The 115,343-nt window shown below is 58.6% G+C and carries 91 protein-coding genes (2 of these 91 only partly in view); 39 read left to right on the top strand and 52 right to left on the bottom strand.

Annotated elements, in window-relative coordinates; all coding sequences use genetic code 11:
• The 13 genes from AB1805_01785 to AB1805_01725 all read left to right on the top strand — a co-directional run.
• A protein-coding gene (locus tag AB1805_01785; protein MEW5744159.1) for a hypothetical protein crosses the window boundary here: on the top strand, positions 1–2,134 show its 3' portion. The gene continues 1,280 nt to the left of window position 1, outside the view; 2,134 of the gene's 3,414 nt are visible here — the last part of the coding sequence; the start codon falls outside the window, past its left edge; its stop codon occupies positions 2,132–2,134.
• Positions 2,135–2,147: 13 nt separating this feature from the next.
• Positions 2,148–2,870, top strand: a complete 723-nt coding sequence (locus AB1805_01780; GenBank protein MEW5744158.1) for a rhodanese-like domain-containing protein — start codon at positions 2,148–2,150, stop codon at positions 2,868–2,870.
• Positions 2,870–7,105 (top strand): IPT/TIG domain-containing protein, encoded by a 4,236-nt coding sequence (locus tag AB1805_01775; protein MEW5744157.1) that lies wholly within the window; start codon positions 2,870–2,872, stop codon positions 7,103–7,105. The genes AB1805_01780 and AB1805_01775 overlap by 1 nt, the downstream gene beginning before the upstream one ends.
• Positions 7,106–7,147: 42 nt before the next feature.
• Positions 7,148–8,626 carry a hypothetical protein gene (locus AB1805_01770; GenBank protein ID MEW5744156.1) on the top strand — a complete coding sequence of 493 codons (1,479 nt, stop codon included), beginning with the start codon at positions 7,148–7,150 and terminating at the stop codon, positions 8,624–8,626.
• Between the two features lie 258 nt (positions 8,627–8,884).
• Complete coding sequence (locus AB1805_01765) at positions 8,885–9,193, top strand: hypothetical protein (protein MEW5744155.1); 309 nt, start codon at positions 8,885–8,887, stop codon at positions 9,191–9,193.
• Positions 9,180–9,980 (top strand): TatD family hydrolase, encoded by an 801-nt coding sequence (locus AB1805_01760; protein ID MEW5744154.1) that lies wholly within the window; start codon positions 9,180–9,182, stop codon positions 9,978–9,980. Before AB1805_01765 ends, AB1805_01760 begins: the two co-directional genes overlap by 14 nt.
• The gene (eboE, locus tag AB1805_01755) at positions 9,977–11,083 is read left to right on the top strand and encodes a metabolite traffic protein EboE (GenBank protein ID MEW5744153.1); all 1,107 of its coding nucleotides are present in this window, start codon (positions 9,977–9,979) and stop codon (positions 11,081–11,083) included. The genes AB1805_01760 and eboE overlap by 4 nt, the downstream gene beginning before the upstream one ends.
• Positions 11,061–12,428, top strand: coding sequence for a nucleotide pyrophosphatase/phosphodiesterase family protein (locus AB1805_01750; GenBank protein ID MEW5744152.1), 1,368 nt, complete (start codon positions 11,061–11,063; stop codon positions 12,426–12,428). The genes eboE and AB1805_01750 overlap by 23 nt, the downstream gene beginning before the upstream one ends.
• A gap of 6 nt (positions 12,429–12,434) precedes the next feature.
• On the top strand, positions 12,435–13,148 hold the full coding sequence (locus tag AB1805_01745) for a UbiA family prenyltransferase (protein ID MEW5744151.1): 714 nt from the start codon (positions 12,435–12,437) through the stop codon (positions 13,146–13,148).
• 139 nt (positions 13,149–13,287) lie between these two features.
• The gene (gene miaB / locus AB1805_01740) at positions 13,288–14,604 is read left to right on the top strand and encodes a tRNA (N6-isopentenyl adenosine(37)-C2)-methylthiotransferase MiaB (GenBank protein ID MEW5744150.1); all 1,317 of its coding nucleotides are present in this window, start codon (positions 13,288–13,290) and stop codon (positions 14,602–14,604) included.
• Positions 14,601–15,875, top strand: a complete 1,275-nt coding sequence (gene mtaB / locus AB1805_01735; protein ID MEW5744149.1) for a tRNA (N(6)-L-threonylcarbamoyladenosine(37)-C(2))-methylthiotransferase MtaB — start codon at positions 14,601–14,603, stop codon at positions 15,873–15,875. Before miaB ends, mtaB begins: the two co-directional genes overlap by 4 nt.
• A 386-nt stretch (positions 15,876–16,261) precedes the next feature.
• On the top strand, positions 16,262–17,965 hold the full coding sequence (locus AB1805_01730) for a proline--tRNA ligase (GenBank protein ID MEW5744148.1): 1,704 nt from the start codon (positions 16,262–16,264) through the stop codon (positions 17,963–17,965).
• A complete protein-coding gene (locus AB1805_01725) occupies positions 17,949–18,911 on the top strand; it encodes a hypothetical protein (GenBank protein ID MEW5744147.1) in 963 nt (320 codons plus the stop codon). Before AB1805_01730 ends, AB1805_01725 begins: the two co-directional genes overlap by 17 nt.
• A gap of 195 nt (positions 18,912–19,106) precedes the next feature.
• Here AB1805_01725 and treZ read toward each other — a convergent pair whose 3' ends face one another.
• Positions 19,107–20,942, bottom strand: coding sequence for a malto-oligosyltrehalose trehalohydrolase (gene treZ / locus AB1805_01720; protein MEW5744146.1), 1,836 nt, complete (start codon positions 20,940–20,942; stop codon positions 19,107–19,109).
• Positions 20,943–21,109: 167 nt separating this feature from the next.
• Here treZ and AB1805_01715 point away from each other — a divergent pair, with 167 nt between their 5' ends.
• The 3 genes from AB1805_01715 to AB1805_01705 are packed head-to-tail and all read left to right on the top strand — an operon-like array spanning position 21,110 to position 22,879.
• A complete protein-coding gene (locus AB1805_01715; GenBank protein MEW5744145.1) occupies positions 21,110–21,895 on the top strand; it encodes a thiamine pyrophosphate-dependent enzyme in 786 nt (261 codons plus the stop codon).
• Between the two features lie 2 nt (positions 21,896–21,897).
• Positions 21,898–22,455 (top strand): 2-oxoacid:acceptor oxidoreductase family protein, encoded by a 558-nt coding sequence (locus tag AB1805_01710; protein ID MEW5744144.1) that lies wholly within the window; start codon positions 21,898–21,900, stop codon positions 22,453–22,455.
• Positions 22,427–22,879, top strand: a complete 453-nt coding sequence (locus AB1805_01705) for an N-acetyltransferase (GenBank protein MEW5744143.1) — start codon at positions 22,427–22,429, stop codon at positions 22,877–22,879. Before AB1805_01710 ends, AB1805_01705 begins: the two co-directional genes overlap by 29 nt.
• Here AB1805_01705 and AB1805_01700 read toward each other — a convergent pair.
• The 4 genes from AB1805_01700 to glnD all read right to left on the bottom strand — a co-directional run bounded on the left by AB1805_01700 (position 22,863) and on the right by glnD (position 32,785).
• Positions 22,863–23,270, bottom strand: coding sequence for a hypothetical protein (locus AB1805_01700; protein MEW5744142.1), 408 nt, complete (start codon positions 23,268–23,270; stop codon positions 22,863–22,865). The genes AB1805_01705 and AB1805_01700 overlap by 17 nt on opposite strands.
• A gap of 133 nt (positions 23,271–23,403) precedes the next feature.
• Positions 23,404–26,121, bottom strand: coding sequence for an outer membrane protein assembly factor BamA (bamA, locus tag AB1805_01695; protein ID MEW5744141.1), 2,718 nt, complete (start codon positions 26,119–26,121; stop codon positions 23,404–23,406).
• A 10-nt stretch (positions 26,122–26,131) separates the two neighbouring features.
• Positions 26,132–30,148 (bottom strand): translocation/assembly module TamB domain-containing protein, encoded by a 4,017-nt coding sequence (locus tag AB1805_01690; protein MEW5744140.1) that lies wholly within the window; start codon positions 30,146–30,148, stop codon positions 26,132–26,134.
• A gap of 18 nt (positions 30,149–30,166) precedes the next feature.
• A complete protein-coding gene (gene glnD, locus AB1805_01685; GenBank protein MEW5744139.1) occupies positions 30,167–32,785 on the bottom strand; it encodes a [protein-PII] uridylyltransferase in 2,619 nt (872 codons plus the stop codon).
• Positions 32,786–33,024: 239 nt separating this feature from the next.
• On the opposite strand from glnD, the gene AB1805_01680 reads away from it, so the two are divergent.
• The 5 genes from AB1805_01680 to AB1805_01660 are packed head-to-tail and all read left to right on the top strand — an operon-like array spanning position 33,025 to position 40,379.
• Positions 33,025–33,510: an NAD(P)H-dependent oxidoreductase subunit E gene (locus AB1805_01680; protein ID MEW5744138.1), complete on the top strand. Its 486-nt coding sequence runs from the start codon at positions 33,025–33,027 to the stop codon at positions 33,508–33,510.
• Positions 33,511–33,526: 16 nt separating this feature from the next.
• Entirely contained in the window at positions 33,527–35,290 is a 1,764-nt protein-coding gene (locus AB1805_01675; GenBank protein MEW5744137.1) for an NADH-ubiquinone oxidoreductase-F iron-sulfur binding region domain-containing protein, read from the top strand.
• Positions 35,260–38,100 (top strand): formate dehydrogenase subunit alpha, encoded by a 2,841-nt coding sequence (fdhF, locus tag AB1805_01670; GenBank protein MEW5744136.1) that lies wholly within the window; start codon positions 35,260–35,262, stop codon positions 38,098–38,100. Before AB1805_01675 ends, fdhF begins: the two co-directional genes overlap by 31 nt.
• Positions 38,100–38,558, top strand: coding sequence for a cyclic nucleotide-binding domain-containing protein (locus AB1805_01665; GenBank protein MEW5744135.1), 459 nt, complete (start codon positions 38,100–38,102; stop codon positions 38,556–38,558). Before fdhF ends, AB1805_01665 begins: the two co-directional genes overlap by 1 nt.
• Before the next feature lie 57 nt (positions 38,559–38,615).
• Positions 38,616–40,379 (top strand): formate--tetrahydrofolate ligase, encoded by a 1,764-nt coding sequence (locus AB1805_01660; protein MEW5744134.1) that lies wholly within the window; start codon positions 38,616–38,618, stop codon positions 40,377–40,379.
• A 64-nt stretch (positions 40,380–40,443) separates the two neighbouring features.
• Here the strand turns inward: AB1805_01660 and AB1805_01655 are convergent, their stop codons facing one another.
• Positions 40,444–42,924, bottom strand: a complete 2,481-nt coding sequence (locus AB1805_01655) for a methyl-accepting chemotaxis protein (protein MEW5744133.1) — start codon at positions 42,922–42,924, stop codon at positions 40,444–40,446.
• 65 nt (positions 42,925–42,989) lie between these two features.
• Positions 42,990–44,267, bottom strand: a complete 1,278-nt coding sequence (locus tag AB1805_01650; protein ID MEW5744132.1) for a substrate-binding protein — start codon at positions 44,265–44,267, stop codon at positions 42,990–42,992.
• Between the two features lie 492 nt (positions 44,268–44,759).
• On the opposite strand from AB1805_01650, the gene AB1805_01645 reads away from it, so the two are divergent.
• Together AB1805_01645 and uvrA are read left to right on the top strand one after the other, a co-directional pair.
• Entirely contained in the window at positions 44,760–45,659 is a 900-nt protein-coding gene (locus AB1805_01645; GenBank protein ID MEW5744131.1) for a DUF3108 domain-containing protein, read from the top strand.
• 283 nt (positions 45,660–45,942) lie between these two features.
• Positions 45,943–48,459, top strand: coding sequence for an excinuclease ABC subunit UvrA (gene uvrA / locus AB1805_01640; protein MEW5744130.1), 2,517 nt, complete (start codon positions 45,943–45,945; stop codon positions 48,457–48,459).
• A 48-nt stretch (positions 48,460–48,507) separates the two neighbouring features.
• On the opposite strand, the gene AB1805_01635 is transcribed toward uvrA, so the two are convergent.
• From AB1805_01635 to AB1805_01615, 5 genes are all read right to left on the bottom strand, one after another.
• Positions 48,508–48,876, bottom strand: a complete 369-nt coding sequence (locus AB1805_01635) for a DUF5615 family PIN-like protein (GenBank protein ID MEW5744129.1) — start codon at positions 48,874–48,876, stop codon at positions 48,508–48,510.
• Positions 48,877–48,889: 13 nt separating this feature from the next.
• Positions 48,890–49,120, bottom strand: coding sequence for a DUF433 domain-containing protein (locus AB1805_01630; GenBank protein ID MEW5744128.1), 231 nt, complete (start codon positions 49,118–49,120; stop codon positions 48,890–48,892).
• A 188-nt stretch (positions 49,121–49,308) separates the two neighbouring features.
• Complete coding sequence (gene nifS, locus AB1805_01625) at positions 49,309–50,469, bottom strand: cysteine desulfurase NifS (GenBank protein MEW5744127.1); 1,161 nt, start codon at positions 50,467–50,469, stop codon at positions 49,309–49,311.
• A 27-nt stretch (positions 50,470–50,496) separates the two neighbouring features.
• On the bottom strand, positions 50,497–51,423 hold the full coding sequence (gene cysK, locus AB1805_01620; GenBank protein ID MEW5744126.1) for a cysteine synthase A: 927 nt from the start codon (positions 51,421–51,423) through the stop codon (positions 50,497–50,499).
• Between the two features lie 61 nt (positions 51,424–51,484).
• A complete protein-coding gene (locus AB1805_01615; GenBank protein MEW5744125.1) occupies positions 51,485–51,859 on the bottom strand; it encodes a hypothetical protein in 375 nt (124 codons plus the stop codon).
• 257 nt (positions 51,860–52,116) lie between these two features.
• Between AB1805_01615 and AB1805_01610 the strand changes: the two genes are divergently transcribed.
• From AB1805_01610 to AB1805_01600, 3 genes are read left to right on the top strand one after another with little or no spacing between them, the layout of a single operon-like run.
• Positions 52,117–53,136 carry an FAD:protein FMN transferase gene (locus AB1805_01610; GenBank protein MEW5744124.1) on the top strand — a complete coding sequence of 340 codons (1,020 nt, stop codon included), beginning with the start codon at positions 52,117–52,119 and terminating at the stop codon, positions 53,134–53,136.
• Positions 53,111–53,497: a NusG domain II-containing protein gene (locus AB1805_01605; protein MEW5744123.1), complete on the top strand. Its 387-nt coding sequence runs from the start codon at positions 53,111–53,113 to the stop codon at positions 53,495–53,497. The genes AB1805_01610 and AB1805_01605 overlap by 26 nt, the downstream gene beginning before the upstream one ends.
• Positions 53,481–53,984, top strand: a complete 504-nt coding sequence (locus AB1805_01600) for a Gx transporter family protein (protein ID MEW5744122.1) — start codon at positions 53,481–53,483, stop codon at positions 53,982–53,984. The genes AB1805_01605 and AB1805_01600 overlap by 17 nt, the downstream gene beginning before the upstream one ends.
• Here the strand turns inward: AB1805_01600 and AB1805_01595 are convergent.
• The 13 genes from AB1805_01595 to pyrR form a co-directional block, all read right to left on the bottom strand.
• On the bottom strand, positions 53,981–54,259 hold the full coding sequence (locus AB1805_01595; protein ID MEW5744121.1) for a hypothetical protein: 279 nt from the start codon (positions 54,257–54,259) through the stop codon (positions 53,981–53,983). The two genes, AB1805_01600 and AB1805_01595, sit on opposite strands and share 4 nt — an antisense overlap.
• Positions 54,260–54,285: 26 nt before the next feature.
• Positions 54,286–55,107: a twin-arginine translocase subunit TatC gene (gene tatC / locus AB1805_01590; protein ID MEW5744120.1), complete on the bottom strand. Its 822-nt coding sequence runs from the start codon at positions 55,105–55,107 to the stop codon at positions 54,286–54,288.
• A 10-nt stretch (positions 55,108–55,117) separates the two neighbouring features.
• Positions 55,118–55,498, bottom strand: a complete 381-nt coding sequence (gene tatA / locus AB1805_01585) for a twin-arginine translocase TatA/TatE family subunit (GenBank protein MEW5744119.1) — start codon at positions 55,496–55,498, stop codon at positions 55,118–55,120.
• Positions 55,499–55,523: 25 nt separating this feature from the next.
• Positions 55,524–56,297, bottom strand: a complete 774-nt coding sequence (locus AB1805_01580) for a hypothetical protein (protein MEW5744118.1) — start codon at positions 56,295–56,297, stop codon at positions 55,524–55,526.
• Positions 56,298–56,343: 46 nt separating this feature from the next.
• Positions 56,344–57,471: a molybdopterin-binding protein gene (locus AB1805_01575; GenBank protein ID MEW5744117.1), complete on the bottom strand. Its 1,128-nt coding sequence runs from the start codon at positions 57,469–57,471 to the stop codon at positions 56,344–56,346.
• A 41-nt stretch (positions 57,472–57,512) separates the two neighbouring features.
• Entirely contained in the window at positions 57,513–57,851 is a 339-nt protein-coding gene (locus AB1805_01570) for a winged helix-turn-helix domain-containing protein (protein ID MEW5744116.1), read from the bottom strand.
• Between the two features lie 65 nt (positions 57,852–57,916).
• Positions 57,917–58,516, bottom strand: coding sequence for an FmdE family protein (locus tag AB1805_01565; protein MEW5744115.1), 600 nt, complete (start codon positions 58,514–58,516; stop codon positions 57,917–57,919).
• Between the two features lie 39 nt (positions 58,517–58,555).
• A complete protein-coding gene (carB, locus tag AB1805_01560) occupies positions 58,556–61,909 on the bottom strand; it encodes a carbamoyl-phosphate synthase large subunit (protein ID MEW5744114.1) in 3,354 nt (1,117 codons plus the stop codon).
• Positions 61,910–61,911: 2 nt separating this feature from the next.
• A complete protein-coding gene (locus AB1805_01555) occupies positions 61,912–62,517 on the bottom strand; it encodes a hypothetical protein (protein MEW5744113.1) in 606 nt (201 codons plus the stop codon).
• A gap of 6 nt (positions 62,518–62,523) precedes the next feature.
• The gene (gene carA / locus AB1805_01550; GenBank protein ID MEW5744112.1) at positions 62,524–63,633 is read right to left on the bottom strand and encodes a glutamine-hydrolyzing carbamoyl-phosphate synthase small subunit; all 1,110 of its coding nucleotides are present in this window, start codon (positions 63,631–63,633) and stop codon (positions 62,524–62,526) included.
• A gap of 237 nt (positions 63,634–63,870) precedes the next feature.
• On the bottom strand, positions 63,871–65,184 hold the full coding sequence (locus AB1805_01545; GenBank protein ID MEW5744111.1) for a dihydroorotase: 1,314 nt from the start codon (positions 65,182–65,184) through the stop codon (positions 63,871–63,873).
• On the bottom strand, positions 65,177–66,094 hold the full coding sequence (locus AB1805_01540; GenBank protein MEW5744110.1) for an aspartate carbamoyltransferase catalytic subunit: 918 nt from the start codon (positions 66,092–66,094) through the stop codon (positions 65,177–65,179). The genes AB1805_01545 and AB1805_01540 overlap by 8 nt, the downstream gene beginning before the upstream one ends.
• 3 nt (positions 66,095–66,097) lie before the next feature.
• Positions 66,098–66,628: a bifunctional pyr operon transcriptional regulator/uracil phosphoribosyltransferase PyrR gene (gene pyrR / locus AB1805_01535; GenBank protein MEW5744109.1), complete on the bottom strand. Its 531-nt coding sequence runs from the start codon at positions 66,626–66,628 to the stop codon at positions 66,098–66,100.
• 306 nt (positions 66,629–66,934) lie between these two features.
• On the opposite strand from pyrR, the gene ilvB reads away from it, so the two are divergent.
• From ilvB to AB1805_01520, 3 genes are read left to right on the top strand one after another with little or no spacing between them, the layout of a single operon-like run.
• Positions 66,935–68,668: a biosynthetic-type acetolactate synthase large subunit gene (gene ilvB / locus AB1805_01530; GenBank protein ID MEW5744108.1), complete on the top strand. Its 1,734-nt coding sequence runs from the start codon at positions 66,935–66,937 to the stop codon at positions 68,666–68,668.
• Positions 68,669–68,680: 12 nt separating this feature from the next.
• Positions 68,681–69,169, top strand: a complete 489-nt coding sequence (gene ilvN, locus AB1805_01525) for an acetolactate synthase small subunit (protein ID MEW5744107.1) — start codon at positions 68,681–68,683, stop codon at positions 69,167–69,169.
• Between the two features lie 31 nt (positions 69,170–69,200).
• On the top strand, positions 69,201–70,436 hold the full coding sequence (locus tag AB1805_01520) for a homocitrate synthase (GenBank protein MEW5744106.1): 1,236 nt from the start codon (positions 69,201–69,203) through the stop codon (positions 70,434–70,436).
• Positions 70,437–70,556: 120 nt separating this feature from the next.
• Here the strand turns inward: AB1805_01520 and AB1805_01515 are convergent, their stop codons facing one another.
• On the bottom strand, positions 70,557–70,730 hold the full coding sequence (locus AB1805_01515; GenBank protein ID MEW5744105.1) for a hypothetical protein: 174 nt from the start codon (positions 70,728–70,730) through the stop codon (positions 70,557–70,559).
• Between AB1805_01515 and AB1805_01510 the strand changes: the two genes are divergently transcribed.
• From AB1805_01510 to AB1805_01500, 3 genes are read left to right on the top strand one after another with little or no spacing between them, the layout of a single operon-like run.
• Complete coding sequence (locus AB1805_01510) at positions 70,720–71,967, top strand: hemolysin family protein (protein MEW5744104.1); 1,248 nt, start codon at positions 70,720–70,722, stop codon at positions 71,965–71,967. The two genes, AB1805_01515 and AB1805_01510, sit on opposite strands and share 11 nt — an antisense overlap.
• 54 nt (positions 71,968–72,021) lie before the next feature.
• The gene (gene rd / locus AB1805_01505) at positions 72,022–72,180 is read left to right on the top strand and encodes a rubredoxin (protein MEW5744103.1); all 159 of its coding nucleotides are present in this window, start codon (positions 72,022–72,024) and stop codon (positions 72,178–72,180) included.
• 16 nt (positions 72,181–72,196) lie between these two features.
• Positions 72,197–72,682 (top strand): ferritin family protein, encoded by a 486-nt coding sequence (locus tag AB1805_01500; protein ID MEW5744102.1) that lies wholly within the window; start codon positions 72,197–72,199, stop codon positions 72,680–72,682.
• Between the two features lie 58 nt (positions 72,683–72,740).
• Here AB1805_01500 and dapB read toward each other — a convergent pair whose 3' ends face one another.
• From dapB to AB1805_01485, 3 genes are all read right to left on the bottom strand, one after another.
• Positions 72,741–73,544: a 4-hydroxy-tetrahydrodipicolinate reductase gene (dapB, locus tag AB1805_01495; protein ID MEW5744101.1), complete on the bottom strand. Its 804-nt coding sequence runs from the start codon at positions 73,542–73,544 to the stop codon at positions 72,741–72,743.
• Between the two features lie 20 nt (positions 73,545–73,564).
• Positions 73,565–73,768, bottom strand: a complete 204-nt coding sequence (locus AB1805_01490; protein ID MEW5744100.1) for a DNA gyrase inhibitor YacG — start codon at positions 73,766–73,768, stop codon at positions 73,565–73,567.
• A gap of 75 nt (positions 73,769–73,843) precedes the next feature.
• Positions 73,844–74,803: a hypothetical protein gene (locus tag AB1805_01485; protein ID MEW5744099.1), complete on the bottom strand. Its 960-nt coding sequence runs from the start codon at positions 74,801–74,803 to the stop codon at positions 73,844–73,846.
• 303 nt (positions 74,804–75,106) lie between these two features.
• Here AB1805_01485 and AB1805_01480 point away from each other — a divergent pair, with 303 nt between their 5' ends.
• Both AB1805_01480 and glyS read left to right on the top strand, forming a co-directional pair.
• Complete coding sequence (locus tag AB1805_01480) at positions 75,107–75,976, top strand: glycine--tRNA ligase subunit alpha (GenBank protein ID MEW5744098.1); 870 nt, start codon at positions 75,107–75,109, stop codon at positions 75,974–75,976.
• Between the two features lie 14 nt (positions 75,977–75,990).
• Entirely contained in the window at positions 75,991–78,087 is a 2,097-nt protein-coding gene (gene glyS / locus AB1805_01475) for a glycine--tRNA ligase subunit beta (protein MEW5744097.1), read from the top strand.
• Between the two features lie 121 nt (positions 78,088–78,208).
• On the opposite strand, the gene AB1805_01470 is transcribed toward glyS, so the two are convergent.
• From AB1805_01470 to rplU, 5 genes are all read right to left on the bottom strand, one after another.
• Positions 78,209–79,138, bottom strand: coding sequence for a transposase (locus tag AB1805_01470; protein ID MEW5744096.1), 930 nt, complete (start codon positions 79,136–79,138; stop codon positions 78,209–78,211).
• Between the two features lie 383 nt (positions 79,139–79,521).
• Positions 79,522–80,622 (bottom strand): glutamate 5-kinase, encoded by a 1,101-nt coding sequence (gene proB / locus AB1805_01465; GenBank protein MEW5744095.1) that lies wholly within the window; start codon positions 80,620–80,622, stop codon positions 79,522–79,524.
• Between the two features lie 10 nt (positions 80,623–80,632).
• Positions 80,633–81,649: a GTPase ObgE gene (gene obgE / locus AB1805_01460; GenBank protein ID MEW5744094.1), complete on the bottom strand. Its 1,017-nt coding sequence runs from the start codon at positions 81,647–81,649 to the stop codon at positions 80,633–80,635.
• Between the two features lie 99 nt (positions 81,650–81,748).
• Positions 81,749–82,033 (bottom strand): 50S ribosomal protein L27, encoded by a 285-nt coding sequence (gene rpmA, locus AB1805_01455; GenBank protein ID MEW5744093.1) that lies wholly within the window; start codon positions 82,031–82,033, stop codon positions 81,749–81,751.
• Position 82,034: 1 nt separating this feature from the next.
• Positions 82,035–82,349: a 50S ribosomal protein L21 gene (gene rplU, locus AB1805_01450; GenBank protein MEW5744092.1), complete on the bottom strand. Its 315-nt coding sequence runs from the start codon at positions 82,347–82,349 to the stop codon at positions 82,035–82,037.
• A gap of 184 nt (positions 82,350–82,533) precedes the next feature.
• On the opposite strand from rplU, the gene AB1805_01445 reads away from it, so the two are divergent.
• Together AB1805_01445 and AB1805_01440 are read left to right on the top strand one after the other, a co-directional pair.
• The gene (locus AB1805_01445) at positions 82,534–82,854 is read left to right on the top strand and encodes an FmdB family zinc ribbon protein (protein ID MEW5744091.1); all 321 of its coding nucleotides are present in this window, start codon (positions 82,534–82,536) and stop codon (positions 82,852–82,854) included.
• Positions 82,851–83,627, top strand: a complete 777-nt coding sequence (locus tag AB1805_01440) for a sugar phosphate isomerase/epimerase family protein (GenBank protein MEW5744090.1) — start codon at positions 82,851–82,853, stop codon at positions 83,625–83,627. The genes AB1805_01445 and AB1805_01440 overlap by 4 nt, the downstream gene beginning before the upstream one ends.
• Here AB1805_01440 and AB1805_01435 read toward each other — a convergent pair.
• The 3 genes from AB1805_01435 to AB1805_01425 all read right to left on the bottom strand — a co-directional run bounded on the left by AB1805_01435 (position 83,624) and on the right by AB1805_01425 (position 86,681).
• On the bottom strand, positions 83,624–84,739 hold the full coding sequence (locus tag AB1805_01435; GenBank protein ID MEW5744089.1) for an SAM-dependent methyltransferase: 1,116 nt from the start codon (positions 84,737–84,739) through the stop codon (positions 83,624–83,626). The genes AB1805_01440 and AB1805_01435 overlap by 4 nt on opposite strands.
• Before the next feature lie 202 nt (positions 84,740–84,941).
• Positions 84,942–85,928, bottom strand: a complete 987-nt coding sequence (gene nadA, locus AB1805_01430) for a quinolinate synthase (protein ID MEW5744088.1) — start codon at positions 85,926–85,928, stop codon at positions 84,942–84,944.
• A 9-nt stretch (positions 85,929–85,937) separates the two neighbouring features.
• A complete protein-coding gene (locus AB1805_01425; GenBank protein MEW5744087.1) occupies positions 85,938–86,681 on the bottom strand; it encodes a transglycosylase SLT domain-containing protein in 744 nt (247 codons plus the stop codon).
• A 265-nt stretch (positions 86,682–86,946) separates the two neighbouring features.
• Between AB1805_01425 and AB1805_01420 the strand changes: the two genes are divergently transcribed.
• The 3 genes from AB1805_01420 to AB1805_01410 all read left to right on the top strand — a co-directional run bounded on the left by AB1805_01420 (position 86,947) and on the right by AB1805_01410 (position 88,302).
• Positions 86,947–87,258: a hypothetical protein gene (locus AB1805_01420; GenBank protein ID MEW5744086.1), complete on the top strand. Its 312-nt coding sequence runs from the start codon at positions 86,947–86,949 to the stop codon at positions 87,256–87,258.
• A gap of 492 nt (positions 87,259–87,750) precedes the next feature.
• On the top strand, positions 87,751–87,873 hold the full coding sequence (locus AB1805_01415; GenBank protein ID MEW5744085.1) for a hypothetical protein: 123 nt from the start codon (positions 87,751–87,753) through the stop codon (positions 87,871–87,873).
• A 138-nt stretch (positions 87,874–88,011) separates the two neighbouring features.
• Positions 88,012–88,302: a hypothetical protein gene (locus AB1805_01410; GenBank protein MEW5744084.1), complete on the top strand. Its 291-nt coding sequence runs from the start codon at positions 88,012–88,014 to the stop codon at positions 88,300–88,302.
• A gap of 148 nt (positions 88,303–88,450) precedes the next feature.
• Here AB1805_01410 and AB1805_01405 read toward each other — a convergent pair whose 3' ends face one another.
• The 15 genes from AB1805_01405 to AB1805_01335 all read right to left on the bottom strand — a co-directional run.
• A complete protein-coding gene (locus AB1805_01405; protein ID MEW5744083.1) occupies positions 88,451–88,834 on the bottom strand; it encodes a response regulator in 384 nt (127 codons plus the stop codon).
• A gap of 186 nt (positions 88,835–89,020) precedes the next feature.
• Positions 89,021–90,460 carry an NADH-quinone oxidoreductase subunit N gene (locus AB1805_01400; GenBank protein MEW5744082.1) on the bottom strand — a complete coding sequence of 480 codons (1,440 nt, stop codon included), beginning with the start codon at positions 90,458–90,460 and terminating at the stop codon, positions 89,021–89,023.
• Positions 90,447–91,994 (bottom strand): NADH-quinone oxidoreductase subunit M, encoded by a 1,548-nt coding sequence (nuoM, locus tag AB1805_01395; GenBank protein MEW5744081.1) that lies wholly within the window; start codon positions 91,992–91,994, stop codon positions 90,447–90,449. Before nuoM ends, AB1805_01400 begins: the two co-directional genes overlap by 14 nt.
• A complete protein-coding gene (nuoL, locus tag AB1805_01390) occupies positions 91,991–93,895 on the bottom strand; it encodes an NADH-quinone oxidoreductase subunit L (GenBank protein ID MEW5744080.1) in 1,905 nt (634 codons plus the stop codon). The genes nuoM and nuoL overlap by 4 nt, the downstream gene beginning before the upstream one ends.
• 2 nt (positions 93,896–93,897) lie before the next feature.
• A complete protein-coding gene (gene nuoK, locus AB1805_01385; GenBank protein ID MEW5744079.1) occupies positions 93,898–94,206 on the bottom strand; it encodes an NADH-quinone oxidoreductase subunit NuoK in 309 nt (102 codons plus the stop codon).
• Complete coding sequence (gene nuoJ / locus AB1805_01380; protein MEW5744078.1) at positions 94,203–94,733, bottom strand: NADH-quinone oxidoreductase subunit J; 531 nt, start codon at positions 94,731–94,733, stop codon at positions 94,203–94,205. Before nuoJ ends, nuoK begins: the two co-directional genes overlap by 4 nt.
• Entirely contained in the window at positions 94,730–95,215 is a 486-nt protein-coding gene (nuoI, locus tag AB1805_01375) for an NADH-quinone oxidoreductase subunit NuoI (protein MEW5744077.1), read from the bottom strand. The genes nuoJ and nuoI overlap by 4 nt, the downstream gene beginning before the upstream one ends.
• 39 nt (positions 95,216–95,254) lie before the next feature.
• The gene (gene nuoH, locus AB1805_01370) at positions 95,255–96,211 is read right to left on the bottom strand and encodes an NADH-quinone oxidoreductase subunit NuoH (protein MEW5744076.1); all 957 of its coding nucleotides are present in this window, start codon (positions 96,209–96,211) and stop codon (positions 95,255–95,257) included.
• Positions 96,208–98,634 (bottom strand): NADH-quinone oxidoreductase subunit NuoG, encoded by a 2,427-nt coding sequence (gene nuoG / locus AB1805_01365; GenBank protein ID MEW5744075.1) that lies wholly within the window; start codon positions 98,632–98,634, stop codon positions 96,208–96,210. Before nuoG ends, nuoH begins: the two co-directional genes overlap by 4 nt.
• Positions 98,635–98,664: 30 nt before the next feature.
• On the bottom strand, positions 98,665–99,939 hold the full coding sequence (gene nuoF, locus AB1805_01360; GenBank protein MEW5744074.1) for an NADH-quinone oxidoreductase subunit NuoF: 1,275 nt from the start codon (positions 99,937–99,939) through the stop codon (positions 98,665–98,667).
• Positions 99,936–100,412, bottom strand: a complete 477-nt coding sequence (gene nuoE, locus AB1805_01355; GenBank protein ID MEW5744073.1) for an NADH-quinone oxidoreductase subunit NuoE — start codon at positions 100,410–100,412, stop codon at positions 99,936–99,938. The genes nuoF and nuoE overlap by 4 nt, the downstream gene beginning before the upstream one ends.
• A gap of 123 nt (positions 100,413–100,535) precedes the next feature.
• A complete protein-coding gene (nuoC, locus tag AB1805_01350) occupies positions 100,536–102,308 on the bottom strand; it encodes an NADH-quinone oxidoreductase subunit C/D (GenBank protein ID MEW5744072.1) in 1,773 nt (590 codons plus the stop codon).
• Entirely contained in the window at positions 102,305–102,937 is a 633-nt protein-coding gene (locus tag AB1805_01345) for an NADH-quinone oxidoreductase subunit B family protein (GenBank protein MEW5744071.1), read from the bottom strand. Before AB1805_01345 ends, nuoC begins: the two co-directional genes overlap by 4 nt.
• Before the next feature lie 6 nt (positions 102,938–102,943).
• Positions 102,944–103,363, bottom strand: coding sequence for an NADH-quinone oxidoreductase subunit A (gene ndhC, locus AB1805_01340; GenBank protein MEW5744070.1), 420 nt, complete (start codon positions 103,361–103,363; stop codon positions 102,944–102,946).
• Positions 103,364–103,861: 498 nt separating this feature from the next.
• On the bottom strand, positions 103,862–115,343 hold the 3' portion of the coding sequence (locus AB1805_01335; protein ID MEW5744069.1) for a CARDB domain-containing protein. Its footprint extends 6,974 nt past the window's final position; only the last 11,482 of its 18,456 coding nucleotides appear in the window; its start codon lies off the right edge, out of view; it ends in the stop codon at positions 103,862–103,864.

Here is a 115,343-nt window from a genome sequence, read left to right as displayed (position 1 = left end):
GACCACAGGAAGCTATGCGCTGACCTACGAGACTCCTGCCGCTGATACGACGGCACCGGTTACGGCCCTTATTGTAGAGGAGCCGCGCTACGGCTCGGATCCCGTTTATATTACCTCGCTGACCAATTTCCTGTTTACCGCAACAGATGATATCAGCGGAGTGCTGTCGATGCTCTTTAAGCTGGACGGTGGTGCGTATGAGCCTGCGCTTCCCTTCAATTTAAAACGTCTCATTTTCCGCGATGAGGAGCGTCCCGGCCTCCATACCATAGAATACTATAGCGCTGACCGATCGGGAAATCAGGAATCGCCGCGGACAATGCATGTGTTTGTCGACGATGCGCCGCCCTCCATCGGTCAGCTTACCGCTGCGCCCGCGGTGATCATCCCTGCCGCACCAGCCAGTTCCGGCAAACCCAAAACGACCACGCTCTCTGCTTTGGCAACCGACGCGATAACTCCTATCGACATCATCTGCGAAATCGCCGCCGGTGTAGCGACGAATGATGCGACTTTCGCCTCATTGCCCGTTGTCGCTACTATCCCGGGCACACTCTCGAGCGGTATAAAGAGCACCATCACCTGGGACGGCAGGAACAGCAACGGCTTGCTTGTTTCAGCCGGAGTCTACACGGTGAGGCTGACCGCAGCCGACAAGCTCGGAGCGAAGGCCTCCGCATTCACTTCGGTAACGGTGAACGAGTTCCTGGCCACGGAAGTGCTGTCGCAAAGCGGCGCCGATCAGATCAATCCTGCCGTATCAGGATCACGGGTGGTCTGGCAGGATTACCGCAACGGCAAGTGGGATATATTCCTTTACGACCTTGACAGCCAGGCGGTCCAGAACCTCACTCAGGGAAAGCTTGCCGATCAGGTCCGGCCCTCTACCGATGGCGACTATGTGGTCTGGCAGGACAGATCGGCGGGGAATTGGGACATTGCGCTCTACAATCTGGTAAATGGAAGCGAGACGGTGATCGCGGCGAATCTGAACAATGATACCAACCCCGTCGTCAACGGCAACAGAGTTGCTTACCAGAGCGGACCCCAGGACAACCAGGACATTTATCTTTATGACATCACGACAGGGCTGACCACGAGGATCACCGATGCTGCAAGAGATCAGATCAATCCGTCGATTTCCGGTGACAGGCTGGTGTGGGAGGATTACCGCCACGGCCTCGGAGAAATCTACGGCTACGATCTGCCTATTGCTGCCGAGTTCAGGGTGACCGATAACATCGCGAATCAGACACACCCTGCATTGAACGGGGATCGCGTAGTCTGGGTCGACCAGCGGAACGGTAACAGGGACCTCTACGCATATACTTTCGCCAACGGCAAAGAGATAGGCCTGACTCATACGTCTTCCGACGAGGCCCAGCCCTTCATAAGCGGCAGCTACGGTGTCTATGTCGATTACGCCGCCGGACTCTCCAACCCCAATTTATCTCTGATGCATCTCGCGTCGCAGCGGACGATGCCGATGACCGCTGATCCCCATCTCCAGGAGCAGCCGCGGCTTTCGGGCAAACGCATGGTCTGGCAGGACAACCGCTCCGGCGTATGGCAGATATATGCTACTGAGGTCACGTTCCCTCTCGCCGCTCATATCGAACGGGGCTTTAATGTTGTAGCAATCACAAAGGACATGAAGCAGCAGTACGGGAATGCCTTCGGACTGCTCACTGCGTGGAAATCGCTCTCTGCCATTGATTCGGTCTATGCGTATGATGCCGACCTGGGCGAGATGAGAAAGGCGGCATATGATGCTTCCGGTGCGCCGACGGGCGTAAACTTTACACTCGGAGACAACATGGCACTCTATGTCGAAGCTTATGCCTCTGCGGATATCGATGCCGGTGAACTTACGGATTGCACGCCGCTTTCCCTTAAAAGCGGACTCAATCTTGCCGGTTTTGCCTGTGTTGCCGACGGGTATAGGGCATCCGATATGATCGCAGCCCTCGGTCTCGATGCCGTCTACAGCATTTCGAAGTTCGATAATCTCAGCGGCAGGTTCGTTACGACCGGCGTTCATGACGGAGCAGTGTCAGGAGAGGATTTCGTCATCCGGCCCGGAGAGGGTTACATCATTTATAGCAGCAAAGATATTACGAATTGGGTGCCTTAGGGAGACAAATAGAATGAAACAGGTCGGGTACTTCATTTTCAGTATACTGGTAACCTTTCTTTCGGTTACGGGCACTGCGGGGCTCGAAGCCGTTTACGCAGCCGAGACGCTGCCACCGGAAGATGTGCGTTCATGGCAGGAGTCCAATACCTCGTTTCTTCTGGTGGATGTGCGGGCCCGTCAGCTCTTTACGGTCAAACATATTGCGGGAGCGATAAACGTACCGTCCTTCGTGATCGCGAAAAAAGGGCTGCCGCGTGATGAGAAAATTGTGCTTTACGACAGCGGAATCGGATCGCTCGAGGCAAGGGATGCAGCACAAAAGCTTTCCGATGCAGGGTATCCATCGATCTATCTGCTCGACGGGGGACTGTCACGCTGGGAGGTGCTTGGATTTCCCCTTGTAATGCAGGTGGGCGTTGTTGACTCGCGACTCGTTCATTCGATATCGGCCGTAGAGCTTGCCCAGGCTATGAGGGAGGGTGCGGCTCCCCTGCTGATTGACCTTCGTACCAGGGAGCTGTTTGCTGCCGGAACGATTCCCGGAGCGATGAACGTCTCTCCTGAAAGGCTCGGCTCGGTGGTGCAGGGGATGGCAAAGGACTCACTCATTGTTTTCTTTGACGGAGGCAATGGCATCGCAGGCAGACAGGCGGAGATCATGCATAACGCGGGATTTAAAGTAGCTCGCTATCTATTCGGAGGATTTGCGGCGTGGCAGCGCATGAGCAAATAGTGAGACGAATCATACTTGTGCTCCTGCAGGTTCTGCTGCTCGGGACGCTTGCCGCGGCTCATGCGGCAACGCCGGTCGGCGGGATTATCGATACCGATACGGTGTGGACGGCGGCCGGGGGCCCTTATCTCGTGACCTCCGATATCGTTGTCGATAACAGCGCAACGCTCACGGTACAGGCAGGCGCGATCGTCCGATTCCAGCCCGGTGTCAGGCTCATTGTCCAGTTCGGCTCGCTGCGGACGCTCGGCACGAGCGCTTCCCCGGTCCTCTTCACCTCCTCGCAGGATGTCGAGGGCGGCAGTCCGGCCGCGGGCGGATGGGGCGGCATTCTTTTTCTTAACCACACCGCTGATGCTGCCACTATCCTCGATTACACGAACATCCGCTATGGGAGCACGACGACGCTGCAGTCCTCATCGCCGACATTCAATAACTGCGTTTTCGAGAACAACGCAGGATTTGCACTGGCCATAGATCTCTCCTCGTATCCTCATGGGACGGGGAACAGTGCCGCAGGCAACGGTACCGATGGCATTCGCGTCGCCTCCGGCGACATGATCACCTCGGGCGCGTGGGACTTAAAGGGTATTCCCTATTACCTGGAGGGAACGGTCTCCGTCGGTGTTTCACCATCGGTATCGGGCATCTCGCCGATGCATTTTGAGCAAGGCAGCACAACAAGTGCTGTCATTACGGGAACGCGGCTATCAGGGGCGGAAAGGGTCGCCTTTTCGAATCCGCATGTCACTGCCGCCATCCAGGCCGGAGGAACCGATACCTCTATCCCTGTTCAGATTACGGTGGGCAATGCAGTCCCGATGGGAAGCGCCGGTTTTGAAGTGCTGGTTGCAGCCGGCACGGCATCGCTCTCGCCGGGCATAACTGTTATCCAGCCGGTGCCCCGCATTACGGTCCTGACACCCGGAAGGATTCTCGTGGGCCAGCCCGATGTCACCGTGGAGGTCTCGGGATCGAACTTCACCTCCGCCTCGGTCGCGGTCTTTGATGGCGCGGCCCTCGCGACGACCTTCATCTCATCGTCAAAATTAAGCGTGGTCATCCCCAAACAGCCGCTATCGGGGAGCAAGGACCTGCTCGTAAGGAACCCCGACCTGGCGAATCCCGGGGGCTTCCTCTCGTCCAATACGATAACCGTTCCGATCGAGCTGCCGGTCTTTGCCTTCAGCCCCGATACCCTGACGCTCCGTCAGGGAGAATCGGGCACCGCATCGGTCACTATTTCTTACCCGGCGCCTCCGGGCGGACTCAGTGTGGCGCTTACGAGTACGAATCCCGCGATTCTCACCGTTTCCGCAACGGTTACGATTCCCGAGGGCGCGCTCTCGACGCCGGTTGCCATCACCGCAGTGAGCTCCGGAAGCACGAAGAACGAGATCGCCGAGATCCATGCCAACCAGCTGAACTGGATGGGAGGCAAGGTCACGGTAACCGCGCGGCCGCAGCCGACCGTCAATCTCGTTCCGACGTCGATAACAACGGGACAGAGCTTCACGATCTTCCTTACCCTCGCGCTGACCGATCCTGCTCCTGCCGGCGGGCTCCAGGTCACCCTTTCGGCCAGTACGGCAAATATCGTCACCTATCCCGCGGCGGTGAGCATCCCCGGAGGGGCGACACAGGCGCAGGTCACGGTTAATGCGATCAATGTCGGAAGCACAACGATAACGGCGTCAGGAGCAGGATTCATCTCGGGAGATACGAGTACCATTACCGTTCGCCCGATCCAGACCTACAATATCGGACCGATGGTGAGCGCCCCTGTGGGCGTTATGATCCCGACGCCGGCGCCGCCCCCGGCAACCAAGACCGTGGGGCCGCTGCAGAGTGCGCGTGTCGGCGTTGTCGTCGGTTCTGCCGTGACCGGCCTGACGCCCGACAGAGGTAGTATCGGAACGCAAAACCTCCTGGTCCGCGTTAACGGCGTGGGACTCGCGACGGCAACCGGAATCAGCTTCGCTCCGTCGACGGGAATAAGCGTCGTTGACGGCTCTTTCGCAAGGGCCGCAGACGGCAGCTTTGTCGAAGCGATTGTGAGTATCGCGGCTGATGCAGAAGTCGGCGACAGGGTTGTTGTGGTCGCTACACCGGCGGGGTCCGCGCGACCCGTCGCTTCAGGCGCGGACATCTTCAGGGTGACACGGACGCTGCCCGAGATATGGTCGCTCATCCCGAACTACGGGCTGCCGGGAACAACGATGGCCCTCCAGGTAAACGGCCGCAATCTCCAGGGTGCAACCGCGATATCCTTTCTCCCTGAAGAGGGAATTGAGGTTAGTAGTTCGCCGACAGTGAGCGCCGACGGCACGCTGGTCACACTAAGCATCTCTGTTGCGCCTGGTGCAGCGCCCGGAACGAGAACGGTGAGGATCACGACACCTGCCGGAACATCGGACGCAACGCTCACCTTCGGCAACAGCTTCGAGGTGAGAGCGCAGACCGGCGCTCCGTATGAATCTCTCGTATCTCAGCAGGTCGGCGTCATGGTGCCGCCGCCCGCGCCCCAGCCGGTCCAGCGCAGTTACGGGCCGTTCTCGTCAAAGCCGGTCGGTATTGCGGTGGGCTCGACGATAACAGCGATCTCGCCGGTGAGCGGAGCGATAAGCACGCAGGGTCTCCCGGTCAGGATCAGCGGCGCGGGCCTGTCCGCTGCCGATGCGATCTCCTTTGCGCCCGCAGCGGGCATCACGGTCAGGGCGGGGACGATCACGGCAGCGGCTGACGGCAGCTCGCTTGAATTCCTCATCGATATCGCAGCGGATGCGCCGCTCGGGATGCGGTCCGTCGTCGTCGGCGCTGCAAAGCCCGCATCTGCAGGAGCGAATATCTTCAGGGTGACACTGCCCCAGCCCGAGGTCGTGGGTATCGATCCCCTCCAGCGCGAGAAGGGGTCGTCATTTACCCTCACCATTCTCGGAAGGAATCTCGCTTCGGCTACACGTGTGAACTTCAGTCCCGCGGCGGGTATTACGGTCGCCAATCCGCCGACGGTCAATCCCGAGGGTACGGTCGCTACCGTCAATATAATTCTTGATGCCGCGGCGATACCCGGCGACCGCGTCGTCACCGTTACCACGCCCGCAGGGACGACATCGGATACGGCTTCAGTAACGAATACCTTTACCGTGACTGATCTGCCGGGCGTCACCTATTCGTCTCTCGTATCGTTGCCGGTCGGCGTAACAGTGGAGCAGCCCGCGCCTCCTTCCACAGTACAGGCGCAGTACGGTCCTTTCGTTTCACGGGAGGTCGTTGTTTTCGTCGCTCCGGCGCCGGTTCCGACCGCACCGGTACCGGTCACTCCGGTGACCTCGCGTGAGGTGGGCGTGACAGTCGGCGCTGCTGTTACAGGGATAAGTCCGAAGCATATCGAGCCCGGCACGACCGGGACTGTTACCTTATCCGGTGTCGGTTTTGATACGGTCAACGCCCTCCAGATTGCACCTGCCGACGGCATCATCATGGATTCGTGGAGCGCTGCTGCCGACGGAAGGAGCATAAGTATCACCCTTACTGTGCCGATGGGGACATCGAAGGGCCCGAGGACGATAACGCCGCTCACTCCTTCAGGGGCGATAAGGCCCTCGTCCTCCATGGCGAATATACTGATGGTAGGCCCGGCGCCGACGATCACCTCGATTGTGCCGATCGTCGAGGCGGTGGGCAACACCTTTACGCTTACGATCAACGGCAGAGACCTTGCCGAAGCGATGGAGGTGCGCTTTACGCCTTCCGACGGTATTCTGGTCAACAACCCGCCGGCGGTCAATGCAGCGGGGACGATTGCAACAGTCACGATCATCATCGACGGCGCTGCCCAGGGCGGCGAGCGGGTGGTGACGATTACGACGCCCTACGGCACCTCGAGCAGCGCCGCATCCGCGGCGAACACCTTTACCGTGTTCAGGCCCACAGTACGGCATATATCAGACGATGATGCAGGTTATCGTTTTGCGTCCGATGGCCCCTCCGGTACCATGCCGCTGAACAGCGACGGGCCGGGAGGGGACGAGCAGCAACAATTCCTGATGAGCGGCAGCGCTTCCATGAACGGAATCAAGAGGAGCGAGATGAGGCTCCTCCACGAACAGGAGCGTACCGCTTCATCCGAGGCGGCGTATAATGCTGTACATGATATTGGTATAAACGTGAATCAGAAGTATTATTCCTTTACCATAAAGTTCACCGGCTTCAGGGGACCGCCCGAGGCATGATGTTTCTGAAGCGGTGATGAATAACAAAAGGAGGATTTACCAATGTTTTTCCATAAAAGAAATAAATTCAAAGTGACTCTGGGCGTACTCCTCACGGTTGCTAGCATCATGGTTTCGACCAGCGCCTATGCCGTCTTCGACAGCGGCAGCTCGTGCAACAACGCATCCGATCCGGACTGCCTCGGGGCGTTGTCGCCGACGGTCAATACCGAGGTCCAGCTGCCCCCTGACGGCATTCTCGATTACACGACGGTCAGCATTCCCTCGGGGGTAACGGTCACGTTCAAGAGGAATGCGGCAAATACTCCTGTCATCATCAGAACAACGGGGAATGTGACCATAGCCGGGACGATTTCGGTAAGCGGCGCTGCTGCGAAACACTCGGGAACTGCCGGTGACAGCCTGCTCGGCGACGATGGACAGCCCGGGCTCGGCGGGCCCGGCGGCTTCGACGGAGGAATGGGAGGTTATTCTCCCCTTTTCGGCGGAGTCAAGCGGCAGCTTGGCGGCGGGGGGAAAGGCCCAGGCGGAGGACAACCCGGAGGCAGCGATCCAAACAACTGGTGGCCTAATAACGGTACCGGCGGTGGCGGCGGCGGGTATGCTGCTGCAGGCGCTGCAGGTTATTACGGAGGTGGAGGCGGAGGAACATATGGTCAGGCGACAATCCTTCCCCTCATCGGCGGATCTGGCGGTGCTGGCGGCGGGTCTGGTCTCAACTATAACGGCGGCGGCGGCGGTGGTGGCGGCGGCGCTATTCTGATAGCTTCTTCCAGCACAATAACCTTAAGCGGCAACATCTATGCCGACGGTGGCCCCGGCGGCGCAAGTCAGGGGGATGGATGCGGCGGCGGTGGCGGCGCGGGCAGCGGCGGCGCCGTGCGACTGGTCGCTGACACTATTGTACGCACGGCTGGAGCAGTCTATGCCAGGGGTTCAGGGGCCGGCAGCTCGTGCGTTAGCGGCGGCGGTAACGGCGGAGCAGGAAGAATCCGATTCGAATCAAATAATGGCGTTTCGTGTTCTGGATATACTGATCCCAATTGTTCTGTTGGTACGCCTGGCAAGGTTCTCGTTCCGAACAACCCGACGTTGAGAATTTCGAAGGTGAACAACATCTCCATTTCCGCTGATCCTACCGGCGTGGCGGATGTAACGCTCCCCGAGGGAACGGCAAGCGTACCGGTGGAGGTTGAAGCCACCAACATTCCCCGCGGAACGACGGTTACCATTTATGCCGTTCCTGCTTCGGGCAGTAGCAGGACATCGGTGCTTACGGGCGCCCTGAGCGGAGCTTCCGATGCGCTGACGACGGCGACATCAGTCTCCAATATATCTCTTGCCGGCGGCAACAATGTGCTCATGGCAGCCGCGACCTATACCGTGACCGAGATCATCGCCGCCAGCATGCCGACCTTCAACGGCGAGCGCGTGGCGCAGATACGCGTCGAAGCCGGGATGGACGGCAAATCCAGAATCGTCTATATTACGCCCTCGGGCAAGGAATACCCGCAGTCGTAACTCTTGACTGAACAGCAGGCGGACCTGTCTCCATTCAGACAGGTCCGCCTGCCATGTCCCGCTTTCGTTTCACCCTCTACCGCTCTCTTTCTCTCTCCTTATTGTCGCGAGATTAGTCAGCCATTGTGTCAGCCCCTGTCCGGGAACAGCGGGACCGAAACATTTGACTGAGAGGAAAGGTACATCTATTATTTTATATAGGCGCATTCGGCTGTAGCAGGCAGGGCTCATCCTGAAATAAAGAAAAGGAGCACTCTGATGACCGATACAAGCCCGAAACCGGCAAAGGATATCCTCGACCTCTACTTCATGGAGAACCGCGCGCGGATTCTTGATATCGCTTCGTTTCTCGACCGCATCGACCGGTACCGCGATCCTGAGGAGGCCCGAGCCGATTTCCGGTACAAGGCGCTGATGAGGGCGCTGCAGTTCCTTCGGGAATCGGAGTCGGAGAGAACGAAGGCTATCCAGCTCGTTTTCAGCGACACCTCGTCCGGGCCTGTCGAGAGCGCGGTGGGGTTGAAGGCCGTGGGCGCGTGGAACGGGGCATTCGATGGACGTGATTGATCCCCATATTCATATGGTGTCCAGGACGACTGATGACTATATGAAGCTCGCCCTGGGCGGCATCCATACGATTACCGAGCCGGCCTTCTGGGCGGGCTTTGACCGGCGCTCGGTCGAGAGTTTCCACGACTATTTCCACCAGCTCACCGTGGTCGAACCTGCCAGGGCCGCACGGTTCGGCGTACGGCACTACTGCTGGCTCGGCTTGAACTCCAAAGAGGCCGAGAATCTTTCCTTGGCGGAAAAGGTGATCGGTATCATCCCTGAATACCTCGACCGGCCGACGGTCCTCGGACTCGGCGAAATCGGGCTCAATAAGAACAGCAGAAATGAGATAAAAGTCCTTGAGCAGCAGATAGCACTGGCAGCCTCGAGAAATGAGCTGATACTTATTCATACGCCGCATCTCGAAGACAAGCTCAAGGGGACGCGGCTCATCCTCGATATGATCCTCAATGAGCCGCGGATCAGCCCGTCGCGCGTACTCATCGACCATGCGGAAGAGCACACGATCCCCGAGATCAAGTCAAAAGGTTTCTGGTACGGCCTCACTCTTTATCCGCACTCCAAGGGAAGTCCGGAACGAGCAGTTGATGCCGTCGAGATCTACGGTCCGGAAAACGTATGCATCAACTCTTCAGCAGACTGGAGCGTGAGCGACCCTCTGGCCACACTGAAGACCGCCAATGAAATGAGACGCCGCGGACACAGCGAAGAGCTGATTCAACGAGTTTTCTACGAGAACCCCAAGTTCTTCCTCAGCCAGTGTCCGAAGTTTAATAAATGATGATCACGTATTGCACTAACATTCATCCCGGTGAGCGCTGGGATGACGTGCGGGGCGCGCTCTTCAGACATCTCCCCGCGATAAAGAGCGCCGTCTCGCCGGATGAACCGTTTCCCATCGGCCTCCGGCTCTCGCATCGCGCAGCTCAGGAGATCAGTGAGGGGATGTCACGGGAATTGCTCGACTGGTGCGAGGAGCAGGGCTGTTTCATCCCCACCATCAACGGCTTCCCTTACGGCGACTTTCATGCAAAGGCGGTCAAGGAAAGGGTGTATCTGCCTGACTGGAGGTCGCCTGAACGGGTCTCGTATACAAAGCGGCTCGCCGATGTCTTGGACTTTTGGTTGCCCCCTGGCGTGACCGGGTCCATCTCGACGGTGCCGGTCGGGTTCAAGAGGTTTATCCAGGGGACGGATTATCCGGCAATTACCCGGAACCTCATCAGTGTGCTTGAGCACCTCAGTGGACTTAGTCAGAGGAGCGGTAAGCATATCATCCTTGCCCTGGAGGCTGAGCCCGGCTGCGTTCTGGAGACTACGGATGACATTGTCGATTTTTTCGATACGATTCCTGTTCCTCTTGGTCTGCGGGAGCATCTCGGCATCTGTTTTGACTGCTGCCATCAGGCGGTGCTGTTCGAGGATCCTGCTGCATCGCTCGCGTCACTTTCTGCGGCCGGCATAAGGATAGGCAAAGTCCAGGTATCGTCGGCTCTGCGGCTGACTGATTTCGATAGGGGGGGCAAGGGAATATTCCAAGAACCCGTCTATCTGCACCAGGTTGCGATCAGGCGGCATGGTGACATCATCCGCTATGATGACCTGCCCGAGGCCCTGGCAAATCACAGGAGCAGCCCAGGAGAAGAGTGGCGTGTCCATTTTCATATGCCGATATTCATGGAGGGGACATCATCGTATGGCACAACTCGCTCTTTTATCGAGGAGATGATTCCACTCCTCAGCGGAGATACGCTGCTGGAAGTCGAAACATATACGTGGAGCGTCCTGCCTCCCGATATGCGGTCGGGAAGCATTACCGAGTCAATATGCCGCGAGCTATTATGGTTGAGATCAAAGGTCGATGAAACGAACTGTAGTCCTTAATGTCGTCGGACTTACCTCCTCTCTCATCGGAGCGCACACGCCGCATCTGCGATCACTGATGCGGTGTTGCATCCCCATAAAGACTATTACGCCGGCGGTAACCTGCCCGGTTCAGTCGACCTATCTCACCGGGAAGCTGCCTGCGGATCACGGCATTGTCGGCAACGGCTGGTATTTCCGCGATCTGGCGGAGGTGATGTTCTGGCGGCAGTCCAACAGGCTCGTGCAGTCCGAGAAGGTCTGGCACAGGGCGAAAAGGCGCGATCCCTCTTTTACGTGCGCGAATAATTTCTGGTGGTACAACATGGCCACCGACGTCGACTGGGCGGTCACCCCCAGGCCCCTCTATTGCGCCGACGGCAGAAAGCTTCCCGATTGCTACAGTATCCCCCTCCACCTCAGGGATAGGTTCAATAAAGAGCTCGGTCAGTTCCCGCTCTTTCAATTCTGGGGCCCGGGAACTTCCCTCGCCTCGAGCGAGTGGATCGCAAAAGCAGCGATGGCAATAGAGGAAGAGTTCGAACCGACACTCAACCTCGTCTATCTCCCGCACCTCGACTACGTGCTTCAGCGGGTCGGTCCGCACGGAGACATCGCGAAGGATGTCTCTGAAATCGACGGGCTGTGCGGGAGACTGATCGATTTTTTCACGGAGCGCGGGTGCAGGGTTGTGGTGCTCTCCGAGTATGGAATAACCGCAGTCGACCGCCCGATACACCCGAACCGGCTCTTGAGAAAAGCGGGATATCTTACGGTAAAGGTCGACCTCGGCAGGGAGTACCTCGATCCCGGACCGTCGCGGGCCTTTGCCGTATCAGACCACCAAATAGCCCATGTGTATATTCGCAATCAATCCGATATTCCTGCGATAAAAGAACTTTTTGAACAAACTCCGGGAGTTGAGCGGGTCCTCGACCGTGAGGGCAAGGAGGAATACGGACTCAACCACGAGAGGGCAGGGGAGCTGGTGCTTATTGCTTCCCGTGAAAGCTGGTTCACGTACTACTTTTGGGATGATGATGCAAGGGCCCCGGATTACGCCCGGACCGTTAATATCCACGCAAAGCCCGGCTATGATCCCTGCGAGCTCTTCATCGATCCGGCCATCCGTCTTCCGAAGATAAAAGTAGCAGGCGAACTGGTTAAAAAGGCGCTCGGCTTCCGCATGCTCATGGACGTGATCCCTCTCGACGCATCGCTCGTGAAGGGGTCTCACGGAAGGGTGACCGACAGCGATGAGGAGGGACCGCTCTTTGCGACGACCGAGCCGAAACTGTTGAGAGGAGCGGGTATCGCAGCGACTGACGTAGCAGCGCTCATGCTCGATCATGTCTTTCTGGACTAGTCTGCGATGAGCGTTCGGGCAATAAAGCCTTTCCTCGAGCTCTGCAGAATCAGCAATCTCCCTACGGTCTGGACAAATGTCATCGCTGCCGTAGTCCTCTCTGTTCCGGAGGCCCGGTGGTCACTCATAGGTATCCTCGCGCTGTCCCTGTCTTCATTCTATATGGGAGGCATGTGCCTGAACGATATCTATGATCGGGAGGCAGACCGCACGGGAAAGCCCTTTCGCCCGCTTCCCTCCGGGAGAGTCCCGGTAAGGGCGGCCTTTTATCTCACCGCCATGCTCTTTGCTGCAGGGCTCCTGCTTCTTCTGGTTATCCCTTACCGGGAAGCGTTGTGGGCCGGGTTCGTTCTGTTCATCGTTATCGTCCTTTACGACAAGTTCCATAAGACTCACCCGGCCAGTATCATGCTCATGGCCATGAGCAGAGCGATGGTATTCGTCATAGCGGGGATAGCGGCGGCGGGGGCGGTGACGGTCACCGCAGCAATAGCGGGCGTGGTGCAGTTCTGCTATACCCTCCTGATCAGCACGATCGCACGGGTCGAAAATACAAGGAAAGAGCGTTTCCCGTTCCCTGTTATTCCTGCCATGATTGCATGCATCTCCCTTATCGATGGGGCGTTGATGGCCTCCTTTGCTTCCCCGTCATGGCTGTTGGCCGGTTTGGCAGGCGCACTGCTCACCCTAGCGGGACAGGCATATGTCCGGGGCGATTGATCGCTTATCGTTATGAGTCATGCCCTGCTGCCGAAGCGTTGGTTAGCTCGGCATCGATGAGGTATTTTATCGGGAATACGTGGTACTATAATTGTTATTGCATGCTTTCCCTGTTTGCACGGGGAAGAGGAGGAGCAGGATGCGGAAGTACTATCTGGTGACCTTCGGTTGCCAGATGAATGTCCATGATTCGGAGAAGATCGCCGGGCTCCTGGAGTCCGAAGCGTATACCGAGGCGGAAAGCCCGAGAGACGCGGACGTCATCGTCTTCAACACCTGCAGCATCAGGGAGAAGGCAGAGCAGAAGTTCTTCAGCAGCCTCGGAAGGCTAAGGACGTTGAAGATGAAAAAGCCGGGCGTGAAGATCGCCGTAGCCGGCTGTGTCGCCCAGCAGAAGGCGGACGAGATACGGGAGAGGGCGCCCTTCGTCGATTTCATAGTAGGACCGCAAAACATCCATGCCTTCAGGACGATCATCGCATCGCCATCAGCTCCTGCTTATAAGCATGATGATACCTATACGGGGGACAATCCCTCGATCACCGAGCTCGATCTGCCGGCGTCGCGCACCGATACGGTCCGGGCGTGGGTAAACATCATGTACGGCTGCGACAACTTTTGCAGCTACTGCATCGTCCCCTATACCAGGGGCAGGGAGAAGAGCAGGCCGAGCGGGAGCATTATCAGCGAGATCCGGGCGCTTTCCGAGAAAGGGTATAAGGAGGTGACGCTCCTCGGGCAGAATGTGAACTCTTACCGGAGCGATACGGACTTCCCGGGCCTCCTCGGGAGAATCGACAGTATCCCGGGTATCGAACGGATCCGCTTCGTCACGTCCCATCCGAAAGACCTTTCGGATGACCTGGTCTATGCGATCAGGGACTTCGAAAAGGTCTGCGAGCATATACACCTGCCCCTTCAATCGGGCTCGACGAAGATCCTCGGGCTCATGAACCGGAACTATACCTATGACGACTACCTGAGGAGGGTCGGTTTCCTCAAGAAGGAGATACCCGGGATCGCCATAACCACGGATATCATAGCGGGGTTTCCCCAAGAGAAGGATGAGGACCATCGTGCCACGCTGAGGGCGCTCGGGGAGATCGAATTCGACGGCCTCTTTGCCTTCAACTATTCTCCGAGGCCGGGGACGACGGCTGCGACGATGGAAGGGCATATAGACGATGCCCTCAAGTCGCAGCGGCTCTACGAGATCCTCGAGCTCCAGAACGGGGTCACCGACCGAAAAAACAAGACCTTGGAAGGAACCCTGCAAGAGATACTTGTAGAAGGATCGGACGAAAAAGAGAGAGGGCTGCTCACCGGCAGAACGCGGGCGAACAAGATCGTTACGCTCCCTTCCTCTCCCGCAATCGAGCGGGGTGACCGCGTTCTCGTCAAGATCGTCAGGGCACACAGGCATTCACTCGAGGGAGCAGCGGTCGAGAGGTCATGAAAGTAGCCATTCTCACGCTCGGGTGCAAGACCAACCAGGCCGAGAGCTTTCATTGGGAAGCTTTCCTCGGCAGGGAAGGGCACCGGATAGTCGAGCTTGAAGAGCGGCCCGATATCTGCATCATCAATACCTGCACTGTCACTGCCAAGGCCGATTACCAGTCGAGGCAGCTTATCCAGAGGGCCTTGAGGAATAAGGCCAGAGTCATAGTGACCGGCTGCTACGCAGAGCTCCGCGGGGACGAGATACGGAAGCTCGATGATACGATCCGGGTAGTCAAAAACAGCGATAAACAGAACATCGGCGCTCTTATCTCAAGCGGCACATTAACGCGGACGCTCGCACTGCCTGTTTATCCGCGGCAGCGCCCTATCGTCAAGGTCCAGGACGGGTGCGATTTTTCGTGCTCCTATTGTGCGATCACCATGGCGCGGGGGAGATCGAGGAGCGTTCTTCCTGAAGAGGTCATCAGTGAGGTCCGGTCGTATGAGGCTGCCGGATACGGGGAGATCGTACTGACCGGGATACACCTCGGCCTCTATGGCCTGGACCTCGTTCCGCGGCTCTCTCTTTCCGGCCTGTTGAAGAAGCTCTTGCATGCCACCCATAAGGTCCGCTTCAGGCTCAGCTCTCTCGAAATTAAAGAGGTGAATGAGGAAATCCTCGATCTCCTGAGTGACAGACGACTATGCAGGCATCTGCACCTCTCGATCCAGAGCGGCGACGACACCGTACTCTCTTTGATGAGGAGGAGGTATCGAAGAGAGGATCTCATTGCAGGGCTGGGGTCCCTGGTGAAAAGGCAGCCTGACTGCGGGCTCGGGGCAGACATCATCGCCGGATTCCCGGGAGAGGGCGAAGAGGAGTTCAGGAACACCAGGGAGCTTCTGGAAGCGTTTCCCTTTTCCTATATCCACGCATTCCCGTACTCGCGCCGTCCCGGCACCGAGGCCTCATCGTACCCGGGCCAGGTCTCTGACGAGGTCAAAAAACGTCGTGCAGAGGTATTGAGGGCGATCGGCGAGACGAAGCGGACCGGCTTCATTCAGAGGCAGAGCAGCTCCGGAAAGACCCTCGAGGTCATTGTCGAACAGAAAGAGCGTAATGGTTTTACAGCTACCTCCGATAATTATATAAAGGTGTTCCTCGATACGTCGGCATACGACGGACCGCTGCGCGAGGGAATGCTTATATTTGCGCGGCTTACGGGCCATCACAACGGGAGAGCCCTGGGAATGCCCATAAACTCCGGGGAACTCCTTAACAAATAAAAAAATTTAATATGCCTACAAGTTGTACATCTCCGCTGAAACCCAGCATTTCCGCTCTGAGATAACAGATACTAACTCCCTTGATAACAACTTCCTGACAATCGCTGTTTGTCCAGAATGTCTGATAAGATATATTATGTAAAGTTATTAAAATATGTATTCCTGTGAAATCAGCCGGTTCGACCCTCAACTCTCCCCGCAGCCGCGGGATTCCGGTAAAACGTCACTGAAACGCCACGATCTGTTAACAATTCTCGCAAGCGCGTCATGCTCTATCCGGCCCGATCCGGGTGCCCCTTTTTGAGATACCCTCTCTTTACTGTTTGTCATTTGAGAAAAAATAATGATATATTCAATATCACTTCAGTAAGGGAGGCTGACACTGCATGAGATTTTCGAGGATGTTCATTCCCACCATGAGAGAAGTTCCTGCCGATGCAGAGGCAGTGAGCCATAAGCTCATGCTGCGCGCCGGCTACGTCCGTCAGCTCGCCGCCGGACTTTATATACTCCTCCCCCTCGGATTGCGCGTTATGCACAGGATCAACGCGATCATGCGGGAGGAGATGAACGCTATCGGCGGACAGGAGATCTCGATGCCGATCCTCCACCCTGCCGAGATATGGCAGAAGACCGGCCGCTGGTACGATATCAAAGAGGAGATGTTCCGCCTCAAGGACAGGACCGACCGCGACATGTGTCTCGGTATGACCCACGAAGAGATCATGACCTGGCTCGCGGCACGCGAAATCCGCTCCTATAGAGACCTTCCCCAGGTATGGTACCAGATACAGACGAAGCTCCGGGACGAGGCGCGCCCCAAGAGCGGTATCCTGCGGACGAGAGAGTTCGTCATGAAGGACAGCTACAGCTTCGATACGGATGAGGAAGGTCTCGACCGCAATTACCGGCTCCATGCCGATGCCTATCATCGCATTTTCGGCAGGTGCGGCCTCACCTTCTACCAGGCAGAGTCGGATACGGGGATGATGGGCGGCGCTGCTGCCCATGAGTTCATGGCGCCGAGCCCTGCGGGAGAGGATGATATCGTCCTTTGCGATCAATGCGGTTATACGGCCAATGTTGAAGTGGCGCGCTCGGTCTCGCGGCCGGTCGAAGACAAGCAGTGGCCGTACGAGGAGGTCCATACTCCGCAAAAAAGAACGGTCAAGGAGGTCTCCTCCTTTCTCTCTGCCGAGCCCGCCTGCTTCATAAAAAGTCTCCTGATGATGGCGTCGGCTGGGCCGGTTCTGGTTTTACTGCGCGGTGATCAGGAGTTGCACGAAAAGAAGCTCACGAAGCTCATCGGCCCCTTCAGGCAGGCGACCAGAGATGAAGTGGTCGCCATTCTGGGGGTCGAGGCAGGGTTTATCGGCCCGATGGGGCATGAGAATGTACGTATCATCGCAGACCCCGCGTTGCAGCAGGGGACGTATATCTCGGGCGCCAACAAGGGCGATTATCATGCCAAGGGAATAAGGCCGGGAGTCCACTTCAATGCCGAATGGCACGATCTCCACGTGGCGAAGGAAGGAGATTTCTGTCCCCGGTGTCCTGAAAAAAAGGCGCCGCTCCGCCTCGAAAGGGTGATCGAGATCGGGAATATCTTCAAGCTGGGAACGAAGTATTCCGTGCCGCTCGAGGCCTTCTTCCTGGACAAGGACGGGCAGAAGAAGCCCATAATCATGGGGAGTTACGGCATAGGACCTGCCAGGATCGCTGCTGCTGCCCTTGAGCAGAACCATGACAAGGACGGCATCGTCTGGCCCCGGTCGATAGCGCCTTTCGATATTGAGCTCATTCCCCTCGGCGTAACCGATGCGCGGACTGTTGAAGTCGCCGAGATATTGTATAACGAGTTGAAAGCCGAGGGCCTCGCAGTGCTTGTCGATGACAGGGATGAGCGTCCCGGCGTAAAATTCAAGGATGCCGACCTTATCGGCATCCCCTTCCACGTGGTCATCGGCGAAAAGGGCTTGAAAGAAAACAGCGTGGAGATCAAGATCCGGCGTACGAGAGAGACGAGAAAGGTCCCGGTGTCATCTCTGAAACAGGAAGTTCTCACCCTGCTCAATGCATCGGGGATCTGACAGCTGTTCCGCACCGCTTGCTGTCATCGATGTGGGGACCAATACGCTGCGGCTCCTCATAGGCTGTTTCAGCAGGGGAAGACTCCAAAGAATCGCTGCTGAAAGAGCGGTGACCCGCCTCGGCAGACAGCTCATGGCAACAGGGCTTCTCGACAGAGAGGGCGCTTTACATTCAATAGCAACCCTCCTTGAATTTAAAGCTATCTGTAAAAAGAAGGGCGTGCGTCGCATCTCGGCGCTCGGAACAAGCGCACTGAGAGAGGCCCGCGACAGCGGTGCTTTCGTGAACGAGGTGCGCGAACGCACCGGCATCTCGATCGAGATTATCAGCGGCGAACGGGAAGCCGAGCTGACCCTGAAAGGGATTGTGAATGACTATGCATCTACAGCCGGCCCTGCCGTCGTCCTGGATATCGGCGGCGGCAGCACCGAATGGATTCTCTACGGCGAGGGCTCTGCAAGGGAGAGTATACCGATAGGGGCATTAAAGCTCCACGAGCAGTTCATCACGAGCGATCCCCCTATCGCTGAGGATGTCGAAAGGCTCAAAAACTATATAGATAAGTTCGTTATCGATTCCTTTTTAAAGTACTCTCGGCAGAAGAAGTCACCGCTCGATCCTGCGGCAAAGCGCCTCATCGCCACGGGAGGGACGGCGACGACAGTCGCTGCTATCGATATGGCGCTCGGGGTGTACGACGGCGAGAGGGTCCATCTGCATACCCTTTTCCGTCCTTCGGTCGAAGCCATACTCCGAAGACTCGTCCTGCTCCCTGCTAAGGAAAGGGCCGGCACTCCCGGGCTCGAGCCCGAACGCGCCGAGATCATCATTCCCGGGCTCCTTATCCTGCTCGCCTTTATGGATGCGCTCAGGATAGACTCCCTCGTTGTCAGCGACCACGGCCTCCTCGAGGGAGCGCTCATGGAACTGGTCGAGAATTCCTAGTGGTGAGCGGACGGGGGCTATGCGGTTTTGAGGGGAATTCCTGGCTCTGGTGCAGCCCATAAAGGCGAAGCCTTTGGGGCGAACCACCGTTGCGGGTGCATCTGCGCAGATCGAGTACAACACCGCTTGCAGTGGGACCAACGAAGAATAATTCCGCTCAAAACCGCATAGCCCCCGTCCGCTCCTCAATCAGGATTAATCCTTAGTATACAGTGCCATTGCATGCTCTTTTACAAGGAGTGCTTCAGCAGCATTGATCTCGTCGGGGAGCCTGGTTCCGGGACCGTTCCACTGTGATTCGGCTGAGTCGATGAGCTTTTTCCACCGTCCCTCCGGCAGGAAATCGCCTGTATAGAAACGAGTATCGACAGTATTGTAGTTGAAGATGCAGAACGCATGGCTCCGTTCTTTATCGTGCCATCGGCGCATCAAGAGAATACACTTGTCGTCTAACACCCTGGTCACCAGCCGATCCTTGTCGCAGTTCGACAATGCCGGGATGGTCTTTCTGAGATGGATGAGCGCCTTGTAGAAAGCGAGCATCTCGCGGTGTTGTGGCAGCTCTCTCCGCTCCCACTTCAACTTGGAGCGGAGAAAGGTCTCTTCACTCTCGGGGTCCGGCGGCTCGCCCTCCCATAAGAAGGAGGTGAACTCCGACTTTCTCCCCGCTCTCACCGCTTCTATCAGCGCAGGATCGGAATGATTGACAAAGTACCGGAAGGGACTCTCCTCGGCGTACTCCTGTCCCATGAAAAGGAGCGGAATGAAGGGTGACAGGAGCACTGTCGCCGCAGCGATCTTGAGAGCTTCGAAATGGATGAGCTCCTCCAGGCGTTCTCCTGCCTGCCGGTTGCCGATCTGGTCATGATTCTGCGAGAAGGCCACAAAACGGAAGGCCGGGATATCCGTTGATGGACGGCCCCGCCGGCACTTCCGGTATTTGGAGTATTCGCCGGTGTAGACAAACCCCTCCTGCAGCGACTTGGCGAGCTGCTCCACGCTGCCGTAGTCGGCATAGTACCCTTCCCGCTCACCGGTAAGCAGGGTATGGATGCAGTGATGGAAGTCGTCGAGCCACTGGCCGTCGAGGCCGAACCCGCCCTGCTCTTTCGGCCTCGTCAGCTTCGGGTCGTTCTGGTCCGCCTCGGCGATGAGAAAGCACTCCCTGCCGTTCCGCCTCGAGCAGTTCTTAACGGTATCAGCAAGTTCCTGGAGAAAAGGGTAAGCGTTGATATCAAAAATGCGGTCCGCGGCATCGAGGCGGAGGATATCGATATGAAAATTATTGTACCAATGGAGGGCGTTCTCTATGAAGAAATTGCGGACGCCGTCGCTGTAGGGGCCGTCCACATTGATCGCCTCGCCCCACGGGCTCTTGTAGTTATCGGTAAGATAAGGGCCGAAATCGCGGAGATACGCTCCTTCAGGCCCGAAGTGGTTGTAGACGACATCGAGCTTTACCGCCATTCCTCTTTTATGGCACTCGTTGACCAGCCTCTTGAGCCCATCCGGCCCGCCATACGTGTTCTGGACGGCAAAGGGATAGGCCCCGTCGTATCCCCAGTTGCGCGCCCCGGGGCACTGGGCTACCGGCATGATGAGCAGCGCCGTGGCCCCCAGGTCCTTTATCTCATCGAGCCGGGCGACCGCCGCGTCGAAGGTGCCTTCGGGCGTAAAAGTCCCGACATGGATTTCGTAAACGATCATCCGGCAGAGGTCCGGCATTTTCCAGTCGCTGTCTTCCCATTGAAATGATCGATGATCGACTACCTGCGAGGGACCGTGCACGCCCATGGGCTGGAAAGAGGAGACGGGATCGGGCCGCTCCAGCTCTCTATCGATGCGATAGAGATACCGCGCTCCGGGATACACCTCTTCTGCCGATACCCGCCAGTACCCGTCTCCATTATTCGTCATGGGGATGAGACGCTCTTCCGGAGCGAGGAGCTTCACTTCGACCTTCTTCAGGAGAGGCGCCCAGACGATGAAGTCGCAACGGCCGTCTCCCCGGTAGTGTGCGCCAAGCTCCATGCGGTATCCTCCTCGACGATGCAGAGCGGTTATTGCTGCGGTTCGCGGTGCGGACAAGATATGAGGGTATGCAGGACTTACTTTCATTATAGAATAGAATGTACGTCATGGCAACGAGCGCTCCGAAGCACCCTGAAGTGCCGGTATGATATGGTATAATCAGTCCCATGAGAAAAGTATTCGAGCGCCCGAAGAGCCTTACTGCCGCTCCTTTCCGGTATTGCCCCGGGTGCGGCCACAGCATCATACACCGCTTGATCGCCGAGGTCATCGACGATCTCGGCATCCGCGAGCGGACGATCGGCATCGCACCGGTGGGGTGCGCGGTGTTTGCCAACGAGTATTTCAATTTCGATATGCTCGAAGTCGCCCACGGCAGGCCTCCGGCTGCTGCTACGGGGATGAAGCGCGTCGCGCCGGACCGGGTGATCTTTTCTTACCAGGGAGACGGCGACCTCGCGGCTATCGGCACTGCGGAGATCGTCCATGCGGCGAACAGGGGCGAGCATATCTCGGTATTCTTTGTGAACAACGCGACCTACGGCATGACCGGCGGGCAGATGGCCCCGACCACTCTTGCCGGCCAGAAGACGACCACGACCCCTAAAGGGAGAGATCCGAAGACCATGGGGCATCCGCTGCAGGTCTCCGAGCTGCTGGCGACCATCGACGGCGCGTCGTTCATCGCCAGGAGCTCTGTCGACAGCTCCGCGAATATCCTGACGACGAGGAGGATGATCGAGCGGTCGTTCAGATGCCAAATGGAGGGCAGGGGATTCAGCATGGTCGAGATATTGTCGCCCTGCCCCACCGACTGGGGGATGTCGCCGCAGCAGTCCCTCGTCTGGCTCAGGGAAAATATGATGACCGCCTTTCGAACGGGGATAATCAAGGACACCTGCGGCGTTTGCTCCCCGCCATCCGTCCTGGCCTCCGCCCGGGACTCCGAATAAGCATGGAGCGGAGGGTCATCATAGCCGGATCAGGGGGGCAGGGCATTCTCTTTCTCGGACGCCTCATGGCGCACGCAGCCCTGCTGGACGGCAGAGAGGTCACCTGGTTCCCGTCATACGGGGCCGAGATGAGAGGCGGCACCGCAAATTGCACGGTCGTTATCTCCGACGCCATGATCGGCTCGCCGGTAGTGAGGAACCCCGATATCCTCATCGCGATGAACCAGGCATCCTTTCACCGCTTTTCCTCCAGGATACTCCCCGGCGGGATCGTGCTGTATGACCTCTCCCTGGTTGCAGCGGAGCCTCCCCGCGGCGATATCGAGATGGTGCCGGTGCCGGCCAGCGAGCTGGCGGCGTCACTGAACAGTACAAAATCGGCCAATATGGTGATGATGGGCGCGTTCAGCGCGGCAACGGGAGCGGCGCCTCTCGCCGCTATCTGCGCCGCTCTCGAGGAGACGACACCCCGTGCGAAGAGGGAGTCGCTCCCGCTCAACAAGGAACTCATAACGAAAGGATACCGGATCGTTGAACATAAGAAAGGCGCATGTAACTGATATAAAGCTTATCCATAAGATGGTCAACGAGTTCGCGCGAAAGGAAGAGATGCTTCCCCGGGCGCTGAACGAGCTCTACGAAGGGATACGGGATTTCGTCCTCTGCGAGGATGAGGGAGAGATACGGGGCGTATGCGCTCTCCGCATCGTATGGGAAGATCTCGCCGAGATACGATCACTGGCGGTGCAGGACAGGTATCAGCGGCGGGGCATCGGCACGAAGCTTCTGAAGCACTGCCTGAAAGAGGCGAAAGGGCTCGGCATACAGAGGGTCTTCGCCCTCACCTACCAGCCGGAATTCTTCACGAAGGCGGGCTTCAGGGAGATCGAGAAGGCGAAGCTTCCGCAAAAGATATGGGGAGACTGCATGAAATGCCCGAAGTTCCCCGAATGCAACGAGCACGCGGTTATTCTCGACCTGTAAGCTGCACGGCGATATCGGCATGCTTCCGCAGCTCTTCGAGGTGCTGTTTCAGCTGCCGGTTCGTCTCGAGCTCGAAGAGATACCGCTCGATATCGTCCCGCACCGTTATATACTCCTTCCCGCTGAATTCCGCCCTGTGCTCCCGGTAGAACGCCTCGATCTCCTCCTCCCTGATAATGATGGGCGCCTTGATCTTGATATCGATATACTCCCGAATCTGCTCGTCCTTCGAAGGGGCTTCGAGCCGCATCTTCTTCGCCTCCTTGAGGAGCAGGAGGCTGTTGATCATCCCGTTCAGCACCTCCTCTTCCGATACGGCCCGGCCCACAGCCGCGCTCATCGCAGTATACTGCTCCCGGAGCTCTGAATAGGTGATCGCCGTATCGTCCACTGAAGCGGCGACCCGGTCGATTACTTCAGCAAAACACGTAACGCGTAACGCGTGATGCGTAATGAGAAAAGCACAGCAGAAAAACAGAAGCGCCTTTAACCCGTAACGCATCACGGATAACGCGTTACGCGTTTTAAAACGCATGGCCGAGGCTGAAATGTATTTCACCATCGCTCTCTCCCGTCTCCTTATTGAGTTTGAATCCGTAGTCGATCCTGAAGGGGCCGACCGGCGTGTTGTACCGCAGCCCCAGGCCGGTGGTGTACTTCAGCGTGGTCAGATCGAACTCCTCGGTCTTGGTCCATACATTCCCGCCGTCGAGGAAGGTGACGATACCGATGCCCCTGCCCACGTCGGTCCTCACCTCGATGCTCCCCATGGCAAAGGCGTTGCCGCCCGTGGGGTTGTTGTCGGCTCCCTTGGGGCCGAGGAGGTCCTGTTCGTAGCCCCTCACCGTCGTCCTCCCGCCGAGAAAGAAGCGCTCGACGAGCGGCAGCTCCCTTGTATCGCCGAAGCCCTTTGCTACGCCGCCGCGCAGCGATGCCGCCAGCACCACTCGCCTGCTCAGCCCCTTGTAGGTGCTGGCATAGGCCTGTACTTTAAGGAAATCCGTTTCAGAGAGAAGGAGGCCGGTGGCAAATTTGGCCGAAAGGCCGGCGAGGACGCCCCTCCGCGGTTCAAAGGGATTGTCCCGCGTATCGTAGATCAGCCCGGGGCGCAGGCCGCTGATGGTGAGGGTGCCGGTATCCTCCCTGCTCAGGATGATGCCCGGCTGGACGTCGCTCGTCTCGACCACCGAGTAGTCATAGAACAGCTCGGCCTTGAGGGTCCTGCTCAACTTCTTTTCGAGCCCCGCCGCCGCCGTGTTCCTGACGAGCCGGAAGCGCGTTTCACCGGTATCGATGTTCTTTTCCTCGCGCCGTTCGTGCAGGAGGAGCGAACGGAACGCAACGTCCCTGTCGAAAAACCACGGCTCGTAGTACGAAAGGAGATACCGCTGCTCGAGGGTGCTCAGCTCGGTTCTGAATGACACCTGCCGGTTCGTTCCGAACAGGTTCCGGTAGCTGATATCGAGAAAGGCGCGATATTTTTCGTACTCGCCGTAGCCGACGCCGAACTCGACCGCACCGGCATTCGCCTCCCTGACGCGGTAGATGATATCGCGCGCCCCGTCGTCTTTATCGGCGGGGGATATCTCGACATCGGAGAAGAGACCGATGCGGTACAGCTCCTGCCGCTCTTTCATCAGCACCGAGTAGTCGAAGAGCTCGCCCTCCTTGTGGAGCAGCTCCCGCTGCAGCACATGGGGCTTCGTACGCTCGTTGCCGATAATGACGGTCTTGCCGAACCGCGTTGCCTCTCCCTCGTCGATGACGAACGTGACAGAGGCGGCGGTAGCCGATATCTCCCGCTCGATCACGACCTGCGTATCGAGGAACCCTTTCCTGTTGTAGAGGTCGAGGATTTTGCGCCGGGCCTCGGCAAGGTCGACCTCGTTGTAGGGCGCCCCGACTTTGACCGCCACCTCGCCGAGAACCGCCTCGTTCGAGAGGACGCGGTTGTTCCTGACCGCGAGCTCGGCAACGGTCACCTGAGGCCCCTCGTCAACCGTAAACGTGAGCGAGACCGTAGTGTCGGGTATGCGGAGCTCGGGCTCGGCTATCGTCACATAAAGATACCCGAGGGCGTGATAGAAGTCTTCGAGCAGCTCGATATCAGATTCGAGGAGCTCGGGATTGTAGTAATCGCCCTCCTTGAGCGCCATCGCTGCGCGCAGCCGTTCCGGGGAAATGCTGACCCCGCTGAACTGTATCGCTGCCACCCGGAACCGTTCTCCCTCGAAGATATAAAAGGTGTACTGAACGGTATCGCCGCCGGAGAGCGACTTTACCGGGGTGATCTGGGCAAAAGGGTATCCCTGCTGGTGGTAGAGCGCTACAATGCGTGCCGCCGTCTCCTCAACGAGGTCCTCGCTGACCTCGTTGAGCTCGAAGAAGGGGACCGCTTTCGCAAGCGTCTTGGCGGAGAGGGCGGCATTGCCCTCGAACGATACCGTGATCCTCTCCCCCTTCTGCAGCCTGAGCATGAGGATTCCCTGCTCGTACGCCGAGGAGAGCACGGTGCCTACGTATCCCTGCTTTCTATAGGAGCTCGTAATCTTCTGTGCGGCCCTGTCCATCTTTGTCCTGTCGAAGACATCACCCTCCGAAAAGGGCAGGAAGGAGCGCACCGTATCGGCGGGGCCGTCGATGACGATCTTCTCGATGCGTTCGGGACGGCCCTCTTCGATATCGATCACCACGGCAACCCGATTCCTCCTTTCCGGTACCGTCGTGAGGCGTGCCGATGCTGCAGGAAATCCCCGCTGGCGCATCTCGTGGATGAGCTGTTCGAGCCCGCGGTCCGCTTTGAGGCGCGCCAGCCGTTCCCCCTTCTTCAGGTCCAGGTACCGCCTGACGAACCGCTTCGAAAAATGGCCGTTGCCTCTCACCGTTATCGCGCCGATCACCTTTCTTTCACGGACCGTCACGGTGATCTTCGAGGGAGCGGCAGGGGATCCCTCGACAACGATATCCTCAAAGAGCCCTTTCAGGAATGCGCGCTTGATGCCTGCCTGCAACCGCTTCCGGTCGAGCGGCCTCCCGGCGCCGATATCGAGGAGATCGAGCAGCTCGCCTTCCGGAATAGCGGTGAGCCCTTTGACTGCTATCGTATCGATGGTCGCAGCCGCACCGGGAGCGGCCTGACCGGGGACCGGGGGCAGCGCCAGGAGAACGGATACCAGAAGAGAGAGGGCCCAGAGCGAATACCGGCGCAGGGGCGAAGAGGGCATATCCCCTCGTTCCTGCATGGCGCGCCGTCTACTTGAACTCGAACCTGAACTTGACATCACCGCCGAGACTCCCTCTCTCATCTCTCACGCCGAGAAGCGACGTGTTCTTTCCCAGCAGGTACTCGAGCTTCCATACCTGCTCCTCTCCCGTGCTCACCGAAGTGCTGTAGGTGACATAGAGCCGGTCTCCGAGGAGCCTCTTCGCTATGGTCACCCGCGGCGAGACCGTTCCGGTGGTCTTCGATATCGAAGGGTCTATCTGTACCCGGTCAAACCCGGTCACCGTCTTCAGCCGCTCTTCGATCACGTCCTGTATCTTGCCGGTGAGGAACGACGTCGCTTCACTCGCGCCTATGCCGCCTTCGAGCCCTTTCAGGTTCTTCCCGATCTGTCCGACGGTGAGAAGGCTGAAGATATCGGTCTCGTCGAGCGGCGGGTCCGATGCGAGCGAGAGGTTGAACTGCTCTATATAGCCGTCGAGGCTCAGGCGGATATTATACCCCTTGGTGTTGGTTTCGGATACGATATCGAAATAGGGATGCACCTGGTTGGGATTCGAGAAATCGATAGAGGCCTTGAGGATCTTGAACTCGTTGTTTCTGAAAAAGACGATTCCCTCCCGCGCCTCTATTTTTCCCAGGAGGACCGGCTGTCCTATGGTCCCCCGTACCAGCAGGTCGGCTTTCATGGAGGCACGTGAAACATTGTTATCGATGCTGATAGCAGAGCCGGATATCCTGAGGTTCAGGTTGGTCGCGTCGAGCCTGGTCGCCTCGGTCTTCGTCCTCTCCTTCTGGCGGACCCGCAGGAGCCAGCTCTTCCATTCGACCCGCTCGGAGTACTTCGCCCTCTTTATGGCGATATCGCCGAGAATGGTTTGGGACGAGAGGTCGCCGCGATAATGCAGGGCGCCATCGAGGTTGACCCAGAAGTCTTTCGAGGGAGCGGCGGTGATCCCCTTGAGACGGGATTCGAGGAAGAACCTCTTGAGCGCAAACCGCTGGAGGTACGCGGTGCCGAAAAACGAGACCTCACCGCCCGCGAGCTTCCCGGATGCCCTTTCGAGAACGATCCTGTCCTCATCGACATAGGCGTAGGCATTGAGCGAGGACAACCGATAGCTGATGTTTTTGAGACCGAGCGTTCCATTGGTGATATCGAGAGCGCCGTTGACCTTCGGCCTGTTCCAGTCGCCCGAAAGGGAGAGGACGAACGAGGCGTTGCCGCGCAGCGTATCGATCGACTTCGAGAGCGCCTTCAGCGGCGCGAGTGAGGAGGATCCCTCGATGAGCAGATCGTAGCTCTTGCCGAAGGTCATGGTACCGCCCGCCTTGAACTCGCTCACCTCGCTCCTCATCGAGAAGGTCGTGATCGTGAGGAGCTTGTTCTGCATCGTTGCCGAAATCGGGCGGCTGTTGGTAAAGCCGGTCCCGTAGGCATAGAGATGCGCCTTGGCGATCTCGATAGCGGCGTCCGCACGGCGCCGGTCGCCCCGGGCCTCGACAGTACCTTTGAGGGTGAGCAGAAGGTCCTCGGGCACGTCCTTCAGGAAATTGGCGATAATGAAATCATAGCGGGCGGGCTGGAGGTCGAGACGGGCACTCCAGGGCATCTCCCCGGCAAGGGTCACTGCCCCCGAGATATTCAGCTTCCGGTCGAGCAGCTGCGCCGCAGCCGTGACTCTCTTTCCTTCAAGGCGAGCCTTGAGCTCCCCGCTGCCGAGGAGATGCCCCCGGTACATGCCGCCATGGATATCGGCGGAGAGCTCGAGCTGCGGATGGGCAAAGGCGCCCTCGCCCTTTCCTTTTATCCTGGTGAGCGTGAGGGCGTTGAAAAAATCCTCCTCAGGGAGTCTCTTGTAGCCCGACTCGATCGTCTTTCTTACCGGGAGCGGCAGGGCATCGACCAGGGCGACCCGCTCGCCGCGGGCGGTAAAGGAGAAATGGTTGTCCGTCGATACCCTGCCCGTTACGGTCAACGAAGAGTCGCCTTTCTTAAGCCGCACCTCGTCAAAGAGGAACTCCTTGGCCCTGTAGGCGATGCCGCCCGCAGCGCTCTCGAGGGAATAGTCGCCGCCGAAGGAGGCGTTCCGTGCAGTGAACCCGCCCGAGAAACGCAGATCGTCCGGACTCCCCTGCAGCGACCCCTCGAGGTCGACCGTGCCGCCGAGCGGCGGAGCCCCCTGGAACGCCCTCCGGTATTCCGAGAGCGGCGCATCCTTGGCCTTGAGGGTGAGATCATAGACCGGTCTCTTCAGGTCGAAGAGCTCCTGCGCATGGGGGAAGGCCACCCGTCCCGACGCCGAGAGCGACCCTCTCGCTGAGCGGACCTGCACCTGCTTCAGGGTCAGGAGGTTTTTACGGTACGTTGCCGCCCCCTCGACCGCCTCGAAGGGAAACGAGAGGGTATGCAAGAGCTCCGGCAGGCCGAGTCTCCCGGTCGCCAGGGTGAGGTTCCGGCCCGAGAACTGGAGGTCGAGTACGGGATCGGCAGAAGGCCCCGAAAGGGATGCGGTAAAGGTCGCCGGACCCGAGAGGGCCGTGAAGTACGGGGCGGAGAGGTCGCTCACCTCCCCGGTCGTCCCGCTTCCCCTGAACTGAAGCGTGCCTGCCTTCAGATCGACGCTGCCCGTTGCTGCCACCGACGAGGACGCCGTGGCGACCGTCAGGGTATCGAACCGGACACTGTCATTGCTCATGGCGTAAACGCCCCTGATCTCCCTGACACGGTCGAGGACATCTCCTCCCTTCGATGCGCTGCTGTACACGAAGTGGCCCCGGGGGCTGAAGGTGTCGCCGGCGGTGTACATCTCGCCGCTCACCCTGCCCTCGGGTATAGGGGGGGTCCAGCCGATCAGGGTGAAGAGCCCTCTGCTGCTCACCTCGCGCACCGAGACCTGCACGCGATACTCGGTGACAACAGGGAGGCGGATCATCGCTTCGGCTGCGGCGCTCCCGCCGTAGAGCCGGGCCTTGCCGTCCGTAAAATGCATTTCACCGTTCTCGTACGTTATAGAACAAGTCAGCGCGTCGACCGGGACAGTGAAGAGGTTTCCCTTCACGAGCTCTGCATGTCCTTTTCCCTTGAGGTCGCCGAGCGGGCCCTTCACCTCGCCGTCCAGGCGCACAGAGCCCCTGAGCGGTTCCGTTACCTTGAGGAGCTCCATAAGGGTCTCGAGATAGAATTCGCCCTTGATTTTCAGATCGACGGCGACCGCATTGATATCCTGCTTCCGTCCGTCCAAGGTGACCCTGCCCTTTGCCGAAAGGTCCCCTGCGCCGCTGCTCTTCAGCCCGAACAGCTTCTTGACCGAATCGACGACAAGGTCTATTTCGGCCTGGAAGGCGCCGCTTGTTTTCCCGGTATCCAGGACGCCCGATGTCGTAATCCCGGACCGATCCACGGCGAGCTTCAGGCTCGTGAGCTCGAGCGCCGTGCCGTTCACCGTCAGGTGCGCCTCGAGCGCTCCCGCCACTTCGGGGATCCCCTCTTTTCTGAACACCAGTTCACGGGACGAGATCCTGCAGCGGGGCGCCTCTGCGGCGATGACCAGGGCATCGAGCGCGCCGAGCGTGAGGAGCGCATCGCGGTCCCGGAGGGCCACGACGCTTCTGCTGATCTCGACAGACTTGATGACCACCTTGACTGCGGGTGTGCGTTCCTCTTCGAGGTAGGTCTTCACATGGTCGATGATCTCTTCCAGCTGAGCCCTTTCCGCGTGCACTGCGGCGGTTTTGAAGACGAGACGTTTGACGGTCAGCTCCTTCTTGAGCAGTCCCGAGAGGCCGATATAGCCCTTGACGCGCTCAACCTCGAGGATTCTCTCGCCCTCGTCGTCGAAGAGCTTGACCCCTTTCATCTCGATGAACAGCGGCAGGATATTGATATAGATCTTCTGCGCGATGACCTTCTTGCCGGTCACCAGCTCGAGCTCGGGAAGGATGATCTTCTTCAGCGCGTTCGATACGTTAGGCCCCCGCAATACATAGAGGAGCGCCCCGAAACAGAGCACGAACACTGCTATGGAAATGACCTTTCTCCGCATAGTCCTCTCTTCTCCCCCTCAGCGGGCCGCCGGCAGATTCAGCTCGCGCCTCCCGCCCCCTGCCGGAAGCTGCAGCGCCGGCAAGAGGTCGAGGATTTTTTCCGCCGGGAGCTTGCCGCCCCTGTGCTGGAGGTAAAAGACATCCTGGGCGATACCCTCTTCGGTATTGATGACCGCAGCGATGATATCGATCCGGTGCTCGCAGAGACGCAGCGCGATGTCCCGCAGCAGGCCGAACCGGTCGGGGAGAAAGAGCTCGAGGATAGTGTGATCGGCAGACGCCTCATTGTCGATCTCTATGAACGTTTCGAATCTGAAGAAGCCCTCTCCCGGCGCATTGCTCGAAAAAAGGCCTGCCGTCCTTTCCTGCGGCGCTGTTGCACAGGCGGTGACAGCCGCCCCTTTCGCCACAGGGAGTATCGCTGCCCGAAGGTCGTTCCTGATCTGCTCTTCCATGCCTGTCCACCACACCTCGCTCCAGTTAGAGACGGTGATCTTGTCGATCACGAGCCCGGTCGCCCCGGTATAGAGCCGTGCGCTTCTTATGTTGAGTCCTTTCGAGCTCAGGACTCCGGCGATATTCGCAAAGAGTCCGGGCATGTCGCGGGTCGCCAGGGCGACCTCCGCAGTGCCGTCCTCCCGTTCCGTTATGGTCGCAGCGATCCCCTCTCCCCGGGCCCTTTCCGAAAGCGCGTAATCGGCGTTTATTATATCATTTGTATTGGCAATCAGGTACCTGCCCGGCATGGTGGCGGCGAACTCCTTCAGTCTGCCTTCGGCTACGGTCAACTGCCCCTTCGCTCCCTTCAGGTGCTCTTTGGTCCTCGTATAGAGCGCGTGGAGAAGATAGGCCTTCCATTCTGTCCAGAAGCGGGGATTCACCGCGGACATATCCGCATAGGTCATGAGGTAAAGAGCGTCGAGGTTTTCTTCGTACTCAACGACTTCAGCCAGCTGTGCGATGGTCTCGGGCGCATCGATATCGCGCGTCAGGGCGAGCTTCGAGAGGACGATGTGGTTCTTTACGAGAAAGGAGATGATCTTCCGGTCGACGCGGTCTATAGCGAACCGCTCCATAACCCCTTTCAGCATGCTGTAGCCCGCCTCTTCGTGCTGCTTGGATATCCCCTTCCCTATATCATGGAGGAGCACGGCGAGGAAGAGGACCTCCTGTTTCACCTTTTTGAGGATATCGCCGAGGTAGAAGAATCTCGCCTGCCGGCCCTCCCTGATCGCTTCGATGTTCTTCAGCGCTATAAGGGAGTGTTCGTCGACGGTATACCGGTGATACGGCTCGGATATGACGAGATGCCGCAGCGCGCCGAATTCGGGGATGAACCGGTCGAGCACCCCGGTCTCGTGCATCTCCCGTATCGTCTGGTAGACCCTGCCTCCCCGCAGGATGCCCATGAAGTGCTCTGCAGCGGTCCTGGAGGCCCTCGTTCTTTTATTGATGAAGAGCGACCTGCTCCTGATGCTCTCTTTCAGGTGAGCGCTCAATCGTTTTCCGGTCGATGAGGCGAGGGCAAAGGCTTCGAATATCTTATCCGTATTTTTAAGGAGCGCTCTGTCCTTGACAATGATCTCGTCTTTCGAGAGAGAGAAGTCATCGGTAAGCCTCTTCACGCTGAAGCTCATCGGAACGTTCACGTAGCGGCGGCCGCAGAGGCCCATGATCCCGGAAAGGACATCGGTTACGGTCCGGGCCTTTTTGTAATAAAGCCGCATCAGGATTTCCTCTGCGGTGAAGCGTTTGGTATCCTTGAACCCGAGCAGTGATGCGGCGCCCTCCTGGAGCTCGAAGGAGAGGACGTCGTTCTTCCGCCGCGAGAGCGCATGGAGCCCTGCCCGCGTCTTCAGCAGGAAGTCATAGGCGCGGAGCAGCTGGCGGCAGTCGTGAGCGGACATGAGCGACTCGAGCGCCCGGAGATCGGCGAGATGCAGCTCGACCCTGGCGAGCCACGCCAGTGAGTGGAGGTCCCGCAGCCCCCCCTGGCCCTCTTTGAGGTTCGGCTCGAGGAGGTATATCGACTCGGCATAGGTCTTATGCCGGGTAGCGATATCCCTCAGGAGCCCGCTGACGAACTCCTTCTTCTTTTTGAAGAGGATCTTCTGGTAGCTGTCTTTCCTGAAGTCGTCGAAGAGATCCCGGCTTCCGGCGAGGAATCTCGACTCGATCAGCGTTGTCCGCGTGGCAATGTCCGCCATCGAATCCTCGACGCATTCATCCAGCGTCCTGAAGCAGTGGCTTATGTTCAGCCCTTCATCCCAGAGGCGATACAGTACTGCCTGGGCGGTCCCGGCGGTACGGGCGTCCCTCGACCTGCCGAGCAGCATGAGATCGATATCCGAATAGGGAGCCATCTCCCTCCGGCCATACCCTCCCACTGCTACGAGGGCGAGACCGCAGGGCAGCGCCTCTGCCGGAAATCGCCGGCGCACCGCAGCTCTTCTGTCCGGAGGCGATGCCGGTGGAGGCGGGGTGGTGACCTCCCCCGTGGTGACCTCATTGAAGAGGGCGATGAGGAGGGTATCCACAATTCCGGTCAGTGAGTGGCAGAGTGCTGCACCGTCTTGTCCGGAGCGCAGGAGTACCACGGTCTCTTCACATAACCTCTCGCTGAACGTCTGCTTCATCGCTCTGAAATCATACCCTTCCGGCGTCGGGACGCTTTAAGAGTTTACCATATTTCAAGCCATCAGCTTTCAGCCATCAGCAGTCAGTCATCAGCCTTGCTATTCTCAGCTTTGTCCTCGAGTCTTATTGCTGATAGCTGATTGCCGAGAGCTGATGGCTGATGGCGATTGATTAATAATTTTAATAGAATTATATAGTTTATAGGATAATTTCGACGTTATTGGTACAATACTCTCTCATGGACGATAAACTGCTCAATAAGATCCTGAACGATTTCTCCGCTGCCAACGGGAACCTTATTACGCTCCTGCAGAGAATTCAGGATGCCTTCGGTTATGTGCCGGAGCATGCCGTCGCCTGGTTTTCCCGCAAGCTCGATATACCCGAGAGCAGTTTTTTCGGGGTGATCACCTTCTATCCCAAGTTCCGGCTCAAGCCGGTCGGCAAGAATACCGTCACCGTCTGCTGCGGTGCCGCGTGCCATATCAAGGGAGGCGACAAGATTCTCAAGAAGGTCAGGGAGACCCTCTCTCTGCCTGAAGGCGAAGATACGACCGCGAATCTCTCCTTCACCGTAGAAAAGGCGACCTGCATCGGCGCCTGCAGCATCGCTCCGGTCGTTATCCTCAACAATGAGGTCTACGGCACTACCGACCCCGAGGGCGTCGCCAAGCTCCTCAAGGGATACGAGAAGGAGGACGAGTTCCTCGGCTATCTCTTGTAAGCCTCCTGGACGGGCAATGGAAGATACGTCAATCGAAATAAAAGTCTGCCTCGGCACGTCGGGGAGGGCGTCGGGCGGGTCCGATGTGATCAGGTCCTTCAAGCGCCTCATCCAGGAGAGCGGCATCGAGGCGCGCATAGGGAAGCGGTGCGGCTACAAAGAAGTCGGATGCAGGGGCTTCTGCTCAAAAGACGTGCTCGTCGACGTCATCATAAACGGCAGTAAGCGCACCTACCAGTCGGTAAAGCCTATTATGGTCGAGCGCATCGTGAAAGAGCACATTCTCGACGGAACGCCTGTCGCCGAGTGGCTCGTCAATGACGATTACGAATCGTTCCACAGCAAGCAGCACAAGATCGTGCTCGGCCCCTGCGGCGAGATAAGCCCCGAGAGCATTGACGAGTATCTCGGCATGAACGGTTACAAATCCGCGCGCCGGGCCATCACCTCCATGACGCCGGATGAGGTGATCAAGAAGGTCTATCTCTCCGGGCTGCGGGGGCGGGGCGGAAGCGGATTCCTTACCGGAAGAAAATGGAAGATATGCCGGAACCAGCCGGATGCGCCCAAGTATATCATCTGCAACATCGGCGAGGTGAACAGGGCGCTCGCCGAGGGGAATCCCCACGCGATCATCGAGGGCCTGCTGATCGGCGGGTACGCGATCGGTACGGACAAAGGGTATCTCTATATCCGCGAGCGGTACCACCTCTCGGTCGAGCGGCTGCGCACCGCGATTGCGCAGGCCCGGGAGAAGGGCTTCCTGGGAAAGGGCCTCTTCGGCACCGGGTTCGATTTCGATATAGAGTTCAGCTTCGGCACCGAGGCCTTCATCTGCGGCGAGGAGACGGCGCTGATGGAGTCGATCGAGGGCAAGCGGGCGATGCCGCGGCCGCGGCCCCCCTTCCCTGCCCAGCGGGGGCTATGGGGAAAGCCGACGGTCATCAATAATGCCGAAACGCTCTCCAATATACCCATCATTATCGGCAAAGGGCCTGCATGGTTCTCCTCGATCGGAACGGAAGAGAGCAAGGGCACGAAGGTGTTCACCCTCTCCGGCAAGGTGAAGAACAACGGTCTCGTCGAAATCCCGATGGGCATGTCGCTGAGAGATATCGTGTACGGTATCGGCGGCGGCATCGACGGCGGGAGGGCGCTCAAGGCGGTCCAGGTCGGCGGCCCCTCGGGCGGCCTCATCCCGGTCTCGATGATCGATATGGGGCTCGACTACGAAAACCTTTCGAAGGTGGGCAGCATCGTCGGGTCAGGAGGCATGGTGGTCTTCGATGAGGAGGACTGCATCGTCTCGGTCACCCGGTTCCTGCTCGAATTCCTCCAGCGGGAGTCCTGCGGCAAATGCACGCCCTGCAGGGTCGGAACCAAACGCATGTTCGAGCTGCTGACTAAAATAACCGACGGCAACGGCGAAGAGGCCGACCTCTTCACCCTGGAACGGCTCAGCGCGATCATGTCCGCCTCGTCGCTCTGCGGTCTCGGCAGGACCGCTGCCAATCCTTTCATCACGAGCCTCTCCCACTTCAAAGGCGAGTACCTCGCCCACATCCGCGATAAGAAATGCCCCGCCGGCGTCTGCACGGCGCTGATCACCTTCGTGGTAGCGGACGACCTGTGCAAGGGGTGCGGGCTCTGCAGGAAGAAGTGCCCTGCGAACGCCATAACCGGCGAGGTGAAGAAGCCGCACCGGATCGACAGCGGCCTCTGCGTGAAGTGCGGGGCCTGTTACAAGGCATGCAAATTCAAGGCGATAAAGAAAGTATAGCCATGGAGAACAAGAGAACGGTTCGCTTCAGGATCAACGGCATCGAGGGTGAAGCCCCGGAGGGGACGACGGTGCTCGCAGCTGCGCGCCGGATGGGAATCGATATCCCCGCGCTCTGCCACCATCCCCGGATATCCTCTTCGGGCGCCTGCAGGATATGTCTCGTCGAAATAAAGGGACAGCCGGTGACCTCCTGCACCACCGAGGTGGAAGAGGGCATGGAGATCATCACCAACTCGCCGTATATCGAGGACCTCCGCAGGGATATCATCGACCTGATGCTCAGCGATCACCCCTACGACTGCATGGTCTGCCAGAAGACGGGCGAATGCGAGCTGCAGGAGCTCGCCTACAAGTACGGGATACGGAACCCGATCTTCAGCGGCGAACGGAGAGTCTATCCCCGAAAAGACGGCAATCCCTTTATCGACCGGGATATGGAGAAATGCATACTCTGCGGCCGCTGCGTCAAGATCTGCCACGAGGTGCAGGGAGCAGGCGCCATCGATTTCGCTTACAAGGGATTCTCGACCAAGATATGCCCGCCCTTCGAGCGGGACCTCGATTGCGAGTTCTGCGGCCAGTGCGTCATGGTCTGCCCTACCGGCGCGCTCGTGGCAAAGGACTGGATCGGGAAGGGACGGTACTGGAAGATACGGGAGGTGGATACGACCTGTCCCTATTGCGGCACCGGCTGCACCATCACCCTGCATGTAAAAGACAACGCCATCGTGCGCGTGACGGCGAAGGAGGAGAAGGGCGTCAATAAAGGGCTTCTCTGTGTCAAAGGCCGCTTCGGCCACGAGTTCGTCGCGAGCCCCGACCGCCTTACGAAACCGCTTATAAGAATAAAGGACCGTTCAAACCGCTCAAACCGTTCAAGCCGTTCAAACGGTTTAAACGACTTGAACGGCTTAAACGGTTTGAACCAGGCTTTTAGAAACGGTTTGAACGGTCTTTTCAGAGAGGTTTCGTGGGACGAGGCGCTCGATTATGCTGCCCGGCGGTTGCGGGAGATACGGGATGCCCACGGGCCTGACGCCATCGCCGGGCTCTCCTCTGCCCGCTGCACGACCGAAGAGAACTTCCTCTTCCAGAAGTTCATGCGCGCGGCGGTGGGCACGAACAACGTCGACCACTGCGCCCGGCTTTGACACGCGCCCACGGTGGCCAGTCTGGCCACGATCTTCGGCTCGGGAGCGATGACCAATTCGATTCGCGAAGTCGAAGGAAACGAGGTCATCTTCATCATCGGCTCCAATACGAAGGAGTCCCACCCGGTCATCGCCAACCAGATGATCACGGCCTGCCGGAAGGGAGCGCGCATCATCGTCGCCGACCCGCGCAAGATCGCCATGACGAGGTTTGCCGCCCTCTGGATGCGGCAGCGGCCCGGGACCGATGTGGCGCTCCTCAACACCATGGCCCATGTCATCCTCAATGAGGGGCTTCATAACCGATCGTTCATCGATGACCATACAGCGGGATTCGACGAGTGGAAGCGGTCGCTCGACGAGTTCACGCCCGAGGCAGGCGAGCGGCTCACCGGCGTCCCGAAAGAGACGATCATCAAGGCAGCGGTCATGTACGGAAGCTCCCGCAAGGCGGCTATCTACTATACGATGGGCATTACCCAGCATGCCCACGGGACCGCCAATGTGAACGCAATCGCGAACCTGGCGCTCCTGACCGGCAATATCGGCAGGGAGAACACCGGTATAAATCCGCTGCGGGGACAGAACAATGTCCAGGGCGCCTGTGATGCCGGCTGCCTGCCGAATGTCCTGCCCGGGTACCAGCGGGTCGCCCTTCCCGAGGTCCGGAAGAAGTTCGAGCATGCGTGGGCGGTCTCACTCCCCTCGAAGCCGGGCCTGACAGCGCCCGAGATCACGGAGAAGGCGGCGGAGGGAGCGATCAAGGCGATCTACGTGATGGGAGAGGACCCGGTTCTGGGCGAGCCCAACAAGCAGCATACGGTAAAAGGGCTCGAGCGGCTCGAGTTCCTCCTGGTCCAGGATATCTTCCTCACCGAGACGGCCATGCGCGCCGATGTCGTGCTGCCGGCGGTCTGCTTCGCCGAAAAGGAAGGCACCTTCACCAACACCGAGCGCAGGGTGCAGCGCGTGCGCAGGGCCGTGCTCCCGCCCGGCGAGGCGAAGGCCGACTCCTGGATCATCGCCGAGCTCTCGAAGCGCATGGGCTGCGAGATGAACTACGCCTCGCCGGAAGAGGTTTTCGAGGAGCTCGGCAGCCTCTGGCCGGCCCTCGAAGGAATAACCTACACCAGGATAGAGGAGAAAGGAATCCAGTGGCCCTCTCCCACCCGGAGCCATCCCGGAACGCCCTTCCTCTATAAAGGAGGATTTCCTCGCGGAAGAGTCTCCTTTACCCCTGTCCCCTTCGCCCCGCCGAGGGAGGAACGGAGCGGAGACTTCCCCTTTGTCCTGACGACGGGAAGGAACCTTTTCCAGTACCATTTCGGTTCCATGACGCGCCGGGTGTCCGCTATCGAGAAGCACGCCGGAAAGCCCTATCTCGAGGTCAATCCCGACGACGCCCGCTCGCTCGGTATCGAGGATGGAGCTCCCGTCACCGTGACCTCTCGGCACGGGAGCGTTTCGCTGGGGGTGCGCATCACCGAACGCGTCGCCCGTGGGGAGGTCTTCCTGCCGCTCCACTATGCCGAAGCAGCCGCAAATCTGCTCACCAGCGAAAAGGCGCTCGACTATGCGAAAACGCCCTCTTATAAATACACCCCGGTGCGCATTGAGCCGCTGCCGGCGTTAAATTCCGACGAGGAGGAACAGTGATGGCCGACATACGCGTCGAATTGCAGGTCCAGACCCTCTTGAGGGGGCTCGACGAGAATGAGATCGGGAAGATCATTCCGCTGCTGACGACTCTCAACGCCCAGAAGGACACCTCTGTCTTCAGGGAGGGCGAACCCTCACGGGGGATTTATATGATCACCAGGGGCCGCGTAGAGATCTCGAAGACCACTCCTGACGGCTGGCGGCAGCCGCTGGTCATCCTGAGCAGGGGCAACTTCATGGGCGAAATCGCGGTCCTCGAAAAGACCCACCACTGCAGCGACGCAAAAGCCTTTGATGCGGCGGAGCTATTGCTGTTTCCCACGGCAGCCTTCGAGGAGATGGAAAAAAAAGAGCCGTTTATTATGTTGAAGATCATAAAGAATATTGCTATAATTTCGGGAATGAACGTTCGCCGCATGAATGACAAGTTCATCAAAGCGCTCGTGAATTACTAAGCCTCACCTCCGCCTTGTCTCAAAAATAAAATATAAACAGAACGCAAGGAGGTCAGTATGCCGCTGGATCCAACGAAGCACGCCGATTGGGAAATCGCCGAAGCAGCAGAAAAGAACATGAAGACCGTCTACGAGCTGGCCGAGCAGCTCGGACTCGAGAAGCAGGAGCTCCTCCCCCACGGCCACTACGTCGCAAAGGTCGATTTCAAGAGCGTCCTGGAGCGTCTCAAGAACAGGCCTGACGGCAAATACGTAGACGTCACCGCGATCACCCCGACCCCGCTGGGAGAGGGAAAATCGACCACCACCATGGGTCTCACCCAGGGCATGGGGAAACGCGGCAAGAATGTCGTCGCCGCGATCCGCCAGCCTTCCGGCGGCCCGACCATGAACATCAAGGGCTCGGCAGCGGGCGGCGGTCTTTCGCAATGCATTCCCCTCACCCCGTTCTCGCTCGGTCTCACCGGCGACATCAATGCGATCATGAACTCCCACAACCTCGCCATGGTCGCCCTTACCTCCCGGATGCAGCATGAGGCGAACTATACCGACGAGCAGCTCGCAAAGCGGAAACTGAAGAGGCTCAACATCGATCCCCGCAATGTAGAAATGAAGTGGATCATCGATTTCTGCGCCCAGGCCCTCAGAAACATAGTCATTGGCCTCGGCGGCAAGACCGACGGTTTCATGATGCAGTCCGGTTTCGCGATCGCGGTCTCTTCCGAAGTCATGGCTATCCTGGCCGTCGCAAAAGACCTCAAGGACATGAGAGAAAGAATGGGCAAAATCGTCGTTGCTTACAGCAAGACCGGCGAGCCCGTCACTACCGAAGACCTCGGCGTTGCCGGCGCCATGACCGCCTGGATGGTCGAGGCGCTGAACCCGAACCTCATGCAGACCATCGAGGGCCAGCCGGTGTTCGTCCACGCTGGTCCGTTCGCCAATATCGCCATCGGTCAGTCGTCGATCATCGCCGACAGAGTCGCTCTCAAGCTCGGCGATTACAATATTACCGAGTCGGGCTTTGCCGCCGACATCGGCTTCGAGAAGTTCTGGAACCTCAAGTGCCGCTACTCAGATCTCAAGCCGAATGCGGCCGTTCTCGTCGCTACTATCAGGGCATTGAAGTGCCACGGCGGCGCTCCGATCCCGGTCCCCGGCAAGCCGATTCCTGAGGAGTACAAGGGCGAGAACGTGGGCTGGGTCGAGAAGGGCTGTGACAACCTGATCCACCTGGTAAATGTTATCAAGAAAGCTGGCATCAACCCGGTTGTCTGCGTTAACGCCTTCTACACCGATACCGAGAACGAGATCAAGGCTGTCCGGAGGATTGCAGAGGCTGCCGGCGCCCGTGTTGCTGTCTCCAAACACTGGCAGTACGGCGGTGAGGGCGCACTCGAGCTCGCCGACGCAGTCATCGACGCTTGCAACGAGCCGAACGACTTCAAGTTCCTCTACGAGCTCGACACCCCGCTCCGCAAGCGCATCGAGCTGATCGCCACCGAGGTTTATGGCGCAGACGGTGTTGATTATTCTGCCGAAGCTGCTGCAAAGGCGAAGCGGCTCGAGGCTGATCCCGAGATTGCGAAGCTCGGCACCTGTATGGTCAAGACCCATCTCAGCCTTTCGGACAACCCGAACCTGAAGGGTGTCCCCAAGGGCTGGAGGCTCTCTATCCGCGACATCCTCACCTACAAGGGAGCTGGCTTCGTCGTTCCTGTCGCAGGGTCCATAACCCTGATGCCGGGGACCGCTTCAGACCCCGCCTACCGCAGGGTCGATGTCGATGTCGAGACCGGCAAGGTAAAGGGCGTGTTCTAATATCTCACTTCATCATGAAAGCCCTCCGGCACTACACCGGAGGGCTTTTTACTACCGGCTCTCTCTATAATCTGAACTGTTTGACGACTCCCTGGAGCTCTCCGGCAACCTTGTCCAGGTCTTCAGCGGTCCTTGCTATCTGTGCAGTTCCTGAAGCGAACTCCTTTGACGCGTCGGCCACACCATTGATATTGGTGACCATCGAATCAACGGTTACCGACTGCTGGTTCGATGCAGTCGCCATGTGGCGGATAAGCCCTGTCTGCTCCTCTATCTTCCGGACGATTTCTTTAAGGGATTCTTCAGCCCTGTTGGCCCTTGCCACAACGTTGCTCACATCCTCCAATCCCTGGCGCATGTGCGTCGAGGAGCGGTGCGCTCCGCCCTGAATGGACTTGATCATCCCGGCTATCTCGGTCGTTGCTGCAGCGGTACGTTCAGCGAGCTGCCGCACCGAATCGGCGACCACCGCGAATCCCCGTCCCTGTTCACCGGCGCGCGCCGCTTCAATGGCTGCATTCAGGGCGAGCAGGTTGGTCTGATCCGCGATATCCTTGATCACCGACGATATCTCGCCGATCTTTTCGGAATCACGGGAAAGCTCGTCGATCGACGAGGATATGGTATCGATAGAGGCCGCCACCGCCTTTATCCCCTCGATCGCGTCCCTCACCACCTCTTCTCCGGATTGCGCCATCTTTCTCGTTTCCTCCGCTGCTTCCGAGGTGGACTGCGCGTTCCGCGCGACGTCGAGTATGGCGTGCGACATCTCGTCGGCCGATGATGAGAGAGAGGTCGTCTGCTCGGCCTGCGACTGCGAGCCCCGCGACAGTTGCTCGGCGGTTGCCGACAGCTCGCTTGCAGAGGTCACTACGATATCGACCTTTTCAGAAACATGGGAGATGCTCGTGTGGAGCTTTTCAACGAGGTCGTTGAATCCTTTGCACACCGCCCCTATCTCATCGTTGCTCTTTACGCTGAGCCGCCTCGTCAGGTCGCCGCTGCCTTTGCTGATGTCGATGACCATATCCGCCGTCTCCCTCAACGGGTTCGAAATGGAAGCGCTTATCCACCCCCCCATGATCAGGGCAATGATCACCGCCGATACGCCGACCAGACCCACCATGACGATAGTGGAATTGGCAACCTTATTCACCGATAGTACTGCGGCCTCCTGGTTCGATCCGGCGACCGACACCTCCTTGTTGCTCTCTTCGAGCTGCTTTGCAACGATGTCTTTCATCCGTGCGTTGAGCTTTTCGAGCTCCTCCAGGTGTGCCAGAGATGCCCTGAGCCGTTCGACAACACCCCCTTGCTTTGAAAACTCGCTTTTCATTGCAGCGAGCGCTCCCAGTGAAGCGGAGAGCATTTTCATTTCATTCTGATAGTTGCCCTTGCTCAAAAGAGCTCTCAACTTCTGGCCTGTTGCATCCGCCTGGGCAATGAGGCTGTTTATCAGGACCACCGCACTCTCGAAACCCTGGCGGTTCCGTTCGTTTATACAGTGGTTGATGTGCGATTCGATCGAAGCGTTCAAAAGTGAAAGCGATGACGACAGGGTAAGGACATTGTTGGTATCGGAGAATGCATTGACCTGCTTCGACATCCCCCCGGTAGTTGCCTTCAATGCCGAGCTCGCGTTTTCCATCTCGCGTTCCACCGTGGGCATCATGTAGGTGATTTCATAGCTGCCCTCTTTTGCCAGCGTCTCGATCCTCTCTTTCAGGCTGTCGTCCTCATCATTGATCTGCTTGAGCTTCAATGCCGCCAGACCTTTTGCCGCCGTGACCTTCTCGTTGAGTACATTGAGCCTCTGGAGCATATCGCCCGCTGCTTTCTCCATTCCCTTCGTATTCTTCAGCGCCTGTATGACATTTTTGATCGTTGCGCCGATATTCTCCCGCAGCTGTGCAACCGACCGTTTGTCATTCGTCGAGGGGATGCGGGAGATGTAGAGGTTCAAGTCTTTAAAGCCGTCTCGCACGATGGAAAGATTGGTCACCTGCTGGTTTGCCGCGATGAGGCCGTCGACGCCGGTGATCATGGTACCTGCCGTGCCCTGCTGGAGCCGTCGTATCGAGGTGTCCAGCTCCTTCATCTTTCTTGACGCCTCCGCCACTCTGGCTTTGATTGCATTGACTGCAGCAGCCGCTGTATCGTGGGCAACGAGCTTTTTTTCAACAGTGTTGAGGATCGAACCGGTCAGGTCCGAAATCGCCCGGTCTTCCGAGGAAGCGCCTGCCCTGAGCTTTGCGATGTCTTCACCTGCCTTCTTAACCTGGGAGAGCGTTGAAGAAACGCCTTCCGCCGACTGCTTGTACTCGCCGAGCGACGCCGCTGTCGACATGGTGAGGAGGCTTGCTGCATGGGCCTGAAGCGCCCGCTGCTGATTCAATGCCTTCAACTGGTAGGGGGTGGTTTTTTGGGTCAGTTCATTGATATTGCCGCGTATGGACCTGATGCCGATAACGGCTGCTCCGACGACGAACGTCATCGCCACGAGCACCACCACGGCATTGAGCCTCAGTTTTACCTTGATTGTCACGAAAGCGCTCCTTATGTTGCCGTATCATCACATCCCCCCTCCCCTGCCGCCTCTCTCGGGTTCCCCTACTCCTCGAGAGACGCCGGAGCGCCCACCTTTGCCCTCACTGCCGACCAGTCGGCAAACGTTATCGCAGCCTTCTCACGGTCCATTTTATTGATGATCTCAAAGTAATCGAGCTGATATTTGTCTTTCTTCACTTCAGCCGCTTTCTTTCCCCGCACCGCATACACGGTCTGTACCGACTGGTGGTCCCAATCCCTCCAGTACTGCTCGTCCTTGAGGCCGGTATACTTATGTCCCTCCAACGCCTTTATTACCGCCGCGGTATCGAACGTTTTGGCGCGCTCCACCGCCTCCTTGTACTGGTAGAGAATGACATACGCCGAAGCCCCTGATGTCGTCGGATAGCGTTTGTACTTTCCCTCGAATTTTTTGACAAAGTCGACGCCCTTCGGATAGTTCTCATCAAAAGGTATTCTCCAGGTCCAGGGCAGCGCGCCTATCACCCCTTCCATTGCTTCGGGGCCTGCGCCTTCGGCCATATCCTCGGTGAGATTGGGAACCACTATCTGCATCGTATCTTTCAATCCCATCTCATACGCCTGTTTGACCGATATTTCCATGTCACGACCGAACTGCACCAGGACGAGCACCTCTGCGTTCACCTCTTTTGCTATGCCCAGCACATTCTTGAAATCAGTGGTGCCGAGCTTGGTGAGTATTCCTTTATGGGCATCCTTATCGGTAGTGCCGGTCTGTTTCCTGAATTCATCCTCGGTAGTCCAGCCCCAGGTATAATCCGCCGTTATATAAAAGAATTTTTTCCCCGAAAAGTTCTTTTTCAGATAGTCCGACAGCGCCCGCGCCGCCATACCGGAGTCGTAGCACTCCCTGAAGAGGTATTTATGCCCTTCCTCGCCGGTCGTCTCGGTGGAATAGGTCAGGGTGCCGAAAAAGAGTTTTTTCTTCTGCTTTGCAACCTTTCCCGTTGCGATTGCTACGGCGCTCGATGACCCCCCGAAGACCATCTCCACCCCCTCTTTCTCGAAGAGCTCGAGGGCGTTCTCTTTTGCCTGTTTCGCGTTACTTTTAGTGTCACGGTAGACGAGCTGCACCTTTTTTCCCATGATGCCGCCGCCTGCATTGATCTCCTCTACCGCCATATCAGCGGCACGGCGCTGGTCCAGTCCCTGTTTCGAATAAGGACCTGTTTCAGGATAGTTGAGCCCGATCTTTACCGCATCGCTTGCCGAAGCATGAAAAACACCGCCGAAAACCATGCAAAACGCGATAAGTGAAACAAGAAGAATATACGCCCGAGCATTGCCTTCCCCTGTCATTCCATCCTCCCTGTTGTGTGACGTGCGTTGCCGTGCACGTAGTTTTCTCCCCCGCGTCTCTGAGCTCAAGGAGCTCTTGCGTTACGATAAGTAGCATCAGTATAATGCAAGCATACTAGTGCTTTTATCGGTGCTTGCAGGTGAATCTTTACTTGGTGTTACCTTTAACGCTCTCCATGAAGACAGGGGCATGAGGAATAAAAAGGGAGGCGTTTTATCAGGAATGGAGTTAAAATAAGTAAAAATGCGCCGGATATGGTTTTCTCTATGAGAGTGTCCCAAAAAATCGTTATTCCCCTTCTCGTTCCTCTTGTCCTCTCCGTGGCACTGCATCTCTTCGTTATCGCAGGCGTCACGTCGCGCGGGGGATTCATGCTTCCTGCCCCCCTTTCTACAACACTACTCTTAGCGCGATTGGTAGCAGAAGACCGGCCCGTTACCGATAAAGGTGGCAAGGAACCCTCTTTATCAGCTCCGGTACCCATGCCCCTGATGAGCACATCCGGTGAATCATCCTCAGAGGAAAAGAATGCCGGCCCTCCTGTTAAGAAGGAAGAAACACGCCTTAGCGGAGAAGAGAGCAGCGTTGGTGACCAGCCTCCCGGAGAGCACATAAGCCGCACGGAGCCGAAGGATGCCGAAGCTCTTCCACAAAGCGCCGGGAATACCGCTGAACCGGCTGCTGCAGAGCAGCAGAAAGTCGAAGCGCTTGCTCCTCTTTTAAAAACAGCATTCCAGGAGCGACTCGCCTTCGATATCTACTGGGCAGGGATCTACGTGGGCAGCGCTGTTCTCGATGCGGTCAGCAGCGAGGACGAGGTCACCATCACCTCGAGGGTGCGCTCCGCTCCCGTCATCTCGGCGTTCTACAAGGTGGAGGATTTTTCGGAGAGCAGGATCGTCGGGGGCGTTCCGGCGCATTTCAAGATAAAACAGCGCGAAGGCAAGTACCGCAGCGACAAAGAGACGCTCTTCGATTTCGCGTCGAAGAAGATCACCTTCCTCAACCATCTCAAGGGGACCAGAGACGAGCACACGGTTGCGGAGCCGCCGATATGGGATGTCATTTCCGGCTTCTACTACCTGAGGACACAGACCCTCGAGATCGGCAAGCCGGTCTATATCGATGTCTTCGACAGCAACAAGTTCATCAAGGTCGAGGTGAAGGTCCTCGCCAAAGAGCAGGCGGAGCTGCCGGGAGGCGGCGATGTGGAGACCATCAAGGTGCAGCCGGTCCTCACGACCGATGGGCTCTTCAAGAAGAGCGGGGATATCTTCATCTGGCTCACCAATGATGAACGGAAGATCCCGGTGAGGGTCGAGACCAAAGTTCCCATCGGCACCGTCACCGCAAAGCTCAAGTCCCTGGATGCAGGGCATGCTAATGAATAGGGAGGGGGAGCGAGGCGAGGCATTTGCGCTCATTCTCGACGGGCATCCGGCCCGTCTCCGAGGCGGGGCAGCTCGGAATCGAGTCGTACCGACCCGCTTCACCATCCCTGGATTTCGCCAGGGCTGCCCATGCCGCTCCAAATGCCTCGCCTCGCTCCCCCTCCCTATTCATCCTCACGTAATTGCCCTATCCCTGACTAGAGATGGATGAAAGAATAGCTCCGTTTAGGTTATAGTAAAAAGTTATTGTATCACTTGAGAGGAGTTTTCAGAGAGCGTTCTCATGCAAGAGTTTATCGTCATCAAGGGTGCGCGGGAGCACAACCTCAAGAATATCGACATCTCCATTCCGCGGGACAGGATAACGGTGATCACCGGCCCCTCGGGGTCGGGCAAGTCGTCCCTCGCCATGGATACCATCTATGCCGAGGGACAGCGGCGCTATGTCGAGAGCCTCTCCGCCTATGCGCGGCAGTTCCTCGAACAGATGCAGAAGCCGGACCTCGATTCCATCGACGGGCTCTCTCCTGCCATAGCCATCGACCAGAAGACGGTGACCAGGAGCCCCCGCTCCACCGTGGGGACCATCACCGAGGTCTACGACTACATGAGGGTCTTCTACACGAGGATCGGCATCCCTTACTGCTACCACTGCGGCTCCATCATCTCGACCCAGGATATCACGAACATCATCACTGCCGTCTCATCGCTTCCCGAAGGCACGAGGATACAGGTGCTCGCCCCGATTGTGCGGGGGAGGAAGGGAGAGTACAAGAAAGAGCTCCAGAAGATGAGGATGGACGGCTTCGTCAGGGCCCGCATCGACGGGACCATGGTGGAGCTCACCCACGACATTTCGCTCAAGAAGCAGCAGATGCATACCATAGAGATCGTCATCGACCGCTTCATTATCAAGCACAGCGTCGAGCGCCAGATAAAGCAGGCGATAGAGACCTCGCTGAAATACGCGGATACGGTCATCATCAACCTGGTCGATGAGCAGCGGGACATCCCCTTCAGCAAGACGCTCGCCTGCCCCCAGTGCGGGATCAGCTATCCCGAGATTGAGCCGCGGCTCTTCTCCTTCAACAGCCGCTACGGCGCCTGCCCGCGCTGCAACGGCATGGGATTCGAAGGTCTGGGCGACGAGGAGCAGGGTGACGACATGTACAACCACGAGCTGACCCACCTCACGCCCTGCAAGCTCTGCAGCGGCATGCGCCTGCGCAAGGAAGCGCTCCATGTGAAGGTGGGGACGACGAACATCGGGCAGTTCTCGCGGATGTCGGTCGTCGAGGCGCAGCAGTTCATCGCCGGCCTCGCCCTCTCCGAGCGCGAGCTGGCGATCTCGAAGAGAGTGATAAAGGAAGTAGCGGACCGCCTGTCGTTTCTCGATAAGGTGGGGCTCGGCTACCTGACCCTCGATCGGCCGTCGCTGACGCTCTCCGGGGGAGAGGCGCAGAGGATCAGGCTCGCGACGCAGCTCGGCTCATCGCTCACCGGCGTCCTCTACATCCTCGACGAGCCGAGCATAGGGCTCCACCCCAGGGACTGCTCCAAGCTGCTCCGGAGCCTCGACGCCATCCGGGATGCCGGCAATACCGTGGTCATCGTCGAGCACGATGAGGAGACGATCAGGAGAGCGGATTATATCATCGATATGGGTCCCGGCGCAGGCAAGAACGGCGGATGGGTGATCGCCGCCGGTTCGCCCGGAGAGATACAGGGGAGCGAATCCTCCGTCACCGGCCGCTACCTGAGCGGCAGGGCGACCATCCCGGTTCCCGAGAAGAGGAGGAAGCCGAAGGACTTTCTCATCATCAGCAATGCAGCGGAGTTCAACCTGAAGAATATCAATGTCACGCTCCCGCTCGGGACCTTCGTCTGCGTCACCGGGGTCTCGGGCTCGGGCAAGAGCACGCTCATCTTCGAGATCCTCTACAAGACGCTCGCGAAGCACCTCTACGCAAGCAATGTCATCCCCGGCAAGCACGACGCCATCGAGGGGCTCGAAAAGGTCGATAAGGTCATCTGCGTCGACCAGTCCCCCCTCGGAAGGACCCCGCGCTCCAACCCGGCGACCTATACCGGCATATTCACCTTCATCCGCGACCTCTTTACCCAGCTTCCCGTGGCCCGCGCCCGGGGATACAAGGCGTCCCGTTTCAGCTTCAACCTGCCCGGCGGCCGGTGCGAGGCATGCCAGGGCGACGGCCTGAAGAAGATCGAGATGCATTTCCTGCCCGACGTGTACGTCACCTGCGACGTCTGCAAGGGCAAGCGCTACAATAAGGAGACGCTCGACATCTACTACAAGGGCAAGAATATCTCCGATATTCTCGAGATGACCATCTCGGAGGCCCAGGAGTTCTTCAGCGCCATTCCCCCGCTCAGGCAGCGCCTCGCCGTTCTCGAGGACGTGGGCATGGGCTACCTGAAGCTCGGCCAGCCCGCCACCACCCTCTCGGGAGGCGAGTCGCAGCGCCTGCGTCTCGCGAAAGAGCTCGGCAAAAAGGCGACGGGGAATACGCTCTATATCCTCGATGAGCCGACGACCGGGCTCCACTTCGTCGATATCCAGCGCCTGCTCAACGTGATCAACCAACTCGTCGATATGGGCAACAGTGTGGTCGTCATCGAGCATGATATCGACATCATAAAATCAGCCGACTATATCATCGATCTCGGGCCTGAAGGCGGCAACGACGGAGGGAAGATCATCGCCACGGGCACTCCTGAAGAGGTGGCGAAGAACAAGAAGTCCCACACCGGCAAATTCCTCGCCCAACGCATGGTCTAGCGGCTGTATGCTCCCTCAGACCGGCAGAGGGCCTCTTCCCGGCGGGATTCATCGCTCTAACGGCAATATCCTTATGCGAGCCTTGTCCTCGTCTATACTGACAAGAGCGCCTTCCTCGAGCTCGCGCCGGAAATCATGCAATACTTTGATGATATGCTTTTTCGCGCTCTCCGGCGCCAGATCCTGGAAGCGCAACTGAATAACACTGGGGGCATCGGCTCCCGTTGCCGCAAGGATAGTCCCGAAGTCGAGATCATGGGTTATTACGATATACCCGCTCCCTTTGGCCCATGCCATAAGCTCTTTATCCATCGCAGCAGCAGATCCGACAGTTGACCAGTGAATCGCTTCTATCCCCTCACCTGCAAGCACTTCGCCCCATAGGGGAGAGAGATTCATATCGATCAGGAGTCTCATCTTGGCAAGAGTCTCATACCGGCTGAAAGGGAAGATCGACCTCTTCCGATCTCCAAGCGGCGTATGAAAGCGCCTCATCGATATCCGGAGCCTCCAAATAGGGATAGAGTTCTAAGATCTCCTCTCTGGAATGGCCGGCAGCGATCATCCCGACGATCATACCGACTGTAACACGCATTCCCCTGATGCATGGTTTGCCGCCCATTATCTCGGGGTTAAACGTTATCCTCGTCAGCCTCTTCATTGTGCTCACCTCGCCTTACTGTTACTTTATTCTCTTTTGCGGTAAAGTGACACCCTTCGAGCAGCTACCTGAGCGATCGTCGGGTGCCCGTATCAAAAACCGATTAATGATAATATGCTACACCGATTAAAGACAAGAACTATCGTCCAGGCCGACCAACAGACAAGCAGGCTTTCTGAATGTCCGTATCAGCACTCCCGGAACGGCGAGAGCGAGCGGACTTCTCTCACGACCTCGGGGAGTACCGCGAGCAGATGATCGATATCCTCTTCGGTCGTATACTTGCATAAGGAGAACCTCAGGGAGCCGGTCACCAGGTGGTGCGGCAGTCCGAGGGAGAGGAGGACATGGGAAGGCCCCGTGCTCTCTGCACTGCAGGCCGACCCTGTCGAGCAGGCGATGCCCCGCTTGTCGAGGGCATGGAGCAGCAGCTCGCCTTCGGCATTGGTGAAGGAGAAGTGCGCGTTGCCCGGAAGTCTCAGCCGGGCATGACCGTTGAGCCGGGCGTGGCGGATATTTTCGATGACGCCGTTGATCAGCCGGTCTCGCAGCCGGGTCAGCCGCTGCTGTTCTTCCCCGACCCCTCCCGAGGCGATCTCTACCGCCTTTCCGAAACCGACGATACCCGGCACGTTGTGGGTGGAGGCCCGCCTCCCCTTCTCCTGGTTGCCGCCGTGCATGAAGGGGCCGATCCTCGTTCCCTCTCTGATAAAGAGCGCTCCCACCCCTTTCGGCCCGTAGAGCTTATGGGCAGAGACGCTCAGGAGGTCCGCCTGGAGGTCGCTTGCCGTAAAGGGCAGATGCCCGAAGGTCTGCACCGCATCGGTATGGAAATAAATACCCGCCTCCCGTGCGATGGCCCCGATCTCTCCGACGGGCTGCATCGTGCCGATCTCGTTGTTCGCGTGCATGACGGAGATGAGGACCGTCCTGCTCGTGATCGCCTTCCTGACATCGTCCGGCGCGACGAGCCCCTCGCCGTCGACAGGGAGATAGGTGACCGAGAAGCCGTTCTTTTCGAGAAAGGCGCAGGACTCGAGAACAGCGTGGTGCTCGACAGCGGAGGCGATGAGGTGGTTGCCGCGGCTGCGGTTGGCGAAAGCGACGCCTTTGATCGCTGCGTTATCGCTCTCGGTCCCCCCGCTCGTAAAGACGATCTCGTACGGCCGGGCTCCCAGAGCTCCCGCGACGACCGCTCTCGCGTCCTCGACCGCGGCCCGAGCCTCGTATCCGAGGGAGTGCATGCTCGAGGGATTGCCGTAGACTCCACTGAAATACGGCGACATCGACCGGACGACCTCGGGATCGGCCGGCGTGGTGGCGGCGCAATCGAGATAGATCCTCTTCATCCGCCCTCGCCCCTCTCCTGGTAAGCGCTACTCTTTAAAGAGCCATGTCGAGAGGTACCGCTCTCCGGTATCGGGGAGCACGACCACGATGAGCTTGCCCCTGTTCTCTTCCCTGCGCGCTGTTTCGAGGGCGGCCCAGGCAGCGGCGCCGCTCGAGATGCCGACGAGGATACCTTCCTCCCGTGCGAGCCTCCTCGCCGTTTCACCCGCCGCCTCCTCCGTGACCTTGATCACCTCATCGATGATCCCCTTGTTGAGCACATCGGGGACGAACCCCGCTCCGATGCCCTGGATCTTGTGCGGCCCGGGGCTGCCGCCGGAGAGCACCGGGGAGCCGGCCGGCTCCACCGCGATCGCCTTGAACCCGCTCTTTCTCTTCTTGATGACTTCAGAAACGCCGGTAATCGTCCCCCCGGTGCCGACGCCGGCAACGAGGATATCGACCGCTCCGTCGGTATCGTTCCAGATCTCCTCTGCAGTCGTCTTCCTGTGTATCTCGGGGTTCGCCGGGTTCTTGAACTGCTGCGGCATATAGGAGCCCGGCGTTGCAGCGCATAACTCCTCCGCCTTCCGTATAGCGCCTTTCATGCCTTCCGCTCCGGGGGTCAGCACGAGTTCCGCCCCGAATATCTGGAGGATATGCCGCCGCTCCACGCTCATGGTTTCCGGCATGACCAGTATCAGCCGGTAGCCCTTTGCCGCTGCAGCGAAGGCGAGCGCAATGCCGGTATTGCCGCTCGTCGGCTCTATGATGACCGAGCCGGCTTTCAGTATCCCCTGCTGTTCGGCGGCCTCTATCATGGCCACCCCGATCCGGTCCTTTACGCTCGAAAGCGGGTTGAACGACTCGAGCTTGGCAGCCACGGTCGCAACAGCTCCCCGCGTCACCCGGTTCAGCCTCACCAGCGGCGTCCCGCCGATGGTCTTCGTAATATCGTCGAATATTCTCATCATTCTGCTCCTTGGCCACTCCTTGGCTATTCCTTTATCCCTGATGTCATTGCGTGTCCTCCTGCTACGCTGCAACCGCTGCCGAAGCGGCAACGTTCGCCTGCTCCGGCAGCGGGGCATCGCTCTTCCGCAGGGTGACATAAATCCCCCATACCCCCTCTGCATCCGGAGCGAAGTGGACCGCCTCGCGGGTCAGCACCGAGACCGTGTAGGCGAGCTCATCGAGCTTCTCGCGGACCTGGTCGACAGACCCTTCCCCCACGTCATAGAGCTCGAGAATATCGATGAGCTCTCCATAATCATCCGTACAGTACGATTCCAGGATAAATCGTGAAGCGTGCGGGACCAGGGACGGCGACGCTGCCCTCTCCTTCGCCCTCCCTATCTGGTGCTTCAGCCGCTCCAGGCACAACCCGTATATTTTGACTCCCTCGTTCATAAAGACCCTCCTCTGGCCCTGATAGTGGAGGCCGGCCGTGCCGGCGTCCCCGATGCCCTGTAAAAGCAAGCGCCGTGCCACGACTGTTTCAGGGGGAAACTCCTTCCGCCCGCCCCCGGAGAGGGGTCTTTTTGTATATTATTTTATCATGCTGTTAATTTTTTAAACATAAGGCAGCCCTGTTTCGCTGTCCCGGTACGCAGTCTTGCACCCTGCTTCTATGGTACCATATCAGGTATTGAGGTGCATTTATGGCAATGAGGCTTTTTCGTCTGATACTGGTGATGATTGCGGGAGGCGTGCTCCTGTCCTGCGGAGCAGACAGGCCGGAGCTTTTCAAGGAGAGCAGGGCCTCGATGGACACACTCGTGTCCGTTACGGTCGTATCGGCGTCCGAGGCTGAAGCCAGGGCCGCGATCGATCAGGCCTTTTCGACCATCACGTCCCTCGGCAGGCAGCTCGACTTCTTCTCCCCTGACAGTGAAGTAACGGCCATCAACAGAGCGGCAGGAGAGCGTCCGGTGCGCGTATCCCCTCCTGTTCTGGACATCATCGCCAAAGCGCTCTCTGTTTCGGAACAGAGCGGCGGGGCTTTCGATATCACAATAGGCCCGGTAAGCGCCCTCTGGGACTTTCACGCAGAGAGGCTCCCCGATCCCGCGGCGCTCCGGAAGGCGCTGCCGCTCGTCAATTACAAGGATGTCGTGCTCGATGCCGCACAATCGACGGTCTTCCTGAAGCGGAAAGGAATGAAGATCGACCTCGGCGCCATTGCAAAAGGGTATGCGGCGGATAGAGCGGTCGAGACGCTCCGGGAGAGAGGGATAACCGCGGGGCTCGTTGCCGTAGCCGGCGACATCAAGGCCTTCGGCCTGAAGCCCGATGGGAGCGCCTGGCGCATAGGGATCAAGAATCCCCGGCCTGCCGGTGCTTCCTCCGCGGATGAGCTGCTCGCAACGACGGGGCTCAGAGACAGGGCGGTATCCACCTCGGGCGACTACGAACGTTTTTTCATACGGGAAGGGGTCCGCTACCACCACCTCATCGACCCGAGGACCGGGTATCCCGTCAACCACTGCCGCGGGGCGAGCGTCTTCTCCCGGGAGGGAGCCCTTGCCGACGCCTTCTCGACGGCGGTATGCATCCTCGGCCCGGAGAAAGGTATGCAGCTCCTGCACCGCACCGGCATCGAAGGACTCATCATCGGCGGAGACGGCGCCATAACCGTTTCGGAAGGACTGAAAGGGACCCTTGAATTCAGAACGCACAAATCATAAAACGACCTTCGGAGACGGGCTGCTGCTGCTCTTCTTCCTCTGCCTCTCGCTCTACAGCTTCGTCTTTGCGCGGGAGGCGATGCCGGAGGGTTCTGCGGTGACGATCGAAGTGGAGGGCACGCTGCTCTATTCGCTCCCCCTCGACCGCAACACGACCGTTGCCGTCGACGGTCCCCTGGGAAAGACGCTCGTCGAGGTGCGGGACCGCAGGGTACGGGTGACGGAGTCGCCGTGCCACAACAAGCTCTGCCTTCACCAGGAGTGGGTGACGAGGGGCGCTGTCGTATGCCTCCCCAACAGGGTCGTCGTGACCATTACCGCCCCGAAAGAGAAGAACACCCTGGATGCAATCACGGGATAGGTACCGTATCGCCCTTCTGTCCGCCTATGCGCTCGCCCTCCACGGCTTCGAAGCAGTCGTCCCCTCGCCGGTCCCGTGGCTCCGCCTGGGATTAGCCAACATCGTCACGCTTGTAACCCTCCCGCTCTACGGCATGAAGGCTGCCCTGATGGTTACAGGGGTGCGGGTGCTGCTCGGCTCGCTCTTCCTGGGAACCTTTCTCGGTCCTGCCTTCTTCCTGAGCCTGAGCGGCGGCATGGCGGGCACGCTCGCGATGGGAGCCACCGCCGCTCTCTTTCCCCGCCTCTTCAGCACGCTCGGCATCAGCCTTGTAGGCTCGTTCTTCCACAATGCAGCGCAGCTCCTCGTCGCCTACCTGCTCTTTGTCCAAAGGATCGAGGGGATTCTGCTCGTCGCCCCGATCCTGATCACCGCGGGGACAGTGACCGGAGCAGTCAACGGGCTCGTTTCGAAATACCTGCTGGCAGAGCTCGAAAAGTCGGGCTAGGAGATCGTCATCTTCCGGTCGCGGGCGTAGTTCTTGATGACCGAGAGGGCGGTGAAGAGCCGCTGGAGTCTCAGGTTCCTTTTTCGTATCAGCAGGAGATCATGGTAGGGGAACGGCTCGGCGCGCAGTTCGCTCTGCCTCCGCTCGATGGTCGTGCAGAGCAGTTTCAGCGCATTCGCGTCAAAGGGTTTCAGAAAGATGGGATTCACGGTGATGAATCCCTCCGCGATATCCGCGGCTATCGCCTTGAAATTCCTCTTGCCGGCATCCGCCACCGCTACATGCCTCTCACCATAGCCTTCTATGCCCCGGCAGCATCCTGCCTCCTCCTGGCAAAGAGCGGCGAGATCCAGATCCCGAGCTCATAGAGGACCATTATCGGCAGGGCCATAAGGATCTGGTTGAAGGCATCGGGCGTCGGTGTCAAAAACGCTGCAACAACGAATGCAACGAGAGCCGCATACTTCCTGTTCCGTGCAAGCCCCTTGGGAGTGACGATACCCATCCTGGTCAGGAAGACGATGATAACGGGGAGCTCGAAGACGGCGCCGAAGGCGAGAATGAATTTAAGGCAGAAATCCACGTACTGCCCTACCGAGAGCATGGGCATGAGGAAGTCGCCGACCTTGTACGTGAGGAGAAACCCCATGGCAAAGGGGAGGACGATGAAAAAACAGAAGGCAGCGCCGAAGAGGAAGAGCACCGTCGCGACGATGATGAAAGGAAGCACATACTTCTTCTCATGCGACAGAAGCCCCGGAGCGATGAATTTCCACACCTGGAGAAAGATGACCGGCAGCGCCAGTATGAGCCCCGCGACGAACGCGACCTTGAGGTTCATCCAGAACGCCTCCGCAGGAGCGAGAAAGACGAGCTTCGTATTCTGGAGCTTGTCCTGGGGGACGAACTGCACATACAGCTCACGCACCGAGAAGTCGAGGTTGTACTTGAGGGGGAACATGATGAGCCTGAAGATCTCTTCCGAGAAGGCGAAGGTGATCGAGAAGGTGACGAGTACCGCGACGAGCGATACGACGATCCGCTTCCTGAGCTCGCCCAGGTGCTCGGTAAGGGGCAGCTTCTCTTCTTCCCTGTCCACGTCCATGCTCACCCCGCGGTTCATGCGCCGCGGCTCACGCGGTTGTGCCCCGGGATTTCTTCCGCTTTTTGCCTTCTGCCGGCGCAGTGCTGTCAGGCGCAGGAGCGGCAGGCTCGCCCTGCGCAACCTCCTGCTGCGGTTCATCCTCTTTGGATTGCGGGGAAGAGGCTCCCGATGTCCCCGGGTCACCGGGGGCGCCCGGATTGCCCGGATTAAAGGTGAGCGTCTCTTTCAGCGGGTCCTTTATGTCGCGCATCTCCGCGTCCATCTGCTCTTTTACCCCTTGCATCGCTTTTTTGAGCTCCGCGATCCCCTTTCCGAGGGATCTGCCGAGTTCGGGAAGTTTTTTGGGGCCGAAGACGAGAAGCGCGACGACAAAGATGACAATGAGCTCTTGAATTCCGAGATCAAACATACAGATTTAATTATAGCATAAAGCGCTATTCGTAAATCCGCTGGAGGGGACGCTCCTCTTTGGGAAGGATAATGCTTACGGAAAACATCAGCCTGAAATCGGGAGTCCGGTTCTTTATGTCGAACCCTGCTCCCAGGGTGGTGAATATCGACTCGGTAGTGGCGATCCGGTAGCCGAGCCGCCACTCGAGCAGGTCGATCTTATTTTTAAAGAAATTCTTCTTGCCTACCACTTCGGCGAGCACCTTCGAGTTGTGCGCAACCGCCAGCTCGGCCCCGACATTCACTGCGTACTCCTCGTGCAGATCGCCGTCGTCGGGTTTGGTATAGAGGAGATTGAAATGGCCTTTGAAAGGACCGATCTTCTTCGAGAGCAGAAGCCCTGCTCCGACTCCCCCTTCGGTCGTGAACTCATCCCTGCCCGAAGGCGGGGCCACGGTGAGCATATAGGCGACCGCCGGGTAGACGTCCCCCTCATCCATGACACGGTGCTTGATGCCGAACTGGGCATCCTCGAATCCGTCCACGCGGTCTTCCCAGTCCGTGATATAGGGAAGCGTGAAATTGAATTCGAGCCTGTCGTGCAGGCCGTAGGCGAGGTGCGCGATAGTGCGATAGAAGTCGGGGTCGTTCGATCGTTCGACAGTGATGCCGAGACCGACCTTGTTCTGCCTGAGGCTCTCGGCGCTGAAAGTCGAGAAAACGCCGAAGGGCGGCAGGGGTTGGAGCCCTTTCACCTCGAAGGCCTCGGCAGCAGTGAAGGACAGCAATAAAAGAAGGAGGACAACCAGCCGCTTCATGGTTGGAAAGAGCATAGCAAAATTGCCGGTTTAAGTCAAACAACTATTACTTGCCGAAAGGACATAAGGGAAACCGGCATTCGCGGCAGTTGAGGCAGAGCCCCCCATGTCCGAGCTCGGCCAGTTCCTTTCTTCCGATACGTTCTCCCGCGAGGATCCGGGGGAGGATAAGATCAAAGACAGTGGTCTTGTGATACATCCCGCAGGCCGGGATGCCGATCACCGGAATGAGCCTGTCACCTCCCTCCTCCCGCGCTTCCGCGCTTCTGTCTCCTCCGTTCCTCCGCGCCTCCGCGCTGACGTACGCCACCATCACCATTGCGCCGGGGAGCACCGCTGAGCCGTACGAAGACTCGACAACGCCGAGCTGTTCTATGGCAAACCGTGTTACATCGTCGGGGTCCACCGACATCCCTCCCGAGGTGATGAGCAGATCGGCGCCGGCAGCGATCAGCTCCCGGAGACGGGCCGCGATCGTCTCTTCGTCGTCAGGAGCATAATACACCCCGAGGACTTCTCCGTTGAACGCCGCCACCTTGGCAGTAATGATCGGCGCGAAGGCATCCTTTATCCTTCCGTAATACACCTCGTTCCCGGTGATCACCACGCCCGCCTTCGGCGCCCTCATCTCTCTGACGCAGAGCGCAGGCCCGGCGCTCCGGGCAAGGGCAACGGCAGCCTCGACCGCCGACCGCTTCACGATAAGCGGCAGCGCCCTCGTGCCGGCCACGGCATCCCCTTTCCTGACGACCGTATTGGTATGCAGCGTAGCGCACATCACCTCGCCGCTCAGGTTGAACCGGGCGAGCAGCGGCGCATTCACCGTGAGCAGCCCGTCTCTATCGGCGAGGAGCGTGATCTTCCCCTCTTTCGGCTCTCCTTGAATCGCGATGCCCTCTCCCTTCAGCGCTCCGGCGAGAGCGTAGGCTGCTTCGTCCTCATGCATCTCGTCCCCGGCGATAGAGAGCACATATAGATGCTCTTTCCCGAGCCGGCGGAGATGCTCGATATCAGCGGCAGTGACGATATGGCCCTTCTTGAAGGCCCTGCCCTTGAACTCGCCGGTCCGGATTTCGGTAATATCGTGCGCCAGGACCATCCCGACCGCCTCAGCGACGGGCACTGTCCTCATCCCCTTCTTCAGCTCGACTCTCTCATCCCGCAGATCGCACATACCGGCCTCCTTCCTTTACCATCACACGGGAATTGCTCAGCTCAGCGATTCTTCCCGAACACGGCCTCGAACCTCTCATCCACCGCCTCCCGTATACCCTCTTCCAGCATCTCGTACTTCCTCAGGAACTCAAGCGCCTCCTTGGTAAGGAGCGCGCCGCCGCCGTTCTTGCCGCCGCTCTGACGCTCTACAAGCCTGATGCCGAGCCGGTCCTCCATCGCCTTGATGTAGCTCCAGGCCTTCCTATAGGAGATATTGATCTCCTTCGCCGCCTGGTTGATCGAGCCATACCGGTCGATCGCCTTCAGCAGAAGGTTTCGCCCCCTGCCGAAGACCGGCTCTCCGTCTATTTCTATCCAGAGCTTCGATCGTATCTCCATAGGAACCGATACCTCTTCACGTTCAGCCGTTATGACATTTGTGCATAACGGAAAGAATTAAAAAATCACCGCCGGCACGGAGCGGGCTTATAATACGCATCATGGGCGCACGCCCTGCAGACCGTTTTCCCCCCGCTGCTGATCTCTCTCATGTCCTGCACCGCCTCCCCGCACTGCTCGCATATCACCCGTCTCAACGGCCTCCCCGGCATATCCTCGGGCTTTATCTGCACGGTTACTTCCATGGTATCGAAGAGCTCCTCATCGGGCATGACCTTGTATGCTTCGAGCTGCGCTGCGTACTTATCGCCGATATCGGGGCAGTAGGACCGCGCATCCTCCCGCGCACTTTCCTTTGCGATGACCCTCGTCGCCTTGCCGGTCTTCAGATTGACGAAGGTCGCCGCCATCTTGCCGTAGTCCATGAACTTCATCGTCCGGTGGCCGAGGCTGCAGCCTGTCACCGACTGCACGGCGTCCGTGGCGCACCGGTCCATTTCGATGAAGACCATAAGGCTCTTCCGGTCCTTTCCCTTCGGCTCCTCGATGCCGATTTCCCTGAGACCGAGGAGCGCCATGCGCACCCCCAGCACCTGCCCCGGGCAGAGATGCCCGTGTATCTTCACCGACTCGTCGAGGAGCGATTCAAAGCCGTTCGATGCCATACTTACCAAAGTATACCGTCTTCCGATGTAAATTTCCCATTAATTTTGGATCCCTGCCACGCTCTGGTGATACTCGTGTATCGCCTTGATGCTCAACTCTTTTTTCTTCAGCTGTTCGATCGCCATGACGACGGCGCGCGCCCCGGAGATCGTGGTCGTGTACGGTATCTTGAACTGCAGGGCGCTCCTCCGTATCGAGAGCGAGTCCCGCTGCGCCTGGGCTCCGGTCACGGTGTTGATGATGAAGCTCACTTCGCGGTTCTTGATCAGGTCGACGATGTGGGGCCGCCCCTCGGCGACCTTGTTCGTTACCACAACCGGAATGCCCTGCTCGGAGAGATACTTTGCCGTCCCCCTGGTCGCGATGATCTGGAACCCCATATCGGCCAGCTTCCTGGCGATGTCGATAGTCCGTTCTTTATCCTTGTCCTTGACGCTGATGATGATCTTCCCCGAGGTCGGGATCTTATTGCTGCTCGCGGCCTGCGCCTTTGCATAGGCGAGACCGAAATCGGTATCGATCCCCATCACCTCTCCCGTAGACTTCATCTCCGGCCCCAGTATGGTATCGACGCCGGGGAACTTATCGAAGGGGAAGACCGCCTCTTTGACCGCCACATGCCGGATCTCCCGCTCCCCGGTCAGCCCGAGCTCCTTGAGGGTGGCGCCCATCATCACCTTTGCCGCCATCTTGGCGAGCGGAACCCCGGTCGCCTTGCTGACGTAGGGAATGGTGCGCGATGCCCGGGGATTGACCTCGAGAATGAATATCTCATTGTCCTTTACCGCGAACTGGAGGTTCATCAGACCGATGACCTTGAGCTCCTTTGCCAACGCCTTTGCCTGCCGCTTGATCTCATCGACGATGCCGGACGGCAGCGAGTACGGGGGAATGGAGCATGCCGAATCCCCCGAGTGGACCCCCGCCTCTTCTATATGCTCCATCACGCCGCCGATGATAACGTCCACGCCGTCCGAGAGCGCGTCGACATCGACCTCGATCGCGTCCTCGAGATACTTGTCGATAAGGATCGGGTGCTCGGGCGACGCCTTGACCGCCCGCTTCATGTAATCGGTCAGCGAGTTCTCGTCATAGACGATCTCCATCGCCCTTCCGCCGAGCACGTAGGAAGGCCGCACCATCACCGGGTAGGATATCTTGCTCGCCACGCCGACCGCCTCCTCGCAGGACATCGCGGTATCGCTCTCGGCCTGCCTGAGGTTCAGTTTGTGCAGCAGCTCTTTGAACCGCTTCCGGTCTTCGGCCCTGTCGATCGAGTCGGGCGAGGTGCCGAGGATCCGCACTCCCTCCTTTTCGAGGGGAACGGCGAGCTTGAGCGGCGTCTGCCCCCCGAACTGCACGATCACTCCTTCGGGCCTCTCCCGCTCGACGATGCTGAGAACGTCTTCGATCGTGAGCGGCTCGAAATAGAGCCGGTCGGCGGTATCGTAATCGGTGCTCACCGTCTCGGGATTGCAGTTTACCATGATCGTCTCGTACCCCATCTCTCTCAACGCAAACACCGCATGGACGCAGCAGTAATCGAATTCTATACCCTGCCCTATTCTGTTCGGGCCGGAGCCCAGGATAATCACCTTCTTCCGGTCCGTCGGATTCGCTTCGCACTCGGCAGCAGGGACAAGGGGCAAGGGGCAAGGGGCAAGAATATCCTTTTCCTGACCCGTGACCCGTGACCCATGACCCATGACCCTATAAAAAGGTCTTTCATACGTCGAATAGAGGTACGGCGTATACGCTTCGAATTCCGCGGCGCAGGTATCGACCAGCTTATAGACCGGGACGATGCCGAGCCCTCTCCGCGCATCACGGACATCTTTTTCGGTCACCCCGGTCAGCGCGGCGATCCGCCTGTCGGAGAAGCCCCACTCCTTTGCCCGCCTCAACACCTCAGGGGCAAGGGGCAAAGGGCAAGGGGCGCGGTTTTCGGACCCATGACCCATGACCCTTGCCCCTTGATCCTTCAGTATCTCCTCCATCCCGACAAGCTGCTCCATGTTCTTGAGAAACCACGGATCGATGGCGGTGAGGGAAACTATCTCATCACTGCTCATGCCGAGCCTCATCGCCTGCGCCACACACCACAACCGCTCGGCATTGGGGGTCTTGAGCTTCGACCGCAGCTCCTCTTCCGCGATATCGACCGGCTCGAGCCCTGCAGAGCCGATCTCGAGGCTCCTCAACGCCTTCTGCAGCGACTCCTTGAAGGTCCTGCCTATGGACATCACTTCGCCGACCGATTTCATCTGCGTCGTAAGCGTCGGGTCCGCCTCGGCGAACTTCTCGAAGGTGAAGCGCGGGATCTTCGTCACCACATAGTCGATAGTCGGCTCGAACGAAGCGGGGGTCTCCCGGGTGATATCGTTCCTGATCTCGTCGAGCGAGTAGCCTACGGCGAGCTTTGCCGCTATCTTGGCGATAGGGAAGCCGGTCGCCTTGCTCGCGAGGGCAGAGCTGCGCGAGACCCGGGGGTTCATCTCGATAACGATCATCTTCCCGTTCTGGGGGTTGATGGCGAATTGTATATTGGACCCTCCTGTATCGACGCCGATCTCTCTGATGACGGCGATCGCGGCGTCTCTCATCCTCTGGTACTCTTTATCGCAGAGGGTCTGCGCCGGGGCCACGGTGATCGAGTCTCCGGTGTGGACGCCCATGGGATCGAAATTCTCTATGGAGCAGATGATGACCACGTTGTCCTTGCAGTCGCGCATCACCTCGAGCTCGTACTCTTTCCAGCCGAGCGCCGACTCCTCGACGAGCACCTGCTGCACCGGGCTCAGCTTCAGCCCCTTCTCAAGCAGCTCACGGTATTCCTCGATGTTATAGGCGATGCCCCCGCCCGTGCCGCCGAGGGTGAAGGCAGGCCTCAGGATGGCGGGAAACCCGAGGTGCTCGATGATATCGAGACCGTCTTTCAGACTGGTGATGGCTGCGCTGCGGGGCACCTCGAGCCCGATGCGGCGCATCGCCTCTTTGAAGAGCTCCCTGTCTTCGGCCTTCTTGATGGCCGGGAGCTTTGCGCCGATCAGCTCGACGCCGTACCGGTCGAGTATTCCCGCTTCCGAAAGTTCTACGGCGAGGTTGAGCGCGGTCTGTCCTCCCATGGTCGGCAGGAGGGCGTCCGGCCTCTCTTTCTTGATGATGAGCTCGACGATCTCGGCCGACAACGGCTCGATATAGACGGCATCGGCTGTTTCGGGGTCGGTCATGATGGTAGCGGGGTTGGAGTTGACCAGGACGACGGTGTACCCCTCCTCCCTCAGGGCCTTGCAGGCCTGCGTGCCGGAATAGTCGAACTCGCACGCCTGTCCTATGACGATAGGGCCCGATCCGATCAGCAGTATCTTCTTGATGTCAGTTCTCTTCGGCATTCTTACCTCTCTATATACAGTTTCATTTTTGACGCAACGTCTTCGGCGGCAGAAGGGTCTTCCGACGAGAAGACCACCCATCGTCTCCCGTCATGGAGCTCCACTTCGACGGTATAGAATTCGGCGGTCCTGCCGAACCCGGGAATAACGGTTCCGTGCTGTGCGGAGATCTGCTCGACGATCCTCACGCCGTCGGGGTTTTCGGGCGCCTCTCTCCGGCAGTCCTGCCGTATCGCGGCGATTGAAGCGAGCGGAAAAGAGATGCTCTTCGCGCCGAAGGGCTTCGGGACCGAGATCGTCGCCTCGCCGCGCTCTTTATCGATAACGGTCGTGAGCACCGGGTCGCGGAACACAAAGGTCCTGAAGAAGAGGAAGAGCGCCACAAAGACGAGGAGCGCGCCGAAGTAATGCACGGCCGTGACCGTCGCCGCCACGGCAAAAAAAAAGCCGAGGAGCATGACCCCGGCGCCGGCGGCGAGACTCGAGGCGAGCTCGCGGTTGTAGATGCCGCTATGGAGAACGCTCCCCTTCTCTGCCTTGAAGGAGGCGGTTTCCAACCGAAACAGGCCATCCGTCATCTCGATCCGATATGATGCAGAGCTCTCCATTGCTCCCTATCCCTCGATCATCTCCCTGAACCGCCTGAACAGGTGCGCCGAGTCGTTGGGGCCCGGACCTGCCTCGGGGTGGTGCTGCACCGAGAAGAGCGGGAGCTCCACATGGCGCATGCCCTCTTCGGTGCCGTCGTAGAGATTGCGGTGGGTCAGAGAGACCTGGTCGCGGAGGCTATGGATATCGACGCAGTAATTATGGTTCTGCGAGGTGATCTCGACCCTGCCGGTATCGAGGTCCTTCACCGGGTGGTTGCCCCCGTGGTGGCCGAACTTCAATTTGTAGGTCCTGCCGCCCAGGGCGAGACCGATGATCTGGTGTCCCAGGCAGATGCCGAATAGCGGCTTTTTGCCCATGAGCTTCTTCGCGTTCTCGACGCCGTAGGTCACGGCCTCGGGGTCGCCCGGCCCGTTGCTCAGGATGATGCCGTCGGGATTCATCTCGAGCACCGCTTCCGCCGGAGTGCGGGCGGGGACGACGGTAACCCTGAAGCCCGCCTCGGCAAGGTTCCTCAGGATATTGAACTTCACCCCGAAGTCATAGACAGCGACGTTCAGGGCAGAAGGTTTCCGCTCGACAGCGCACCACTTCCAGCAGCCCTCGCTCCATTCATAACTGCTGCCGGTGGTCACCTCCTTGACGAGATCGAAGGTCGATATACCCGGATAGATCCGTACCTTCCCGAGGAGGCTCTGCGGATCGGGATCAACGGTCGAGATGATGCCGGGCTGGGCGCCGTGATTGCGCAGATGCCTCGTGAGCGCCCTCGTATCGATGCCCTCGATGCCGACGATGCCGTGGCCCCTCAGATACTCTCCCAGGGAGGCCTCGGACCGCCAGTTGCTCGGGAAATCGAGGTGCTCCTTTACGATAAAGCCTTCCACCTTGGGGCTCCCGCTGGATTCTGCATCTCCCTTGTTCACCCCGTAGTTCCCCATCTGGGTATAGGTCATGGTAACGATCTGCCCCTTATAGGACGCATCGGTGAGGATCTCCTGATAGCCCGTCATGGAGGTGTTGAAGACCACCTCGCCCACGGCCTCACCCGCAGCGCCAAAACTTGTTCCTTCGAATACGGTGCCGTCGAAGAGCACCAGCAGTGCCTTGCTCATTCATCCTCCCGATATTGAGAGCTCTTAACAAAATGAAAGGGCTTGGAGTCGGATGAGGTAGAGTACATGAGCGGCTTGGACAGCCCAGGCGGAGCCAGGACGGCGAAGCGGGTCGGTACGACTCGATTCCGAGCTGTCCTAGCCTCGGAGACGGGCCGGATGCCCGTCGAGAATGAGACGAATGCACTCTGCCTCGTCCGGCTCTTTCTACTCATCATGTTAGATGCTCCAAGTCCCTTACACAACGGTCGCGATCTTCCCTTTATAGATGGTCACTACCGCGCATCCCCTGAGGGTCCATCCCCCGAAGGGGGTGTTCTTGCCCCTCGAGGCGAACTCCCCGGGCGCTACGGTCACCTCCCGTTCCGCATCGACGATGACGATATCGGCATCGATGCCGGGCTTCAGGGTTCCCTTGTCAATGCCGAGTATCCTCGCCGGGCGGTACGCAAGCTTTTCGACGAGACCGGGGAGCGACAGCAGACCGTCGTGGACAAGCCGCATGCTCAGCCCGAGGGCCGTCTCGAGCCCGGAAATACCGGACGGCGCCTTGTCGAACTCGAGGTTCTTTTCGTCCCGGTGGTGCGGCGCATGGTCGGTGGCGATGACGTCGATCGTGCCGTCGCGCAGGCCCTCCCTGATCGCCGCCACATCCCGCTCCGTACGCAGCGGCGGGTTTACCTTCGCATTGGTGTCGTACCCCCCGACCGCATCCTCGGTGACCGAGAAGTAGTGCGGGCAGGTCTCTGCCGTGAGCGGCACGCCCCGCTCCTTTGCCTGACGGATCAGCCGGACCGATCCCTCGGTCGAGACATGGGCAATATGCAGCCGTCCCCTGGTGAGCTCGGAGAGAAGGATATCGCGCGCCACCATCACCTCTTCCGCTGCCGCGGGCAGCCCCCTCAGTCCGAGCGATGCCGAGAGCTTTCCCTCGTTCATGACCCCTCCGTCGGTGAGGGTCATGTCCTCGCAGTGAGAGATGATCGGCACGTCGAAGACCTTCGAATACTCGAGCGCCCGCCGCATGATGATACTGCTCATGACCGGCCGGCCGTCGTCAGAAAAGGCGATACATCCCGCGTCATACATGAGGCCCATCTCGGCCAGCTCTTCGCCGTTCTGTCCCTTGGTGATGGCCCCGATCGGATAGACCGCGCAGGAGCCCTGCTCGAGCGCTTTCTTGATAATGAAGGCCGTAACCGTAGGATTGTCGTTCACCGGGCTGGTATTGGGCATCGGGCAGACCGCGGTGAAGCCTCCCCTCACCGCAGCGAGCGTACCGGTGCGTATCGTCTCCTTGTGCTCATAGCCCGGCTCCCTCAGGTGCGTGTGCATGTCGATGAGCCCGGCGAGCACCAGCCTGCCTTCGGCATCGATCACCTGGAGGTCGCCGTTCTCGCGGGGCGGCTTCGCGGTCTTCGCCTTCTGCCCGGGCGCGTGCATCCGCAGCTCCTTTATGCGGCCACCCTCGCACAGGAGGTCTCCTATACCGTCGATCTCCTGTGCAGGATCGATGATGCGTCCGTTCCTTATCAGCAGCTCCTTACTCATATCCCTCGCTCCCTGCCAGGATATACATCGCCGCCATGCGCACGGCGATGCCGTTCGTCACCTGATCGAGGATCACCGACTGCGGGCTGTCCGCAACCTCAGAGGCGATCTCGATACCGCGGTTCATCGGCCCCGGGTGCATGACAATGGCGTCGCTGTTCGCAAGCGCGAGACGCTCCCTGCTCAATCCCCAGTACTTGAAGTACTCGCGGGTCGAGGGGAAGAAGCCCCTGCTCATCCGCTCCATCTGTATCCTGAGCATCATGACAACATCCACCCCTCGCAATCCCTCGTCGATATCGTAGAAGACCTCGACGCCATACTCCCGCATATCGGGAATCAAGGCAGGCGGCCCGATGAGCCGCACCCGGGTGCCGAACTTCGAAAGCAGGTAGATGTTCGACTTGGCGACGCGGCTGTGGACGATATCGCCGACAATGGCTATCGTGAGCCCTTCCAGCGACCCTTTCTTTTCGATGATGCTGAAGGCGTCGAGCAGCGCCTGGGTGGGATGCTCGTTCGTACCGTCGCCCGCGTTGATCACCGAAGCAGCCATGTGCTGCGCTATGAAATGGGGCACCCCGCTCGAGCCGTGGCGGATGACGATGAAATCGACGCCGTAGGCTTCGATCGTCTTGATGGTGTCGAAAAGGCTCTCCCCCTTGACCACGCTGCTGGTCGGCACCGAGAAGTTGAGCACATCGGTGCTCAGGCGCTTCTCCGCCAGTTCGAACGAGGTCTTCGTCCGTGTCGAGGGCTCGAAGAAGAGGTTCACCACCGTCTTCCCCCTCAGCGCGGGCACCTTCTTGATATCCCTCTTGAGCACATCCTTGAAAGAGGAGGCGGTATCGAGTATCCGGGAGATGCGCTCCTTCGAGAGCTCTTTTATGCCTACCAGGTGATTGGACATGCCCTACTCCGCCTGCTGGAGGAGGATAGTATCGCCGAACCCCTCCTCTTCGAGCTGCACCTCTATGTTCTCGTTCCGGGAGGTCGGTATGTTCTTGCCGACATAATCCGCCCGTATGGGCAGCTCCCGGTGTCCCCTGTCGATGAGCACCGCCAGCTGTATCTGTGCAGGCCTGCCGAAATCCATGAGCGCATCCATGGCGGCCCTGATCGACCGGCCGGTAAAAAGAACATCGTCGACCAGGATGATCCTTTTTCCCGTAACATCGCAGGGCAGATCGGTCTTCCTGACGACGGGATGCGCCTTCCTCATCGCGAGGTCGTCGCGGTAGAGCGATATATCGAGAGATCCCACCGGAAGCTCGGCATGCTCGATGGCGTTGATCCTCCGCGAGAGGCGGTGGGCGAGATGCACCCCGCCCCGCTGGATGCCGACGAGGCAGAGGCCTTCGGTTCCCTTGTTCTTCTCGACGATCTCGTGGGCGATCCTCGAAAGGATGCGCTCTATGTCTTTCTTATTGAGGAGCTCTTTCATCAGTCGTTCTCTCTATGCCGCACTAATAAAAAAGCCTTTCCCGCATGACGGGAAAGGCTCTGATTATGTAGTGATACGCAATTCACCTGGTCTCCTTTTAGTCTCACGGGACTATCCTTAAAGGCTCCTCTATTAAAGCACAAATCGATCGTCTTGTCAAAGGATTTGCTGGCGAAAGGCCGAAAAAACGGAGGAGCCGGCCCGTCGACGTGCGACACTATGGAAATGAGACCGAAACTTATGCTATTTTAGTACCTTATACCATAACCAACGTATGAATGTTGTTCAACGGCAAGGAGTAACCACATGAAAGTGACAGGTGCAGAAATAGTGCTGGAGTGTCTCAAGCGGGAAGGGGTCAAGCATATCTTCGGCTATCCCGGAGGCGTCATCCTCAACCTTTTCGATCTCTTTTACGACGACAAGGACATCAAGCTCATCCTTACCCGCCACGAGCAGGGGGCGGTGCATGCCGCGGACGGGTATGCGAGGGCTACCGGCAAACCGGGCGTAGCGCTCGTGACCTCCGGACCGGGCGCCACCAATACCGTCACCGGCATCGCGACCGCGGCGATGGATTCCATTCCCCTCGTGGTGCTCACCGGGCAGGTGCCGACGGTCCTGATCGGCAACGACGCCTTCCAGGAGGCGGATATCGTCGGCATCACGCGGCCCTGCACTAAGTACAACATCCTTGTAAAGGACGTGAAGGACCTCGCCTCCCAGCTGCGCGAGGCGTTCCATATAGCGACCACGGGCCGGCCCGGTCCGGTGGTCATCGACCTTCCGAAGGATGTGACGGCGGGGAAGGCCGACTTCGTCTGGCCCGAGAAGGTCGATATCAGGAGCTACAATCCCACCTACGAGGGCAACAAATGGATGATCGAGCGGGCGGCCCACGAGATCGCGAAGGCCAAAAAGCCGGTGATCATCGCCGGCGGCGGCTGCGTGCTCTCCGAAGCGTCTCACGAGGTAAAGGAGCTGGCCGAGATTACGAATATCCCGGTCACCATGACCCTCATGGGCCTGGGCAGCTTCCCGGGCAGTCATAAGCTCTCTCTCGGCATGCTCGGCATGCATGGCACCTACTTTGCCAATAAGAGTATCCAGGAGTCGGACCTCCTCATCGCCATCGGCATGCGCTTCGACGACCGGGTGACCGGGAGGATCGAGGGCTTCGCGCCCCATGCGAAGATCCTTCATATAGACATCGACCCCACCTCGATACGGAAAAATGTGCGCGTCGATATCCCGATCGTCGGCGACGTCAAGCGCGTCCTCGCGGTACTCAACAAGATGCTCAAGAAGGATAACAAGGAGCAGTGGGGCGAAATACGGAAGGCCTGGCTCAAGCAGGTCGATGAGTGGAAGCGTGAGCGGCCGATGACCTACACCCCTTCCGCTTCGACCATCAAGCCCCAGTTCGTGGTCGAGAGGATCTACGAGCTCACCAAAGGGGACGCGATCATCACGACCGAGGTGGGGCAGAACCAGATGTGGGCTGCGCAGTTCTATAAGTTCGACAAGCCCCGCCGCTGGCTCACCTCGGGCGGCCTGGGGACCATGGGCTACGGCTTCCCCGCTGCCATCGGGGCACAGCTTGCCTACCCGGACAAGCTCGTCATCGATATCGCGGGCGACGGCAGCATCCAGATGAACATCCAGGAGCTCGCCACCGCGGTCATCAACAAGCTGCCGGTGAAGGTCGCGATCCTGAACAACCGCTTTCTCGGCATGGTGCGGCAGTGGCAGGAGCTCTTCTTCCAGGAGCGGTATTCCCACACGAGCCTCGATGTCACGCCCGACTTCGTCGAGCTCGCTCACGCGTACGGAGCGGTCGGCCTGAGGGCGACGAAGCCGAGCGAGGTCGATCCCGTGCTCAAGGAGGCATTCAAGACCAAGAGGCCGGTCTTCATGGACTTCGTCGTCGACTGGAAAGAGAAGGTCTTCCCCATGGTCCCTGCCGGCGCCACGCTGGATACGATGCTCTTCGAAGAGAAAGAAAAGAAGTCGGAAAAGAAACTCAAGGCAGTAAAGTAACGGAGGAGAGAGATGCGGCATACGATTTCGGTACTCGTTGAGAATAAATTCGGCGTGCTTTCGAGGATTTCCGGCCTTTTCAGCGGCAGGGGCTATAACATAGAAAGCCTCTCGGTGGGAGAGACGATCGATCCGCAGGTCTCGGTCATGACGATCGTCACCACCGGCGACGACTGGGTCATCGAGCAGATCACCAAGCAGCTCAACAAGCTGATCGATGTGATTAAGGTTACGGACCTCACGGAGCTCGACCATGTCGAGCGGGAGATGGTGCTCATCAAGGTCGCCCCGCGGCAGGACACCAAGGCCGAAGCGCTCCGGATCACCGAGATATTCAGGGGAAAGGTCGTGGACTCGAGCCCCACGACCTACACCATCGAGATCACCGGCGACGAGAAGAAGATCGAGGCCTTCATCGAGCTGATGAAGCCCATGGGCATCAAGGAGTTCGTCCGGACCGGCAAGGTCGCCATAGCCCGCGAGATCATGAGGAAGAAGTAGCCTGCGTGCAGGCAGGCCGGGGGGAGATCACGTGGGACACAAGGTCTATTTGATAGATGTCACGAACAGGGACGGTGTCCAGACGTCGAGGATCCTGCTGCCGAAGCTCGCGAAGACGCTGCTGAACATCTATCTCGACGAGATGGGCGTCTACCAGAGCGAGATCGGCTTCCCGACCCTCAAGCACGAGATCAATTACATCAATGCCAATATGGAGCTCGCCAAGGCGGGGGTCATCAGGCGTATGCATCTCGAGGCGTGGTGCCGCGCGGTCCCCGAGGATGTCAGGCTGACCTTCAAGAACTGCCCCGGGGTCAGGCATCTGAACCTCTCGATGTCCACGTCCGAGATCATGCTCCAGGGAAAGTTCCAGGGGAAGAAGACCTGGAAGGACATCCTCAAGACGGTCGCCCAGTCCGTAAAGCTCGCCAGGGAGCTCGGGGCCGAGACGGTGGGCGTCAACGCGGAGGATGCCTCGAGGACCGGGCTCGACCGGCTGATCGAGTTCGCCCTCATGGGCAAAGAGGCCGGCGCCGACCGGGTCAGGTATTGCGATACGCTCGGCACCGACGATCCCATCACCATCTATGAGCGGATCAAGGCCCTCTCCCTCGCCACTAAGTTTCCGATAGAGATGCATTGCCATAACGACCTCGGCATGGCGGAGGCCGTCTCCCTTGCAGGAGCCCAGGGCGCCATCGAGGCCGGCATCGACGCCTATATCAATACGACGATCAATGGATACGGAGAACGCGCCGGCAACTGCGATCTCGTCTCGACGATCCTCGCCCTGAAATTCTCCCAGGGACTGCGCGACAAGGTACCGCTCGACGAGCATGTCGATCTCGGAAAGGCCTGGAAGGTCGCCCGCTACGCCTCGTATGCGTTCAATCTCCCCATCCCGATAACCCAGGTGGGCGTCGGCGCCAACGCCTTTGCGCACGAGTCCGGCATCCATGCCGATGGAGCGCTGAAAGACCGGAGGAACTATGAGTTATATGACCCCGAAGATGTGGGACGGGGTGAGCCGGAGCTCCTCGAGACGGGCCGCGTCATCACCACCGGCGAGTACGGCGGTATCAAGGGCTTCCGCCATGTCTACGCCAAGCTGGGCATAGAGTTCCATGACGACAACGAGGCGAGGAGGATCCTCGAGCTGGTGCAGTATGCCAATCTCCATACCCAGAAGACACTCACCGATGATGAACTGAGACTCATCGCCCATCATCCCGAGATCGTAAGAAATATCCTTACCGTGAATCCCTGACCTGAAAATAGCAATGGTATAATATTCGCTCTCGTTGCCCCTTCTTGAAAAAATAAGAAAAATGGTATAATAAGGATGTATGGACCCCAACCAATCCGAACAGGGAACATATCGCTACCCTCATAATTTCGACCAGTCGTCCGCGGAGAGCAGGGAATCCATTTCATCCCCGCTTTGTTCTTCCCCGTCCCGGCGTTCATTGTGATACACTATGTGGTTTGATCTCTCTTTAATATTTATATCTATCCTGCTCAATGGCTTCTTTGCCGCCTCTGAGATCGCCGTGGTCACCATACGGAGATCGCGCATCAAACAGATGATCGACGAAGGGAGAAAAAATGCGGACGTGCTGAACAGGCTCCGCGAGGTCCCCGACAGGTTTCTGGCAACAATCCAGATCGGCGTCACCTTTGCCGGCGTTTTTGCCTCCGCTATCGGCGGCGCTGCCGCGGTCGAGGTTATAGAGCCCCTTATTGCCACTGCACCGGTACCGCTCATTGCAGCGTATGCCGAAGCTATAGCGATAGGCATTGTTGTCTTGGCGCTTACCTATTTCACCCTTGTCTTCGGCGAATTGATTCCGAAATCGCTCGCCCTTTCGAATGCCGAAGGCATCGGCCTCTGGGCAGCCCCCAAGGTCGAGAAGTTTTCGAAACTGGCGACGCTCTTCGTCCGTATACTGACGGCGAGCACCAATCTCCTCCTCAAGCCCTTCAACAGGAAGGCCTTTACCGAACGCCATTATATATCGGAAGAGGAGGTCAAGCTGCTCATCGAGGAAGGCGGCGAACAGGGGGTCTTCGAGCCCGACGAAAAAGAGCTGATCCATAGCGTCTTCGAATTTACCGACACCTCGGTCAAGGAGGTGATGATCCCCTCCCCCCAGATGGTCACCATAGGCATCGGCATGACCGCCGACGAAGTGAAGGCGATCATCTCCGAAGAGAAGTTCTCGCGTTATCCCGTCATCGGGAAGGACCTCAACGACGTACGGGGGATCCTTTACGCAAAGGACTTTTATAACATCCTTTCCCGTACCGGCACAGTCGAAATACATAAGATCGTCAAGCCCCCCATCTTCATTCCCGAAACGATGAAGATCAGTATCCTCCTCAGGGAGATGCAGCGCAAAAGGGTCCACATGGCCATAGTCATCGACGAGTACGGCGGGGTATCCGGACTGGTGACCCTCGAGGACCTCCTCGAAGAGATCGTCGGCGAGATCAGGGACGAGTACGACACCGAGAGCCCGGTGATCACCCTGAGCGACGGCTCCATGATCATCGATGCCTCGACCAGCGTCAGCGACCTGAACGAAGATTACCATCTCGAAATCCCCGAATCGGAGGACTACGAGACCCTCGGCGGCTTCATCGTCACCAACCTCCAGAGGATCCCCAAGCCCGGGGATACGATCGAGGTCGACAGCAAACGCCTCCGCGTCGTCGAGATGGTCGCCCAGAGAATCGCCAAGGTAAAGATGGAAAAGATCGAGCGCGAACCCCTGCCCCAGGAAATTGACAGGCCATAGGTTTTGCTTTAGGATTAAGGGAGACTTGTCACTACACCAACGACCGGAGGACCTATGGAAAAGTGGAAATGTACTATTTGCGGCTACGTGTATGATCCCGAGGCAGGAGATCCCGATTCCGGTGTAGCGCCCGGCACCCCCTTCGAGCAGATCCCCGACAGCTGGGTCTGCCCCATCTGCGGCGCTTCAAAAGATATGTTCGAGAAGATCTGAACTCCGGGGAGGCGCCATGAATTCTATCGAAGTATCGTTGAAAATGGAGACGGACGCCGTAACGTTCTACAGCGAGGCAGCGGATAGGACGAACTATCCCGTGGGCAGGAAGATGTTCCTGTCCATTGCAGAGGATGAGAAGCGCCATATAGAGATGCTCAACCAGCTGCTCAGAGGGCTGGAGCTCACCTTCAAGGAGGCGAGCCCCGTGGGGCAGGTCAAGACCATCTTCGAGCAGATGAAAGACCAGATGATGCAGCGGGTGAGCGCTACCAGCGACGAGATGGAAGCCTTCAAGATAGCGATGCAGATGGAGAAGGAGGGAGCGGCCTTTTACCGGAAAGCCGCCGCGGAAGCTTCGACCGAGAAAGAGAAAAAGCTCTTCGAGCGCCTCGTGCGCGAGGAGGAGCAGCACTTCGCCATCTTCTCGAACACCTACAGCTTCATGAAAGACACGGGCAACTGGTTCATGTGGCAGGAGCACAGCATCGTCGAGGGATAAAGCACGGGGGCTGATAGCTCGCAGCACACCTTATGCTATGGGCTATCAGCCGTGAGCTTTATTTGAGTCCCAGCACATCCTGCATATCGTAGAGCCCCGGCTTCCTGCCAGAAATCCATAACGCTGCTTTGAGGGCGCCCCGCGCAAAGGTGTCCCTGCTCGACGCCTTGTGGGTCACCTCGATGCGCTCTCCCAGTCCGCCGAAGAGCACCGTATGTTCCCCGACAATATCCCCGGCGCGCACCGTCTGTATGCCGATCTCTTTTTTGGTCCGCTCCCCTATGAGCCCCTTTCTCGCATAAACGGCGACCTCGTCGAGGTTCCGGTCGACCGCTTCGGCGATGACCTGGGCCATCTTCAGCGCCGTGCCGCTCGGGGCGTCCTTCTTCAGCCGGTGGTGGGCCTCGACGATCTCGATGTCGTAGTCGTCGCCGAGGACCCTGGCGATATCCTGGAGAACCTTCAGGAGGAGATTCACGCCGACGCTCATATTGGGCGCGAGCACGACCGGCAGGGAGGCGCTCAGCTCTTTGATCGTCGCCACCTCCTCCTTCGAGAAGCCGGTGGTGCCGATGACCATCGCCTTTTTCTCACGCGCCGCCCGCTTCGCGTGCTGCAGCGTGGCGGCCGTGGAGGTGAAGTCGATGATCACGTCGCACTGCCCGATAACGGAATCGATTGAGTCCGCAAGCGCCACGCCGGTCTCGCCGATGCCGAGGAGCTGGCCGATATCCTTGCCGACGCCCTCGTGCCCCTTCCTCTCGATCGCGGCGGCGAGCGTTATGCCGTGATGCTCCTTCGCCAGCGCCGCGATCCTGCTGCCCATCCTCCCCGTTGCACCGGTAACCCCTATGCGTACCATCGAATCCTCCTCGCGTGTATTTATGTATTTCTCGTCTCTCCGGCTTCCCGGTCCTCTCCGGACCGCTCGTTCTCTTCATCCCGGGACGGCTCTCCGGGGACCTTGTACTCTTCCGCAGCCCATTTGCCGAGATCGACGAGCTTGCATCGCTCGGAACAGAACGGCCTCCACGGGTTCTCCTCCCAGGTCGTTGTTCTCTTGCAGACAGGACAACAGAGCTTCATACTGCACCACCTCGAACAATTATCTTAAATTATAAACAAACGGCTTTTTTTTTGAAATGCTTTCGACGGCTGGAGCTAAGGACGGGGAGGAGAAGACTGCTCTTCTGCGCGTGAGGGGACGAGCGTATGCAGCCTCGTCATGGTCAGCACCTCACGGTTGTCGGCGAGCACCCGGGGGATGATGACGGTGAGGCCGAAATCGCCGTTGCAGAGTGCGACGTCGGCAATATAGTCCTTGTCGCTCCCGGGGACAAAAGGCGGGCAGTATATGGCGATCTTGTTCTCTTTGACGTACGTGATAAGCTCGAGGAGATGGTTCATCCCTATGGTGAGGAGCGCCTTTCTGTTCCTGATCTCACCCTTCGTGAAGGCGTCATCGATCGCCCCGGGAATCGCCTGGAGCATGGCCGCGGTCCTGCGCTGCTGCAGGTACTCGAGACGGGAGAGCAAGGCAAGGTAGTCATACGAGCGTTTATCGCTCTGCTCCAGGCGCGAGAGGCTGTCGCTCGCCGCATCGTAGAGCTCCCTGTCCTCGGCCTGCTTCTTCCTGATACGGTAGTGCTCGCCGAGCAGCATCTCTGCATTCACGAAGACCGAATCGTCCCCCAGCCGCGCTTCCAGCATCGAGAGGTCGAGCGGTTCCCGCGCAGTTGCCTGCCCCTCGAGAGGGGAAGGAGCCCCCGCATCTCCCGCATCGGGGAGCGTGCTTCGCTCGAAGAACCCCTCGGGAAAGAGGAGCTCGACCCCTTCGTTGCGAATAAGCCACTCGCCGATCTTGAAGGTCTCGGCCTGGGCCCGCGCCGTTAAAAGGCCGTTCTTGCGGTTGGCGGTGCTCCGGTGCTTGATCCCGATGACATAGAGCTGGTGAGGGCTCCGCTCATTGTAGCGATAGATGACCTCCCCGTACTCGGACGGGAGCGCTGCCCCCCCGATTCGGGCATGGTTCGCCTGAACTTCGGCAAGCGGGGAGCTGCGGGGAGCACAGAGCACGAGGAAGAGCACGATCAGCGCTGCAGCGGCGCTACGAACACGCATCGCCGCCTCGCAATCCATGCTTTTTAAGACAGGCGGAGCACTCAGGCAGAGGGAAAGGAAACGCGGGCGGAGCGGAAGCTGCCTTTTTCCTGCTTTCAAACCATGCGGCGTACTGCGATGCACCCAAAGACATAGACAACAACATAGGCGTGATTATACCTTACCGGCGCCGGCACCGTCAATTTCAGAGATGGAAAATCGAGAGGCTACCAGGGGAAATGAGGAGGACTCCTTTGTTTGACAAAGGAAGAAGGTTTCATTTAACATGTCTATTCATTCTTATCTTCTTGCAGAAGAGGTATCATGTATTTTCAGGACTTAATACTCCGGCTTCACGACTTCTGGGCAAAAAAAGGCTGCATCCTGCTGCAGCCCTATGATGTTGAAGTGGGGGCCGGAACCTTCCATCCCGCGACCTTTTTCAGGGTGCTCGGGCCCGAGCCGTGGAAGACGGCCTACGTAGAGCCCTGCAGACGGCCTACGGACGGCAGGTACGGCGAGAATCCGAACCGGCTGCAGCATTATTATCAATACCAGGTCATCCTCAAGCCCTCCCCGCTCGAGAGCCAGGAGCTCTACCTCGAGAGCCTCGCCCACATCGGCATCGACCCGATACAGCACGACATCAGGTTTGTCGAGGACGACTGGGAGTCGCCCACGCTCGGCGCCTGGGGGCTCGGATGGGAGGTGTGGCTCGACGGCATGGAGATAACGCAGTTCACCTACTTCCAGCAGGTGGGGGGCTTCGATCTGAAGCCCGTCTCCGTAGAGCTCACCTACGGTCTCGAGCGCATCGCCATGTACCTTCAGGAGATCGATAGTATTTTCGAAATAGAGTGGAGCAAGGGGATCAAGTACGGCGAGGTGCACAAGCAGGGAGAGATCGAGTTCTCGAAGTTCAACTTCGATTACGCAAACACCGACCTGCTCATGAGCCAGTTCGACGCCTGCGAGAAGGAGTCGAGGCGCATGAACGAGCTCGGCCTGGTGCTCCCCTCCTATGAGTACTGCCTCAAGTGCTCCCACACCTTCAACCTGCTCGACGCCCGGGGCGTGATCTCGGTGACCGAGCGGACGGGTTATATCGCCCGGGTGCGCGGCCTAGCCAAGCTCTGCGCCGAGGCGTATCTCGACCAGCGGGAGGAAAAGGGATTCCCCCTCCTCCAGAGGTGATCCGGACACTGCGTATGACACACAATAAAGCTACCGAGACGACAGCCTCCCCCCTCCTGCTCCTCGAGATCGGCACCGAGGAGATACCGGCCCGGTTCTATCCGTCGACGATGGAGAGGCTCCGTGAAATAGCGGAGAGCATGTTCGCCGATTACCGCATCCCCGTCGCTTCGATAAAGACCTTCGCCACGCCGCGAAGACTCACCCTGATAGCCGAGATCGCCGCCAGTCAGGAGGCTGCCGAGAAGGAAGTATGGGGCCCGCCGGTCACCGCTGCCTTCGACAAGGAGGGGAATCCGACAAAAGCGGCCGAGGCCTTTGCGAAGACCCACGGGCTCTCCCTCACCGCACTCGAACGCCGCGAGAAGGGGAAAGGGACCTACCTGGTCGCCGTCGTCAAAGAGAAGGCCGAGCCTACGGAAGAGCTGCTGCCCGAGCTGCTGCCCCGGCTCATCGCGAGCCTCTCCTTCCCCAAGGCGATGCGCTGGGGCGACGGGACCTTCAGGTTCGCCCGGCCGATCCACTGGATCCTGGCTACCTGCAACAACAAGAAGATATCCTTTGACATCGACGGCGTCAAGAGCTCCAACAGCACGCGGGGACACCGGTTCCTCGCTCCGGCGGCATTCGAGATCAAGGACAGCAAGACCTACGTGAGCCAGCTCAGGAACAGCTTCGTCGTCATCGATCCCGAAGAGAGAAAGAAGATCATCGCAGAAGGCATCGCCAAGCTCGCCGCCTCGGCCGCTGCAGTGCCGGTCGAAGACGAAGAGCTGCTCCAGCACGTGAGCTTCCTCGTCGAATACCCGATGCCGGTCCTGGGCGACTTCCCCGCGGAGTATCTCTCCCTTCCGAAGGAGCTGCTGATCACGGTCATGAAAGGCCACCAGAAGTATTTTGCCCTCGAGGGCAAAGAGAAGAAAGGACAGCTCACCAACCACTTCATCATTGTGAGCAACACCAAGCAGGGCAATGCCGTGATGGTGAAGAAAGGCGCCGAGCGTGTCATCAAGGCGCGTTTCGAGGACGCCCGTTTCTATTTTGACGAGGACAGGAAGGTGAAGCTCGCCGACCGGGTCGAGGAGCTGAAGAAGGTCGTCTACCACGACAAACTCGGTACGCTCTTCGACAAGACGATGCGCGTTGCCGCGCTGGCGGATTTCATCGCCGACCGCTGCTGCCCCGATAAGAAGGAGCACTCCCATACCGCCGCCCTGCTCTCGAAGACCGACCTTATCACCGGCGCCGTACGGGAGTTCACCGAGCTGCAGGGCATCATGGGAAGCTACTACGCCCGTCACGACGGCCACCCCGACGAGGTCGCCCAAGCGCTCGCCGAGCAGTATCTCCCCGGCCACGCAGGAGACAGAGTCCCCGGGACCGCCACCGGTTCGGTCGTGAGCCTCGCGGACAAGCTCGACAATATCGCCTCCTTCTTCTCGATCGGCCTCTCGCCGACCGGCTCAGAAGACCCCTTCGCGCTGAGGAGGCAGACCTTCGGCATCATCGCCATCCTGCTCAATACTCGTTATCCCATGAGCATCCCGGCGCTCCTCGACAAGGCGCTCGAGCCCTTCGCTGTCCGCGATAAAGAGACGCTCATGGCGGACCTCATCAAGTTCTTCGAGCAGCGTATCGACTCGGTCTTCCAGTCCTCGGGCTCTACGCCCGATGCGATTGCGGCGATTACGCGGTTCGTCGCCAGCGATCCCCTCGCCGCGGTGAAAGAACGGCTCGATGCGGTACAGGCGTTCAAGACGAGGCCCGATTACGAGTCCTTCCTCCTCGCGATCAAGCGGGTAAACAACATCGCGCCGAAGAGCGATATGCCCCCGGTCCGCGAGGACCTCTTCGCGCACGACGAGGAGCGCGAACTCCGGAAGTCCGTCGCTGCTATCGCCCCGAAGGTAGCTGCCGCTATCGCCAAAGGAAAGTATGCCGAAGCGTTAGAAGCGCTCCTCGGTCTCAGGGCGCCGATCAACACATTCTTCGACAAGGTCCTCATCATGGATAAAAGCGAAGAGATCAAACAGAACCGCCTCGGCCTCATCAAGAGCGTACAGGCCCTCGCCTTCCAGGTCGCCGACTTCTCGAAACTGAGCGAACAGTAAGACGAGAGGATGAATCAAGGGGGTTATGAATCAAGTCAAGGGGGTCAGACTAATCAAGTCAAGGGGGTCAGACTCAAGGGATCAAGGGGGTCAGACTTAATACTTGAATTACTACCGCTCTTCACTCCTCTTCTATCGACAACAGAAAGACTTCCAGCTTCTCCGCCAATTCTGCCCTCTCGCTCACATGCCGTGAGATCATCGCCGGGTCTTTGTGGACAAATGCCGCCACCTCCTTTCCCCTGTATCCATACTCCAGTGCCGCAATGCTCAACAGCTTCCTGCACCAAGCAATCTCTTTCACCCTGCTCTTTGAACGAAGATCTTTCAGCGTGACACCATGTGCTCTCTCGATGCCCCGAGCGATTTCCGAAAGAGAAAGCCCATGCTTTCTTCTCTTTCGTTCAAGAGGGACCTTCTGCTTTTCGATAATCTCCTCGACAAAACGGCTGCTACCTATTAACCGCTGGTCAATTGTCCGATACACGTCTTCCCTCGTAATGCTGATCTCCTCCCCCATAAAGGAACGGTACAGTTTCCGTGCACTCTCTTCCCTTTTGCTGAACAGCGGCAGGACAAGTCTCGTGTCCACTAGAGCCTCTTTTGCAGTTGGGCGCATATACACTCCATGGCTACTCCACGGGTAGCTATCAGGACTCTGCGTCAGGGTGGCCCGTACGGGATTCAGGTGGATATATTTAACCAGGGCCAGCAGGTACGTATCCTTTTCGCACAGAATCGCCTTATAGCGCCCCTGAAAGAGATGCCCAACGGTACGGTACTTCCGGTTGAAGTACATGGTATAGGTTTGATTGACGCCCTGGAGGGTTTTGGAAAGAGAGACAGAGGCGGTCTCTATGAGCAGGTGAATATGATTGTTCATCAGGACGTAGGCATAGAGAGAGAAGCGATGTCGATCTTTATAACGGAGCAGTATATCGAGATAGGTCTGGAAGTCCTCTTTAGTTCTGAAGACCTTCTGTTTCTGATTGCCCCGTGTAATGACGTGATAGAGGGCTCCTTCGAACTCAATACGCGCCTTTCTCGCCATGCAGAACAGTAACAAAACCGAACGCTTTAGTCAAGTATTAAGTCTGACCCTTATCGTCTTATGACCTTTAGTTCTGAAGACCTTCTGTTTCTGATTGCCCCGTGTAATGACGTGATAGAGGGCTCCCTCGAACTCAATACGCGTCTTTCTCGCCATGCAGAACAGTAACAAAACCGAACGCTTTAATCAAGTATTAAGTCTGACCCTTATCGTCCCTTATCGTCCTTACTTATCGTCTTATCCTTATCGTCATATCTTCATTTTTATTAAGGTCAAGTTTAATCGAGTCGTTTCTTTTATTCAACGAAACGCGGGGCTATGTCGAATAATAAGAACGACGCAAAGTGAATACAGGTTAAGGAAAGAGGATGACAGCCGAAGTGCTACGCCAGCACCACGAGATTATCCCTGTGGATAACCTCGTCGGAGTATTTGTAGCCGAGGAGGGACTCTATCTCGGAGGTCTTTTTGCCTCTGATGCGGGAGATGTCGACGGAGGAATAGTTGACGATGCCCTTGGCGATGCGGGCGCCTTTTGAGTCTACGCAGTAGACGGCGTCGCCGATGTCGAAGGCGCCTTCGACCGTGACGATGCCGGAGGGGAGCAGGCTTTTGCCCGATTTCAGGATCGCATTTACGGCGCCGTCGTCCATGATGAGGCTGCCCTTGGGTTTCACGGCATAGGCGATCCAGCCTTTCCGGGAAGAGATGCTCTTCGCCTTCGGCCTGAACTCGGTGCCGGCGTGGCCGCCCTGCAGAAGCGAGGCGATGAGGCCCTTCTTGCGGCCGTTGACGATATTGACGCGTATGTTGTAGGAGAGCGCTTTCCGCGCTGCAAGGATCTTCGAGTACATGCCGCCGGTGCCCACGGTGCTGCCGGTCCCTCCGGCAGCGGCTTCGAGCTCGGGCGTTATCTCGTCCACATAGGGGATCACCTCGGCGTCGGGGTCCTGCCGGGGATCGACGGGATAGAGGCCGTCAACGTCAGAAAGGATGATGAGGCGTTCGGCATCGATGAGGCCCGAGACGAGGGCGGCGAGCTGGTCGTTGTCGCCGAATTTGATCTCGGCTGTGGCGACGGTATCGTTCTCGTTGATGACCGGGATGACGCCGTAGGAGAGGATCGTCACGAGCGTGTTCTTCGCATTGAGATAGCGCTCGCGGTCGGAGAAGTCCTCGCGCGTGAGCAGCACCTGCGCGACTTTGCGCTTGTGGCGCTCGAAGCTCTTCTCATAAGCCCACATGAGCGATGACTGTCCCACCGCAGCAGCGGCCTGCTTGAGGCGTATCTCTTTCGGCTTCTCCTTGAGCCCGAGCTTCTTCATGCCTGCGGCGACGGCGCCGGAGGAGACGATGACCACTTCGTGCCCTTGAGCGCAGACCTCCGAGACATCGCGGGCGATGGAGGATATCCGCTTCTGGTTTAATCCGCCCAAGGCGTCGGCCAGGATGTTGCTGCCGATCTTTATGACGACTCTGCTCATGCTGTCACCTTCATCGACCGCTGCTCCGCTGCTCTTTCACCTTTTCGGCGAGGTATATCACGAGCTCACGCACTCCCTCGCCGGTCGCAGCGGAGAGCGCGAAGAAATCGAGCCCCTTTGCCGTGCAGTAGTCGCGGAGCTTATTCAGCCGCGCCTTCTCGTGCGCCAGGTCTGTTTTGGTCCCGGCCACCGCCATCGGCTTGTGCTCCAGCTCGGGACTGTATAATACTAATTCTCGGTTTATCTTTTCAAAATCCTCGACAGGGTCGCTCGTGAGCAGGTCAGAGCAGTCGACGAGGTGGAGCAGCAGCGAGGTCCGTTCCACATGCCGGAGGAACTGGAAGCCGAGCCCTGCGCCGCGATGCGCGCCCTCGATCAGCCCCGGGATGTCGGCCACGACAAAGCTCCGGAAGTCCTCGAGCTTGACCACGCCGAGGTTGGGGATGAGCGTGGTGAAAGGATAATCCGCGATCTTCGGACGGGCTGCGGAGATGACCGAGATGAGCGTCGACTTCCCGGCGTTCGGCAATCCGATGAGGCCGACATCGGCGAGGAGCTTCAACTCGAGCGTGAGCTGTCGCGCTTCGCCCGGCTCTCCGGGCTGGGCGAACTTCGGCGCCTGGCGCGTTGCGGTGGCGAAATGGGCGTTCCCGAGGCCACCCCGCCCTCCCCGGACGACGATCAGCTCCTGGTTCTCGTGATCGAGGTCCGCGACCACCTCGTTGGTCCCGGCATCCCTGACCACGGTTCCGACCGGCACGGGGATGATGAGGTCCTCTCCGTCCCTGCCGTGCTTATTGCTTCCCTTGCCGTGCTCTCCGCGCTCGGCGTTATACTCCTTGCGGTAGCGGAAGTCGTAAAGGGTGTTCAGCTCTCTGTCGGTGCGCAGGATGACATGGCCGCCCCGCCCGCCGTCGCCGCCGTTGGGGCCGCCCCGGGGGACGAACTTTTCGCGGCGGAAGCTCACGCATCCCCGCCCGCCGTCGCCGGCCTTCACCTGAATTTTTACGTAATCGACGAATTGCATAGTTAAAGAAAGGGTACTATGAGATTACTGAAGTGATGCTGAAATGAAAGAGGCAGGTCACTCGTCATGACCCGCCTCTCGTAACGATTCGCTCTGCTGTTACGCGCTCGCCGGCGCCGGCTGGGACTCCGCTACCGGGTAGACGCTCACTTTCATTCTGGTCTTGTCTTTTCTCTCGAACCTGACGACGCCGTCGACCAGGGCGAAGAGCGTGTCATCGGACCCTTTGCCGACATTGAGCCCCTGGTGGAATTTGGTCCCGCGCTGCCGCACCAGGATATTGCCGGCGCGGACGACCTGCCCGCCGTACTTCTTCACTCCGAGCCGTTTCGACTCGCTGTCACGGCCGTTTCTCGTGCTTCCTACGCCTTTTTTATGTGCCATGTTATCCTCCGATGATCTCTTTGATCTTAAGCGTGGTGTAGTGCTGCCGGTGGCCTCTCACTTTATTGTGGGCCTTCTTGGGAGTGGTCCTCAGGACGAGTATCTTGTCCGTCCTCCCTGCGCCGACGATTTCGGCCTTTACCCGTGCGCCTTCGATATAGGGCCTGCCCGTAACGGTCTTGCCCTCACCGGAGATCATGAGCACTTTATCCAGCACCACTTCGGTGTTGACGTCGCCGTTGATCCTGTCGACCTTCACCGTATCTCCGGCAGCGACCCGTATCTGTTCGCCTCCTGCCACGACTATTGCATACATGTTATGATACCTCCGTAACGATTTCGACTTAATATTTAAGCAGAAACCTTCCGATAAAGTCAATAATACAAAAGGTTTCCCCGCTGAAGGAACCGGCGGCAGCCACCGTGCGGCTTGAACTGACCCGCGATGCTTGGTTATAGTTATTATACTACAGTGTTTCATCGAGGAGGAACAATAGCCGATGCCGATATATGAGTACGAGTGTCTCAAATGCGGAAAGAGCCACGAGATCATCCAGAAATTCAGCGATTCCCCCCTGGCGGCCTGTCCCGAGTGCGGCGGCGAGGTGAAGAAGCTCATCTCGAACACCTCCTTTGTCCTGAAAGGGTCGGGCTGGTACGTCACCGACTACGCCCGGAAGTCCGAAGGCGACGCCAAAGGCAAAGAGGCTGCGGACAAGAAAGCGGCTCCCGATAAACCGGACGGCGCCGCAGGAGCCAAGGCAGAGGCGAAGGCCGAACCCAAAGCGGATACGAAGAAGGAGCCCGCCTCCTCCACATGAGCATTACTTCCCCGCATGCTCATGTCCCCTACGACAAGATCGATGAGCACCTCCCCTTTATTCTCGAGCATCGACTGAATCTCGAGATATACTTCGGCGCTCAGGTCCTCGATACGCTCGCGCCGGGCGGCCTCGAAAGGGTTTCGGGAATGCTGACACACAACCCTTCGCTCACCTTCCATGCGCCGTTCATGGACCTCTCGCCCGGCGCGGTCGATGCAAAGGTGCGGGCGGTAACGATGGAGCGCTTCCACCAGGTGCTCGATGCTGCCGAGGCGCTGAAGCCGCGCGCGATCGTGTTTCATTCGGGGTACGAGAAGTGGAAATATGCGCTCAGGGTGGACCTGTGGCTCGAAAAGAGCCTCGAGACCTGGGCGCCCCTGCTCGAGCGGGCTCGGCGCGTCGGCGCGATGATCGCTATCGAGAATATCTTCGAAGACGAGCCGTCGAACCTGAAGCTCCTGATGCAAGAGATGAACGCCCGCGACTTCGGCATCTGCTTCGACGCCGGCCACGCAAACCTCTTCTCATCGCTCCCTCTCGGGGCATGGATCGACGCACTGGGAGATCACCTCATCGAGCTCCACCTGCACGACAACGACGGGAGCGCCGACCAGCATCTTCCCCTGGGAGAAGGCGCCATAGATTTCTCCACGCTCTTCTCTCTGCTCAAGGGAAAGCCGTGCATCCACACCATAGAGGCCCACACCCCGGAGCGGCTCTTGAAAAGCATCTCCCGTCTGGAAGAATACCTCGGCAAGGTAGCGCGCTAGAGCTTTCCGGCCTGGTTGCGGAACGAGAAGCCCCGGAGATGCGGGTCGGCTTTCCCTTTATACTGTATCATCACCTTGTGGGACTCCCCCATGCCCTGCGGGAAGAGCAGCTTCTTCACTCTCGCCATCTCGAAGGGGTCGGGGGCAGGGCCGTACCGCTCGGTGATCACCTCATCGATGCCGAGCGCCACGAGATAGGGTCCCTGCGAGCAGAGGCCGACCGCCTTCAGCCCGTATTGCTCTCCCCACTTCTTGAGGGAGGAAAAATTGACATGCGCGGTCATGTCCTGTTCGCCGATGTGCTGGTAGGGATTCTCGTTGAGCTGGTGCTGATGGTAGCAGAGGAGCGTTCCGCGGCTCCGATCCTCGCTGTAATAGTCGCCCGCGGAATAGCCGTAGTCGATGGTCAGCACGAAACCCTCTTCGAGGCAGCGGGAGATATCCTGCAGCCACTCCCTGATGCGCAGGTTCACTTCGGTCTTGAACCCCTTGGGCAGCGCGATCGAGAAGCCAGCGAAGTAGTCCGCTATCTCCGGAGAGCAGGGCTTCTTCACTTCGATAAAGTGGCCTTCCTCCGATACCGAAACATAAACCTCGGAAAGCTCGTCATCCATCTCGACAAGACGCACCGGAAAGGCGTCGAGGAGCTCATTCGATACAATACAGCCCCTCATCGAAGAGAGGTCACGGAGCGCCGATGCCCACGACACCTTCCCCGTGTGCTCACGGAGCAGCTCCTCCTGGTTGCGCCGCATCGACGGATTCAGCTCGATGATCGTATAGGCCAGACAAGGATATAGTTCCTTATGCTTTAGGTAGTCGAGCAGGTCCTTCGCCAGGTATCCCATTCCGGCGCCCATCTCCACGGCATGCAACGTATCGGGCCTCCCCATGAGCTGCCACATCTCTTCGAGCTGCCTGCCGAGCATGGCGCCGAAGAGCGAGTGGAGATGGGGACTGGTGTAGAAGTCCCCTGCCCTGCCGATGCGCGCGGCCTCTCTCGTGTAATATCCGAGGCCGGGATAATAGAGCGCCATCTCCATGAAGGTCTCGAAGTTGAGCGGCCCCTCGGCACGGATTCTATCGGCTATTTTCTGCTCAAGAGGATTCATGTACCTGTTCCCAGAACACAGCAGGGCGATCTGCAATGAAAAGCCGTTCCAAAGCGATGAATCCCATCACGGGCTTTGCAAGTTCATCGCTAAAGAATATACCTGGTTTTCCAGTAAGGCTATAGTCGTGGTTAGCTAATACTTCAAGGTATCGCTGGGAACAACTTTTCATTGCAGATCGCCCCGCTGTACGTGTGACTCCTTACCGTATCGCCAGCATCCGGTCGAGGGCGCGCTTTGCGGGTATCCGGATCTCTTCCGGCACCTTGATCACCGGCTTCATCTCCTTGAGCGCGGCGAGGATGCTGCCGAGGGTGGTCTTCTTCATATTAGGGCAGATCATGTCTCTTCTGAGCGGGTGAAATATCTTGCCCGGGTTCTCTTTCGTGAGGCGGTGCATCAGCCCCAGCTCGGTGCCGACGATGAGCTCCCTCGCACCGGATTCGCGGGCGAACCGCAGCATGCCCGACGTGCTCGTTACGTGGTCGGCGAGCTCGAGCACCTCGAGCCTGCACTCGGGATGCGCCATGAAGAGCGCGGCAGGATGCTCCGCTCTCGCCCGCTCGACATCCTCTTTGGTGACCCTGTCGTGGACATGGCAGAACCCGTCCCAAGCGATGATCTCTTTCCTGGTGTTCCTGGCCGCCCACATCGAGAGATTGCGATCCGGGATACAGATGACCCGCTCATCGGGCAGCGACTCGACCACTTTGACGACATTGGCCGACGTGCAGCAGATATCGCTCTCGGCCTTCACCTCGGCCGTTGTGTTGACATAGGCGACGACCGGCACGCCGGGGTAACGCGCTTTGATGTCCCTCAGAGTAAAGTCATGGGGAAAGACGAAGACCGGCTGGACAGCATAGCCGGGGAAGGTCTTCCAGACGCTCCGGGGAGACCTGACCTGCACCATCTCCGCCATGGGGCAGCCGGCGCTGATCTCGGGCAGGAGGACCACCTTGTCGGGAGAGAGGATCGAGGCGCTCTCGGCCATGAAGTGGACGCCGCAGAAGACGATGACCTCGCATTCCTGTGTCGCGGCAATACGAGAAAGCTCGAGCGAATCACCTACGTAATCGGCAATATCCTGCACCTCGTCGCGCTGATAATTATGAGAGAGGATGATCGCCTTGCGTTCAGCTTTCAGCCGTAGTATTTCCTCCCGCAACGTCCCTGCCGCAGTGGTCATCGGATAGCCCTATTTTTTCTGATACGAAGTGGCGAGATACGAATTGGTAAAGAGTATGGTGCCGTCCTCTTGAACGAACCGCTTGATGCGGTTATACTCTTTCTTTATTTCGCGCTGCAGTTCCTGCGCCGTCATGGTGATGGGCGCCGTTCCCGTATAGGACGCCATCACCTTCTTTACATAGGCCACGGTCTCGGGGATGGAGGGGACGGCCCACTTCTTCTCGACGCGCTTCGGCCCTGCGTTATAAGCGGCAAGGGCGAGGACCGTGTTGCCGCCGAACTTCTCGAGCAGATACTTGAGATATCGGGTCCCGCCGTCGACGTTCTCCTCGGGGTCGAAGATATCGGCGACGCCGAGGAGGGATGCAGTGCCGGGCATCAGCTGCATCAGGCCGCAGGCGCCTTTCGGCGAGACCGCGTTGGGGTTGCCGTTCGACTCGGCCTTGATCACCGCCTTGATGAGCTGGGGGTCCATGTCATGCTGCCGCGCCTTTTCCTCTACAAGCGAGTGGAGGTCGAACGAGCGGGGAGACGGCTCCCTCTTCGCACGGACCGGCGCCGCCTCTTTTTTGGGGCTCTCCTTGGGGGTCTGCTGCTCTTTGTAAACGATCCTGCCGCTCTTATCGACAGGGCAATTCGTAAAGTGAACAGAGCCGTCGGGCGATTGGTAGGTGAAAATATCGGCCTTCGCCTCGCCGGTCGCGAGCAGCATCGCTAACAAAATCAACCATCTCTTCATCGTCTCAATCATACCATGCTCCGTGCCGTCGATTCAAGCGAACCGCTCACCGCCACGATCATTATTAATGAATAGGTGCGAGGAATATTTTTCCCTTCCTGTAGGGGAGTCCCTCCAGTTCACGCCTTTACGCTTCAGGGCGGTACGGCATCATCCCCCTGTTTTCAACCATCTCTCTTTATTATCGGCACTGGCATGGGATATGCTTAATGCTATATGCTTGGGAAGAGGGGGCCCGCAAGGAAGCGCCCTCTCGAAGGAGGCTGAGGAATATACTATGGAACAGATCGCGTACGTAGTGACCGCCCTTCTGGCAGCAGGATATCTCACGACCCTGCTGGTGAGAAAACTGATGCTGCGGGGAAGGCAGCAGAGGATCGACAGCGTCCTGGAGAGCGTGCACCACCACGGCAGGGTCGTCTACAAGAAAAAGGTCTACACAGTGAAAGAGATCTGCGACCGAAGCCATTATCAGGGCAAAGAGTACAAGATATGCAAAGACCTGATTATCACGAAACCGGGAGAGGAGCAGCTCTTCAAGGTATCGATCGACGATGTCGAGCCCTATCGCGATACACGGGAGAAATAAAAAAAGTTGACAGCTTCCTTTTTTCTGCTACCATTTAATTACTGACATACTCTTTTCTCCTGACGGCCGTGTGCCCCTCCAACCACACGGCCTCTTTTTCTCTGTTGCGGAGAGACCGATACCCCCTTGCCGCCATTAGGATGACATGGCGCTACAGCGGGATCATTTCACCCCGCTGGCCTGATAGATAGCTCAAAATGGCCCGGCCATTTCAGACAAGCTCATAATCACGCTTATCACAACAGGCGCTCCGGTCCCATCGACGGCGCCTCTTCTCCAGTACGCAAGTTTTTGTTATATTGGCATATTTATCCATTGATCGCGGTCTGATAGCACCCATTCCGGGCATCGCTGGCACGCAACTTGAAATATATTTTTCGACATCGTACCGGAGGTGAGTATATGAGCGGTTGCGGTTTTCGTAAACTTATCTCTATATTGATGGAATCACCCCTCTACCAGACCCTTTCCATCAGGGAGCGTTATTCTCTGATGATTGACCTGGGGGAAAGCTACCCCTCCCTCGTCGACGCCCCGGTTGAAGAGATGCATGTGGGCTATGAGTCGAGCTGGACCGGCATCATCGCCACCGGGCAGGACCATAAAAATTATTAATAGGCCTATCGTTCCGGTGCATCGGGGGCCCCTGCACTGGTAGATTAAAGATGGTATACTGAAAGCTTCATCATCAAGCGGATAAGAGGTAACAAAGGGGGGGTCCCCCCCTGGAAGCACCGCAAGGAGGTTTGAGAGATGAGCATACTGAACATGAAGAAACTGAAACGTATACTGGTGATCCTGTCGATTCCCGCGAGCTTCGCCTGCGGATGGCTCTTCGGTATCAACGAGGGCGTCAATACCGGCTACAAGGTCGCCTATCTCGAGATGGACAACCTCCTCAAAGAGGGGGTCAACGGCGGCGTTAAATTCTCGATCAGCGGACTGAATGCGCGTTTCATCCCCCGGCAGGACAAAACGCTCATGTATAAGATGTCGGGACTGACCGCCGAAAAGGACTCGAAACGAAAAGAACTCTCATTCTAGACTCACGTAACCCAGGGTGACCGCTGCCCTGGCGCCGTTTTCAGGGGCTGCCAGGGACCGGCCGACGCGGCATAGAGAACCCTCATGAACAGACATGCCTGAACAATCTGAAGGATGAAGGCTGAAGGGGCCCCCGGCCCCGCGATGGTTACGAGAGCAGTTCGGACATTTTCTTCAGGAGCTCCTGGGGGTCCACCGGTTTCGAAAGGAACGCAACGCCCTCTTCGAGGAGGCCTCTCCCCTGTAAAACTTCCTTGGGATACCCGCTCATCAGGATCGTTTTGACATCGGGATTGATCTTGCCGATCTCTTCGCAGACCTCTTTGCTCGTCTTCTTGGGCATCATGACATCGAGCAGAACGAGCTGTATAACGTCCCTGTTGCCGATATACGCCTTCACCGCCTCCTCGCCGTTGGCAGCTTCGATAACGGCATAGCCGGCCTGCTCAAGGAGCGTCTTGAGCAGGAACCTGATCCCTCCATCGTCTTCTGCAAGCAGTACTGCGGTTCTCGCACTTCTGTTCTCAGGCATGGCTCCGGACACCTCGCATCATCTCTTCGCTAAGCGCATCTCGTTTTCAGCATAGTACTTTAACATATCTTATATAACTCAACTCAACACCGCCGTCCGAGATATACCACTCAGCATACAATAAAATGGAGCCGGGCGGTAGACCGGCAGCCGAAAGGACCCTCCACAGGCTTTATTTACATCCGCTCACAGCAGGCGGGCCACGGTGGTCTCGAGCAGGGCGATGAGCGGCGAGGGATGGATGCCGAGGACGATGAGCGCGGTGATGAGCAGTATCAGTACCGCGCTCCCGGTGAAGGAAAGGAACGGCGCTATGCCGGCGCGTTCTCTTTCTTCCGGAACGCGCGCGTACAGGGCGGCGATAACGCGCAGATAATAGAAGAGCCCGATGGCGCTGCTGATGACCAGGACGATGAGCAGCGGCCACAAGGCCGACCTCGCCCCTGCGGCGACCACATAGAACTTGCCGATGAAGCCAGCGGTGAGCGGGATGCCCGCGAGGGAGAGCAGCAGCGCCGTCAGGCTCCCGGCGATCCAGGGCCTCCGCCAGGCGAGCCCCTGGTACTCTTCGATCATCTCGGCCTCGGCCTCGCCCCCCGAAAGGAGAGAGACAATGCCGAAGGCGCCCAGGATCGTTATGAAGTAGGCGGCAAGATAGTAGCTCACCGCGGTTGCGGAGAGCGCGCCGCCGGCGATGGCCGCCACCAGCGCATACCCGAGCTGCGCAATCGATGAATAGGCGAGAAGGCGCTTTACATTGTGTTGAAAGAGGGCGAGAATGTTGCCGATGAGCATGGAGGCAGCAGCGAGAAGAGCGAATATAGCGGTCAGGACAGGGGAATCGTGAATATCCATCACCGCAAAGAGACGCAGCAGGAGCGCGAAGACAGCGCCCTTCGAGACGGTGGCGATGAAAGCGCTCACCGGGGCCGGTGCCCCCTCGTAGACATCGGGAGTCCAGAGGTGAAAGGGGACGAGGGCGAGTTTGAACCCTATTCCGACGATAATCATTATGAGCCCGCTGATGAATACGGCTTCCCCCTGCATCGCGGCAGCGCTCCCGGCGATGCCGGTAAACTCCATAGTCCCTGTCCGGGCATAGACCAGGGCCATCCCGAAGAGGAGGAAGGAGGACGATGTCCCGGCGAGGATCAGGTACTTCAAGCCCGCCTCGTCGCTGCGCTCTCTCCCTCGCTGGTAGGCTATCATGGCGTAGAGCGAAACGCTGAGCATCTCGAACCCCAGGAAGAGGGAGGCGAAGTGGCTGCTCGCTGCAAGCACCGCGGCGCCGGCGGTCGCAATCAGGAGAAGGATATAGAACTCGTCGGGTGCACCGTCCCGTCTCCTGAAGTACTCATACGCGAGCAGAGCGGTGATAATGCCCGCAGCCAGGATCAACCCCACATAAAACAGCGCGTAGGCGTCGATCACGAGGAGCGCCGTCACCCGGCGCGGTCCTGCTGCCGCTGCCTGCCGGAGCATACCGAACGCTGTTGCCATGCCCGCCAGCGTAATGAGCGCGGTCACCCTGTGGCTCCGGTGAAAGGCGATCACCACCATCACGACGACCGGTGTGGCCGCAAGCACGATGAGGGGCAGCAAGGCGGTGAGGTCAGCGGCGCTCATCGGCGGCGTCTCCCGGCGCCGATGCATAACTCATCCCCTGCTCTTCCTGCGCTATTCCCTTCCGCATATCTTCGAAGAGTCCTCCTGTCATGTCGAACACCGGCTGGGGATACATTCCGAGCCAGACGAGGAGGACGATCATGACGGACATGACCGCTGTCTCCCGGAAATCGAGGTCGGGGATCTTCCGTTCGTGCAGGTTCGGTCCCTGGAAAACCCGCTGGAGCATCCATAGTGCGTAGACAGCGGCGGTAACCAATCCGACCGCCGCGACAGCGGTCACGGCATAATTCACGCGATAGGCCCCGAGCAGCACGAGGAACTCGCCGATAAAATTACCCAGGCCCGGCAGCCCCAGCAGCGCGAGGGCGAAGAAGAGCGCCGCGGCGCCCATACGCGGCGCTGCTGCCCAGAGGCCGCCCATGCGACCCATCTCGCGGGTATGGAGCCGTTCCTGGAGCGCACCGACGAGGATGAAGAGCGCTCCGGTGGCGATGCCGTGGCATATCATCTCCATCACCGCTCCCTGGAGGGCGAGGGTATTCCCCGCGAACAGACCGAGGAGGACAAACCCCATGTGGCTCACGCTCGTATAGGCGACGAGCCGCTTGAGGTCGGACTGTGCAAACGCGAGCACCGCGCCGTACAGAATTCCGAAGACGCCGAGCGCCATGGCGACCGGGGCGACCGCGGATGCGGCGTCGGGGAAAAGAGGGAATATGAAGCGGATCATCCCGTACGCGCCGGTCTTCAGGAGGAGCCCGGCGAGGATGACGCTCCCGGCGGTCGGCGCCTCGGTGTGGGCGTCGGGCAGCCAGGTATGGAAGGGAATGACCGGGAGCTTCACCGCAAAAGCGATGAGAAAGCCCATCATGAGCCAGAAGCCGGAGACGCCTCCTGCAGGCGTGCCGAGGAGCCGGGGATAGTCGAAGGTATAGGCCCCGGTTGCTCCGGCGTGCACGAAGTAGAGGCCGAGGATCGAGACGAGCATCAGCAGTCCGCTCACCTGGGTGATGATGAAGAACTTGACCGCTGCGTAGCGGCGGCGCTCGTGTCCCCAGATGTCGATTATCAGAAACATCGGGACGAGCATGAGCTCCCAGAAGAAATAGAAGAGGAAGAGGTCCATGGCGAGAAACACGCCGTTGATGCCGGCGAGCATGAAGAGGAGCTGGAGGTGGAAAAACCCCGCTCTCTCTCTTATTTCGGTCCAGGAGGCGGCGACCGCCATGATGCCGAGCAAAAGGGTGAGCAGCACCATGAGCAGGCTGAGGCCGTCCATGGCGAGATGGAAGCCTATGCCCAGGGAGGGCACCCAGGGCCGTTCGAGCTCGACCAGCCACATGCCCTCCGGCGCGAGCAGCCCCATCTGCGCATACTCCCTCTGTTCGAGCCACATGCCGAGCGCGAGGCCGAACAGCACCGCGAGGACGATGAGCGCTGTCCAGCGCGACACCGCGGGATCGAGGCGCTCCACCCTCCAGGCGACCACGCCGCCGATAAGCGGAAGCAGGACAAACCAGAGGAGTATCATAGCAGCACCGCGAACGCCAGGAGCAGGACCGCGCCGAGGACCATGCCCGACGCGTACCACCGGACCTTTCCCGTCTGCAATGAGACAGCGAGGCGATTGAGCCCGCGGGCGGACTGCGCGACACCGAGATAGAGGAGATCGATGACATCATTCCTGTTCACCCGCGCCGCCCAGAGAAAGGGCCTGACGATCAGGGCATCGTAAAGGCGATCGAAGCCCCAGCCCGCGTACCAGATGCTCCGCACCGCCTCTCCTGTGCGGCTCCCCGCGAGCCGTGCGGCGAGATCGGTCCTGCGGAGGAACAGAAGATACGCGAGGAGAATTCCCGACAGCTGTACAGCCTCGATAACCGCCTCCAGAACGACCTCGACGCTGCCCCTGAGATGGACCTCTGCGAAAGGGGGCAGCGCCGTGTGCATCAGGCTGGTGAAGAGGTGCAGGTTCCCCCCGATATAGCTGAACGTACCGGGCATCTCGATCACTCCCGCAACCAGTGAGGGAATAGCCAGCACGACGAGGGGCGCGAGCATGAGCGCCCCCGGCCTCGCCGAAATGCCTGTCTTCATCGTTCCGAAGAAGATGGAGAAGACCATTCTGAAGGTGTACAGAGAGGTTATGAACGTACCCAGGACACCTGCCGTCCAGAGCCAGGGTCCCGCAGCGCCCGAGGCCCAGACGCGGTAAAGGATCAGGTCTTTGCTGTAGAAGCCGGCGGTCACCACCGGGAGGGCGGACAGGGAGAGCGCCCCGATGAGAAAGGGCCAGAAGACGAGCGGCATCTGCCGCCGGAGTCCGCCCATCCTGGACAGGTCGTGCTCATGATGGAGGCTCACGATGACCGCGCCCGCACCCAGGAAGAGGAGCGCCTTGAAGAAGGCGTGCGTCATGAAATGGAATATAGCGGCGGACCAGGCGCCGACCCCGAGGGCGAGAAACATATAGCCGATCTGGCTCATCGTGGAATAGGCGAGCACGCGCTTTATGTCCCGCTGGGCGAGCGCGCTGAACCCCGCGAGGAGCATGGTCGAGGCGCCGATCAAGGCCACGAGGAACTGTACGGAGGGCGCAAGCTGGAAGATCACGTTGGTGCGGGCGATGAGGTATACGCCTGCGGTCACCATGGTCGCTGCGTGGATCAGGGCGCTCACCGGCGTGGGCCCGGCCATGGCATCGGGAAGCCAGACCTGGAGCGGGAGCTGCGCCGATTTCCCTACCGCTCCGGCCAGGAGCAGCGCTGCGGCAGCGACCGGCAGCAGCGCATCCGGCGTCCACAATCGCTCAGCCCGTGCCATAAGCTCCTGAATATGGAGCGTGCCGAGGTGCGAAAAAAGCAGGAACAGGCCCAGGGCGAGCGCCGCGTCGCCGACGCGGGTCACCACGAAGGCCTTGCGCGCAGCATACCCGTTTGCCGGATCCCGGTACCAGAACCCTATGAGGAGATAGCTGCAGAGGCCCACTCCCTCCCATCCGAGGTAGAGCAGCAGGAGATTGTCGGCCAGGACGAGCACGAGCATCGAGAAGATGAAGAGGTTCGTAAAAGCGAAAAACCTGCTGTATCCCTCCTCATTCTCCATGAACTCGACCGAGTAGAGCTGTATCAGGAAGCCGACGGTCGTGATCACCAGCATCATGACCAGCGAGAGCGCATCGAGACGAAACGCTATCGCCGGGGCGAACCCCTCCACCGATATCCAGGTCCAGAGCGCGCTCGAGAGCGCGTGCCCTTGCGGCGGCGCTGCGAGGAATGCCGTCCCGAGCGTCAGGGCAGCGGCCATCGAGAGTCCCGTCGCAGCGGCACCCGCCGTCGCCGCCGCAGGACGCGGAAGATGCCTGCCCGCAAGCGCGAGGACCAGGAACCCGGCAAAGGGAAAGGCAGGGATGAGCCAGAGCAGCGCCTTCATCATCAGTTCCTCATGGTGCTGACTGCATCCGCATCCAACGTTTTCAGTTTATGGTAGATCTGGAGGATCAGGGCGAGGCCGACGGACACTTCGGCAGCGGCCATCGCGAGGATGAAGATGAACATGACCTGTCCGTCGGGCTGCCCCCAGCGCGAGCCTGCGGCAATGAAAGCGAGCCCTGCCGCGTTCAGCATGATCTCTATGGACATGAGCAAGAAGATCGTCGTGCGGCGCACCATCACGCCGACCAGCCCGATGGTAAAGAGCAGCGCTGCGACGATGAGACCGTGCTCGGCCGGTACCGCGTTCATCGCCGCTCCCCCCGGTCCCGTCCGTTCGGCTTGCTCCCTCTGTCCCGCCGTCCCAGATGATAGGCGCCGACGATTCCTGAAAGGAGGAGCAGCGATGCGAGCTCGACACCGATCATATAAGGGCCGAAAAGAGAGATGCCGACCTGCTTCGGCTCGACAGGCAGACCGGCAGCCGCCGGCGCCGGGCTGCGCAGAAAAAGAAAGAGCAGCTCGATCACCAGGATCGAGGCCAGGAAGCCCGGCCCTATCCATACCCTCGGGGCCAGAACCCCTCTTTCCTGAGAGCTGTTATTCGGCCCCATAGCGAGCATCATGATGACGAAGACGAAGAGCACCATGATAGCGCCCGCATAAATGATCACCTCGAGCGCCGCTGCGAACGGCGCGCCCAGAGAGAGGAAGACCAGCGCCACCGAGAGCAGCGAGACGATCAGGTAGAGGAGCGCGTGGACCGCGTTCAGCCTCGTAACCACCATGGCCGTCGAGACGACGGCGATTGCCGAAGCTATATAAAAGAGCTCGCTCACGGCAGCACGCTCCTCACCTCCACCGGGGGCTCCTCCTCGATGCCTTCGCCCTTTGCTTTTCCTCCTATCGCGATCCCCGCTACCTTGTAATAGTTGTAGCCGTGGTACTTCCCCTGCCCGCTGATCAGCAGGTCCTCTTTTTCGTAGACCAGCGCCTGCCGCCCGTATTCGGACATTTCGTAATCCGGCGTAAGCTGAATGGCGCAGGTCGGACATGCCTCTTCGCAGTAGCCGCAGAAGATGCAGCGCGAGAAGTTGATGCGGAAGAACGAGGGATAGCGCCTCCCGGTCCCGTCCACCGCCATCTGGAGCGCTATGCAGTCCACGGGACAGGCTGCTGCACAGAGATAGCAGGCGACGCACCGCTCTCCGCCGTCAGGGTCGCGCGAGAGGATGATGCGGCCCCTCCAGCGGGCGGGAAGACGCTGCTTCTCTTCGGGGTACTGGAGCGTCACCCTCCTGCGGAACGTGTGCAGAAGCATGATTCCCAAGGCGCGTAACAGACTGAGCACGGCTGCACCTCACGATCTTCTTGCCAGCAGGACGCCGCCGGTCACCAGGAGATTCAGCAGCGCCAGGGGCAGCATCACCTTCCAGCCGAAGGCCATCAGCTGATCGAACCTGAGCCGGGGGAAGGAGGCACGGAACAGGATGAACAGACCGATGATTATAAAGGTCTTGAGAAAGAACCAGACGAAAGGCGGCAGGACCGGGCCGAGCCACCCCCCGAAAAACAGGGTCGTTATCATCGCAGCGATGAGGGTGATGCCGAGATACTCGCCCACGAAGAACATGCCGAACTTCATCCCCGAGTATTCCGCATGGAAGCCCGCCACCAGCTCGTTCTCGGCTTCGGGCAGGTCGAAGGGGAGCCGGTGCGTCTCGGCCACCCCTGCAATCAGGAAAATTATCAGACCCGGGAACTGCGGTATGGCAAACCATGATCCCCTCTGCGTCTCGACGATATCGCGGAGGTCGAAAGAGCCGGCGAGCATCACCACGCCCATGAGCGAGAGCCCCATGAAGACCTCGTAGCTCAGCATCTGCGCCGCTCCCCGCAGCCCCCCGATCAGGGCGTACTTGCTGTTCGAGGCCCACCCTGCAAGGACTATGCTGTATACGCCGAGCGAGGACATGGCGAGGAAGAAGAGGAGCCCGATATTCAGATCCACCACTTGAACGCCCGGGACAAAGGGGATGACGGCAAAGGACATGAAGGTGGTGATCATGATAATGGCCGGGGCGAGCACGAATAACGGCTTGTCGGCGAAGGGAGGGACCCAGTCCTCCTTCGAAAAGATCTTTATCATATCGGCGACCACCTGGAGCAGGCCGAAGGGCCCTACCCGGTTGGGGCCGTAGCGGTCCTGCCAGAGGGCGAGGAGCCTCCGCTCGAGCCAGATGAGCCCTGCGCTGACGGTCGTCAGGACGGACAAGACGACGACGATGATCGCGAGCGGAATAACGACGCTCTTCATCGTGCCACCTCTACAGCATTTTTTACCCTCGCCGACGGCTCGATCAACCGTCTGCCCGGGTCTCCGCCGCGGAGCGGACCGTCCACCTCGCTCTGGAACTTGATCACTGCCTGTGGCGAGTTCCAGCCCGGCGCCCAGAAGCGCGGAATCAACGCAGGCGGGGGCATCCCCGGGAAGCCTTCCATGGTAAAGGCGAGCGGGGAGTCGGGATCTCCCGGCGGCCTCGGTTCGAAGACGGTCTCGTTCGCGACGATCGCCGTGCGTCCGCTGTTCCGGTGCGACTGGCGGGGGATTCTCATTCCGGCAATCCTGAAGCCCGCGGGCGGCGCGATATCGCGGACCGGTCCGAAGAGGGGCAGCGCTTCGGTCAGGCTCGCGATGACCGCATCCAGTCCTTTCCACTCACGGACCTCTGCACGCCCCGCTGCTGCCATGATGTCCCGCAGCCAGCGCCAGCTCTCCTGGATAATGCCGTCCGGCACGAAGACCTGGTAGAAACGCTGTGCGCGGCCCTCGAGGTTCACCAGCGTACCGTCGGCCTCTGCGAAGGCGGCGGCGGGAAGCACTACACCGGCCCTGGATGCCGTAGGCGTCATGGTGTGGTCTATCACGATAGTGTGCCCTGCATTCTTGAAGAAGCTGTCCACTGCATCGTTGTCGGCACGGAGAAAGAGGTCGTTTTCGAGGATGACGACTGCATCGACCCTTCCCTGCCGTGCAGCGGTGAACGCCTCATTCAAGCTGCCTCCTCCGATGAGGCCGAGGCCGAAGGTATTGCATTCAGGGACGACAAAGCTGAGGCCCGCGCTCTTCTCGCCGGTGCATAAGGCCCACGCCACGTTCGCCGCAGCCCGTATCACCGCCTCGCTGCCGCAGCCCGTTCCCGAGACCACGAGAGGCCGCTTCGCATTCATCAACGCCTGTGCCATGACAGCGGCATGCGTGCGCATCGCATCGTCGAGCCCCTCGACCGGGGAGAGCTCGTTATCGAGCTCATGGGCGAGGGCAAACCCGAGCCGCGCGATGTCGTCGGGCTCTGCCTGGTACGAGAGAGCGGCGATGTCCCGGAGCTTCGTCGGGTGGGGAGTTACAAGGAAGAGAGGACTCTTCTCATCCTGCGCAGCCGCGCGGACCGCGCCGTCATCCCAGAGCGGTATGCGCAATCTTTTCGCGATCTCGAACTGTCTCTGCCGCACCGCCTGGCGCAGCGCGAGGCTGAGCACCGGCGCGGTATCCGCCACCGCCTCGCCGAGGACCAGGATCGCGTCCGCAGATTCCACATCACGGAGCGAGGGAGAGCGGGCAGGCCCGTTTTCGAGGATATCGATGATCAGGGAGACCATGCGCGTATCCCTGTCGGATATACCCCTATAAAAGTGTTCCGGGCCGACCAGCATGCGCAGGGCGAAGTTCGCTTCGAGTGATGCGCGCGGCGATCCGATGCCGATCGTCCGCGCACCGGAAGCGAGGAGAGCGGCAACAGAGCGGACCGCCGTCTCCGCCGTCATCCTTTCTTCCTTTCCGGGTCTGGCTCCGGTTCCCGACGCCTCGTTGTGGTCCGTTACGGACCGCGCTGTCGGCTCTCGGACACGCTGATCGCTGTTCACGAATTCGTAGCCGTACCGCCCCCGGTCACAGAGGAAGTACCGGTTCACCTCGCCGTTGTAGCGGTTGCGTATCCGCCGCAGCTTCCTGTACCGCTCAGCCGGAATGGTATTGCAGCCCACCCCGCACTGCACGCAGATCGAGGGCGCTGTCTGGAGATCCCACTTCCGGGTATAGTGCTTCTTGAAGGTCTTGTCGGTAAATACCCCGGTAGGGCATATCTCGACGAGATTGCCGCTGAACTCGTTCCGGAGCGCGCCGTCCTCGGAGCGGCCGAAAAAGACCCGGTCGCGCAGGGCGAACACCTCCAGGTCGCGTCCCCCTGCATAGTCGCGATAGAAGCGGACGCAGCGGTAGCACTGAATGCAGCGGTTCATCTCGTGGGACAGCAAAGGGCCGAGGTACTGGTTCGGATAGGAGCGCTTCCTGAAGCGGAACCTCCGGGATGTGTGGCCGGCCATGAGCGTCATGTCCTGCAGATGGCACTCGCCCCCTTCGTCGCAGACAGGACAGTCGTGGGGATGGTTGACCATAAGCCACTCGATAACACTCTTGCGGAACGCCTTCGCTTCGGGATCGTCTATCGATATGCGCGTACCGTCGGCAGCCGGTGTCATGCACGCCATGACGATCCTCCCCTTCTCATCCCGCTCGTCCCTGAACTGTTTCACCGCGCACTGCCTGCAGGCGCCGACCGAATGCAGCGCCGGATGCCAGCAGAAGTAGGGGATATCGAAGCCGAGCGAGAGGCAGGCATGGAGCAGGTTCTGGCCGTCCTTCACCTCATAAGGCTTGCTGTCGATATAAATAATTGCCATGTTAGCGGTCTGTTTTTTCATGTTGCTCTTTTATCGATACGGGCACCGTCCCTCTCTTATGTGCCGCTCGAAATCATCTCTGAAGAGCCTCAACCCGCTCTTCAACGGCTCCATAGCCCCCGGCGCCAGGGCGCAGAAGGTCCTTCCGAGCCACAGGCCGTCGATATGCATTTCGAGCACTTCCATATCCTCGGGTTCGCCCTGCCCGTTCTCGATGGCCCGGAGGGTCTTCACCACCCAGGGCAGGCCCTCGCGGCAGGGCGTGCACCACCCGCACGACTCCTGTGCAAAGAACTGTTCGAGATTGAGCAGCGCACCCACAGGGCAGGTCTTGTCGTCGATGACGGTCATCGTTCCGGTCCCGAGCCTGCTGCCCGCCTCCGTGACCGAGTCGAAGTCCATCTTCACCCCGAACTGCTCCTCCGTCATGAACTCCGTGGAAGCGCCGCCGGGTATCACCGCCCGGAAAGAAAAACCGTCGCGCATACCACCTGCTCGCTCTTCTATAAGTTCGCCCAGTGGAGTTCCCATGGGAAGCTCCCATAAGCCGGGCCGCTTTACCCTCCCGCTGGCGCCGTAGAGCTTCGTTCCGCCGTCGCCGCTTCTGCTCAATCCCTTGTACCATTCGACGCCGTGATCGACGATATGCGGGACATTCGCGAGAGTCTCGACGTTGTTCACCACGGTCGGTCTGCCCCACAGCCCGCTCACCTGGGGATAAGGCGGCTTCGAGCGCGGGGTGGCGCGCTTTCCTTCGAGCGAGTTCAGCAGGCCGGTCTCCTCGCCGCACATATACCGTCCAGCGCTGACATGAAGATGCATCTCGAGCCCGGCGCCCGGGCCGGACCGGTCTCTGCCGAGATAGCCGGCGTCATACGCCTCAGCGATCGCCCTCTTTACATGCCGCTCGGCGCGCTTGTACTCCCACCTGAGAAACACGTAAGCATGCTCCGCCTGAACGGCATGCGCCGCGATCATCATGCCTTCGATGAGCTGGTGGGGATTGCCCTCGAGCAGGAGGCGGTCCTTGAAGGCACCCGGTTCCATTTCATCCGCGTTCGCGACCACATACCTGGGCCGCGGCGCATCATCTTCCAGGGGAACAAAGCTCCACTTGAGGCCCGTGTTGAATCCCCCGCCTCCGCGGCCGCGCAGGTTCGACTCCTTCACCATCTGCTGGAGCGCACGGGGCTCCATGCGGAGCGCCTTCCTCACCGCGCGATAGCCGCCGCTCCGCTCATATTCGGTCAGGCTCAGGGGTGAGCGGTCGGGCCGCATCGTTCCGGTGAGCGGGCGTTCCGTCATGTTCCATCGCTCCTGTACGTGCTGAGTAGTGCATCGATGCGTTCAGGAGTGAGATCGGTATAGAGCTCATCATCGATCATCATCGCCGGCGCCCGGTCGCAGGCCCCGAGGCAGGGAATGGGCAGGAGGGTGAACCGCCCGTCCTCCGTCGTCTGCCCGAAGCCGATACCGAGCCGTCCCGAGACATGGTTGAAAATGCCTTCGTATCCCATGATCCAGCAGCTGATCGTATTGCAGAGGAGCACGATATGCCTGCCCACCGGCTTCCGGAAAATGAGATTGTAGAACGTGGCAACGCTGTCGAGCTCTTCGGGAGTCATCCCGAGCATGCAGGAGAGGTCGCGGATACCCTCGTCCGACACCCAGCCCCTGTGGCGCTGAAGAATCTTCAGCGCGTCGATGCACGCAGCCCTCCTGTTGGCATACTGCCCGACCTCCGCCTCGATCTCCTGCCGCTCTTGCTCGGTCAGCATAATGCTTCCTAAACTCCAAATCTCAAATTCCAAAGTCCAAACAATTTCAAAACTCCAAACAAGAACAGTTTTTCCGTGTTTGTTTTTTCCTTTTTGTCTGGAATCTGGAGTTTGGAATTTGCCTCATCTATCGACATCTCCCATGATGAAATCGATACTTCCCAGGATCGCGATGAGATCCGATATATTCAGTCCGCGTGTCATCTCCGGGACCGCCTGGAGGTGCGGGAACGAAGGGGTGCGGATGCGGGTGCGGTAGGACTGCGCAGCGCCGTCGCTGACGAGATAGCAGGTAGTGTTCCCCTTTGCCGACTCGATGCCGAAGGCCGCCTCGCCGGGAGGGACCACCGGCCCCCAGCTCACATTCAGAAAGTGGGCGATGAGCGTCTCGATATCGTACATCGTCCGCTCTTTCCTCGGCGGCGTCGCCAGCGGGTGGTCTGACTTGTAAGGTCCGGCAGGCATGGCATCGAGGCACTGCTCGACAATGCGCAGGCTCTGCCGCATCTCCTCGACGCGCACCACCGCGCGGTCGTACGAGTCGCCGCGCGCTGCCGTGGGGATGTCGAACTCGAACTGCTCGTATCCCGAATAGGGACGACTCTTGCGGAAGTCCCACGCGAACCCGCAGGCGCGCAGGTTGGGCCCGGTCACTCCCCACTCGATCGCCTCGTCACGGGTCAATACGCCGACGCCCTTCGTGCGCGCCTTGACAATGCCGTTCTGCAGTATGAGACGGTCGTACTCTTTAAGGCGCTTCGGCATATAGGCGAGGAAGTCGCGCACCAGCGCATCCCACCCCTTCGGGAGATCGGCAGCCACGCCGCCGATGCGGAACCAGCCGGGGTGGAGCCGGAATCCGCAGATCGCTTCGGCGACGGCGTAGAAGCGCTCCCGGTCGTTAAAGGTGAAAAAGACCGGCGAGAGCTGTCCCAGGTCCCCGGCAAAGGTGCCGTACCATACGAGGTGGCTCGCGATGCGATACAGCTCGGCGAGCATGATGCGGATCACCTTTGCCCTGTCGGGCGCCTCTATGCCGGCGAGCTGTTCGACGGCAAGGACGTAGGGGAATTCGTTCAGCACGCCGGAAAGGTAGTCGATCCTGTCGGTATAGGGAATATAGGCGTGCCACGTCTGCCGCTCCCCGGTCTTCTCTGCTGCGCGGTGGTGAAAGCCGATGTCGAATATCGTCTCGACGATCTCTTCCCCGTCGAGATCGAGGACGATCCGGAGCACGCCGTGCGTGCCGGTGTGGTGAGGGCCGAGATTGAGGAACATGTAGTCCGTGCCGTCTTTGCGGGAAGGGAGCCCCCACTGCTCCGGACGGAATACCATCGCCTCCTCTTCCCTGATATCCTCTTCCTCGGGCAGCCTGAACCTGCCCAGCTCGGTGCGGCGAGCGGGATGCTCTTTACGCAGGGGGTGCCCCTTCCAGGTGGGCGGCATCAGGATTCTCCTCAGATGAGGATGCCCTTCGAAGGGGACGCCGAACATGTCCCAGACCTCGCACTCGTACCAGTCCGCGCAGCGCCAGATGCCGGTTACCGAGGGCATGGGGGGGTGCTCGCCTCTCAGCGGAACCTTGATCCTCACATCTTCGTTCCGGTCGAAGGAAAGGAGGTGATAGACGACCGTGAAGTCGCTGTCCGGCTGGCCCTCCCTGTGTCCGCGCACCCGCTCGTCGATTGCGGTGAGATCGTAGAGCATCGTATACGGCCTTTCGATGTCCGTCTTGAGGTGTCTCAGGATAGCGCCTATATTCTCCCTCGTCGTCCAGACGGTAGGGATATCGTCACGGGTAGCCTGCGGCACGACTGCGGCATCGCCGAAGGCGCTCTGCAGCTCCCGGATGATCGTGCTGTTTGGCGTTTGTACGCTGGCGCCGATGGTCGTCATATCTCGTCCGGGGGGAGCAGCTCCGTAACCCGCCGTCTCCCGGAACGCTTGAGGTCCCGCATGATCGGCATTACCGGCTTCTCGACCTGCTGCGGACCGACCGCCCAGCTCAGAGGCCGCCGCTCCCTGCCGACGAGGTCCCGGAGCAGCAGGAGTCCCTCCATGAGCGTCTCGGGGCGCGGCGGGCATCCCTGGACATAGACATCGACCGGGAGGAACGAGTCGACCCCCTGGACCACGCTGTACACATCGTACATGCCGCCGGAGTTCGCGCACGAGCCCATCGAGATGACCCAGCGCGGCTCCATCATCTGCTCATAGAGGCGCTTTACCATGGGCGCCGCTTTGATAAACACCGTGCCGGCGACGACCATCACATCCGCCTCGCGGGGCGTGCTCCGGAGCACCTCGGCGCCGAAGCGGGCGATATCGAACTTGCTCGTGAGGCTCGAGGCCAGCTCGATGTAACAGCAGGAGAGGCCGAAGTTAAAGGGCCAGAGCGAGTTCTTCCGTCCCCAGGACAGGAGGTCCTGGAGCTTTGCGAGCGCCACGCTCCTGCGGGTAGCTGCCGGCGCGGGAGCGGTCTCGTCCGCCGTCGCTGCGTTTGCGCTCTGCAGTGACCATTCCATCTCAGCTCACCCCGCCTCTCGCGATCTGCCCCGATAATGCCTGCGCCAGGGCATTCCCCAGTCGAGCGCACCGTCTCTCCAGAGATAGACGAGCGCGGCGAGCAGGACCGCGATGAAGATCACGACCTCTGCGTATCCCGCCCAGCCCGCTTCGCGGACCGCGACAGCCCAGGCGAAGAGGAACGCCGCTTCGATATCGAAGATAACGAAGAATATGGCGAGCAGATAATATTTGATATCGATGCGCAGCCGTGCGGAGCCGGTTACGGGCACGCCCGATTCATAGGGTTGACCGGTACGTCTCTCCGTATGCCTCTGCCCCAGAAGATACGAGAAGGTCAGCATGAAGACGACGAGGGCGACGACGGCGAGGAAGTAGACTGCCAGGGGCCAGAGGGGAGCCGCGTAGGATTCGAAAGCATTCATGCCGTACTCCTCCCCTACTCTTACCTTAGCACGCCCCCCGGTAATGTCAAGGCCGTCAACGCAGCGCAGCATATCTCCTGCGCTGCGGGTAAAGAAAACCATAATCGCTGCTGCGCTGATGAAACGTCGCATCATTAGTTATCTCATGATCGCTACGGTTCAGAGGCCCGACAGCAGGTCCAGATGGTTATCGAGTGCAGCGTACAGGAGGAAGACCGCAACGCGCGGAAAGGATCAGGACAGGTCTTCCCGGAATATGCAAGGACGGAGCGTCGGACACAAGGATGGCCTTCCTGACGAGAGAGGGCCTGACGGCATATCGCCACAACGACCTCCCCCGGAATCGCGAATACACCCTCTATAAAATTATATGCCGCCCTGAATGTTCGAGCAACATGGAGCTGATCGCCTCTGTCAGAACGGTTCAGTGCATCAGAGCTTTACGGTTATCTCCCTCTTCTTTCCCGCACTGAATGGCCGCTCTATGTACAGTCGTCTTCACTGCCAATCCGCACTGCATAACTCCTCGTTGGAGCGGTACCATTTCGCCTCCCATACCTTCAGCAGCTCATCAACTTTCAGCCGCACGCTCGAGGCATCGAACGAGAGGGCCTTCAGCAGATCTGCCGCCAAGAGCAGTCTGTCGATGTTTACTTCCATCTCGTGGCGAAGCCCGGCAGCACGGTCAAGGCGAGAAATAACATCAATCGCTCTATGCAGATTCGCAGCATCGGAGGGAGAGGCCGGATACATCGCCATCAGCTCGGTTATGATCTTATCCTGTAACTCTATAGAGGTATGCTGCACCGTCAACGGGAGAGGATAGGTGCCGTACGTGCTATAGGAGCCGCCCGCCTCATACTCAAGCTCGGTTATCGGAGTGAATGTTCCCCTCGCATCGGGGAGGATAAGGAAATACTCGAACTGCGCTCTTTCATGGTCAGCTATGGCCTGCTGCCAGACGATCATTCCTTCCGTCTGGACCAGTGGCGGGGTGGCGCTCTCCGCAGCAGCGTCGTTCGGCAGGCGCTCCGTGACCTTTATACTCAGAGGCCCCTGTGCACTCCCCACCTCGATCATAACCGGTACGCTCTCGAGAGGCCTGACCGGGCGCTCCTCAGGGACAACGTAACCGAGTGCGTTTGCCAGGAGAGCGCCGGCTCTCACCTTGTCGGGACAGTTGATCAGATCGAAGCTGAACAGAACAACTTTACCTCTCCCGTACTGGTTGGCAGTAATGACCGGATAGGTCCGCTTCCTATCGATTACTTCCCCGAGGCTGTGCGTGGTAGACGAGGTAATTTCGGCTTTCATGACTTTACCGCCTGCATTCGTCGGCAAGACTCCTGCATCGCTTATCGGACTCTGTTTCACCGTGATGGACAGTCCTCTCTGGCTGCTGTGTCCTTTGAACGCGACGCCGAGCGCATCGAGCGCGTGCTCTGCATCGGGTTTTGTTTTTATGAAGACCAACCCATCCCCATAGTGCACCGCCTCTGTTATCTCCCTGCTGATATGCCCCTCCTTCAGATCGAGAAGCAGATAAACCGGATATCTTCCGGAGCGCAGAGCTTCTATAAACTCATCCTGGGTAGAAACGGCCCGGTATTTGATGCCGTGTGCGGTGAGCATCTGCTCAAGGGCACTGAGGTCATGTCTCTTTCTGCAGACACCGGGAGTATCCTCCCATGCTCCAATGAGAACAGCGGTATCCGTAGAGATGTCTTTTTCGACATCCAATTCAGCGCTCTTGAGGGTAACGGTCATCGTCTTCGGCGCCTCCGCGTTGTGCACGTTATCTACCGCCTTGTAGGCTATGGTATGCACGCCTGCGCTCTGACCGGAGAGGCTGAAGCTCCCGGCATACTGCTGCCAGGCCCCGTCGTCAACGTTATACATAAGTGCCTTTACTCCCGAGCGCGCATCAGTCGCTTGCAATGTAAAGAGTGTCTTTGTTGAGATGCTGCCGCTCCCTTCGAGAGGATCGGAAACAGTAATCGTCGTCTGGGGCGGCGTCATATCGAGCACAACCGTTTTATCCCGTGCGATTTCTCTTGCACCTAAATTATCGGTAGCGTAGTAGGTGACGGTGTGTTCACCTTCGGGGTGGATACCGAGCGTAACCGGCCCGGTATAAGCAGCATAAGGGCCGCTGTCGATACGGTACTCGATGCTCTTTATCCCGCTTCCGCTGCTCGTTGCTGTTATGGTTATTGCCGTCGTGCCGTTTATGTAGAGGGCTCCGTTTGCGCTATACTGCGGTGCCCCGATACCGAGCACTGATACCGGCAGCGTATCATCGAGCACAACATCGAGCGAATTCTCTATTTCGATATTCCCCACACTATCGCTGCTCCTGTAATGGATAGTATGGCGGCCTCCGTTACTCAGGGTGAATGGCGCATACGCAGTCCACGATCCCCCATCGATACGGTATTCTGCTCCCGCGGCTCCCGAAAGAGTATCGGCTGCTGCAAGAGTAAAGATCGTGTTCCCGCGTACGTAGAGGGTCCCGTCACTGCCGCGGTAGATCGGTTCGCTGGCAGTGAGCACCGTAACCGGCGGGGTGTTGTCGATAACGATAACCGCTTCCCTTGTTTCTTCGACGGCACCGAGGTTATCGATACTGCGATACGAAAGGGTATGCGCTCCTTCGAGCGCGATGGTGAACGGCGCATATACTGTCCATTCCCCGTTGTCGATCCGGTACTCCGTTTTAGCCACTCCGCTCGATGCGTCGGAGGCCGAGAGGGTTATCACGGAGCTCTTTGTGGCGTATAGCTCACCCGTTTGCGTAGTATGCCGGGGAGCACCGACCGAGAGCGTTGTTAACGGAGAGGCCGTATCGGCAATAACCGAGAGCGTATGGAAATCCTCAACATTATTCGCCCGATCGACCGCCCGGTAGTCGATCCGAACCGCTCCGTCGCTTACACCGGCAAGGACAAAGGGATTGTGATAGATGCTCCAGGGGCTCTCATTGATTCTGTATTCGAGCTTTGCAAGCCCTGAGATAGCGCTCCCCTCATCCTTGCCGCTGAGGGAAAAGACAGTCGTCCCCGCAACCATGAGCAAATCGTTTTGTTCGAACTGAGCGCCTTGGAGTGCTATACTGCCGGAGGGCTTGGTTTTATCGATCATGAATGTGTAGGGATACTTTGACATATTCCCAGCTCTATCGGTCGCCGTAATCACAAGCTCGTAGCCGCCTTCAGCAACGATTGTTGTCCCGCTCGTAAACGAGACTCCATTAAGAATCCCGGTTACGGTGAGGAGATGAGAATCCGAGGCGCTATAAACAGGTGTTACATCGTTGCTGTAGTACTTGCCCTGCTCTGCTCCGGAGAGGGAAATGGCCGGAGGAGTGATATCAATGAGAAAAGGTATCCCGCTGGTAACGGCACTGTTCCCCGACGCATCTGTTGCCCTGAAGCTTATGGTATGGGCGCCTTCGTCACTCTTTGCAGGGGTCCAGGGCAGCGAATAGCGCCCGGCCGCACGATCTGCTGCTGGCAGAAGCTTCCATACGTCTCCATCGACGCTATACTCGACCTTGTCCAGGCCCGAGACATCGTCCGTGACGAGCGCGGCAAGATCAAACCGTGCTTTGTAGTAGCTGTCAGCGAGAGGCGCCAGCACGGAAATAGAAGGGGGTGTTGCATCCCTGACTACAAATGAGGTGGTCGAGACTGTTTTTGCGCTCCCCTCTTGCATGACTTTGAGCGTTGCTGTATAGCCTCTTAATCGATATCCCCGCGTATCAAAGCTCATCGAGCCTGCCTGAGAACCGCCCATCGGCAGAGCAACAAGTGCCTCACCGCTGTCCATGACCGTCTGAGTCTCGGAATCGATAATCGTGATCTTCACGGGAAGCGCGCTGATCGCGCTGTTCCCGTTATTTTTGAGAACATATGCAATGTGAACCGGCTGATTATAGACCGCGGCAGCCGGAGTCGCTGTTATGCTGCCGGAGATATCCCCCGACTGGCCCACCATGAAGAGGGTCGTGCCGGTAGCGACAATGCGGTTGTCGATAACGGCTTCGACGGATGCACTATATGCGCCGGGGACTGAAAGCCCGGTGTCCCATTGTGCATTCAGTTCGTTAGTCGTCTGCGGCATGAGATTTCTGAGCACTGTTTCCTCAGAGAAGACAATGAGAGCGTCATTCCTGGCGATGGTGAGGCGTGCGGTCAATTCCTGAATGACGTAGTTACTTCCGATATTTTTCAGGTCGACATGTACCGCTACCTTTTCTTGAGCGCCGTACTCGGCCTTGTCGGTGGTTACGGCAGCAGTCACCGTCAGATCGGGTGATATCGTAAAGGAAGCTGTGCTCTCAGCCAGAATACCCGAGCCGTTGCTCAGGCGGGCTACCCCGCGGTAGTGGCCCGAATAGGTCACGCCCGTGTTCCAGACGAATCCAATATCTCTAGTCGCAGCGTACGGCAGTGATACTCCCACCGGATTCAGCTGTGCAAGGGGAACGCCGCTGTCGTCCTCGATCGTCAGCATAAGCGTACCATCGACCTCTCTGCCGGAATTGCCCAGCGTTACCGAGATCGTTGCATCCGCGTTTGTCTGATAGCTGTCGGCATCGGTCTTCAGTGTCATGACGATGCCCTCACTGCTCATGACGCTCACCGCTTTCATGGCAAGGTTGTTCTCTTCGTTACTTTCGCGGAGGGCACCACCGGGATCCGCCATCGCGATGATTGTGTACGTGCCGATCCTATCCGCACTCCACGGCAGATGAACGACCTCTGCCGCACCCGGTGCTATAGAGGCTATCGTGGTCGTCGTGAGCAGATCCATCGTCCCTGCAGGCTCAAGGAGATAAAGGTCGAGTGCGGCGTCGGCAACAGCGATCCCCCCTCTGTTCCATACCGAGACATAGGCGGCGACCTCTTCCCCCTTGTTCGGGTAAGGAGGATAGATGAAAATATCATCCAGGGATATCTCCAGGTCAGGCATCAAAGCAGTATCCAGCGTAACAGAGATGGTTCCGGAGGGCTGGCTTGCATTGCCCGAATCGTCAATGGCAACGGCATAAAAAGTGTTCTCCCCTCGAGAGAGCACTACTTCGCTAAAGATAAAGTGTCCTGCAGGGCGGATTGCAGTCATTACGCCGTTATCGGCATGGGCGATGTCGCCCGATTGCGGCCAGAAGAGCATATCGATGCTCTGCACAAGCTGTTTCAGCATATGATCCTGGCCTTGTCCCTCTGCAGCAGCGGTCCAGAGCATCGGGCCTCTGCTATCCCAGGTTGCATAGAGGATACGCTGTCCATCGGGGGACCACAACGGGTTGAAGGTGTCGGTATTGATATAAGAGAGCTGCGTTTGGCTCTGGCCTGCCGTATCGGTTATGAAGATATCCGACCTGCCGTTTCTATAGCTCACGAATGCCAGCTTCGTGCTGTCGGGAGACCACTCGAGGGAGTATGCATCAGCATTATCGTCTATCTGCACGGAGCTCCCGTTCGCGATATCGATTGCAGTAAGCACTCCCCCTATGAAATAGGCAAGCTTCGTTCCATCAGGAGAGAGCTTTGCATTGTCGACGTGCTTATTTTCAGTAATCTGTGATACGGCTCCTGTCGCGAGATCTTTTATCCACACGTCATCCGATCCACTGCGTGTGCTGATAAAGGCAACCGTCATACCGTCGAATGACCACGAGGGTTTCCTTTCATACACGTTGTGGTCATCGGTCAACGGAATGATCTTCCCTGTCGAGAAGTCGTATATGCCAATACGCTCATTCCATTGCTCATCGGTGAATCGATAGGCGAGTTTTCTCCCCTCAGGAGACCAGACCGGACCGTATCCATCTCGAACTATTTGCCTCGTCTCCCCGGTAGAGAGATTCTGGAGCCACAGGGAATCATTCTTCACCTGGACGAGCAGCTGCCCGTCCGGTGAGAGCGCAAAGTCGTAGGCATCTCTGTCGAGGGGAATTTCAAGTGATGCGATATCGGTCGCCGCAGCCGCGGTGGTGCCGGCTGAAACACCGTTCTGGAAAAGCTCGACAGTCATCCCGGGCTCTGCTTTCCCTGCAACAGCGGTCCTATCGGTGTACCGTACCACAGGTATTCCGGGCATGGTCGGATAGAAGAGCTTCGGCGGCGCAGCAGAGATCGTGTCAGCCGGTATGTCCATAACCTCATTGGAATAGCCGCTCTGATTGCCGAGTGCGTCGATTGCGGCAACTACATAGTAGTAGGGAACACGGTTTGTTAGACCCGTATCGCGATGGGACACTGTGCCGTCCGGAGCGTTGAACACTCTCGAATACGGTCCTCCCGCGGTTGTGCTCCTGTAGAGCGCAAAACCGCTTACCGGCTCGCCGGTATACCTCCAGGCAAGATCGAGTGCGCTCCCTTCCGGCACCAGGGCGACCGTAAGATGCGTTGGCGTCTGCGGCGGAATGGTAGAGACGGTTGCCGATGCATCATTAGATGGCGCGCTTTCGTTCAGAACGGCATCCAGGGCCGTAACCCGGTACATATACGTGCCGTTCGGCAGGCCGGTATCGCTATAGATCGTTGCCGCCACGGGTGAAGCATTGATCTTCATCCAGCCCTGACCGGTGTTCCGGTATATGTTGAACCCGACCACTTCAGGTTCTGCATCCGCCGTCCACGTAAGGTTGATCGCTGAACCAACGGCAGCGGCAGTGAGTCCGAGCGGCGCTGCAGGAGGGACGACATCTCCCACTGCGGCTGTCGCGCTCTGAGAAGGGCTGCTTTCGAGCCCGTAGTAATCGACAGCGGTAAGCGTATACGTATAATTATCATCACGAAGGTTACTGTCGTGGTACGATACTGCGGCTATCGGGTTTTCTTTGATAAGGCCGACCTCCGAGATCCTAACCTGCTTTGAGTATTGGGAATCTGTTGTATCGGTCACATAAATCCTGATTCTATCAGTCCTGTAAGAAGGGGAAAAGTCAAAACCGGTGTCTTTAGCAGTATTCCCGGTCACCTTCGCCTGTGTAATCCAGTTATAGCCGGTCCATACCTGGATCTCGAAGTCCTTTCCCGCATAGAGCATTTCATTCCCTTGAGAGTCTGTCCTGCTGCCCCACAAGATCGAAATATGGCTGATCAATTCAGGAGCAGGCAGTGCTATCTCCCACCAGGCAGGATTGAACGTGCCATAACCGTATCGCGACGCCCAATACGTATAAGGATCGCCATCGAATGCATTCGAAGGATACGAATAGTAGGAAGAGGCATCTGCTGTTCCGGAATATACCGGCACCGGCTGGTTTATCCTTTCGTCGTTCCTGTAGAGATTGTACCCAACGACATCCGCCTCAGGATGAGTATCCCAGGTGAGCGAAACCGTATAGTCCTGCGCTGCTGCTGTCAGCCCCGTCGGGGGCGTCGGCGGCTCGTTGTAAACGACTGCTACAATCTCCGAGGTCCTGCTGGTATTGCCGGCATTGTCCGTTGCCCTGGCAGTCAGCTTGTTCAGACCGAGCGCAAGCACCGCATTGAAGGTGAAGTTCCCCTGCCCGTCAGTAATCGTCGAACCCACGGAAACCGTTCCGGAACCATTATCATCAAAGAACTCGACCGAATTGTATGGACCAGCGCCGCTCCCGGCCAGCGGAATTGTTTTCTGACTCGCAGGGGTATACGGCTGTGTCAGGAGAGGAGCATAGATCTTTGCCGATGCAGCGTTTGAGGGCTTGCTTTCGTTGTTATAGGTATCGGCAGCAGTGACTTCATAGGTATAGGTACCGTCGGGAAGCCCGTTATCTTTGAACGTCTTTTCACTGATCATTGCGCTATTGATTTTTACCTTCGATCCTTCGGATATCCGGTAAAGGTAATATCCCTTCGCGTCCGCCTCAGAGGTCATGCTCCATGTGAGCGTGACATCGACTCCGCTGGTCAATGCCTTCAGATCGATCGGTGCATCAGGCGGGGTCAGATCCGTAAAGGTAACTGTTATAAAGGCAGGCGAAGGATCGGTCTTGCCTCCCTGGTCAGTGGCTATTGCGCGGAGGTGGTAATCGCCATAGATCATGCCCAGACTGAGCGGGTCCATGGTAAGAGCATAGGGCAACTGCAGAACGGGGGTACCGAGATTGGTCCACGCACTATCCTGTGCCCTCTTGAACTGGAACGCTACCGACGCGATATCAGTGTCAGGGGACTCCGCCTTCACAAGGACTTTCCCCTGGAACTTTGATGCATTCAGCGGCTCGACAATCGTTGCATGTGGTGGACGGGTGTCGATCGTGACTTCGAGCGCATTGGATTGCTCGCTCATGTTTCCTGCCTGGTCCACTGCTACCAGATAGTATTTATGCTTGCCGTCAGGCAGCGCCTTATTGAGATACGACGTTGCCGCGATCAAGTACGCTTTGAGGTCTCCTACGACGATTCCCGAGACATTGGCAAGCTGGTCATTGCGATACAGGAGATAGCCGGCGAGGTCCGATTCGGTGTTCGCATTCCAGGTAAGCGCTATTTCCGAACCGTTCGGCACTGCCGAGATGAGCAGAGGCGCAGAAGGAGGAGCGTTATCGATTGCAACCGTGATGTGGTGTACGGTCGTGTTGCCCGTGAGGTCTTCTGCTTCCAGCTTTATCGAATAGATGTCCTCGGACAGCCCCAGAGTATCCCATTGGGCCAAAGAGCCATAGGCTACGGCTAAGGGAGAGGTTCTGATGAGACCCCACTCCGATGGATTCGTCTCCCGCCCGATATACACCCTGTACTGCTTGAAATCATCGGGACTGTACGCAGTCCCTTTGATATCGACAAGTCCGCTTATCTTTGCTCCATTTTGTGGAGCGCGAACTCTGGCATCAGGGCCTGTCATATCAACTTTGAGCTTTATCTCGTTCGAGTGAGCGCTCTCATTGCCAGCCCTATCGATTGCAGTAACGATATAGGAGTACTCGCCCTCTGCGAGGTTCTGGTCGAAATAGGTACTCTCCTTTATCACCGATGCGGTAACCTTCTGTCCGTTCCGGTAAAGGGCGTATCCGCCAAGGTCGGACTCTCCATTCGGTGTCCACTCAAGCCGCGCATTGGATTTGCTCTCGATCTTGCCCGAGAGCACCGGCGCTGCCGGCGGATGCGTATCGACCTTTATCCCGGCGCTCGTCTCGGCCTTGTTGCCGACCTTGTCGAGCACAGTGAGTCTGAGACAGTACGCTCCATCAGGCGGCAATGTCTGCCACGTCGCCAGGATGCCGTCCTTTACCGAAGCTGTCGAGGCTTTGATCGTGATCCATTTGAACGCGGCGCTGCACACCCCTTCCGAAACTTCGAGCGTGTACGTATCAAGGTTCGTATCCGATGCGCTTCCTCTGACTTCGATTGCAGACCGGACATATTCACCATCCTTGAGCGACGTGATCGCCGCCTCGGGCAGGGTATTATCAACGATGATCTTTGCACGCGCTTCTCCTGTCGATCCGGCCTTGTCTTTTGCAGAGAGCTGCACCGTATACGCGCCGTCGGGAATACCGTCATTCTTGCCGACCTTCCACGAGTAGAGCTGCGGATTGGAAGGAACCGCTGCCCCGCTCAGCAGATCGATCCACTGCGCAGGAACGTCCCCAGCCCCGTAGCGCAGCGCATACATTTCGAGATTTTGCTCGACAATGGCGCCCGTAACAGTAATGATGCCTTTGTCCGAACCGTGGTATTCTCCTCCTTTCGGCGTATCAAGGGTGACTTTCGGCGGTGTTCTGTCGATAACAAAGGCAATGTTCTTCTCGTTGGTGTTTTCAGCAAGGTCTTTCGCCTTAACGGTGAGAAGGTAATTGCCTTCGGCAAGCTCGCTGAGCAGGCCAAAGGTATAGCCCTCTCTGCTCTGGCTGGCTTGATCGAGCAGCGCGGCAGAGGAACCGCCGGAGTAACTTACCGCATATTCGAGAATGTTAGTATCAGCGATAGTCCCGTTGACCGCGATATCACTTTTGAAATAGGCTTCGCTGACGGGCTGTTTCATATCCACGGTCGGCATCGTCGTATCGACGGACACGGTTACCGACTCGGTCTGCGCAATTGGGGGGTTCGACGAGAGCGCTGCAGTAAACTTAACGGTATAGCTTCCGTCGGGAACCATCGCCGTTCCCGTGGAGTCCCTGCCGTCCCAGGAATAGGTGTAACGTCCGGCCGACGGCGTCGTGCCGGTATACGTTTTTCTCACCACACCAGCGGAATCGAGAATCTCAATCTGCACCTGGCAGGCATCGGTGAGCTCGTATGCTACCGCAGTGGTGTCGAGCCTGCCGTCGCTGTTCGGCGAGAAGAGCCGTGGCGCCACTCCAAGGTCTTTAATAAGCGTTTTCCTTGCCCCCAGATCGACAGTCGTTTTTGTTTCATTCTTGTTTCCAACAGTGTCGTATGCCGTAAGCCTGATAGTCCAGCGCCCGTCGAGGCCGAACGTGTTCCATGTGCCGAGCATATTGTTTACGACAGGGATAGGGGTTGATGATGAAACCGTGCTCCAGGCTTCAGGAGCATCACCCTGGCCTATTTCCACTACATAGTTCTTGAAATGCAGATCGCTTGCCGTCCCCTTTACCTCGACAATGGTGCCGAGCGGATCAGAAGGAAGGGGATGGGAAATCACCGTTGTAGGCGCAGTGGTGTCCACTTCGGCAGCCGCCCACTTCATAGCGGTGTTTCCACAGGAATCCTTTGCGAGCACCGCAATCCCGTAAACGCCGTCAGGCACGGGAACTCCGGAACCATCGTTGCCGTCCCAGAGAAGGCTTCCCTGTCCGCCCAGGTGCGGGAGACCCGCGGCCATGGTTTTGATCGGCGCTGCATCGAGAAGGTACGAGCCGTCCGCCTGTCTCAGCGCCTTGAACGCTTCTATATCAACGGTAGTGTATTCCTCGATTCTATAAGTTGTCGCTACATCGTCGAGCATCCCGTCGCTATTTGGCGAGAACAAATATTTGTCGTTTGAAAGCAGCGGTATCTCGACCAGGGTATCCATTGAGAAACTTGCGGGAGCGCAGCTTACGTTTCCAGCACTGTCGATCACTTTCAGGTGGAGTGAGTAGCTCGTTCCTCTCAGGGCGGAGATGTCCCACAGCCCTAACTGGCCTTTTATAGGTTTATTTCCCGAAACAGGGATATCTTTGCCGTTCAGCCTCGTGATAGCAGGAACCCATACATCCGGATTCTCACCGATACTGTAGTACAGCTCATATCTGTCCATGTCGCCGTTATCCGTCGCGATACCCTCCACCGGTATCCCATACCAGTCACCTTTGGGATCGGAGATTCGCACGGGGCAGATCATAAGGTTTTTTCCGGGATAGGTTATTTGAGCATTGGGAAGCGTATGGTCGACTACAAGCGTCTTTTCAGCAGGCTGCTCAAGAGTACTGCCTTCGGCGAGATCGGTATATTTGACGGCTGCTTCTACCGTATACGCTCCCTCCGCCAGGGAAGCGGTATCGATCACGATACTCCCCATTCCCTCTTTGGGTATGTCAAATCTACGGAGGAGCTGTCGGCCATCCGGTTTCACGAGCGAATACTCCAATGTTTTTAATGCTACATCCCCCTTCAGGCTTTGGCCCTCGATCTTTGTCGAGAGTTTCGCTTTGTTCGATAAGGTACCGCATTCCGTCTCGGCGTACTCTACGTTTAGGGTGACATTCAGGCACAACGGCGGATACTGTGCGGTACTACTCACATACACTGTTCCACCGACACCGATACCGGTCATCCTGATGCCGTACTCCATACCGTTCGTCGTTAAGGGGAGCGGCAGAAAAAACAGTCCTTTCGGCACGGCGCTGCCTGCGGCGATGTCATAGATCTTGTAATCAGTCCATTCTGCATAACGGCTATCCTGTTTGCTTTGTACAGAAAGCCTTAGGGAGGTAATATCTTCAAAGAGAGAATTCGAGGCGACGGCCTCCGCATTACAGGTGCTGCTTATCCCGAATATCGATTCCGTAACGAGCGTACTGGAATAATAAGCG

The sequence above is a fragment of the Nitrospirota bacterium genome, assembly GCA_040752355.1.
Classification (GTDB): domain Bacteria; phylum Nitrospirota; class Thermodesulfovibrionia; order Thermodesulfovibrionales; family Dissulfurispiraceae; genus JBFMCP01.
Note: the sequence above shows the minus strand (reverse complement) of the source record. Positions and strands in the feature narration are given on the sequence as shown.

Coding starts and splice junctions, on each gene's coding strand:
- AB1805_01760 (MEW5744154.1), top strand. CDS start 9,180: ATGGACGTGATTGATCCCCATATTCATATGGTGTCCAGGACGACTGAT.
- AB1805_01730 (MEW5744148.1), top strand. CDS start 16,262: ATGAGATTTTCGAGGATGTTCATTCCCACCATGAGAGAAGTTCCTGCC.
- AB1805_01690 (MEW5744140.1), bottom strand. CDS start 30,148: ATGCGGAGAAAGGTCATTTCCATAGCAGTGTTCGTGCTCTGTTTCGGG.
- AB1805_01435 (MEW5744089.1), bottom strand. CDS start 84,739: ATGAATCCTCTTGAGCAGAAAATAGCCGATAGAATCCGTGCCGAGGGG.
- AB1805_01715 (MEW5744145.1), top strand. CDS start 21,110: ATGAGAAAAGTATTCGAGCGCCCGAAGAGCCTTACTGCCGCTCCTTTC.
- ilvN (MEW5744107.1), top strand. CDS start 68,681: ATGCGGCATACGATTTCGGTACTCGTTGAGAATAAATTCGGCGTGCTT.
- glnD (MEW5744139.1), bottom strand. CDS start 32,785: ATGAAGCAGACGTTCAGCGAGAGGTTATGTGAAGAGACCGTGGTACTC.
- carA (MEW5744112.1), bottom strand. CDS start 63,633: ATGAGCAAGGCACTGCTGGTGCTCTTCGACGGCACCGTATTCGAAGGA.
- bamA (MEW5744141.1), bottom strand. CDS start 26,121: ATGCAGGAACGAGGGGATATGCCCTCTTCGCCCCTGCGCCGGTATTCG.
- pyrR (MEW5744109.1), bottom strand. CDS start 66,628: ATGAAAGAGCTCCTCAATAAGAAAGACATAGAGCGCATCCTTTCGAGG.
- AB1805_01765 (MEW5744155.1), top strand. CDS start 8,885: ATGACCGATACAAGCCCGAAACCGGCAAAGGATATCCTCGACCTCTAC.
- AB1805_01470 (MEW5744096.1), bottom strand. CDS start 79,138: ATGGCGAGAAAGGCGCGTATTGAGTTCGAAGGAGCCCTCTATCACGTC.
- AB1805_01575 (MEW5744117.1), bottom strand. CDS start 57,471: ATGTGCGATCTGCGGGATGAGAGAGTCGAGCTGAAGAAGGGGATGAGG.
- AB1805_01675 (MEW5744137.1), top strand. CDS start 33,527: ATGGAAGATACGTCAATCGAAATAAAAGTCTGCCTCGGCACGTCGGGG.
- AB1805_01725 (MEW5744147.1), top strand. CDS start 17,949: ATGCATCGGGGATCTGACAGCTGTTCCGCACCGCTTGCTGTCATCGAT.
- nadA (MEW5744088.1), bottom strand. CDS start 85,928: ATGACCACTGCGGCAGGGACGTTGCGGGAGGAAATACTACGGCTGAAA.
- AB1805_01580 (MEW5744118.1), bottom strand. CDS start 56,297: ATGAAGCGGCTGGTTGTCCTCCTTCTTTTATTGCTGTCCTTCACTGCT.
- glyS (MEW5744097.1), top strand. CDS start 75,991: ATGACACACAATAAAGCTACCGAGACGACAGCCTCCCCCCTCCTGCTC.
- rd (MEW5744103.1), top strand. CDS start 72,022: ATGGAAAAGTGGAAATGTACTATTTGCGGCTACGTGTATGATCCCGAG.
- nuoF (MEW5744074.1), bottom strand. CDS start 99,939: ATGACGGAACGCCCGCTCACCGGAACGATGCGGCCCGACCGCTCACCC.
- miaB (MEW5744150.1), top strand. CDS start 13,288: ATGCGGAAGTACTATCTGGTGACCTTCGGTTGCCAGATGAATGTCCAT.
- nuoC (MEW5744072.1), bottom strand. CDS start 102,308: ATGACGACCATCGGCGCCAGCGTACAAACGCCAAACAGCACGATCATC.
- ndhC (MEW5744070.1), bottom strand. CDS start 103,363: ATGAATGCTTTCGAATCCTACGCGGCTCCCCTCTGGCCCCTGGCAGTC.
- AB1805_01440 (MEW5744090.1), top strand. CDS start 82,851: ATGAGCATTACTTCCCCGCATGCTCATGTCCCCTACGACAAGATCGAT.
- mtaB (MEW5744149.1), top strand. CDS start 14,601: ATGAAAGTAGCCATTCTCACGCTCGGGTGCAAGACCAACCAGGCCGAG.
- ilvB (MEW5744108.1), top strand. CDS start 66,935: ATGAAAGTGACAGGTGCAGAAATAGTGCTGGAGTGTCTCAAGCGGGAA.
- AB1805_01345 (MEW5744071.1), bottom strand. CDS start 102,937: ATGGAATGGTCACTGCAGAGCGCAAACGCAGCGACGGCGGACGAGACC.
- AB1805_01485 (MEW5744099.1), bottom strand. CDS start 74,803: ATGCGTGTTCGTAGCGCCGCTGCAGCGCTGATCGTGCTCTTCCTCGTG.
- nuoG (MEW5744075.1), bottom strand. CDS start 98,634: ATGGCAATTATTTATATCGACAGCAAGCCTTATGAGGTGAAGGACGGC.
- rplU (MEW5744092.1), bottom strand. CDS start 82,349: ATGTATGCAATAGTCGTGGCAGGAGGCGAACAGATACGGGTCGCTGCC.
- AB1805_01570 (MEW5744116.1), bottom strand. CDS start 57,851: ATGGAGATACGATCGAAGCTCTGGATAGAAATAGACGGAGAGCCGGTC.
- nuoH (MEW5744076.1), bottom strand. CDS start 96,211: ATGAAGAGCGTCGTTATTCCGCTCGCGATCATCGTCGTCGTCTTGTCC.
- AB1805_01615 (MEW5744125.1), bottom strand. CDS start 51,859: ATGAACGAGGGAGTCAAAATATACGGGTTGTGCCTGGAGCGGCTGAAG.
- AB1805_01555 (MEW5744113.1), bottom strand. CDS start 62,517: ATGGAGAGCTCTGCATCATATCGGATCGAGATGACGGATGGCCTGTTT.
- AB1805_01515 (MEW5744105.1), bottom strand. CDS start 70,730: ATGGTGACCACGGCGATCTCAGAGGCGGCAAAGAAGCCATTGAGCAGG.
- AB1805_01565 (MEW5744115.1), bottom strand. CDS start 58,516: ATGGCATCGAACGGCTTTGAATCGCTCCTCGACGAGTCGGTGAAGATA.
- AB1805_01650 (MEW5744132.1), bottom strand. CDS start 44,267: ATGACAGGGGAAGGCAATGCTCGGGCGTATATTCTTCTTGTTTCACTT.
- AB1805_01745 (MEW5744151.1), top strand. CDS start 12,435: ATGAGCGTTCGGGCAATAAAGCCTTTCCTCGAGCTCTGCAGAATCAGC.
- AB1805_01600 (MEW5744122.1), top strand. CDS start 53,481: ATGCAATCACGGGATAGGTACCGTATCGCCCTTCTGTCCGCCTATGCG.
- cysK (MEW5744126.1), bottom strand. CDS start 51,423: ATGATGAGAATATTCGACGATATTACGAAGACCATCGGCGGGACGCCG.
- AB1805_01540 (MEW5744110.1), bottom strand. CDS start 66,094: ATGTCCAATCACCTGGTAGGCATAAAAGAGCTCTCGAAGGAGCGCATC.
- nuoL (MEW5744080.1), bottom strand. CDS start 93,895: ATGAAGGCGCTGCTCTGGCTCATCCCTGCCTTTCCCTTTGCCGGGTTC.
- uvrA (MEW5744130.1), top strand. CDS start 45,943: ATGCAAGAGTTTATCGTCATCAAGGGTGCGCGGGAGCACAACCTCAAG.
- AB1805_01630 (MEW5744128.1), bottom strand. CDS start 49,120: ATGAAGAGGCTGACGAGGATAACGTTTAACCCCGAGATAATGGGCGGC.
- AB1805_01405 (MEW5744083.1), bottom strand. CDS start 88,834: ATGCCTGAGAACAGAAGTGCGAGAACCGCAGTACTGCTTGCAGAAGAC.
- AB1805_01410 (MEW5744084.1), top strand. CDS start 88,012: ATGAGCATACTGAACATGAAGAAACTGAAACGTATACTGGTGATCCTG.
- AB1805_01660 (MEW5744134.1), top strand. CDS start 38,616: ATGCCGCTGGATCCAACGAAGCACGCCGATTGGGAAATCGCCGAAGCA.
- AB1805_01645 (MEW5744131.1), top strand. CDS start 44,760: ATGAGCACATCCGGTGAATCATCCTCAGAGGAAAAGAATGCCGGCCCT.
- treZ (MEW5744146.1), bottom strand. CDS start 20,942: ATGGAGCTTGGCGCACACTACCGGGGAGACGGCCGTTGCGACTTCATC.
- eboE (MEW5744153.1), top strand. CDS start 9,977: ATGATGATCACGTATTGCACTAACATTCATCCCGGTGAGCGCTGGGAT.
- AB1805_01635 (MEW5744129.1), bottom strand. CDS start 48,876: ATGAGACTCCTGATCGATATGAATCTCTCTCCCCTATGGGGCGAAGTG.
- nuoE (MEW5744073.1), bottom strand. CDS start 100,412: ATGCTGACCGAGCAAGAGCGGCAGGAGATCGAGGCGGAGGTCGGGCAG.
- AB1805_01400 (MEW5744082.1), bottom strand. CDS start 90,460: ATGAGCGCCGCTGACCTCACCGCCTTGCTGCCCCTCATCGTGCTTGCG.
- AB1805_01480 (MEW5744098.1), top strand. CDS start 75,107: ATGTATTTTCAGGACTTAATACTCCGGCTTCACGACTTCTGGGCAAAA.
- AB1805_01490 (MEW5744100.1), bottom strand. CDS start 73,768: ATGAAGCTCTGTTGTCCTGTCTGCAAGAGAACAACGACCTGGGAGGAG.
- tatC (MEW5744120.1), bottom strand. CDS start 55,107: ATGAACCGCGGGGTGAGCATGGACGTGGACAGGGAAGAAGAGAAGCTG.
- AB1805_01415 (MEW5744085.1), top strand. CDS start 87,751: ATGATTGACCTGGGGGAAAGCTACCCCTCCCTCGTCGACGCCCCGGTT.
- AB1805_01445 (MEW5744091.1), top strand. CDS start 82,534: ATGCCGATATATGAGTACGAGTGTCTCAAATGCGGAAAGAGCCACGAG.
- AB1805_01665 (MEW5744135.1), top strand. CDS start 38,100: ATGGCCGACATACGCGTCGAATTGCAGGTCCAGACCCTCTTGAGGGGG.
- AB1805_01545 (MEW5744111.1), bottom strand. CDS start 65,184: ATGAGTAAGGAGCTGCTGATAAGGAACGGACGCATCATCGATCCTGCA.
- carB (MEW5744114.1), bottom strand. CDS start 61,909: ATGCCGAAGAGAACTGACATCAAGAAGATACTGCTGATCGGATCGGGC.
- AB1805_01770 (MEW5744156.1), top strand. CDS start 7,148: ATGTTTTTCCATAAAAGAAATAAATTCAAAGTGACTCTGGGCGTACTC.
- proB (MEW5744095.1), bottom strand. CDS start 80,622: ATGAGCAGAGTCGTCATAAAGATCGGCAGCAACATCCTGGCCGACGCC.
- AB1805_01500 (MEW5744102.1), top strand. CDS start 72,197: ATGAATTCTATCGAAGTATCGTTGAAAATGGAGACGGACGCCGTAACG.
- nuoK (MEW5744079.1), bottom strand. CDS start 94,206: ATGAACGCGGTACCGGCCGAGCACGGTCTCATCGTCGCAGCGCTGCTC.
- nuoM (MEW5744081.1), bottom strand. CDS start 91,994: ATGATACTCCTCTGGTTTGTCCTGCTTCCGCTTATCGGCGGCGTGGTC.
- dapB (MEW5744101.1), bottom strand. CDS start 73,544: ATGGTACGCATAGGGGTTACCGGTGCAACGGGGAGGATGGGCAGCAGG.
- nuoI (MEW5744077.1), bottom strand. CDS start 95,215: ATGCTTCTGCACACGTTCCGCAGGAGGGTGACGCTCCAGTACCCCGAA.
- obgE (MEW5744094.1), bottom strand. CDS start 81,649: ATGCAATTCGTCGATTACGTAAAAATTCAGGTGAAGGCCGGCGACGGC.
- AB1805_01750 (MEW5744152.1), top strand. CDS start 11,061: ATGAAACGAACTGTAGTCCTTAATGTCGTCGGACTTACCTCCTCTCTC.
- nifS (MEW5744127.1), bottom strand. CDS start 50,469: ATGAAGAGGATCTATCTCGATTGCGCCGCCACCACGCCGGCCGATCCC.
- AB1805_01610 (MEW5744124.1), top strand. CDS start 52,117: ATGAGGCTTTTTCGTCTGATACTGGTGATGATTGCGGGAGGCGTGCTC.
- AB1805_01710 (MEW5744144.1), top strand. CDS start 21,898: ATGGAGCGGAGGGTCATCATAGCCGGATCAGGGGGGCAGGGCATTCTC.
- AB1805_01780 (MEW5744158.1), top strand. CDS start 2,148: ATGAAACAGGTCGGGTACTTCATTTTCAGTATACTGGTAACCTTTCTT.
- AB1805_01680 (MEW5744138.1), top strand. CDS start 33,025: ATGGACGATAAACTGCTCAATAAGATCCTGAACGATTTCTCCGCTGCC.
- tatA (MEW5744119.1), bottom strand. CDS start 55,498: ATGTTTGATCTCGGAATTCAAGAGCTCATTGTCATCTTTGTCGTCGCG.
- rpmA (MEW5744093.1), bottom strand. CDS start 82,033: ATGGCACATAAAAAAGGCGTAGGAAGCACGAGAAACGGCCGTGACAGC.
- AB1805_01425 (MEW5744087.1), bottom strand. CDS start 86,681: ATGATTGAGACGATGAAGAGATGGTTGATTTTGTTAGCGATGCTGCTC.
- AB1805_01420 (MEW5744086.1), top strand. CDS start 86,947: ATGGAACAGATCGCGTACGTAGTGACCGCCCTTCTGGCAGCAGGATAT.